A 115343-nucleotide genomic window follows, 5' to 3' on the forward strand; every position below is an offset into this window, starting at 1 on the left:
CCTCCATCATGAGCCGTTAGCTCAGTTGGTAGAGCATCTGACTTTTAATCAGAGGGTCGACAGTTCGAGACTGTCACGGCTCATTGTTCACGGCTCATAATTAAATAGTTTCACAAAAGTTATTGTTGATTTATGTAACTGAGCATGATATGATGTTATAGTTGTGTTAATCGTCATGCCGACTTAGCTCAGCTGGCAGAGCATCTGTCTTGTAAACAGGGGGTCGGAGGTTCGAATCCTCTAGTCGGCATTAACTGAATAGTTATGCGGAAGTAGTTCAGTGGTAGAACATCACCTTGCCATGGTGGGGGTCGCGGGTTCGAATCCCGTCTTCCGCTTTGTTCCAAAGTGTTGCCGGGGTGGCGGAATTGGCAGACGCACAGGACTTAAAATCCTGCGGTTAGTGATAACCGTACCGGTTCGATCCCGGTCCTCGGCACTTTTATGAAGCACCCATAGCGCAATTGGATAGAGTGTCTGACTACGAATCAGAAGGTTGTAGGTTCGACTCCTACTGGGTGCATATAACGGGAAATAGCTCAGCTTGGTAGAGCACCTGGTTTGGGACCAGGGGGTCGCAGGTTCGAATCCTGTTTTCCCGATTAAGTAGTCATATACGATTATTTAACACATCGCGGTGTAGCTCAGCTGGCTAGAGCGTCCGGTTCATACCCGGGAGGTCGAGGGTTCGATTCCCCCTGCCGCGATAGGAATTAGAGCTTGGACCTTTAGCTCAGTTGGTTAGAGCAGACGGCTCATAACCGTCCGGTCGTAGGTTCGAGCCCTACAAGGTCCATCTACTATTAATAGTGGACATTTCCTAGTTACATCATATGGAGGATTACCCAAGTCTGGCTGAAGGGAACGGTCTTGAAAACCGTCAGGTGGGTCAAACCACGCGAGAGTTCGAATCTCTCATCCTCCTTATTATCGCGGGATGGAGCAGTCTGGTAGCTCGTCGGGCTCATAACCCGAAGGTCGCAGGTTCAAACCCTGCTCCCGCAATTTGGTCCGTTGGTCTAGTTGGTTTAGGACGCCTGCCTGTCACGCAGGAGATCACGAGTTCGAGTCTCGTACGGACCGTTAAGTTAATAGTTCTAAATGGCTACAATGGCTCGGTAGCTCAGTCGGTAGAGCAATGGATTGAAGCTCCATGTGTCGGCGGTTCGATTCCGTCCCGCGCCATATCTGTATTCTGCGGGTATAGTTTAGTGGTAAAACCACAGCCTTCCAAGCTGTTGTCGCGAGTCCGATTCTCGTTACCCGCTTTTTTTGGGCCTATAGCTCAGCTGGTTTAGAGCGCACGCCTGATAAGCGTGAGGTCGATGGTTCAAGTCCATTTAGGCCCATTTTGGAGAAGTACTCAAGTGGCTGAAGAGGTGCCCCTGCTAAGGGTATAGATCGCGCAAGCGGTGCGAGGGTTCGAATCCCTCCTTCTCCGTTGTACCATTTAAAAATATGACCCCTTGGTCAAGTGGTTTAAGACACTGCCCTTTCACGGCAGTAACATGGGTTCGAATCCCGTAGGGGTCATTATATTATCGCGGGATGGAGCAGTCTGGTAGCTCGTCGGGCTCATAACCCGAAGGTCGCAGGTTCAAACCCTGCTCCCGCAATTGGTCCGTTGGTCTAGTTGGTTTAGGACGCCTGCCTGTCACGCAGGAGATCACGAGTTCGAGTCTCGTACGGACCGTCACAAACGTCATTCGTTGATGAATGACGTTTTTTTGTGTTTTCAGAATATTAACTGTTTGACGAGATCACCTAAAGAGGTGCGCACTGTAATCAGTAAATAGGGTGGGTGTCATTCAACAGATGGCTGATTGGGCTCACGATTGCTCAACTAAAGCTGACGGCAGATTCTTTAGGATCACACTGATCGGGACATATGTTGGTTCTGACTGCAATGTGATGTTGTGAACGAGGCTTATATATCAACTGATGAGATTTAGCAGTGTTGAGTAAAAGTAATATTCATGAAAAAAGTCGTTGCAGTTCAATCACTGCAGCGACTTGAAATATCCAATACCGGATGATTATGATTTTAATGAACGTACAAATGAATAGCGACTTTCGTGGTAGCCGTAATCTGAGGTGATGTACTTGGCAAATGGCTTGAATGAAGCGCTTCGCAGCCAAACAGCATATTCGGAGTCGCTATGCCAATTTGTGACAATCACGAAGGCTGAATTATTTTTGGACTCACGTAAGATCCAAAAATGTTTCAGCCCATCTGGCTTATTATAATCGTGTCGGAAACTACTAAACTTAGATTTAAAGACTTTTTGTTCTTCTTCCGGTAAATCAATGAAGATGAAACTTGTCATTCCATGCCAGTCAGCTGATCCTTTTGAAAGTAAAACGTCATACGTTACGGGGCTTGAAAAAACGGTTTTTTCGCCGGTTAAATCGAGTAGCATATAGCGATCTTCAGTGGCGTTGGCCTGCATTAATAACAAGTCACGATCAGCATTTTGTTGTTGGATCATGGTTAGAATTTTACGTGTCCCAAATGTTGCTGCAATCTTTCCACTCATCAATATCACTCCTTATTTATTACATCTATTATTATACGTGTTTTTCAAAATAATTGAAAATATGTTAAGTTGTTGGTTTCATTTTTTCTTGGTGCTATATTAAAATAGAAGTGGACAGAGAAATGAAGGGATGGTCAATAATGAAACTAACAGTTCTTGGTTACTATGGTGGTTATCCATACGATGGCGTGGGTACGAGTTCTTACCTGATTACAGCCGGTGATTACCATTTATTGCTCGATTGTGGGTCTGGGGCGCTAAACGCCTTAGAAGAGATTTTAGACCCCTTACAGCTCGATAGTGTGCTCCTAACTCATTATCATCACGATCATACGGCGGACGTTGGGGTCTTACAATATTACTGGCAGTTGCGTGCTGGTGAACGGAAGACGCCCGTGCTGCCGATTTACGGGCACACCGCTGATCCACTTAACTTTGGTGCCTTGACCTGGGCGAATGCCACAGAAGGTCGGGCCTATGATCCGGCTGCTGTCAATCAGATTGGGCCGTTTGATGTGAGCTTTTTACCGACTAAACATCCAGTTCCAGCCTATGCCGTTAAGTTGGTCGAGCGAGCGACGGGGCAAGAACTTGTCTTTTCCGCCGATACGGCTTATTTGCCAGAATTAGCGACTTTCGCAGCCGGGGCACAGTTATTGATGACTGATACGAATTTTGCCGCAGATAAAACTGGTAAAATGTGGCATATGACGTCGGCACAGTCTGGTAAAATTGCCAAATATGCCCGCGTCAAAAAATTATTGCTCACACACTTGCCACAAGATGTCTCATTTACACAACTCCAACAAGAAGCACAAGCAGCCGCCGGTAATGACATTCAAGTGACAGTTGCTCAAAAGTTTTTACAATTGAATCTTGGCTAGTATGATAGGGCTTAGCAAATCATTTTGCTAAGCTTTTTCTGTCAGTTTACCGTTAATAGATTATTGATATCATAAGTCATAATTAAATTGTATACGAATTAATTAATAACAAGAATGACTATAAAAGCGGTTTATTCAATAGAAAAAATACATATATCGAATAATTGTATTTTAGATTATTAGTTTTAAATGAATTAATTTTGTTAAACCTATTCACAATTAAAAGTGAGTAGCGTATAATGAATTATGTTATAAAATTGATTAACGATGCCAAGGAGGACCCAGGATGGTTATTTTATATACCGCACCAAGTTGTACCTCATGTCGCAAAGCCAAGGCTTGGTTACAGACACACGACATTGATTTTCAAGAACACAATCTGTTTACCGAACCGCTTTCAATTGAAAAAATCAAGCAGATCCTACAACTGACTGAATCAGGGACGGAAGAAATTATTTCCACTCGCTCAAAGGCCTTTCAACAACTGAACGTTGATATTAATGATTTGTCACTCAATGAATTGTTTGACATGATTACTCATGATCCTAGTCTGTTACGTCGACCAATTATGCTTGATGAGAAGCGGCTGCAAGTTGGTTACAATGAGGACGAGATTCGCCGCTTCTTGCCACGCAAAATTCGGACATTAGAATTATTACGGGCACAACAATTAGCAAATATGTGATTATCATTGGCTAGTTAGCTTAACTAATTGGCCAATTTTTGTATTTTCAGATAGATTACTTTACAATAAACTGAAATAAGTTAGAATTGTGATAGTGATTATGGCCCTTGACACTTAGAAAGGGGTGGATCTGTAATGGAGATGGAACGCATCAACGAAGATACGATTCGCGTCGTTATTGGAAATGATGATCTCAATGAACGCGGTATTCGCGTACTAGATTTACTAGGGAATCATAAGCAAATTGAAAGTTTCTTCTATAGCATCTTGGAGGAAGTTGATGTTGATCATCAATTTCAGGACAATGATGCCGTAACTTTCCAAGTATTACCAAACCGAAATGGTTTAGAATTATTTATTAGCAAAAACAGTGATAATTTACAAGATACGATTGCTAAAGCAACTCAGTCACCCGACCAATCGGATGATAGCGACTCACAAGATGATGTTTCAGATTATTTGAAGCGTAAACTGATGCAGACGGATACGAATCAGGTTGAAGATGGACAAGGTATTGCACATAATCCAACTAAGGACACTAATGATCTCGATCCGTATTTGGATGATCCTGATACACCAACTAAGGAATACGTGTTGAAATTCGATCAATTTGAGGATCTTGTTTCATTGGCACAATTATTCCGGCCAGAGGGACTCGCGTCTAACTTATTCAAGTATCGCGACCAATATTATCTAGAACTGGTTTTCTTTGTCGATCAATCATCAACGGCCACTATCAAAGATGATGTCGCAGTAGCCTTGGAATATGCCCATTTAGCTAATATTTCAGCTGACGTACTACTTGAACATGGTGAAAAGATCATGTCTAATGCTGCTTTGGAAACCATCCGGCACTATTTTAAATAGCAGTTAATTGCCTCAACATAACGTTTATTCGTAATGTTAAGGCTTTTTTGTATCCACGGATAAACAATCTGCCTGCCGGACGCTTTGCCAAAAGACGGGTGCTGCTCGGGGTCAATAAATGATGATGGGTTTACGTGAGAATTGGCTTTAATGACGTAATTAGTTGTTGAAAGGAGGGACCATCATGTTGATCGCGATGGATGCCCAGCATCAACTCGTTAATGCGGCGACGGCTGATCGCCAAATAGAATATTACTGTCCAGGATGTGTGCAGCCGGTGCGATTGAAACGGGGGGCAGTGATCGTGCCACATTTTGCCCACGTCCATGCCACGGATTGTGATGCTTTCTCTGAAGGGGAAACAACGGACCATCTTCGTGGTAAACAACAATTAGCGACCTGGCTCGCTGCCAGTGGTTATACGGTGCGCTTAGAGGCTGGTTTGCCAGAGATACATCAGCGCCCGGATATCTTGGTTCGACGAGGTACAGCGCAACCACTCGCGTTAGAATTTCAGTGTTCACCCTTGTCAGTGGAGCGACTCGCAGCTCGGACGCAGGGCTATCGTCAGCATGGCTATCAAGTGTTATGGTTGTTGGGACGCCCCTATCAGCGACAATTGCACCTCAATAGCAAGGCTTTGAAGTTTTTGCAGTACCAGCAACGGTGGGGCCTGTTTCTACTTTTTTTGGACACTCAAAGTACTAGTGTTCGTTTATTGCATCACGTCTTGACATTGGATACGGAACCGCTGACCTATCAAACGATTCGACTGGATACGCGCAGCCAGTCGGTGTTACATTTTCGCCAATTGGCTCCAAAAATTAACACCCCAACTTTGCCGGACACGCATTTACGGCATTATTATCAACAGCTAATGTTGGCACGGCTTCGACATCAACGTGGTTTTGATGCGTTACAAGTGGCTTGCTATCAACGCGGGGGAACGATTGCCCAGTTACCGACGTGGACGATGCCCACTGTGCCGCAACTACCGCTGTTATCGGGACCATATCTGGTCTGGCACGCCCACGTCTTTTTTGCACTGCGGCAACAGTCCGGACGGCTTACTGGGCCACAATTAGAGGCATTGATCTGGGCCCAATTACGGCCATTACTTGCCCGGCGTGCCTGCCTGCAAGCACGAGGCACGTTAATACAACAACTGATAACGACCATGATTACGATGCTTAGCGAGCAGCAAGTGATAAACTGGCAGAAAACTGAGTGGCATGTGAATTCCGGCCAGCTTCGATGGCGCAAACATTGATTCCGGAACAGATGCTACCGCGATAGGCGCAATCTGTGGTAATCTAGTGCTATATTGAAATAATTGGAGGAATTTGCATGGTAGTAACCAAACAATTGCCGACCCGTTCGGCCGTTCCTGAAGAACTGACGTGGGATTTGACGCCCATTTATGCAGATCAGGCCGCGTATGAGGCGGATATTGCACAAGTCAAAGCTGCAATCCCCACCGTCACTGCGCTTAAAGAAACGTTTACAAGCTCGGCCGACACGGTGCTGGCTGGCATCCAGGCTGTTTTAGCGCTGTATCGTCGGTTAGAGAAAGTGGCGGTATACGCAAGTCTGAAAAGTGACCAGGATACTGGCAATAGTACCAATGCGGCTTTAGACGATCAAGCTAGTAGTTTGACTGCCAAGGTATCCGCAGCGACTGCCTGGTTCGAACCAGCAATCTTGGAATTAACGCCGGGCCAATTGGATACGTACCTTGATGAAAACGTCGATTTACGTGATTATCGGCATTTGTTGGATACGATCCGGTTGCAAAAGGGACACGTTCTGTCTGAAAGCGAAGAAGCTTTACTCGCAGGCGCTAGTGATATTTTTGGTGCTTCTGCGAAAACTTTTGGTGTACTGAATAACGCTGACTTTCAATTTCCAACGGTAAAGGATGACGACGGCAACCCTGTCAAATTGTCACAAGGAATTTATGGGGTGTTACTTGAGTCCGTTCATCCGGCTGTTCGGCGAGAGGCGTTTGAAGCACTGTATAAAGTATACGGCCAGTTCCGGCGAACACTTGCTTCGACTTTAGCTAGCCAAGTCAAGGTACACAATTTTGTTGCCCAGGCTCATCATTATCCAGATGCGCGGACGGCAGCACTTGCTGCCAATCAGATTCCGACGGCGGTTTACGATTCTTTAGTCACGTCCGTTGACAAGCATTTGGACTTATTGCACCGGTATGTTGCGTTACGGAAACAACTGCTCGGAGTTGATCAGTTGCATATGTATGATATGTACACGCCATTGGCACCCAAGCCGACGACCAACTATTCCTACCAGCAGGCTCAAGCAACTGCTTTACAAGCGCTCAAAATTTTGGGTCCTGATTATCTCAAACACGTCAAAACAGCGTTTGCTTCACGGTGGATTGATGTGGTGGAAAATCAAGGCAAACGTAGCGGGGCGTATTCGTCAGGAATGTATGATACCGCGCCATACATGCTGTTGAACTGGCAGGATAATATTGATAATTTATATACGTTGGTGCACGAAATGGGACACAGTATGCACTCTTACTTCACGACACATCATCAGCCTTATCAGTATGGTGACTATTCAATTTTCGTGGCGGAAATTGCATCAACGACTAATGAAAACTTGTTGACGAACTATTTCTTAGCGACTGAACAAGATCCAAAAATGCGGGCGTATGTCTTGAATTACTACTTAGATGGATTTAAAGGCACCGTTTTCCGGCAGACGCAATTTGCTGAGTTTGAACAGTGGCTTCATGAGCAAGATCAAGAAGGTCAGGCTTTGACTGCCGATCGCTTGTCAAAACATTATTTGCAGTTGAACCAACGCTACTATGGTGACGCCGTCGTCAGTGATCCGCAAATTGCCGACGAATGGTCCCGTATCCCGCATTTTTATTACAATTATTATGTTTATCAGTATGCCACGGGTTTTGCAGCGGCCTCAACGTTGGCTGACCGTATTAGTACGCAACAGACAGATGCTGTTGCGGATTATCTCGGTTACTTGAAAGCTGGTTCATCTGCTTTCCCAATCGATGTCATGCACCGAGCTGGAGTTGATATGACCAAGCCTGATTATCTTGATGCAGCTTTCGAGGTATTTGAAGAACGATTAAATGAATTTGAACAGTTGGTCACCCAAGATTAACCAGTTATAAAAGCAAGCACAATGAGCGTCAGGATGTTCGGTCCCGACGCTTATTTTAGACCTGACCCGCTTATCAGTTAGGGTGTTAGCTGCCGAGTCCAGAAGGCTTATTCTGGCAGCTATAAAAGGTAAATACAGTCAAAAGCACCCGGCGAAAATGATCGTCGGGTGCTTTTGACTGGTAGGACCAGTTGAATAATTGCAATTACTGGAATTATAAAACGTGTAATTGTGCGTTGGCAAGGCTAGCACAGCTGGCATTGGTTGCCCGAGTTGCATCTTGAAAAGGATCCAGATTGCCATTGACTAAGTCAAAAAGAGTCGTGTAATTAAAATGTTCTAGCAAGACACCATAATCATATTGGTCGCAATCAAAAACGACGGCCGACGATGCTTCGGTAATGTTCATTTCAGATGCAAGCCGCTGATCAGCATGAAAGGCCTGTTTCGCCAAGTCACTGTCCCGATCTTCCATGAACATGTCTAAGTCAATCTGACAGTTAGTTGCAACCGTTTTGACGAGCTCTTCCGAATAGTGTTGACCAGCCTTGAGCATTGCAGATTGCAAGGCAATTAAAAAGTTACGCCCCCGTTTTTTGCCTTGAAAAAGGGCGGCTTTATAATCCAAAATAACTCGGTACAATGTTTGAGACTGTTGATTTTGAGCATGCCAGTCGGATGCCTTGATTCCTTGGCACTTTAGAGCCCGTTGAATCACATTAATATTGAGTAATGGTACGAATTGAAATTGGATTTGCTTGTCTGAGTCGTTTGCCAACCGTAACACGTTTTGCTCATCACGTACGCATTGGTTTGCCAACGGATTTACAAATAAATACACTTCTAACACGTTATAATTCCTCCACTTTCTCTATTCGCGTCATAGTGCAGAATACCAATCAAACGAGGTATTTGCAAGTTTTTCATTTCATAAATTTTTTAATGCAGAAAATCACTCGTTACTTAGCTTAAACCTTCACCCGTAATCATGCACCGATTTGCTAAATTCGTAAAGTATTTTGTTTCTAGGATTACAGTTTGGAAAAAAAGTGAACTTAGGGTTCAATCTCGAGAACGTTAACTTTTTATTCCGACGATTTATGGTAAAATTTTAGGGTATGGATTGAAACGGAGGTGCCCCGATGGAAGATTGGAATCATTTTTTACTGCCTTATCAGCAAGCCGTTGATGAGCTTAAAGTTAAATTGCGGGGAATGCGCAAACAATTTCGTGATTTGAATCAGCATGAACCGATTGAATTTGTAACGGGGCGGGTCAAACCCGTTGATAGCATTAAGGAAAAGATGACCCGACGTAAAGTACAAGAAGATCGCCTAGAACAAGATATGCAGGATATTGCTGGTTTGCGGATTATGTGTCAATTCGTTGAGGATATCTATCAGGTCGTTGATTTATTGCGAAAACGGACGGATATGACAATTCTGGAAGAACGCGATTACATTAGTAATGAAAAGCCATCTGGTTACCGTTCGTATCATATCGTGATTGAATATCCGGTCCAAATGGTCGGTGGTGAAAAGAAAATTTTGGCCGAAATCCAAGTCCGGACACTTGCCATGAATTTCTGGGCGACCATTGAACATTCGCTTAACTATAAATATCAAGGGGATTTCCCTGAAAACTTGAGTCAACGATTACAACGGGCTGCGGAAGCCGCCTTTAGTTTGGATAAAGAAATGTCAGAAATTCGTGAGGAAATTCAAGAAGCTCAGAGCTTGTTCTCGTATGGGAAGGGGCCGGGCAACGATGAGCCTGACACGACAAAGGAAGATCAAAATTCATGAAAGTAACGATTTTTGCAAATGCGAGTGCCAAGACCAAGAAAGTAGCGGGTGAGTTACATACTAAACTGCTGGCTGCCGGGTTTGAAATTGATGATGAGCACCCAGACATTGTTTTGTCGGTAGGAGGCGATGGGACGCTTTTAGCGGCGTTTCACCACTATAGTCACATGGTTGACCAAGTTCGCTTTGTTGGCGTGCATACTGGCCATTTAGGCTTCTATACGGACTGGCGAGATTATGAAATCGACCAACTGATCAACGGTTTACTGGAAGACAACGGCCAGAGTGTGACCTATCCCTTGCTAGCTGTAGATATTACTTATGCGGATACGGATGCGACTGATCATTATTTGGCGTTGAACGAGTCAACGCTTAAGAAGCTTGGGAGTACCATGGTTGCCGATGTTTATATTCAAGATGAACTATTTGAACGTTTTCGTGGCGATGGGTTATGCGTCTCCACTCCAACTGGTTCGACGGCTTATAATAAGTCAGTTGGTGGTGCTGTCATTCATCCGCGCTTGGACGCTTTACAAATGGCCGAGATTGCGTCGATCAACAACCGAGTCTTCCGAACATTAGGCTCGCCAGTCATCGTAGCGCCGTATGAAACAATAACGATTCGGCCACAACAGCAGTCACACTTTGTCTTTACAGCTGATCAAATGGATACGCAGCCGCGGCCAATTGAACAAATTCGTTATTCAATTGCTAATCGTCGAATTGCATTTGCTCAGCATCGTCATAATCGCTTCTGGCAACGGGTCGGGACATCCTTCATCGGGTTGGACGAGCAATGAGGTTTACTTGGATCAACCATGAGACGAACCCGATGAAAGTTAAGACACTCTTGGCACAACATGGTGTGACACGTAGTTTGTTGAAAAAAGTTAAGTTTCATGGTGGGGCAATTCTCGTTGATGAACGACCGGTATTAGCGATTCATATGCTGACAGGCGGTGAGACTGTGACGATGGTCACACCTGCTGAAATTGGTAATGACCACTTAGGCGTCTCGACGTTGCCGATCGATATCTTATATGAGGATCGTGACTACCTGATTGTGAATAAACCAGCAGGAGTGGCCTCAGTACCGGCGCATGCCTTACCTGACAATACCTTAGCGAATCGGGTAAAAGGTTATTATCAAGCGGCCCATTATGATAATGAGGTTGTGCATATCACCACGCGTTTGGATCGGGATACGAGCGGTATCGTTCTCTTCGCTAAGCACCATTTTGCCCATTCGATTATTGATCATCAATTGAAGGCCCATGCGATGCGCAAAATGTACTTAGCCGTCGTCAGTGGTGAATTGACGACTGACCACGGGTGGCTAGATGCGCCCATTGGTCGTGCCGCTGATTCATTTATCAAACGAACGACCCGTCCCGACGGTAAGCCGTCTTTAACCGAGTACTGGGTGGTTAAGCGGCTGCGTAACATGACAGTCGTCCGGGTACGGCTGCATACCGGCCGAACGCATCAGATTCGGGTGCACTTTGCAGCTAGCGGTCATCCATTGATCGGTGATGCCCTTTATGGCGGTCCTCGTGACCCGTGGATTCAGCGCCAAGCACTGCACTGCATGCAACTGGAATTTGATGATCCATTCATTAGCCAGACCCTCACGACCTTTGCACCATTACCGGCTGATCTTAACCGTTTAATTATTCATAATCAACGTGCCAATTCATAAAGTGACCATTAAGATTTGGTCTGTTTTATGTTTATCCTAATTAGCATGATTGATGATGAACACGAGCCAATTGATCAGCGTTGACAATGACCAATTTGTTCGCGGAAGAGGGCTCAGGGCAAGTTGGCTTAGTGCGGGCGCTTGTGCCAATATTAGACCATTGAATAACCGTGATTAATGGTCTAATTTTTTAGTTTACTTCGCCAATCAAAAGGCGCATCTCAAAAAATGAGATGCGCCTTTTTGGCAGTTCTTAGTAATTAATAATCTTGGTCCCATGGGCCTGTTTGACGCCGAGTGTTGTGGTGATGTCGGCGACATTGGCAGTGGTAATGCCACCACCAGGTAGGATCTGAATTCGGCCAGCGGCCTGTTTGATCGTCGTTTGCAAGTGGGGGACACAGTCAGCAATCGGCTGATCAAGTGGGCCGCCATGTGTCAAAATGCGATCGACGTCATGGTCTACTAACCAGTCAATTGCCGCGGCTTGTTGATTTTCAGGGATGGCGTCAAAAGCCATGTGGAAGGTGATCGACATGCCACCGGCTGCACCAATTAATAACGCTAAGGCTTCTTCGTCAAGCTGATTATCCGCAGTCAAAGCACCAAATGCGACACCATCAACACCTAATGATTGAGCCTGTAGCAGGTCCGCTTCCATGATTTTTAATTCCGTATCATTATAAACGAAATTGCCACCACGGGGGCGAATCATGGTCACTAGGGGCACGTGATGTTCACTGGTATACTTGGCTGCCTCAGACATTACACCACGACTGACCGTTGTACCGCCAACGGATAGGTTATCGTTGAGTTCGATCCGATTGGCACCGGCCGCAATGGCTGCGGGAATGTTAGTGTAATTTTCAACACAGACTTCTTTTAATAACATGAGTTTCATCCTTTACTAGAAACGGACGCAAACGCCTTCAGGCACAGTAACGTCCTTTTGTAATAGACTTAGTTTACCACTCGTTAAGTCGCGTGCATACAAAGTGGCATTATCAGTGTTTTGATTAACGACCACGACAAAGGCTTCAGTTGGATCTAAATCAAAATCACGGGGGAAGTCACCTTCCGTACTGATTTGCTGAATCAGGGTCAAATGACCGTCGGCGGTTACTGCAAAGACAGCTAACGTATTGTAGCCACGATTGGAGACGTAGAGAAAATGACCGTCGTGACTTAAGCGGATGGCTGCGGCACCGTTGTGCGCCGTGTAGTCGGCAGGAATGGTCTTCACAATGCCAAGCTGCGTAAAGGCACCAGTTTGGGCGTCATATTTTAAGCTCGCAATCTGACTCGATAATTCACCAGCTAAGAAGGCGTATTGGCCGTCTGGACTGAACACGAGGTGACGTGGTCCAAAGCCAGCTTCCATAGTGAGCAGGGATTGTTCACTTAACTGACCGGCGTCGCTGACGTTATAGACATAGACCTTATCGCTACCTAAATCGATTACGGCTAAGCGATTATCTGGCGTGAGGTCGGTGTAATGAATATGGGAGCCGTCTTGTTCAGGACGAGGGCCATGGCCACTATGTTGAACAGTATCGGTCAAAGTCAGCGCGCCATCAGCAGCAATTTTCATGACTTCGGCCGTTCCCTTATGATAGTTGGCACTGTAGACGAGTTGCCGGGCCTCATCGACAGCAACGTAAGCTGGTGGGGTGCCAGGTGCGACAACGGTGTTTAGTTTGTGAGCAGTTTGCCCGTCGATTTGCCAAGCAGCGATACCGCCCTCGTCATCTTCCTTATCGACACTGTATAGGCAATCCTTAGCTGAGAGGGCCAAATAGGTGGGATTTTGAGTGGCTGCCAGTAAGCCATCGTTGGTTAAGGTTTTGGCAGTGGTGTCAAGGGTTCCTTGGTAAATCCCTTGGCTTGTTTTTTTCGTATATGTTCCGAATAAAATGCGTTCTTGCATGATAACAAACCTCCTTGATAGATAATTCAAGTATAGCATAGATATGGCCCGTGTAAGCGATGACAAATTGGCGTCTGTGATTAGGACTATGCTACAATTAAAGCAATTAATTAACCGATGGGGGTCTCAATATGACAATAACTGCAACAGTACAATCGATTGGTGCGAATGCTATCGATTCCAAGGAACCAATTTTAGTTTTATTCGATGAAACGGCCACGGCACCATTACAGCAAATCGCGGTGATTCAGAAATTTGAGCAGCCCATCGCGAGTCTGTCGTTAGTTGCTGGTAGCACCATTACGATCGATCGACAAACTTATACGGTGGCCTTTGCAGGGGGACTAGTGGAAGCTAATTTAACGTCAATTGGGCACGCGACGTTGTACTTCAAACCAGTACCTGCCAAACCAATGGAAAACGGCATTTATTTGACACCAAACCAGTTACCAACAATCAAGGTCGGTAGCGTTATTACGTATCAGGCTTAGGAAGGAGGGATTGTTTGAAACCTGATTCACAGAAACAACGGTGGTCAGCGCAACGGCTCATTCGGATTTTGGTCGTTATTTTATTAGTATTGACGATCTTCTTTATGGGCAAGCAAGTCGATTGGCTATTAGATCCGGTCCGGCAATTTTTTAGCATCGTGGGTTTGCCGATTATTTTGGCCGGTGTGCTGTACTACTTGCTTAATCCACTTGTTGACTGGCTAGAAAAGCGTTTTCGCGTACGACGAACCTGGACGATCATTGGTTTGTTTATTGTGGTTGTCGCGCTGTTGGCGTTAGGCATTATTGCGATTATCCCAACGATTCGCGATCAAACTTTATCAATTATCAATGACTGGCCCAATTATTGGAAAAATGCCAGTACTGAAGTTAATCGCTGGCTCAATGATCCGCAACTCAGTAGTATCCGTGACCAACTTGAAAGTTGGAACACGGATCTCAGTAAGCTAGTGAGTGGCCGCTTTTCGAAGTATTTGACCGGGACGGTGACTTCACTTACAGGCGTATTTAGTACCGTAACGACCGTCATCATTGGGTTGATAACAATGCCGTTTATTCTTTTTTACCTATTGCGCGATGGTCATCAACTACCGAAGTATATGGCTAAGTTTGTACCTACCAAAGCGCGCTCAGGATTCTTAGAAGTTTTGACAGAAATCAATTCACAGGTCAGTAATTATATTCGTGGTCAATTGACCGTGGCGTTCTTTGTTGCCGTGATGTTTGCGGTTGGTTACAGTATTATTGGCTTGAAATTTGCGCTGACGTTGGGAATTGCGGCTGGAATCTTAAATTTGATTCCATATTTAGGGTCTTTTCTCGCAATGGTGCCTTCAGTGGTCATTGCGTTAGTCACCTCACCATGGATGTTGGTCCAAGTTCTGATTGTCTTCGTCATTGAACAAACGATTGAAGGCCGCTTTATCTCACCGTTAGTCTTAGGGAGTAGCTTAGCTATTCATCCGATTACGATTTTAGTCGTCCTATTAGCGGCTGGTAAAATCTTCGGGTTGATGGGGGTTATTTTCGGGATTCCAGGCTATGCGATCTTGAAAGTTTTGTGGACACATCTGTTTGACTGGTATCGACGGTCTTCGGGATTGTATGAGGCTGAAGCAACCCCATCAACTGATCAAACTAACAAGTAAGGTAATTGTTGGCTACTCAGATGGCGCTGAAACGCGATTAAACCAATAACGCCAAATTAAAAAGGTTCCACAGAAGTCTGATGACAATTCTGTGGAACCTTTTTAATTTAACTGAATGGTGATGTTACTAATCATTAGTGAATATCACGCCAGTTGTCACTTTACCAGCTTGCTTTTTTAACACCTGGAATTTGACCAGCGTGCGCTAAGCGACGAAAGTTAAGGCGCGACATGCCGAACTTACGTAGGTAAGCATGTGGTCGACCGTCAAGTGAGTCGCGCCGATGAATACGCACGGGTGAAGCATTACGTGGTAATTTTGCCAATTCGGTATAGTTGCCAGCAGCTTTAAGTGCTTGGCGTCGTTCGGCATACTTAGCCACGGTTGCTTCGATGCGTTTTTCTTTCGCAATTTTTGATTTCTTTGCCATCTGAATGAGTCTCCTTTATGTCATTAAATTCATGCCATTCGGTAGCAAATTCATTTTGACAATTTAAGTCAGCCTTTAGAACAGTTAATAAGATACCACACCTAAATCGTAACAGCTACTATTTTGTCCGCCCCGATATGGTATGATTGAACATACGTCCTTTACACGATGTTGTCATCGTGAATCCATAGTTTCAGGTAAGCTGGAAAGCATCGCTTGGATATGGGACGCCTAATGATAAAATTAACCAAGGTAAGGTGACACCTGTGAAAAAAATTGACCGCGGCATCCAGTTTGTTCAGGCAAATATCGATCGCTTTCGATGCTTAGTTTGTAATCAAGCATACGTGACAATTGACGGCCACAGCTTATGTTGTCCTAATGGGCATCAAGTAGATTTTTCAAAAAAAGGGACGTTGTATTTTCTAACGCATCAAGTCGCTAGCGAGTACGATGCTAACATGCTGGCAGCGCGGCGCCGAGTTTTGCAAGCTGGTTTTTTCGGCCCCATTGTCCAAGCCATTAATGCGGCATTGCCAAAAACGGCGCAACGAATCTTAGATATTGGTAGCGGTGAAGGCACCCCCCTAGCTGATTTGTTGACAATGCATGCCAATTCTGAAGACGTGGGGATTGGTTTTGACATTAGTAAGGATGGGGTTAACTTAGCGACCCAATTGACGACGACTGCTTATTATTGTGTGGCCGATTTGGCCCAATTACCCTTTACCGATGGGGCATTCACGGCCATTATGGATGTCTTCTCACCATCCGCTTACCAAGAGTTTGAACGGGTCCTTGCGCCCGGTGGACAGTTATTGAAGATCGTGCCAAATCCTGAGTACTTAGTTGAACTGCGTCATTTACTATTTAAACCGACTGATCGACAGTATCAGTATGATAATCAACGGGTGTTAGATCTGTTTGCCCAGCACTATCCCACTGCTAAGCGGCAACGAATTCAATACCAAGTTGCGCTTGATAACATTGACTTTAACGACTTATTAGTCATGACACCGCTGCACTGGGGTGCGGATGCTGAGCAGCTCGCAACCGCTAAACGGCAGGAGTTAACTAAGATTACCGTTGATGTGAGTTTATTAACGATGCAAAAAGGTTAGCGCGGGTGCTTGCATGATTGAAACGCCGGTGTTAAGATAACCTTTGAGAAATCGTTTGGTAGTTAACATCGACATGTCGTTGGTGACTACCGAGTTGTACTTCATTAACGTAGCGTTTCGCCGTGCCCACACCGAAATACTACGTTTTTTTGTGTCTTCAAAAGCTGACGGTGAGGTGTGACCATGTGTTGCTATTGCATTCATACCAGTCCTGAATAATGCCATGATTCACCGGTGAGGTTCAATGGCAACCAGTCAATTGGCATGGCTCTCGTAATTTAAAGCGGACCTTCTGAAAAGTCGTGGATGGCTATCAGAAGGTCCGCTATTTTATATGTGACGCTATATTAATGCAATTTAGAAGCAGATGGTTGTTTACGGCTGATCAACCACCCTAAACCAAAACCTAGCAGTGCGGGTACACTCCAGCCTAACCCTAGATTGGCAAGCGGTAGCCACGCGTTGAGATGAAGCAAAGCTTGCAACCAGGATGCTTGTACCCAGGCGGATGGCATAGCGTTAATGCCGGCAAGAATGGCCGGAATCATGGTCCAGACAGTTGTCATTCCATATAACCAGCGGGACATCCCAAGCCATGGTGCCAGTACTGCCAGTATGATTAACACGATTGCGAGCGGGTAGAGAAACATCAGCACTGGGGTTGAATAAGTAATCATTTCAGTTAGCCCAACGTTAGCAAGAATGGCTGGAATGAGACAAGCGATGGTGATCAGCCAATGGTAGGAAATCTTAGGAAACATGCCATGCAACGTATCACCGAAAGCAGAAGTGAGGCCAATGGCAGTTTTTAAGCAAGCGATGATGACAATTAGAGCTAGTAAAACATTACCGAATCGGCCAAAGTAGGCATCGGCAATTTGAGCTAAGGTAATCCCCCCATTGGCAGCTGGAGAAAAGCGACCTAAGCTCATGGTACCCATAATCGCCAGCAGACCATAGATGACTGCCATTAAACTCATGCTGATTAGGCCTGCTTTAATGGTATCAGTTGCGATTTGCCCCGGATCACGGACACCGAGGTCGCGAATCACATCAATCACGACGATGCCAAAAGCTAGCGAGGCTAACGCATCCATCGTGTTGTAGCCTTCAGTAAAACCAGTTAGAACTGGATGGCTGACATAGGCGCCACTCGCCGCGACGTTAAGTGATCCCAGTGGCTTAATGATAGCGACAAGCATTAAGGCACCTAATAATAGCAAAAAGATGGGTGTCAGCCACTTACCAACATAGGTCATAATCTTACCGGGATTACGAGCCAGTAACCAAGTGACGACGAAAAAAGCAACGGAGAAGCCCAATAGCACCACGGGTTGTAATTTGGTGGTTAAGAAGGGGGCCAGTCCAATCTGAAAGGCCGTAGTTGCTAATCGTGGCATTGCAAAAAGTGGCCCGAGGGTAAAGTAAAGCAGTACGGTGAAGACATACGCGTATGATCGGCTAACGTTTGTTGCCAGGTCAAATACGCCCTGACTGCGCGTCAGCCCCATGCCGATCACGCCTAGTAATGGAAGTCCAATCCCGGTGATCAATAGTCCGATAATGGCCGCACCAACGTGTTGGCCGGCTTGCTGGCCCAGAAAAATTGGAAAAATCAAGTTACCAGCACCGAAAAATAGTCCAAATAACATGGTGCCGATGAAGAGTAAATTCCGTCCTGATAAACGGTTATTCATGGTATCCCCACTTTCAAATAATCATGGCAATAGTTTAGCATGCTTTGGTGAAGAATTAATTAAAGGTCGGTGAGGGCGTTAACTGGCGGTGTAATGCAACCAACTGGTTAGTGACAATGTTGGCTACGACTGTCGCAATGAGGAGAGATGGGGCGGTGGCAGCACTTAGCTGTTAAATACTGCCAGCAATTGCGACGCCACAAAAATCCCGTCAGATTCTGGCGGGATTAATTGGTCTTATTTAAAGCGCGTCACAGTTAACTAAATTGCTCAAGTAGCGCTCGGCTTGTGGTTTGGCTGCCACTCGATATTTTAGCGCTGCTAGGCAAGACGTTTACTGGTTAGCGACTGTAAAGCGTTCTTGATGATGTTTGGGCGTTTCCAGTTCGTTTAAAACGGCTACCGCCATCGTGCCACTATTGGTCACTGATTCACCAGTAGTGTTCGTCAGTAATGTGTCATGGCCGTACTGGGCCGGGGTAGCAGGACCTGCTGTGAAATTGGCGGCCGGGGAAATTCCAACCCAATCGACGTTGGTGACGGTTCGTAAGAAGGTCAGTTCGGCCAGTTGGTTTTGCGGAATAGCGACGAAGGCAGCATTGGCGGGATTACTTTCAATGTCGTGCACGAAGAGGTGTTGATCATCACCAGTTGTTAAACTACCGGCCCCTAAGATGAAGAGGAGACGTGGCCGCTGTTGTTCGCGGAGCTGAGCAATCAGCTTAGTTGCCAGATCCACGTGTCGGTAAGCCTTATCAGGACTAGTCGCCATTGCGTCAATGACCACGTCAACCGCCTGTAGCTCAGATAGTGTGAGATCGAAAGCGTCTTTAGCTTTGGTCTGCAAATTTGGGTTAGCCGGTAGAGCGGCTAGCTTTTCTTCAGAACGTCCGATGGCCACGACGGTGTGGTTCCGTTCAAGTGCTAGTTTGGTGATGGCTGAGCCAGCCATTCCGGTTGCGCCAATAATCATAATTTTCATAGATAATTCCTCCTCGAGTTATAAAATGATTCGAATGCTGCCTTGTACGTGTTAATCCGGCATGAATCATGATGACAACGTGTCAGGTTTAGATTGGTGTTCGTCAGCCAGTGTGCGTCCTGTTCCGCCCTCCGGCGCGTACGGTGATTAGTATAGGAAAGATTGGTTAAGAATGCGAACAAAGCGTTTTTTAGTTTCAAAGTTCGCTGTTGAACCATAGACATGGTATGATTAATAGGATTGCTATGAATGAACATGGCGTAGAGACTAATATGAATGAGGACGATTATTTTGACAAATCACATTGCGTTATTTGAACCGTTAATGCCAGCGAATACTGGTAATATTGCCAGGACGTGTGCCGGAACGGATACGGCCTTGCATCTGATTGAACCGTTGGGCTTCAAAATTGATGATAAGCACTTAAAACGGGCTGGCTTGGACTACTGGGATAGTGTCGATATTACTTATCATGCTGACTTGCAAGATTTTTTAGCTAGTATTCCTGATTTAAATCAGTTGTACTTAGTGTCTAAGTTTGCTGAACATGACTATACGGATGTTGATTATAGTGATACGGGTAAGGATCACTATTTCTTATTTGGTAAGGAAACGACGGGGTTACCAGAACCATTTATGCGCAAATATCCCGAAAAGGCCATTCGGATTCCCCAAGATGATTCACATATTCGAGCCTTGAATTTATCGAATTCGGCTGCGATTGTGATTTATGAAGCCCTGCGGCAACAACAATTCCCAAACCTTGAACGGTCGCACCACTATGAAAATGATAAGTTGAAGTAACCAACAGAACGTGCACTAGCGCTAAACGTTAGGGTGCGTTTTTTGATGGGGACGGGGGAACTTGAGTTTGTTATAATGAAGACAGTATTAATTGAGAAAGGATGAACGAAGCGTGGCGCGTAGACAAGCAACAACAAAAAAGCGCCGGACCTCGACGCGCAAGAAGAAGCCGACGGTTGCGGCTAAGCGGCAGATGACGGGGAATGTCATTGGCCTGATTGGACTATTGGTCACGATTCTCGCCTTATTGAAGGTGGGGTTAGTGGGCATGGTATTCGCAGAGTTTTTCCGAGCCATTGCTGGGAATGCCTACCAGATTTTTGCCGGGCTAACACTCCTCGTCATGGGATATTTGATGATTTTTGGTCGGTGGCCACGACTGACTTGGCGGTGGTGGGTCGGTGGTAACTTGTTTTTCTTCAGTTACTTATTGCTATTAGAGATCCCGATGTTTAATCAATTGAATCACCATACCGATTTTTGGTCGTTGACGTGGAATCTGATCAAAAATGATTTTGCCAAGGGGGGCATGGCCAGTAATCTTGGTGGCGGATTAGTCGGCGCTGCTGGCTATAGTGTCACTTATCCACTATTGGCTAATGTCGGGACAATTTTGATCGCACTGATCCTGATGGTTGCCAGTATCTACATTACCTTTGATTTGCCGTTCCATAAGACGATGCAAGCGTTGCGTCAGGCCTTGATGCAATTGGGCCAGCAACTGCGATCCGGTTATGAATGGCTGACGCACGTGCTCCGGGTTCAAATTGCCCGTTGGCGGGTTCACCAACAAGTGCGCGCCAATCAAGCGGCAAGTACTGAGAAGCAGCCAACGTCAACCGTACCACAGTCAGCAGCCCCTGCTGAGACAACGAGCGGGACTTCGGCGCCGGACTCAGCAGCCAGTGCAGTTACGAGCTCGCCTGCCGACTTGAATATCACGGTGGCTAGTGATCGTGAAGCCTCGCCCATAAAATCCCCAACTTCAGCTGCTACGGTTGATCATGAACAAGAACTCCAAGGGACTGAAGTGATGGATGATGCGGACTACCAGTTGCCAGAGTCAACACTATTGACGAAGATTCCAAAAACGGATCAGAGTGCTGAGTACGCAACGATTGAGAGTAACTCGCAGAAGCTAACAACCACGTTGGCGAGTTTCGGTGTTCAAGTTGAAGTGAAGAATGTCAGCTTAGGGCCATCCGTAACGAAGTATGAGTTACATCCAGCTGTTGGGGTCAAGGTCAGCAAGGTCGTCAATTTAGCGGACGACTTAGCGTTGGCGCTGGCAGCGAAGGATCTTCGAATCGAAGCGCCCATTCCCGGTAAATCATTGATTGGAATCGAAGTGCCAAATAAACAGATTTCAACAGTGTCATTTCGGGATATCGTTGAGGCCCAACCAGCGCACCCGACCAAACCGTTGGCCGTACCGCTCGGCCGTGATGTTTCTGGTAATTTAGTCGTTGCCGACTTGTCTAAAATGCCGCACCTACTGATTGCTGGTTCAACTGGGAGTGGGAAGTCGGTTGCCATTAACGTGATGATCACGGGGCTACTGATGAACACGAAACCAAGTCAAGTTAAGTTTATGCTGATTGACCCTAAAAAGGTTGAATTAGGGGTTTACAATGGGATTCCACATCTGTTGACGCCCGTAGTCACGGAACCGAAGAAGGCGGCCCGGGCGTTGCATAAGGTCGTTGCCGAGATGGAGCGACGCTATGAATTGTTCGCGGATTCCAAGCAGCGTAACATGCAGGGGTACAACCAATATATCCGTCAACAAAATGCGGCTGATGGGCAGTCACGGCCCGTCTTACCATACATTGTGGTGGTCGTCGATGAATTAGCCGATTTAATGATGGTCACTTCGAGCGAAGTGGAGGATGCCATTATTCGCTTGGGTCAAATGGCCCGGGCGGCCGGTATTCATATGATCTTGGCAACACAACGGCCGTCGGTAGATGTTATTACCGGATTAATTAAAGCCAATGTACCGTCACGGATGGCATTTGCCGTTTCAAGTGGGACGGATTCGCGGACAATTATTGATAGTAACGGTGCTGAAAAGCTACTTGGTCGTGGGGACATGCTGTATCAGCCAATGGGCATGAATAAGCCACTGCGCGTGCAGGGTGCTTATATTTCTGACCATGATGTTGAAGAAGTTGTCAACTTTATCAAAGCCCAACAGACGGCTGATTATGACGATAGTATGCTGGTCAAGGATGACGAGACGGATGCCGCTGGTAGTGGGGACCCTCATGACGGTGAGGATGAGTATTATGCCGAAGCCGTTGAATTGGTGACTGATCAACAGTCCGCCAGTGTCTCGATGCTCCAACGACGCTTCCGTATCGGGTATAACCGGGCAGCACGGATCGTCGACGAAATGGAGGAACGCGGCGTGGTGGGCCCTTCGGAGGGGAGTAAGCCACGTAAGGTTTACCGCCAAAAATCGGCTGACGAAGCGCCCGCGTCGGGTAATGACGCTTAGCGTCCAGTAAGACTGGTGGGCATCATTTGAATGGCATGACTTCACATGGTGGCGCTGCCGATACGATTGAATAATCGACGTTAAAGTAAAGGTTCCAATCGTTAGCCAGATTTGACTAACGGTTGGAACCTTTTTCAGAGACAAATGCGTGATTTTTTTAATTCACATTGTCTCAGAAGTTGGTGGCTAGGCTTGCCGACCATGGCTGAGTGATCCACCAGTAATAAAAAAAGTTACGCTTGTTGTGAGCAAGCGTAACTTTTTTCTTGGTAAGTATTGCAACCATTCGTGGTTCGCAAGGTGTTTAACCTAGAAGGTTAGTAAACCTAACCCAGATAAGGCGGTAAGCACCAATGACCCAATGGTAGAAATGATCATTAACCAGATAACGACCATCGTAATTTTTTGAAAAGTTGATTTTTTCTTCATTATGTTTGTATGCACCACACTTTACGAGTAATTCTTTCATAGTTTAACGTGGAATCAGTTTTTTTTCAATTGAAATTAAAAATAGTCATGGTTTCGTAAATATTCGATACTAATAATGCAAAGAATAATCGTTCCTAGCATCAGCCAAGTGAAAGCGTGGACGAGACCGGCACCAGGTAATTTGACGTTCATGCCATAGATTCCACCGATAATCGTTGGAATCGTCAACACCATCGTGAGTGAGGTCAGAAATTTCATGACATCATTCAAATTATTGGAAATTACTGAACCCACTAATTGACTATATTGCTGCAAAATCTGATTGGTCGTTTCAGCCATGTCACTCGCTTGCTGGGTCTCAATCTTAATATCATCGGTGAGTGATTGGTGATTAGGTGCGTTGAAATGGGTGATCGAAGTTTCAACCGCGTCAAGCGTGGGTGTGTTCTGATTAAGGGCGGCCTTAAAACGAATCAAGGATTTTTGGTAAGCCATAATGGTAAAGAGTTCCACGTTGTGAGTAGCTTGGTTCAAACGGCTTTCCAGGGCGCTTGTCCGTTGGTTGATCAATTCGAGTGCGGTCACAAAACTGTGCTCGATGTACCACATGATAGTCAGCACAAAATCTTCGTGATTATCCAGACTTAGCTTAGACGAGGCCGGGTCCATCACAAAGTCTTGAATAAAACTAGCCGGGTAATTACTGACGGTGATGACCACTTGATCCACTAAAATCAAGGCGAAGGGATAGACTTGAAATTCAAGGTACCCCAGCTTACTCGTCGTGAGTTTGGGATACTGCATCACGATTAAGATTGGTTGACTGGATTGCGTGGTTGATAATTGCTCGGCTCGTGAAACCTCCGCATCGTCGAGGATGGCAGTTAAGTAATCTTTGGGAAGATCAAATTGTGTGACCAGTTGGTCGATTTCAGTTGAGGTCGGGCGTTCAACGTTGATCCAGTATGGCTGATCGTGATGGTCGTTCGGCGTAGTCAAAAGGCCATTTTTACCAGTGGTAAAGTATTGTAACAACGGTCATCCCTCCAGTAATAGTTTATGTTTATTATAGGGCTGTCACAGATGATTGAAAAGTTTAACGATAATCTCTATAATTTAACCCGACACTAATGGGGAGGCAAGTACGCATATGCGAGATTTATGGACCACTTGGTATGGGCAGCTGGTATTTTTAGCCGCCATCTCGATGATCATTTTAGGTGCTAAACGGGTTGCACACCGCGTTTGGCCACATGGATTAAGATTGTTGGATTTTTGGCCGCCATTTTTAATTGTTTTCACCCACTTTCTGACACTGCAAGCAACGGATAGTTCGCTGGCACCGTACGAAGTGTTGTCCCTAATGATTTTGGGGATCGGTTTAACACTGATTGAAGCTGTTGAACGCGGAGAAATCCTTTACTGGCGCTTTTTTAAGCTCTATTGGCGGGGAGCGGAATTATTGACACTCGTCGTCTATATCCTAGCACTTGGCAGCCACTTCTTTTTAACATCGTAAAAATGTCCCCCACTAAGTCCCACCTAACGAAACTAACGTTAGGTGGGACTTTTTTTGATATTTTGTTAACAATTTGGAAAAGTAACAAAACGATGTGGTAGGAAGTGGGGGGGTGTGGTAGACTTGAATTATGTTTAATGAAAGGGGTTGATTGGCCGTGGCGTCTAAGATGTTTTTCGGAGAGTTTGAACATGCCTTAGATGCGAAAGGGCGACTAATCATTCCTGCCAAGTTTCGTGAGCTATTGGGCACTTCGTTTGTCATTACTCGTGGGATGGATGGTTGTATTTTTGGCTATCCCGCTGAACGGTGGGCAACGCTTCAAGCACAGTTAGATGATTTACCACTAACTCGCAAGGATGCGCGAGCGTTTGTCCGTTTTTTCTATGCTGCTGCTGCTGAATGTGAATTAGACAAACAGGGACGGGTCATGATACCTGCAACCTTGAGACAATATGCAAAGTTGGAAAAGCAATGTGTGATCGTCGGAGTTTCTGACCGATTTGAAATCTGGGGTGCCGAACACTGGCAACAGTTTGAGACGGAGACCGCAGCGAACTTCGATGATCTTGCAGAAAACTTGATTGATTTTTAAATAACAATAATAATTTAGGAAGGGGGCGCACGCGTGGCAACATTTGAACACACAACGGTACTTTTGCATGAAGCAATCGCCGCGTTAAACGTCCGGCCGGATGGCATCTACGTGGACTGTACGTTAGGTGGCGGTGGTCATTCTCGTGAAATTTTGCAACAGTTAGGTCCGGAAGGCCACTTGTATAGCTTTGACCAGGATCAAACCGCAATCGATTATAACCAAAGTAACTTAGCGACTTATCTTGAACGTGGTCAGGTCACGTTCATCAAAAGTAACTTTGCCAACTTGAAGACTGAACTAGATGCTCGGGGCCTTGACCACGTTGACGGGGTAGTTTATGATCTCGGCGTTTCGTCGCCACAATTTGATGATGCTGCCCGCGGCTTCTCGTATCAACATGATGCGCCGTTAGATATGCGGATGGATCAGAGTCAGAAATTAACTGCTCAAACAGTTGTCAATACTTGGCCCTATGCGGACTTGGTTCGTATTTTCTATCGCTATGGTGAGGAGAAGTTTTCTAAACAAGTCGCACGGTTGATTGAGCGTGAACGGGCGGTTCAGCCGATCGTGACGACGGGGCAATTGGTCGAAATTATTAAGAATGCCATTCCAGCAAGAGCGCGGCGAACGGGTGGTCATCCCGCTAAACGGGTTTTCCAGGCTATTCGAATTGCGGTGAATAACGAATTGGGCGTACTGGAGACTTCGCTCGAACAAGCGATTGATTTAATCAATGTTCATGGTCGTGTCAGTGTCATCACATTCCAATCGTTAGAAGATCGTCTCGTCAAGACGATCTTTAAGGAGCACAGCGATTTGCCGGAGCTGCCACCTGGTTTACCAGTTATCCCAGCTGAAATGCAACCAGATTACCGCTTAGTCAGTCGTAAACCGGTCGTGCCTAGCGATGCGGAAATCGAAGCTAATCGTCGTGCTCGCAGCGCCAAGTTACGAGCCATCGAACGTTTAAAGATAACGAATAAATAATATTCAGGAATAATTAAAGGAGTGATTAAAATGGCCCAAAATGGATTAGCGCGGGAGTTGCCACAGCAAACTCCTGGCGCAACCACCCCGGTACATAAAACAAAAACCGTTGTGACCCCGAATCCGTCCATCAAGACGCAGCGAGTTGCTTTTTCATTATTTGAAAAAGTATTGTGTGTTGGTTTGAGTTTGGTGGTGTTTGGATTAGCCATTATGTTAGTTTCAACGAACATTGCAACGAGTAACGCACAAAGTCAGTTACAGACGGTGCAAACGAAAGTCACAAAAGTGCAGGCAAAAAATACGTCGGCCGCACAAGAAATCAGTGAACTTTCAAGTCGGAGCCGTTTAAATAAAATTGCTAAGCAGTACGGGTTATCGCTGAACAACGGTAGCATAAGGAATGTTTACAAATGAATAAGAACAAACAACGAATGACTTCGAAACGGTCACCAAAACAAAATCGTAGAATTTTTGGCCAATGGCTATTTTTTGGCGCGATTGCCGTCTTTGGTGTTTTGATCATTCGTTTTTCATATATCGCGATTGTGCGCCACGTCAACGGGGTCAATCTGGTCGAGGCCACCAAGAAACTTTATACGGAAGACCAGACCATCACGGCCAAACGTGGGACTATTTATACGGCCAACGGTGACCCAATCGCTGAAGATACTAGCACGTACACGGTCTACGCCATTATGGCGAAAAATCAGCAAAGTGCTAGTGGCAAGGCACTGTATGTTAAAAATAATGCGAAGGCGGCGCGTGTCTTATCGAAGTATTTGCCAATCAGCTATAAGAAAGCCCTCGCGACCTTGCAAAAAGGCGCAGGTAAGTTCCAAATTGAATTTGGGACGGCTGGTAAGAATATTTCACTGACGACTAAGGAAAAGATCGATGCCCAAAATGTGGCTGGGCTGCACTTTATTGAATCTGAAGCGCGGCTCTACCCAAACGGCACGTTTGCTTCCCACTTGGTTGGGCTGACCACCTCCAAGAGTCAGAAGGATACCGATCAGACGCGGTTAACGGGGTCGATGGGCATCGAGTTGGCTTTTAACAAGCAGTTATCGGGAACCGATGGTCGCAAGACGATTACGAAGAGCGGATATCAAGGTAGCACTGAGACTGGTAAGAAGGTTAAGGATGGGGATAATATTTATACCACCATCGATAGTAAGTTACAGACATTACTGGAAACTAAAGTTTCACAAGTAAACGCTAAGGTCTCACCTAAGTCAATGACAGCAACGTTGATGAACGCGAAGACTGGTGCCATTCTGGCGACGACGCAGCGACCGACATTTAATGCGCAAACAAAGACCGGACTATCTAAAATGTGGCGTAATTTGTTGGTTGAAGACACGTATGAACCAGGATCGACGATGAAGGTCTTTACAATGGCAGCGGCGATCGACAGCGGTAAGTACAATGCTAATGTAACCGTCCCAACCGGTGAATATAAGATCGGTAATAATACCGTTCCTGATTGGAATACGAGCGGGTGGGGCAATATTACCTATGCTAAGGGGTTTGCCCTTTCAAGTAACACGGCGATGGCCCACCTAGAACAAGCAATGGGGGCCAAGACTTGGCTGAAGTACATTAAACGCTTTGGGTTGCGTGAGAGTACTAATAGTGGTCTTGACAACGAGCAGAGTGGTTCAATTCAATTTACGTATCCAATCGAACAAGCGGATACGGCCTTTGGTCAGGGGATTCAGGTGACCGCTATGCAGATGCTTCGTGGATTCACAGCGATTGCTAATCATGGTAAGATGTTACAGCCGTACTTTATCTCCAAGATCACTAACCCTAACACCAACAAAACGGTTTATACGGGTAAGAAGAAGGTTGTAAGCCAGCCAATCAGTTCGAAGACTGCCAGCAAGGTGTTGGATCATATGCAAGATGTGGTATATAAGTCATACGGTACTGGCTCATCATATAAGATCAGCGGGTATCGCATTGCTGCTAAGACTGGGACTGCCCAGGTCAGCAACGGGAGTACGTATGAGCAAGGTGACAACACCTATCTGTACTCGGTCGTCGGGATGGCGCCAGCTAAAAATCCGAAGTACATTATGTACATTACGATGAAACAACCGACACTTAACGGAAGTTCCGCGTCAGATGACATGGCAGAGATTTTTGATACCGTGATGAAACGGGCATTGGAAGAACAAAAAGCGAGTGAGACTAAAGCGACGACGATCAAAATGAAAGATTTGACGAGTAAGTCGACTAGCGCGGCCAAGAAAGCTGCTAAGAAGCAGGGACTTGACGTGGTCGTTGTTGGTAAGGGTAGTCGGGTCGTCAAGCAATCCATTTCTTCTGGCACTGTCGTTTTAAGTGGTCAACGCGTCATTCTGGTTACCAACGGGCAGATGTATATGCCGAACTTATCTGGATGGTCGGCAAGTGAAGTGGCTGATTTTGCGACGTTGACGGGCGTTAAGCTCACGACTAGCGGGACGGGTTACGTCAAGACGCAAAGTGTGACTGCGGGTAATCCGATCGAAGCTAAGCAGGCAATTAGTGTGACACTGAAGTAGTTATCAAGTCTTAGAATGGAGAATTGTTGTGAGTTTATTAGTGTGGGGTGCAACCCTAATTAGTGGTTTTATTATTGTGTTTGCGTTAATGCCGTCACTTATTCGGTATTTCCGCGCCCGCAAAGAAGGACAGATGATTCGTGAGGAAGGTCCTAAGTGGCATGAGAAAAAATCTGGGACGCCAACTATGGGGGGCCTACTGTTCATTATCGCAATCTTAGTCACCACGTTATGGGTCGGTGGGTGGCAACATCAGCTACAACCAACCACCTGGATTTTGATGTTTATCCTGGTCTTATACGGTGCACTTGGTTTTTGGGATGATAGTATCAAGCTTTGGCGTAAACAAAACGAAGGTTTAAAGGCTTGGCAAAAATTACTTGGTCAAGTCATTGGGGCAGTAATTTTAACGTTGGTCTATCAACATGAACATTTGCCAATGGCACTTAGGATTCCAGGTTTGGGGGTCTGGTCGCTGGGAATTTGGTACATGCTCTTCGCCATCATCTGGTTAGTGGGCTTCTCAAATGCCGTCAACTTAACGGATGGGTTGGACGGATTAGTTGCTGGTCAGGCCACGATTGCCTTTGGTGCGTATGCCGTGATTGCTTACGCTCAAAATCAGTATAATGTGATGTTATTCTGTTTGGCCGTCGTGGGGTCACTATTAGGTTTCTTCGTGTATAATCACAAACCGGCCAAGATCTTTATGGGTGACATGGGATCATTAGCGCTCGGTGGTGCTTTAGCTGCAGTATCGATCTTATTGCATCATGAACTATCCCTCCTCTTGATTGGCATCATTTTTGTCATTGAAACGGCTTCAGTTATCCTCCAAGTCGCCTCGTTCAAGTTAACGGGAAAACGGATCTTCCTGATGAGTCCAATTCACCATCACTTTGAGATGAAGGGTTGGAGCGAGTGGAAGATTGATATCGTTTTTTGGTCGATCGGTTTAGTGGCAGCCGTAATCAGTGTTGCCACGATTATTTAGTCACAGTTTGCTAACTCGGGCATTCTTGTCCGAGTTAGTTGTACATAATTGGTCTTTGCGGTATGACTTTATTCATTGGTGGTCGCCAAGTAAGTGACAAGTAAATAGTACTGATTCCTATCAACGCAACGATTGTTCTTTAAATGGTTGCGTTGTCTGCCGCAGATTATGTCGTGGAATTGGTCACTGGCTCACCATGAATAATTTGCTGATGACCACGAGTTGGTGCATCAGCCACATAACAAGTTAATTTAGGTATCATCTACAAACATTATAGGGAGATCTTGGTTTATGAAGTCGGTTGAGCAGTATCGTAACCAAAAGGTTTTGGTTCTTGGATTAGCAAAGAGCGGGGTCAATGCCGCACGGTTGCTCCACAAATTAGGTGCGTTTGTGACCGTTAATGATAAAAAGAAATTTGATGAGAACCCGGATGCACAGGAATTATTGAGTGATGGAATCAAAGTTATCACGGGTGGTCACCCGCTGTCACTACTAGATGAAGATTTTAAAGTTGTTGTCAAGAACCCGGGTATTCCATACTCAAATCCAATTGTGAGTGGGGCTCAGGAAAAGGGTATTCCAGTTATTACCGAAGTTGAACTTGCATCGCAAATCCTAGCGGGAGAGTTGATTGGTGTGACGGGGACGAACGGTAAAACCACGACAACGACGATGATCACGATGATGCTTAATCAACGCACAAATGCCGGTAAAGCTTACGTAGCAGGCAATATTGGCGTGCCGGCCTCAGCAATTGCACAAAAGGCTACGGCGGCCGACACAATGGTGACTGAGCTTTCGAGTTTTATGTTGTGTGGTATTCAAACTTTGCACCCACATATTGCGGTGATTACGAATATTTATTCGACGCATTTGGATTACCATGGCTCACGTGAGAACTATGTCAAGGCAAAGATGCGAATCACCATGAACCAAACGGCTAATGATTATCTAGTCATTAATTGGGATAGTGAAGAATGGCGGCAACTCAGTAAGCAATCACAAGCAACCGTCGTGCCATTTTCACGGCAAGCCAATACGAAAGATGGCGCCTATGAAGAGGCCGGCAAGCTGTACTTTAAAGATGAGTACATCATGGATGCTGCTGATATCCGGATTCCTGGTGATCATAATGTTGAAAATGCGTTAGCAGCGATTGCTGTTGCTAAACTTCAAGCCGTTCCAACAGCAGGAATCGTTCAAGTCTTGAAGACGTTTACGGGTGTTCGACACCGGACTCAATATGTCGAGACGTATCAGGACCGGCAATTTTACAACGATTCCAAAGCAACCAACTTGGTGTCGACCGAGATGGCCTTGAAGGGCTTTGATCAGCCGGTCATTTTACTTGCTGGTGGTTTGGACCGTGGTAATACGTTTGAAAAGCTTGCTCCCGCATTAAAGGCGCATGTCAAGACGTTAATCGTCTTCGGTGAGACTGCTGAAAAAATGGCGGACGCTGGGCGTTTGGCTGGTATTCAAGATATTGAGTTTACGGACAACTGTGAGACTGCTGTGCCAATTGCTTGGCAACATAGTCAGGCTGGTGACATCATCATGTTATCGCCGGCTTGTGCCAGTTGGGATCAGTACCCGAACTTCGAAGTGCGGGGCGACCGATTTATTAAAGCAATCGAACAGTTAACTGGAAAGGCGGAAGAAAACTAATGCGATTAATGATTTCTGGCGGTGGGACAGGTGGTCATATCTATCCCGCACTGGCACTGATCGATGCCTTAAAAGCACATGATCCCGAAGCGCAAGTTCAGTTTGTGGGAACCCATCGTGGACTAGAGAGCCGCATTGTGCCGGAACGGGGGATCGATTTTAAAACAATCAAGATCCAGGGCTTTAAGCGTTCATTGTCATTACAAAATGTTAAAACAGTCTATTTGTTTTTAAAGAGTGTGGTTACGGCGCGTAAGTACATTAAGGCGTTTAAACCAGATGTTGTGGTCGGAACCGGGGGCTACGTGAGTGGTGCGGTCGTTTTCGCGGCGAGCCAGATGCACATTCCAACGGTCATTCATGAACAGAATTCAGTTGTTGGTGTCACTAACAAATTCCTAAGTCGGTTTGTGGATAAAATCGCCATTTCATTTGAGAGTGCGCGATCACAATTTCCCGCTCAAAAAGTTGTGATGACTGGGAATCCTCGAGCCCAACAAGTGGCTAATATTAAAAAAAGTGGCGCTTTGGCGCAGTTTGATCTGGATCCTGATATTCCAACGGCGTTGATTTTTGGGGGGAGCCGGGGTGCTGCGCGCATTAACGCAGCAGCGGTCGCGGCAATTCCTGAACTGAACAAACGTGACTATCAGACCTTGTTCGTCACCGGTCAGGTACACTACGAAAAGATTCGGAATGGCTTGTCAGCGACAGCGCTAGCTCCGAATGTTAAAATCGAACCATACATCAAAAATATGCCAGCAATTCTACCAGAAGTCGCGGTTATTCTTGGTCGAGCAGGTGCAACTAGTATTGCGGAAATTACGGCTTTAGGGATTCCTTCAATTCTAGTTCCTAGTCCATACGTTACGAATGATCATCAGACCAAGAATGCACAAAGCCTCGTGAATGCGGGGGCGGCTGAACTGATTAAGGAAGCTGATTTGACGGGAACCAGTTTGGTAGCTGCATTAGATGGCCTTCTCCAAAGTACCACGCATCGTGAGACGATGGCGGCTAATGCGAAAAAACTGGGGATGCCTGATGCGGCCGACCAGTTACTACACGTTTTAGAAACGGTGATTAAGTAGCACAGAGACTAGAGTGAAAGGGTGGGTGTGATGGCCATTTTTCATAAAAAGCCCAAGGAGCGTGAGCACCCCGAGCAGCTGACACCCTGGGAACGATTTCAACGAGACGCGGCTGAGAATCATCGCGCAGCGCAAAAGAGTCACCATAGTTGGTCAGGTAAACGCCTGCGAATTGGCGATAAATTACCGAAACTCAAATCTCAGCGCCGCCGATTACTTTTCAAACGGGTCGTGATCTTGATGGGCTGTTTCCTGATCGGTGCTGGTGTGGCTGGTTACTTCATTTCACCACTGAGCCATGTTCAGACGGTGACCGTACATGGTAACGATCAATTGTCTGTTACGCAGGTCAAGACGGCGACTAAGATCAACCCTGGAGTTGCCTTATGGTCCGTGATTGGTCATGATCAACGGACTACTAAGCGCGCAGAACGCGCCCAGCCGCAAATTGGCAAGGTCACGACTAAGCTAGTTGGATTGAACAGTGTTCGGGTGACAGTTAAGGAAATTCGCATCGCGGGTTACTTATCGACTGGTCAACACTATCGACGAATTTTGGAAAATGGGCTGATTTTGAAAGCGACCTATTCTCAACCCGGTGGCGGTTCACCGATCTATGCCAACTTTAAAAGCGGTCACCGCTTAGCAACGATGATTGCACAGTACGCTAAGTTACCATCGGCGGTCAAACACAATATTTCTGAGATCAAGTTTGCGCCGAACAAGGCTAATCCCGAACGGGTTCATCTTTACATGAATGACGGTAATGAAGTGTACGCAACAATTAGCACTTTTGCTAGCAAGATGGCTTATTATCCGGGAATTGTGGCGAAGATGAAAACCAAGGGTGTCATCAATCTTGAGGTGGGCGCATACTCCTATCCGTTCAAGAATCAGAATAATTGATAGAATGCTAAGTGTGACCTTTTTAAAAGCGCTTAGGATATGGTAAACTAAGGAATAACTGGATATGTCAGCGAATCCTTGAATATTTATGTAAAATACTAGGAGGTTCCTCTATTATGGATAATTCAGGAATTTATGTCGGACTTGATATAGGGACCACCTCAATAAAAGTCATTGTTGCTGAACGTGTTAAAGGGCAAATGAACGTTATTGGTGTGGGAAGCGCACGTTCTAATGGTTTAAGTCGTGGCGTGATCGTCGATATTGATAAGGCGGCCGAAACGATTCGATCAGCAGTACGCCAAGCTGAAGAAAAAGCAAGTATCGAAATAAAAAAGGTGATTGCGGGAGTTCCCGCTAACCTGGTTAAAATTGAACGCTGTCGTGGTATGATTGCCGTGGCAGATGAGTCCAAAGAAATTAATAATGAAGATGTTCAAAACGTTGCGGCGGCTGCGTTAGTTCAGAGTTTACCGCCAGAGCGGGAAGTACTGGATGTCATCCCCGATGAATTTGTCGTCGATGGTTTTGATGGCATCAAGGACCCACGTGGCATGGTTGGGGTCCGGCTTGAAATGCACGGCACCCTGTTCACTGGTCCGAAAACAATCATTCACAATACGCGGAAGGCTTTGGAAAAGGCTGGACTGCAAATTGAACAGATTGTGATCGCGCCCTTGGCATTAAGTTCCTTAGTGCTGAATGACGGTGAACAAGATTTTGGTTCGATCATTATTGACATGGGCGGTGGTCAAACGACTGCGGCAGTTATACATGATCACCAATTGAAGTATACTTACGTTGACCAAGAAGGCGGCCAGTATATTACCAAAGATATCTCGGTCGTTTTGAATACATCGATCGAGAATGCCGAGAAGTTAAAGCGTGATTATGGCTATGCCGATGCTCAGCAGGCCTCGGATGATGAACTTTTCCCAGTTGATGTTGTTGGGCAAAGTACACCGGAGCAAATAAGTGAGCAATACTTAGCAGAAATCATTGAGGCTCGTCTAGACCAGATCTTTGATAAGGTCAAGCAGCACTTGGATGAGATTCGGGCGCTCGAGCTCCCCGGGGGCATTGTTTTAACTGGTGGGGTGGCAGCATTACCCGGTATCACTGATTTGGCGGCGCAACGTTTTGGAACGCGAGTTCGCGTCTTTACGCCTAATCAAATGGGCTTGAGGCATCCGTCGTTTGATGAGGCGTTAGCGGTCATCAAATATCAAGCGGCCTTGAGTGAAGTTACGTTACTCGTTAAGAGTGCACTTACCGGTGATACTCGTGCCAGTGTGGCGTTGGAATTTGCTGATACAACACCAGCACCTAGCCAACCCGCAGCACAACCTAAAAAAGCAACTAAGAAACAGTCTGCGCCACAAGCACCACAGGAACAGGCTGATCCAGATCATAAGGGAACTGTTGAACGGGTCAAAGGCTTCTTCAACCACTTCTTTGATTAATATCGGATAGAAATGACGGAGGAAAAAACATGGAATTTTCTTTAGATTCAACCCAGAACTCAGGGGCTAATATTAAAGTCATCGGTGTCGGTGGCGGTGGTGGTAACGCCGTTAACCGGATGATTGCTGAAGATGTTAAAGGCGTCGAATTCATCGTTGCCAACACTGATGTGCAGGCATTACAAACTTCAAATGCCGAAACTAAAATTCAACTTGGACCAAAGCTTACGCGGGGATTAGGCGCAGGTTCTAATCCTGATGTTGGTTCCAAGGCTGCGCAGGAAAGTGAAGAGGCCTTGACAGAAGCGTTACAAGGCTCAGATATGGTCTTTGTAACGGCCGGTATGGGTGGCGGTACTGGTAATGGTGCGGCACCAGTTGTGGCTAAAATTGCTAAGGACTCCGGCGCGCTGACAGTGGGTGTTGTCACCCGTCCATTTACATTTGAAGGTCCTAAGCGTGCTCGTAACGCTGCTGAAGGAATTGCTCAGATGAAAGACAACGTTGATACGTTGATCATTATTGCTAACAACCGTTTGCTTGAAATCGTTGATAAGAAGACTCCAATGATGGAAGCCTTCCAAGAAGCTGATAATGTGTTACGTCAAGGGGTTCAAGGTATCTCTGACTTAATCACGTCACCAGGGTACGTTAACTTGGACTTTGCCGACGTTAAGACGGTCATGCAAAACCAAGGTTCCGCTCTGATGGGTATTGGCTCTGCTAGTGGTGAAAACCGGACGGCGGACGCGACTAAACAAGCCATTTCTTCACCATTATTGGAAGTTTCAATCGATGGTGCCGAACAAGTCTTGCTGAACATCACGGGTGGCCCCGACATGTCCTTGTATGAAGCCCAAGCTGCTTCTGACATTGTTTCCCAAGCGGCAACGACTGATGTTAACATTATCTTTGGGACTTCGATCGATGAAAGTCTTGGTGATGAAGTCCGGGTGACCGTGATTGCCACTGGTATCGATCAGAAGCAACGCGAACTCAAGATGGACAGCCAGCCTAGTCGTAGTGAAGCTAGTCAGCAACGAGGCGGCATGTTCGCAACGCCAACTGACCAGCCAGCGACGAGTGAAGCGGCCCAATCAAGTGAGTCCCAAGCTAACGACCCATTCGGTAATTGGGATATTCGGCGCGAACCGAACAATTCACGGCCAGTCAACAATGGTCAAGAGTTTAACAATGTTGAAAAAACTGATTTTGATGTCTTTAATGACAACTCACAAGCTGACGATAGTAAGGATGATAACAGTGGTGATTCGCTAGATACACCACCATTCTTCAAGCGCCGGCGTAAGTAAAACGGTGAAGGGAGCGCAAGCACATGGCCGGATTCATTAGTAACTTTTTTGGTGTTGGTGATTCTGACAGTCAGTATGAGGAACCCACCGAAGCTTCCCAAGCGGCGGCTCCCACTGAATCTGCAACCAATACTCGGAGCACGCCAAAGGTAGTTCCAATGCAAGGGGGCAAGTCGGTGAATAGCAAAATTGCCCTATTCGAACCGAAAATTTATTCGGACGTGAAAGAAATTGCGACGCAGTTATTGAAAAATCAAGCTGTAATCATTAATTTTGATCACGTCGATGATGAAATGGCACGCCGGATTGTGGATTTTTTGACCGGGACGGTTTTTGCCATCAATGGTGAGATCGAACGGATTGGTGATGAAATTTTCCTCTGTATTCCTGAAAATTACGAGGTTTCCGGAAGTACGACAAGTCAGTTTGATACGAGCAAATTATAAGGAGTGAGTGGCCTGTTAGTGACGATTATTAGTCGGTTGTTTCAACTGTACCAATTAGCCATTGTGGTTTACATTTTGATGTCATGGTTCCCGGGAGCTTATAATACTCGCGTGGGCCAATTCTTAGGTCAAATCTGTGAACCATTTCTCAGTATTTTTCGGCGCTTTATTCCCGCAATTGCCGGACTGGATTTTTCGCCGATCATTGCGCTGTTAGTGCTCCAATTAGCTGAAAGTGGCCTATTTTATCTGATAACTTTATTGATATACTAAATTAAAATAACGAGGATAGTATCGTGAATGATAACTTAAAACAACATTTTCGCGATAGTGAAGCCCCATTTATTGAACAGGTCACTGGTTGGCTACGGCAAGTAGCTGATCAGTACCGACCAATCTTAACTGCGTTTTTGAACCCGCGACAAATCTACATTGCGCAAACGCTGGTCAACCAGTTAGACGACGTGCGGATGCGGGCATCCGGTGGCTTTGAAGGTGCTGAGTTACAACGGATCTTATTTTACCCGGTGTATTACGAACCTGAAGTGGCCGATTTTCAAATCACACTGTTTAACATTGTTTATCCCGTGAAGTTTGCCACCTTAAAGCATGGTCAAATTCTGGGTACGCTTGCCAATGCCGGCGTCGAGCGTGATGTCTTTGGTGACATCGTGACTGACGGAACGACATGGCAGTTTGTGTGCGAAACCGAGATGGCCAGCTATTTCGAGGAGCAAATCGACCGTTTTGGTAAGACGAAAGTCCACTTAACAGCGGTACCATTGTCGGCGGTGATCACACCGGAAGACGACTGGGAGGCAGTTACTACGACGGTTAGTTCATTACGTGCGGATAGTATCATTAAGGCGGCGTTCAACTTGTCGCGGCATCACGCCAAGGAATTGATCGAAGGTGCTAAGGTTCGGCTGAATTGGGCTGACTTACCGAAAGCTGATTACGAGTTAGCATTGTTAGATATGCTGAGTGTGAACCATTACGGTCGTGTCCGACTTGCCGAAATTAGCGGTGAGACCAAAAAAGCGCGGCTGCGAATAACATTAAATATTATTCATAGTAAATAGATATTGGAGGAATTCTAATGGTGTTAAGTCCTGATGACATTCATAACAAAGAGTTTTCAACGAAACTGCGTGGTTACAATATTGATGAGGTTAATGATTTTCTAGAACAAATTATCAAAGATTATCAAATTACCTTGAAGCAAAATAAAGACCTCCAAGAACGGTTGGACTCGAGTGAAGGTAAGTTGAAGTATTTCAATGAATTGAAAGATTCCTTGAATCAATCTATCTTGGTGGCTCAAGAAGCTGCTGATAAAGTGAAGACGAACTCTAAGAAGGAAGCCGACATTATCACCCGCGAAGCTCAGAAACAAGCGTCTGACATTGTGAGTGAAGCAACCGACAAGTCAAACCAAATGATCGACGAAGCTTCTCAAAAGGCCAAACGATTATCCGTTGAAACTGATGATTTGAAGAAACAAACGCGGGTCTTCCGGCAACGCTTGCAAGTGATGTTAGAATCGCAGTTAGAAGTGGTTAAGAGCAAGGATTGGGATCAACTACTTAGCGAAACGAATACGGCTGATTATGCTGAAATTCAACACGTTTTAAAGGAAGATAACCTTGACAACTCGGGGGATGCGAGCGTAAACTCAGAAGCAACCGTTGAAATTACGGAAGCAACGAGTGGTGAGACCCCCGTTGCGGACGGTGGCGATCAAGTCCAACAACAGACGGTGGTTATTTTCCCTGATGATGACAGCACTAATAATTAATTAGGCGATCGTCAGGCACAATTGAAGCGAATTGAATGTATTGAGGAGAACAGCAAACAATTAACTAATACGCCCAGAGAGCTGCCGGCAATGGAAAGGCAGTCGTCCCTTAGTTAGTTGCAGATCATCTCCGAATGCTATCCTGAATTGAGTAAGGGTGGCCGGTCCATGGACGTTAACCATGCTAAGAGAGAATTTAAACAATTCTAAAATTGGGTGGTACCACGATAACTTCGTCCCTGGGTGGACGAAGTTTTTTTGTGTCTAAAAATCCAATGGCGATTGTTTGATAAAAATTTTAAGGAGTGAGAATATGCGCGTTAAAGAAACGTTAAACCTCGGTAAGACCAAGTTTAAAATGCGTGGAAACTTACCGGTCAAAGAAGTTGAACGGCAAAATGTGTGGGCTGAAAATAAAGTCTACGAACAACGGCAAAAATTGAATGAAGGTAAGCCAAGCTTTATCTTACACGATGGCCCACCATACGCGAATGGTGATATCCATATGGGGCACGCCTTAAATAAGATCACGAAGGATTTCATCGTTCGCTATAAGTCGATGAATGGGTTTCGGGCACCTTACGTTCCTGGTTGGGATACCCATGGGCTACCAATCGAACAGAAGTTAAAGCAAGCCGGTTATGACCGCAAGAAGATGACGGACAATGAATTCCGAGAACTTTGTCGGAAATACGCGTTGGAACAAGTTGATCGTCAACGTGATGAGTTTAAGCGCTTAGGCGTTGCTGGTGAATGGGACAACCCATACTTAACGTTAAAGCCAGAATTTGAAGCGGCTCAAGTGCGGGTCTTTGGTGCGTTTGCTAAACGTCACTTGATCTACCGGGGCCAAAAGCCTGTCTTCTGGTCATGGTCTTCTGAATCGGCTTTGGCAGAAGCTGAAGTGGAATATCATGATGTGACATCGCCATCCGCCTTCTACGGTGAACATGTCATTGATGGTAAGGGTGTCTTAGATGATGATACCTATATGGTTGTTTGGACAACAACTCCTTGGACGATTCCAGCTTCAGAAGGAATCACAATCGATGCAAGTTTTGATTACGTCGTTGTGCAACCGGCTGGTGAAAATCGTAAGTTTGTGCTCGCGGCTGAATTGTTGGACGAAAATGCCGAACGATTTGGTTGGGGAGATGTTCAAGTGCTTAAAACGGTCAAGGGTGCGGAACTCGAAAACATTTTGTGCGAACATCCTTTTGACAATAGTCGGCATCTAGTAACGATGTTAGGTGATTTTGTCACACTTGATTCTGGGACTGGGCTAGTGCATACTGCGCCTGGTTATGGGGAAGATGACTACCGGATCGGTAAGCAATACGACCTGCCAATCTTTGCTCCCGTAGATGACAAAGGGTTCTTAACGGCTGAAGCTGGTGATGATTTTGCGGGGGCCTTCTACGATGACGCTAACAAGATCGCACTGGACAAGTTGAAGGCCGCTGGGTTATTACTGAAATATATGCCATACGAACACAGCTATCCATTTGACTGGCGGACTAAGAAGCCGATTATCTTCCGGGCAACGCCACAGTGGTTTGCTTCCGTTGGTGATATGCGTGATGAAATCCTTAAGTCGATGGATGACGTTGAATTCTTCCCAGAGTGGGGTAAAAAGCGTCTTTACAACATGATTCGTGATCGTGGTGACTGGGTCATTTCACGGCAACGAGTTTGGGGTGTACCTCTTCCAATCTTCTATGCTGAAGATGGCACTGCCATCATGGACGAAGTGACGATTAACCACGTAGCTGATTTATTTGGCAAGTATGGTTCGAATGTTTGGTTCGAACGCGACGCAAAGGACCTATTGCCAGATGGTTATACCAATGAACATTCACCAAACGGTACCTTTACTAAGGAAACCGATATTATGGATGTTTGGTTCGACTCTGGTTCATCACACCAAGGTGTCCTGGCAGAGCGCTCATACCTCGACTATCCAGCCGACTTATACCTTGAAGGTTCTGACCAATATCGTGGTTGGTTCAACTCAAGCTTGATTACGAGTGTGGCTGTTTCTGGACATGCCCCATACAAGCAAGTCTTGTCACAAGGTTTCACGTTGGATAATCAAGGTCGTAAGATGAGTAAGTCACTGGGCAACACGATTGCGCCAGCTGATGTTATTAAGCAGATGGGTGCTGAAATCGTTCGGATGTGGGTCGCTTCAGTGGATACCAGTTCCGACGTTCGGGTCTCAATGGAAAGCTTTAAGCAAGTAGCCGATTCCTACAAGAAGTTCCGGAATACGGTACGCTTCATGTTAGGCAACACCGCAGACTTTGATCCGAAGACCAACCGCGTGGCTTATGAAGATTTAGCAAGTGTGGACCAGTACATGGAAACACGGTTGAACGAATTCGTAGCTGAGACGAAGGATCATTACGATCATTATGATTTCTTGGATATCTACAAGAAGTTGATCAACTTCTTGACGGTTGATTTATCAAACTTCTATCTCGATATTGCCAAGGATATTATGTACATTGATGCCGAGGATAGCCATTCACGGCGGTCGATGCAAACGGTCTTCTACGATGTTTTGGTTGCCTTGACGAAGCTCTTCACACCAATGCTGCCACACACGACTGAAGAAATTTGGCCATTCTTGAAGGAACCAGAAGAATTTGCGCAATTAGCTGAGATGCCAGCTGTTCAAAATTATGCGAACAGCGACGAGTTGATGGCTCAATGGACGCGGTTCATGGATCTTCGGAGTAACGTCTTAAAGGCGTTGGAAGAAGCCCGGGATGCTAAGTTGATTGGTAAATCCTTGGAAGCACACTTGGATTTGTATGTTGATGATGATACGCAAGCCTTCTTAGATCATTTGAGCACCAATGTTCGGCAGATGTTGATGGTTTCAGCATTAGATCTACACGCGTTAAGTGACGCGCCTGCAGACGCAGAAACATTTGGTGACACGTTAGCCATCAAGGTTGGCCATGCTGACGGTGACGTTTGTGATCGTTGCCGAATGGTTAAGACCGATGTTGGCAGTGACGAGGCTTATCCGATGTTATGTGCACGGTGCGCCGCAATCGTTCGTGAAAACTACCCTGAATCAGTAACAACTGGTTTGGAAGCTTAATCTGAATTAGATTTAGCGTGAGTCTTGATAACTTATGAAAAGTGGCACTAATCAGTCGAACGGGACTGATTAGTGGCACTTTTTTGTGCTGGCGTGTGGGGATTATCAAGTAGTCAGTAAATCCGAACACCGGGATGATTGAGATACAGCTGTAAAAAACTGATTGCGTTTTTCGGATGCAAGATTTAAGAGCTATTAAGAATTTACAGTTGCTGCGCAGGACTTTGAATGGTTATTATGAGAAATGGTCCTTTGCAATTGAATTTTCATGAAAAAGTCAGNAAAAAACTGATTGCGTTTTTCGGATGCAAGATTTAAGAGCTATTAAGAATTTACAGTTGCTGCGCAGGACTTTGAATGGTTATTATGAGAAATGGTCCTTTGCAATTGAATTTTCATGAAAAAGTCAGTATGATAATGAAGTAGTTTAAATTAAGGTCGATTTTATATAGATAGGATGTTGATGGCTGTGAAAATGATCAAGGTACACGGTTCTGGTAACGATTTTTATTTATTGGATCAAACACAATTTCAAGCACCGTTATCGGATGCGGATTTGAAGCAATTGGCAATTAACATTTGTAAACGTGACGGCGCAGGTTTGTACGATGGCGCTGATGGCGTGTTGGTTGTTGATAAATCAAAACATCCACAAGTACTTGGTCGGATGCGGGTCATTAATGCGGACGGGACGGAAGCTAGCATGTGCGGTAATGGGCTACGGACCGTTGCTCGTTATTTGGGCACGCAAAATAGTCAGGAAGACTTCCGGGTTCAGACGATGTATGCGGACTTAAAGGTGCAGGCCGTTGCTGATTTTGCGGCCCACGTCCCAGCTTACAGTGTTGAAATTTCACCCGTAACTTTCGACGCGCAGACACTTGGCATGCATGCGAATAACGATGCGACGACAATTATTAATGAAAAGATTCCAGCGCTGTCTGCTGACTTGAAATTCTCAGCTGTGGCGGTGCCTAATCCGCATTTGATTGCGTTCGTTGACCATGATACGTTGGTTGGCCCCGAATTAGGACGTATCGGTGAATGGATGAATGATGGTAAAAACCAAATTTTCCCTGATGGCGTCAACGTTAGTTTTGTGGAAGTCTTAGGACCAAATTCAATTTTTGTACGCACGTTTGAACGCGGGGTTGGTTTTACCAATGCTTGTGGGACTGCGATGTCGGCTTCCTCATTGATGTACGTGTTATTACACCAAGAAAGTACCGATTTTAATCAAGAAATCCACGTCACCAATCCTGGTGGGATGGTCAAAACCGTTGTTCACCAAGGTGCCGATGAAGAATACTGGATGGAATTGATCGGTAACGCGACGTTCGTCCGGATCGTGACTTTGCCATTAGAAGATGCGCTTCAGGGCGACTACAGCCCAGCTACCGCAACGGAAACTGGTGAGCAGGTTGCTTATGAAGATTTCGTCGCTAACCTTGCAAAGGCCTAATGGCGATTAGTGTCAATTGGTCCGCTTGATTTTAAGAATTGGAAAAATGGGTTAAGGAGCCAAATTGGTCGCTCGTTAGCCCATTTTTTGCGGGTTCGTTAAAATTACCGAAATCGCCCAGTTGAAAATTGCAATCGAGCTAAAAAATCGGTATCCTTATTGAGAGAGCAGACACTGAAAGGGGTTCTTGATCAATGACATTTGAGGAACGGGTTCAGAGTCGTCAGTTGGTTTATCAAGGCGGGTTGGTACAGGTCGAACGACAAGAAGTCACTTTACCAGATCAAACGACGGCAACACGTGAAATTGTGCGACACCAGCCGGCCGTCGCGATGCTGATGATTACCGCGCAACATAAAATGATTGTTGAACAACAGTGGCGCGCTGCAACCGGTGGGCTGACCGTCGAGATTCCAGCTGGTAAGGTCGAATCCGGTGAGACCATGGACCAGGCGGCCGTCCGCGAATTAAATGAGGAAACCCGATTGACAGCTCAGCACTTAGAAGCAGTCGCCCAATTCTACACGTCACCCGGGTTTACGGACGAACTAATGAAGTTGTACGTTGCTACCGGTCTGAGTGCGGTTGCAACGGCATTCCCACAAGACCCTGACGAACAAATTAGGCTCATCAAGCTGGACCTCGCGACGGCTGTCAGTCAAGTTCAGACTGGTCAGATTCAGGATGCCAAAACCGTAATGGCGATTTGGTACTGGCAAAGTCACCCTGAGTTAGGAGTTGAAGCATAGTGGCAGATGATGATCGACTCACCAGACAGCAATATCGACAACAACGTAGCCAGCCAACTGGTCACGATACTCAGGAGCAAGAATCACCAACGGCTGAACCCAGTGCATCCCGACAAGCGTATGCTGCTGAGAATAACCGGGCTGTTGAAGAAGCCAAGACGAAACGGCTAGCCCGCAAATTGAATTGGGCGATTGCTGGACTAGTCGTTGGGATTATTATTGTCTTTTTAATTTTATTTTTAACACCATAGAAAGTAGGCGCTAGGCTCACATGAAATTTGGAATTATTTGTGCGATGGAAGAAGAACTTAAAACGTTACGGGACGCTTTGCAAGACGAAAAGATCGTTAATATTAAGGATATTACGTTCTATGATGGGACAATTGATCAGCAGGAAGTTGTCTTAGTGCAATCAGGCATTGGTAAAGTGCAAGCTGGTATGACTACGGCTTTAATGATTACTAACTTTGATGTGGACGTTGTCATCAACTCTGGTTCTGCAGGTGGGATTGGCGCTGGTTTGCATGTCGGTGACGTTGTCGTAGCTAAGGCAACTGCTTATCACGATGTTGATGCGACGGCCTTTGACTACGAATATGGTCAATTACCACAACAGCCACTATACTACGAAACGGATGCCAATTGGGTAAAGCAAATCATGGCAGCGGCCAAGGCAACCGGTTTGAATGCCAAGACTGGACTGATTGTTTCCGGTGACCAATTTATCGCAGGTAAGGCGGCTACCGATAAGATTTTAGCACACTTTCCAGAAGCACTATCTAGTGAAATGGAGGGCGCCGCAATTGGTCAAGCTTGTCACCAGTTCCAGACGCCATATGTGGTGATTCGCGCGATGTCCGATGTCGGTGATGAAAATGCCGGTGTTAGTTTTGACGAATTTATCCTGGAAGCGGGTAAGCAGTCCGCAGCGATGTTACTTGCATTATTTGCGGCGCAAAATTAGTCAGATGTATCGCAGCGATGCTAATAACTAAGAATTATTTAGAAGGAAGTATGATGTAATGAAGCAAGTGTACCTAGACAATGCGGCAACGACCCCAATGGCAGCGTCCGTTATTCAGACGATGACGGATCAAATGACGAATACGTTTGGTAATGCCTCAAGCACCCACGCATTCGGTCGGGCCGCCCGTGAAGTTTTAGACGATAGTCGGCACGTGATTGCCCAAAGCATTAACGCAGCTGACGATGACATTATCTTTACCAGTGGTGGTACAGAAAGTGATAATACGGCGGTGATGCAGACCGCGTGGACGCGCCAACATTTAGGCAAGCATATTATTACGACGGCAATCGAACATCAAGCGATTCTTAAATCGACTGCTTTTTTGGCAGAACATGGGTTTGAGATTACTTATTTACCCGTGAATGAACAGGGACAAATTAGTCTGGATGATTTGAAGGCGGCACTACGTCCTGATACGATTCTCGTCTCAATCATGACCGGGAATAATGAAGTTGGTTCACAGATGCCAATCCATGAAATTGGTGAATTGTTAAAGGATCACCAGGCATGGTTCCATACGGATGCAGTGCAGGCCTACGGGTTGTTGGATATTGATGTGCAACGGGATCATATTGACATGTTGTCCACCTCAGCACATAAAATCAATGGGCCTAAATTCTTGGGCTTCTTGTACAGACGCAATGGCATTAACTTTCCTAGCTTTGTCAAGGGTGGCGAACAGGAAGATAAGCGCCGTGCCGGTACTGAAAATATCCCGGCAATCGCGGGCTTTGCCACGGCCGTGCAAGAACTGACGACCGCTGAGAAAGCCCACCGGCAGGCTAAGTATCGTGAGTTCAAGCAATACATCGTTGACCAGTTAACGGCTAACGGAGTTGATTTTGAAGTCAACGGGTCCCTCGGTGAGCATAACTTGCAACACGTTTTGAACTTATGGATCAAAGGGGTATCGACCTATACAATGCAAACTAACCTGGACTTAGGTGGTGTCGCAGTTTCTGGGGGCTCCGCATGTACGGCGGGGAGCCTAGAACCATCACACGTTTTAATTGCAATGTATGGTGAAGACTCTCCCCGGATCAGCGAGTCGATTCGGTTGAGCTTTGGTCGCTATACTACTAAGGCTGATCTGGATCAGTTTGTAACGGTGCTGACGAAGACGACGCAGCGCTTATTAAAAAGCAGGGGGCGTGACGATGGCATACACAACAACGGTTAAACTAGATGGGGATACTAAGACGTATACGCTGAGTCCAACGGTCAAGAAATACACGTTGATGGATTTGGGTTTTGTGAAAGGTCGCTCGGGCGCGTTTAGTTTTGAACGTTCCTTGGATCCCACTTCACCCTATCAAGCGGCTTTCAAGCTGAAGATGACAGTCAATGCGGATTTGACTGGGTTTAAGATGACGACGGTAACGGGCAATGGTGTCCAACGGGCAAATATTTTCAAAAATGACGCCCATCCGGAAGCTGTTGAACAATTACGGTATATTTTAGCTAACTTTATTGAACGGGATGTCCTCACGACGGACTAATCAGGGAACGCCTGGCTTGCAGCCGGCGTTTTCTTTGTTATAATGGAACTTACTGGACTTGTACGACCTTCAAATCGTGGATTCTCCAGAATCTTTTGGAAATGATGGTGAAAAGTATGACTGATCACAGTAACACGCGTGTCGTTGTCGGCATGAGTGGTGGTGTTGATTCATCCGTAGTGGCGTTGCTCTTGAAGCAGCAAGGTTATGACGTGGTGGGCGTGTTTATGAAGAATTGGGACGATACGGACGAAAATGGTGTCTGTACCGCGACCGAAGATTATAAAGATGTTGCCAAAGTGGCAGATAAAATTGGGATTCCTTATTACTCGATTAACTTCGAGAAGGAATATTGGGACCGGGTCTTCACGTACTTCTTAGACGAATACAAGAAGGGCCGCACACCGAACCCCGATGTTATCTGCAACAAAGAAATTAAGTTTAAGGCGTTTTTAGATTACGCGATGGATTTAGGGGCGGATTACATTGCCACTGGTCATTACGCGCGGTTACAACATGATGAAGATGGCACGATGCACCTTTTGCGTGGTGTTGACAGCAACAAGGACCAAACTTATTTCTTAAGTCAGCTGGATTCGAAGACCTTACAAAAGGTGATGTTCCCACTTGGCGAAATGGTGAAGCCTGACGTTCGTAAGCTTGCTTTAAACGCGGGCTTGGCAACAGCTAAGAAGAAGGACTCCGTTGGGATCTGCTTCATTGGCGAAAAGAACTTCAAGGAATTCCTAGGCCATTACTTACCAGCAACGCCCGGTAAGATGATGACTTTCGATGGTCAGGTGAAGGGTGAGCACGCCGGGCTGATGTATTACACGATCGGCCAGCGCCGCGGACTTGGTATCGGTGGTGATGGCGAGGATAACGAGCCATGGTTCGTGGTCGGCAAAGATTTGAAGAAGAATATTCTGTATGTTGGCAAGGGCTACCATAATCCGCACCTGTACGCGACCCACTTAAAGGCGTCTGATTTACACTTTGTGACTGATGAAGACTTAGGTAATGACTTCCACGTGACGGCAAAGTTCCGTTACCGGCAAAAAGATTCTGGTGTGACGGTGCATTTTAATGATGACCACACGGAAGTTACCGTGACTTTTGATGATCCAGTTCGGGCGATTACTCCTGGACAGGCCGTTGTCTTCTACAACGGTGAGGAATGCTTAGGTTCCGGTATGATTGACGCTGCTTATAATGATGAGCGCGTCTTACAGTATGTTTAGTTCGTAATTGGTTTACCGCTGATCAAGCTGAGCTTGATTAGCGGTTTTTTTTGTATGTATTGGGTCGGCCGTGGCCGGCGTACGTCAAAGCTTAGGTCGGACTTGCTTTTCTTGACTAGGTTGATTAAGCTAAATGGAGTATGATCAATCGGACTGATTGGTTATAATCGATAAGCTGTTGTGGGATGGAATGATTATGAGACAATTAGCACATTTTAAATTTTTTGATACGCTATCTAAGAAAATGGTAGCCGGTTTTATTATCTTAATTCTGATTGGGACAGTCTTACTGAGCCTCCCATGGGCGACGCCAGCAAACGTGCACACGTCGTTGATCGATGTGTTGTTTACGTCGGCATCAGCGACATGTATTACTGGGCTGACCGTCGTCAATACTGCTGCGCACTGGACAACGTTTGGTCAATTGGTGATTCTGGTACTTTCGGAGGTCGGTGCGCTGGGCTACATGACCTTTGCGGTACTCCTCTTTAATATTATGCGTCGTCAGATCGGTCTCTCTACGCAGTTGATGGTCAAGGCCTCCCTGAATTTGGAACGATTGAGTGATACTAAAAGCGTTATGAAGTATGTCGTGGGTTTGTCACTGCTCTTTCAGCTAGGCGGTCTTGGGTTGCTCGCAATTGATTTTGTACCTCGATTTGGTTGGCGTCACGGATTGTATGTGTCACTATACCATGCGGTTATGTCATTTTGTAATGCCGGTTTTGATGTGTTTGGCGATAGTCTGCAAGGCTTTCGTAATGATCCATACGTCTTGACGGTCACGATGATCCTAATTATTGCGGGTGGCCTTGGATTTTTAGTTTGGCGTGACGTGCTGCTGTACCATACGCGTAAGCGACTGACTTTAAATTCCAAACTGACCTTACTCACAACTTTCAGTTTATTTGTCATCGGTTTTGTCTTGTTGTTGATCACTGAACGTGACTTGGAACTGTTGCCAACCGGAATGTCGTGGGTCAACCGAACGATCAATACGCTGTTTTTAAGTGTTACCCCCCGGACAGCGGGTTTAATCACAATGCCTACTCAAGGATTGCAAGCGGGGAGTTTATTGGTCATTATGATTCTGATGTTCGTTGGTGGGACGCCTGGATCGACTGCGGGTGGGATCAAGACGACAACGTTTGGCGTTTTGATGTTCCAAAGTATTGCCCAGCTACGTGGTCGCCGTGATGTTGAGTTTAGTCATCGTCGTTTTAGTCAGGAGAATATCAATCGGGCGCTAATGCTGATTTTCTTGGCTAGTATTGTGCTGACAGTGGCAACACTGATCTTAACGCAGACTGAAAAAATTCCGAAGGGCTTCGGGTTGGAATACGTTTTGTTTGAAGTGTTATCAGCATTTGGAACCGTCGGACTCAGTTTGGGATTGACGCCCAATCTGACTTTGATTGGGAAGATTGTAATCATGATGCTAATGTTTATTGGCCGGGTGGGGATCTTCACGTCACTCTACGCGCTTTCCAGACGTCAAGCTAGGGTGAACTTGATCCGTTATCCGGCAGAAAATATTTTGATTGGTTAGGTGGGCAACATGCGAAAAAGTTTTGCTGTATTTGGTCTAGGACGGTTTGGTGAGAGTGTTGTTCGGGCTCTTGCCGCAGCTCATCAGGATGTTTTGGCCGTTGATATTAACGAAGAACCAGTTAACGAGCTAATGGACGTGGCGACACAGACAATGATTGCTGATACCCGTGACGAGCAGGTGTTGCGTGATTTGAACGTCGATACGTTTGATTATGTGATTATTGGGATTGGCAATAATATGGAAGCCAGTATTCTGACGACGATGTTGAGCAAGGAGCAGGGGGCGAAAAAGGTCATCGCCAAGGCCGAAACTAGCGACCAGGGGCGGGTCCTTGAACGGGTCGGCGCTGACCAAGTCGTATTTCCGGAACGTGATATGGGTCAGGGCATTGCCCACCGCATCCTTTCCAACCATATTTTAAACTTTATTGACTTAAGTGATGAGTATACGTTGGCCGCAATCGAGATTACGGATCCGAACTTTGTTAATCAGAATCTGATCGATTTAAAGATCCGGCAACGTTTTGGTCTGACGGTAATTGCAATCAAACACGAGAAACACATTGATGTCTCGCCCAAGCCGACGGATATGATGGCCCTCCATGATGTGATTACTGTGGTTGGTCCAGTTAAGGGCGTTATTGCGTTAGATGAAGCGTTAAAAAAATAAATGAATTAATGATGTAAAAACATCAAGGACAACGGGCCTTGATGTTTTTTTGGTTACAAGGGTGACTGGGTATCCACGTTGTGGCCGGTTATCACCAGGCGTTTAATTAATATGGAAAGTTAATGAATCAAAACATAACCCACAGTTTCGATTGGTATACATGATAAACTATGGTTGGCGTCAGGGGAAGAGGACGGTGAAAGCGGAATCATAAAGTGATTAGTAAACTAATATGGTAGCAGGCGACTGGAAAAGCAGTCGATTGAGAAGGAGGAAGCAACATGCGAACTTTTAAATTAATGACCGGGTTGAGTGGTGGCGCAACTTTACTATCACTTGCGCTAATGCCCCTAGCGGCGTTAGCGGCCGGACCCGGAACAGCAAGCAACAATTTGACGACAGTTTCGTCTGGTTATGTTGCGGATAGCACGGGTAATGCGGAAGCGTTATCGAATGCACAATTTACGGTTATGCCCGGTGAATTAACGTTGGATGCTGTGCCAAATATCGCGTTAAGTTCGACCAACGTTAAGAATATTGCATCTGCTGCCACAACGTTAAATGCAACAAGTAGCAATACGTCGGGAGGCAGTGGCTATGATGGCAATGGTAGTGGCAATTTAAACGTTAGCGACTTTCGGGGAAATCATGCTGGCTGGACGTTGACAGTTGGGATGGGACCGTTTAGTTCGGGAGCGGCTAAAGTTGACTCGGCCACATTGAATTTGAATATGACCAAGGGTAACGCTGACAATGCTAATACTGCCGCGCCGACCGCATTGAGTTTGAATCAGAGCGAAGTGACAAACGGATGGGTCGCGAGCCCACAAACGTTATGGAATACTGCTGCAGATAGTGGTGAAGGTTCAAATACAGCGACGACTGCCACGAGCAGTTCATTGCAAGTCGGTAAGCAGTCCAATATTTCTGCTGGAACTTACACAGCAACGCTTTACTGGACGCTTCAAAATGCACCAGCAGCTGCTGCAGCAACACCAAAAGCAGCTTCATAGGTTCAGCTGATCATCGCGCGTCGTTATTCAATGATTAAGTGAAGTGGGGGTGTTTAGAATGCGATGGAAACAAATCGGTCAGTGGTGGTTATTAGTGTTGGCATTGCTACTAGGCGGGCTTTTAGGGTCATTACCTGGTCAAGCGGCATCTAACACACCCGCATCGGGTTTTATTCTGACACCCCTACTGCCCAAGGATCAACTAGATAAGCAGGCGGGTTACTTTAATATGAAGGTCACGCCGGGAACGACGTCAACGTTCAGAGTCTCCGTCAGCAATCCTGGTAAATCAGCAATTACGTTGCAGGTAACACCGGTCAACGCAACGACCTCAGATGCAGGCAGCGTCGCGTACGTGCCGTCTAAGCGGCATGACCCATCTGCCACGACGACGTTTACTGACATGACGTCAAGTGGCGTCGTAGTTAAGTTAGCGGCTCATCAAGCGAAAACGGTGGCTTTTAAGACCACGATTCCCAAGTCTGGGTTCCAAGGGGAGGTGTTAGGTGGCCTCTTTGTCACCAATCCAACCGCCAATGCGGCCCGGCCAACGACGAGTCAAGGTTTTATGTTGAAGAATCGCTATGCAGAGGTTACAGCGGTGGCGCTTTGGTGTCAGCCGCAAGTGACGATTCCAGTTAAGTTAGTCCTCGATGAAGTCAAAGTGACGCCCACCAATGGGCAACCAGTACTCTTTGCCAAACTCCGTAATCTGACGCCGACACTTTTTGGACAACTCAAAATTCAAGCACGCGTTATTCAACGCACGACGGGAAAAACCGTTGCCACGCAGCAACTTAAATCAGGATCAATGGCACCGAATAGCTGGTTTAACTATCAAGTCGCGTTGGGCACGCAAAACTTAGCCGCAGGGAAGTACCGACTAAAATTGCATCTAACGAGCGGCCAGCGTGTCTGGGATTTCACCCGTGACTTTACCTTGACTGCAGAACGGACGCAACAACATAATCATCATCTGGTTGGACCGCGTCAGGTCAACTGGTGGCTGTGGGGTGCAGTGGCACTAGTCATTCTCTTAGCACTTCTAATGGCGGCGTACTGGTTTGGCCAGCGGCGTTCGCGTAAGGAGTGAGGAACGATGAGAAAGTTGATCAAGGCTTGTGGCCTAATGGTGATAAGTATGCTGGTTGGTTTAGGTATCGTCACGAGTGCCTTAGCAGCCAAAACGGCGCCCCAATCGCCAAGCAGTCCACCGAGTTCCGTCTTAGGCTTGAATCTATCGGGCGGTTTTTCACAACAGCCAATCGATTCAAATGTGATTGGTGGCAACTCAGTAACGCTGTCGGTTCGGGCCCAGCGCAGTGCGCTTGAGGCGGCGACAAGTCTGTTGAGTGGTCGCAAGTACGTTTGGTGGGAATCGACGGATGAGGGGCAAACCTATCAGAAGATTGGCACTAATAGTCGAACCTATACTTTCAATGCGCCGCAAGTGACCAAAACAACGCATCTTTATTTTCAAGTCCAGTATGATTTCTCTGGTGTTGGGGCGTTTCCTGATTATTGGTCCAAAATCGCGAAAGTGACGGTCACGCCAGCCCGGGTGGTAACGACTGGCATCAAAGTGACGAGTGATGACGCGTGGCTCAATAATGCACAAACGACCATGGTACATGCAGCACTGACGCCAGAGGAAGCAACGGATTCAATTACTTGGAAGAGTAGTGACCCGTCACTTGCGGCAGTTGATGAATATGGGAATGTGACCGCAGCGGATGCCGCCACGGATAATTCCGGAAAAGCGGATGATCACGGAACTGTCACGATTACCGGAACCTCTAATGGTCTGAGTGATAGCGTCAAAATTTTGGTTGGAGCGTTACAAGATGTGACGGTCGTAGAAGGGACGCCGGCAACATTTACATTACCAGCATTGCCCGAGGGGGTGACTGTTAGCAATTGGTATCGTGTCAAGAATGGTAAGGCTACAGCCCTCAATGTCACGGATACGAGTTATACGGTCAAGGTACCGACCAATGCGGATGATGATGGAACGGCCTACTATGCGAGTCTAAGCTATCCGGTCAATGGCAAGCCACAGACGGTGACGACCAACGCCGCTTTGCTAACAGTTAAGAGTGGTGGGCGGTTATCATTGAGTGCCGTTCCTAATTTTAATTTTGGAACGTTAAACCTGCAGCGACTCGCACAAGGTACTGACTTGGCGACAGACCCGACGGCCGTAAAAGCTAATGACGGTTATGACGGTAATAATGACTATCGGTTGGCCGTGGTTGATGACCGGACTGTTGGGGCTGACTGGCAGTTAATGGCGAGTCTGAGTCCCTTTACTGCTGGAAATACAACAATCAAGACGGCTCGGTTAATGCTCAAAGACTCGACGGGAGTGCTCAATCAAACGATACCAACGGATGGTTCGACAACCAGCGTTTACCGGCAAACTGGTCATCAGAGTCAAACTTTTGATGTGGCACCTAGTTCATTACAGTTACCAGCAACACCATTGGCAACGCCTGGTGAGTATCAAAGCATTATTACTTGGACCTTGGCGATTGTGCCCGCTGCATAATAATTAGTGGTGGTAAGTAGTGTTTCAAAGCTACTTACCACTTTTTTGTTAAAGCAGGGTAATGCTGGAGTTGAACTTGGTTCGGCTGATTTAGTTTACATAATTATATTTTTATTAAGTAGATTGGAAAAACGACGATTTACTCTTACGGCTGAGTAGTACGGTGAATAACAGCCATTGGCAGTATGGCGTAGCAGTTGCATACTTAGTGGCTAAAAGATACCATGCCCGGTCAACTGATCGTGTTTATCAAATAATAGCGTGATGATCGTTAAAATTCGTGAACAGATTTTGAAAATCAGTCTGAAAACTGTCATAATATAGAACGTAAGACGTGTTGCGAGCGTGACGAAGTATCACGACCATCCGCCACGTCATTTGAAGTATTAACAGGGTTGGCCTAACGGCGATTGACGATGAGTTGCAATGATACTGCTGAATCATCGCAACCGTTATTCAGTTTGGAGGGGCCATTGCTCGAAAATAAGATCAAATCAAGACACTAGAGTAAGGAAGTAAGCAATTGACAAAACTATTATTTGTTCGCCATGGGAAAACAGAGTGGAATCTTGAGGGGCGCTATCAAGGCTCTCAGGGAGATTCACCATTATTACCGACTAGTTATCAAGAAATTCATGAATTGGCAGCGGCGCTCCAGGATATTCGGTTTAGTCATATCTATGTCAGTCCGTTAAAACGGGCGCGTGATACAGCGATGACACTACGTAATGATTTGACACAATCAGAGTTACCCATAACGGTACTGAGTCGTTTACGGGAGTTCAATCTCGGTAAGATGGAAGGAATGGCCTTCACGGATGTTGAAGCTACGTATCCGGCCGAATTCGACGCGTTTCGAAATCATCCGGATCAGTATGACCCGACAGCGATTCAGGGGGAGAGCTTTCAACAACTGCTGAAGCGGATGACTCCCGCTATTAAGCAAATTGTTCAAGCAAATCCACGTCGCGATGACAATGTTTTGATCGTTAGTCATGGTGCGGCCTTGAATGCCTTGGTCAACTCATTACTGGGAGCGACACTGGCGACGTTACGGCAACGGGGTGGCTTGTCGAATACGTCAACAACAATTTTAGAGACGCGTGACCGTGGTCAACATTTTAAGCTATTAGATTGGAATGACACCTCATACCTATCACGGCGGCCCGATGCAACTGATACGATTTAATATAGAAGGAAGTGGTTCGGATGGCAAAAACATCACGTCCTAGCAAAGCTAAACAGCAAGCACTAGTCCATCAACTCATTGGCAAGATTGATGCACAGCCCGAGGACTACCATGCTTATTATGAACTAGTGGTATTATTAACGGCTGGTCAAGATTTTGAACAGGCAGAGGCGTTAGCAATGAAGGCGTTGGGAAAGTTTGACCACCAACAACCCGCAGCCGACTACCTGCGTTATGCGTTGGGAAATGTCTATTATCAAGCTCAAACTTATGACAAAGCGTTACCATATTATCAACAAATTACGGATGATCAACTAAAACAGGATGCTTATTTAATGAGTGCACAAGCTTTAATGGCCCAACACGATTACCAACATGCCCTAGTCTGGGCCATTACGGCTCAAGAGGCACGTCCACAACAACTTGACGCTAATTTGTTAGTAGCAGACATATTACTTGCATTAGGCAATAATCAGCAAGCATCGGATTACTATCAACGCGCATATAAGATTGATTCGCAATCTGGGCGAGCTGCTTTTAACCTTGGACTGACCGCAATGGTACTGGGGAAGCCGTATGCCACCTGGTTTGAACGCGCGCAGAAATTGGACAGTCAATATTTTAAAAGTCATCAGCAACAGCTAACGGATATTGAAAAAATGTTAGCCGCACAAGCAGATAATCAAAATCACTAATTTAGGAGGATTTCCGTGACGGACGAACAAGCACATTTATTTTCCGACGATATTGGTCGGGAACCGGTCACACACTTTATCGTCGGTAAAGTCGCTGCCGTTTTTTTTAGCAGTGCCGATAGTTTTTATAAAGTCTTATTAGTCAAAGTAACTGAACAGAACATTGATTGGTCGGAAGATGAGATCGTTGTTACTGGAAATTTTGCGGATATTCAGGAGGAGACAACGTATCGTTTTACCGGTAAAACGGTCACGCATTCCAAATACGGGGTTCAGTTTCAAGCGGATAATTATCAAAATGAAACGCCCACGACACGCGCAGGCTTGATTGCCTATCTATCTGGTAGTGATTTTCCTGGGTTGGGTAAGCGGACTGCTGAGCGAATCGTCGATACTTTGGGCGAAGATGCCATTGATCAAATTTTAGCTGATCCGAAGGTTTTAAAACCAATCGGACTTCGGGCCAGCGTTCAGACGACTTTGATCGACACGCTCACGGTCAATAACGGTTTGGAGCAAACTATCATTGGACTTAATGCGTACGGTTTTGGGAGTCGGTTAGCTGCGGCCATCTATGCACGCTATCAAGGTGACACTTTGGCTAAGATTCAAGAGAACCCGTACTGTTTGGTTGAGGATATCAAAGGCGTCGGGTTCAAAAAAGCGGATCAAATTGCGGCCCAACTTAAAATTGATCCCCAAGCGGATGACCGGTTAAAGGCGGCCCTATTGACTGAGATTAATGAGCTGTGCGTGGAAAACGGTGATACGTATACCACGGCTCAACCGTTGCTGAATCAAACGTTGCAACTACTTGAGAATGCTCGCAATGTTCAAATTGATCCTTCGAAGCTGGCTGATCAGTTGGTCGTCTTGGCGAAGGAAAATAAAATCGTGGGTGACGAGAATCGTATCTACTTGCGCGGCCTCTATGAAGCCGAGTGGCGCGTTGCGGAACATTTACAACGGTTGTTAGCCGCCGATAATGATGAAAAATTGTCTGAACGTGCCGTGGATCATGCTATCGAGCATGTCGGTCGAGCTAGCAACATTACTTATGATGAATCACAAACCGAAGCACTAAAAGCGGCGATTACGGCGCCTGTTTTTCTACTAACTGGGGGACCGGGGACTGGTAAAACGACCATTATCCGTGGCTTAGTCGCGCTCTATGCGGAATTACACGACGTTGCACTAGATATCAATCAGTATAAGGATAAGCCTTTTCCAATCCTGCTGGCGGCACCGACTGGACGGGCAGCCAAGCGGATGGCTGAAACGACTGGGCTCCCAGCTAGTACTATTCATCGGTTGCTTGGGTTGACGGGGCGTGAAGATGGTCCCGAGGAGCCTAGTAAGGAATTAGATGGGGGCCTCCTGATTATTGACGAAATGTCGATGGTTGACACGGTACTGTTTCAGCAGTTACTGACGGCGATTCCAAGTCACATGCAAGTCATTCTTGTTGGCGATAAGGATCAACTGCCATCGGTAGGAGCCGGGCAAGTGTTTCATGATTTATTGCAGTTTAGTGAACTGCCCCAAATTGAGTTAACGACAATCTACCGGCAGGGCAATGATTCCAGTATTATTCCGTTGGCCCACGCCATCAAAGATGGTCATTTACCGGCCGATTTTGCCGTCAACCAACCGGATCGCTCATTTATTGCCTGCAACGCTTATCAAGTCAATCACATTGTTGAACAAGTTGTGGCACGTGCCAAGGCGAAGGGCTTCAGTGCTGAGGAGGTCCAAATTCTGGCCCCGATGTATCGCGGCACTGCCGGGATCGATCAGCTGAATACCACGGTTCAGAAAATCTTTAATCCGTTGAAGAGTGCCCATCAGAAGCATCTAACGTATAACGGTCAAGATTTTCGGGTCGGTGATAAGGTCCTGCACCTCGTTAATTCACCCGAGGATAATGTTTTTAATGGCGACATTGGTAAAATCGTCGGTATCGATCTGGCAAATGATTCTCACAATGAATCGAAGAAAGACCAGATCACGATTGCCTTTGATCAAAATGAAGTGACTTATCAACGCAATGAATGGAATCGATTGACATTAGCGTACAGTATGTCGATCCACAAGTCTCAAGGGAGCCAGTTTAAAATGGTGATTCTGCCACTGGTACCACAATTTGCACGGATGCTACAACGCAATCTACTGTATACTGCCGTGACACGTGCTGAACAAATGCTGATCCTGTTAGGTGATAGTCAATCATTTGAGCGGAGCGTTACCAATGAATCGGTTAATCGCCAAACCACACTGACGAAACGGTTACAACAAGTCTTTGGCGGGGATACCGTATCCGATGAAACGGCCACTATTGCGACTACTGACCAAGCAGAGGCAATGCCAGCCGGCGAAAAAGCGACGGCGGTTAAGAAAGTTGCTTCTGACGAGGAGTCGGCCACTGAAAAAACTCAGGAACCGAGTTCCCAGTCTGCTGGACCAACAATTTTGACCCCAGCGCTAGTCAGCGCTGGCCGAATCGATCCGATGATTGGCATGAATGGTATCACGCCAGCTAATTTCATGCCGCAAGTAGCTAATTGATAATTAATTGGTTATTGCAACTGAAATTACAATGAACGACGCATTGTCGGCGACGCTCATTATGCAAGAAAATTTGCTTGTGTGCGGTTTTTAGCCGTGGTTACTGCTATAATCAAAGTAGCAAAATCATCAAACAACTTTTATGGAGGTCGTTATGTCAACAGATCAATCTTATGCCAAACTGAAACTGTTTGCCCTGAATTCGAACCTACCGTTAGCCGAAAAAATTGCGCAGCGGGTCGGAATTCCACTCGGCAAAAGTTCCGTAAAGCGGTTTAGTGATGGTGAAATTCAGATCAACATCGAAGAAAGTATTCGTGGGGCGGAAGTTTTCGTCATTCAATCTATTTCGGAACCGGTCAATGATACAATATTAGAATTATTGATCATGATCGATGCCTTAAGACGTGCTAGTGCCAGTCAAATTAACGTGGTTATTCCTTATTACGGGTACTCACGTCAAGATCGCAAAGCGCGTTCACGTGAGCCCATTACTGCAAAATTAATTGCAACGTTATTGGAAAAGGACCGGGCCAGTCGAGTCTTGACGGTCGATCTGCACGCCGCACAGATTCAAGGATTCTTTGATATTCCGGTTGATCATTTATTTGCGGCCCCACTCTTGGCAAGTTATTTTAAAGATCGCGGCATTACCGATAATCTCGTCGTCGTGTCACCAGATCATGCCGGTGTTTCGCGGGCACGTAAGATGGCAGAACTATTGGGGGCCCCAATTGCGATTATTGATAATCGACACCCAGATGATGATGACCTAGTGCCAAGTAGTATTATTGGTGATGTGAAAGGGCGCGTCGCCATTGTGATCGATGATATGATTGATACGGGAACTCGGTTCGATGTCTCGGCAGATGCTTTAGCACAAGCGGGAGCAGCGACCGTATACGGCTGTGCGACTCACGCAATCTTTTCACAGGATGCAGTGGCTAAATTACAGGCTTCCAAGTTCGAGAAAGTCATCGTGACGGATACGATTCAGATCCCAGCGGATAAACAATTTGATAAGTTGGTGCAACTTTCGGTTGGTCCATTATTGGGTGATGCAATCAAATTAGTACATGAACAGCAACCAGTTGATCGGTTGTTTGATCCTCGCATCTAGCTCGCAACTTTAAGCACATTAACCTACAAAAAGGTTAATGTGCTTTTTTGTTCGTTTACTGAATAGCGTAACTCGTCCAAACAGTGCAACTAATTACTTGAAGTAATCAAAAGATAACATTCCGTTTATATGCATAAACGTTGCTATAACAGCCAAATACGCCGCTTTGGCATTGGCAAACGTTTTTTAAAATAACCGGACTGTTTTGTAAAAAAACGAGCGATTCTAGTTTGTATTTTGGTAAATTGTGCTACAATAAAATTATGATTTGTAAAAGTAGGTTAAGAATTTCTTAATCTTCAGTCACAAGACGATTTTGTTACTGTTAATTTGAGTTCAAAAACTAAGGAGTGAATTAAATGTCACAAGCACATACAACGGGCAAGGTCCTAGCCAGTACGGTTGGTGCCGTTGGTTTATTGCTTGCTACAGGCCAAGCTGCCAATGCTGCCTCAATCACTGTAAAAGCAAACGATACAGTTTGGGGCCTCGCTCAACAACACGGTGTTTCCGTGCAGAGTATTGAAAAACTTAACCAGATTAAAGCATCTGATGGTAATATCGATTTAATTTATGTTGGTCAAAACTTACAAATTGGTGGATCCGCAACTAAGACCGCCACGACTAAGTCAGCAACTAAGAAAGCCGCTACTAAGGGTACATATACCGTTAAAGCGGGTGACACTCTTTGGGCGCTTGCTGATAAGTACAACACTTCTGTTCACGCTCTCCAGACGTTAAATGGTCTTTCTGGCGATTTAATTGTGGTGGGTCAGAACATTCAAGTGCCAGGAGCAACGACCAAGACGACCGCTAAGACGAGTCAAAAAACAACCGTGTCAGCTACTAGTGCAGCGTCAACTACGAGTACGACTGCCAAGGCCACGACGGCTGTTAGTGCGAGTTCCACCTCAAGTACAAGTGCGAGTTCGGTTTCAAGTGTGAGTGCAAGCGTTGTAAGTAGCACCAGTGCAGCAAGTCAGGATGCTGTCAGTGCGAACTCAGCAAGCAGTACTAGCACGTCAACGATATCATCATCGACCGGCTCTATTGCTTCATCAACGGCTACGACCTCAAATGCACCGGTCAAAGCAGTCGCAACGAGTGCAGCCGTATCAGCAAGTAGTGCTAGTTCTTCGACTGCTACCAGTCAGTCGAAGAGTGTTGCAGCGAGCGCCTCAGTAACGAGTAGCGTGTCCTCATCAGCTGCTAGTTCAACAACGACTAGTCAAAGTACCGCTTCAACTGCGAGTGCAACTAGTACTAGCAGTACGACTGCTACTAGCACAGCTAGTCAAGCATCAAGTACAGCTGCTAGTGCAGCATCAACTACGAGTACAGCCAGCCAGAGTAGCTCGGCAGCGACTAGTTCAAGCACGACCAGTCAGAGTAGTTCTTCAGCAGCCACTAGCAGTGCAAGCAATACCGCAAGTAGTACCGCAACGACTAATAGTAGCAGTACCACTACTAGTTCAACGAGTGATTTAGCTACTGGTTCTGTAACCGGCCTTGCGCTGAAGTTGGCTAGTGCCAACATCCCTTATGTTTGGGGTGGTGCGAGTCTTTCGGGAATGGATTGTTCTGGTTTAGTTTCCTATGTTTACCAACATGCAGCTGGGATTACCTTGCCACATAGTACGGTTGCACAGGAATCTTATGTGACGACGCATTCCGTTGCGGATGCTCAACCTGGAGATATTTTATTCTGGGGTAGTCGTGGTAGCACTTATCACGATGCCATCTATATTGGAAATAATCAATACGTTGCGGCTCCAACTGAAGGCCAAAACGTTCAAGTTCAGACAATCAGTTCATACTTCATGCCAAGTTTTGCAGGTACGGTTAAGTAAGCCGATTTTAATTGCTAATCCCCCTAACACGATATTGTTAAGTGTTAGGGGGATTTTTATTTAAATTTTTTTGAATTTTATGATTTAAACTTACCAATAATTGTGGTATATTATGTTTGTCGTTTTTCAATTCGAAAAATTGGACCATCTATTGTGATAAGGAAGTGCTATCAGTGAGTAATCGTTTTGAGATTCTAGAAGAATATCAAGAGGCTAATACCGAACTCGATCATTTAAGGACGCTAGCCGTTCGGCAACAGGATCGCTCACGGGTTGTGACCATTTATCCGCATTTGAAAGAACGGGTGAGTCACTTATCTCGTAAATGTGAACAACTTGACATGCTTCTGGAAGCAATCAACGCTTCTGAGGACTAAGATTAATCAAGACTGACTGTGTGACCATATTGAGATGGTCAGCAGTCTTTTTTATTAGCCGAGTGGGTGGGGAGTCAATTAAGTGGTCATTAGCATTGCTGGCCGGTAAGTGGACGGTGCTCAAGTAGTATGAATTGCCAATCTGGGTCCTATAAAAAAGTCGTTGCGAGCATCTTCGCAACGACTTTTTATCGTTAATTTGTATTGTTTTAGCAGTAGAGTTAGTGGTGGTCATGGATACTAGTGTCGATCCAGAATGGGTAGGGATGGGTGGACAAGTAGAGGTCGTAGTTACGATTCCCAATAATTTGACCATCCATCTGACCAATTTCAACAGAGTTAACCAACAAGTGCAAGTTAGCGTTGCGATAATGGTGAACGAAACGCGACTTGAGATGACGGCCACCCAGTAGCAGTAAGACGAACAACCAGAGGATAATCCACCAGTGAGGCTCTTCGACAACGATTAATTCGAGCTGATCATCGTGCAGATTAGCCTGAGGCAGAATTTCAACTCCGCCACCAAAGTATGGAATGTTCGAGACTGTACAAAGGAAAGCCCGCTTATAATAGTCTCGCTTCCGGTTAACGTGTACGGTTAGCGGGAAGCCTTCCTGTTGGGAATATGCGGCCAGCATGTTACTGAGATAAGCCCAACGACCCAGACGGCCCTTCTTTTTGCTACGGTTTGTGTCATCAACGATTTGAGCGTCAAATCCTAAACCAACGTTGTTGACGAAATACCGGTGTTCGTTTTTCAAGGTTTCATGGAAATAACCAACATTTAACGAACGGGGCCGCATATTGTTGAGTACTTGTGCAAGTGCAATTGCTGGATCAGTCGCCATACCCAGACCGCGAGCAAAGTCGTTGCCCGAACCTCCAGGAATGTAGGCGAGCGGGATCGGTTCAGCTTGTGGGACCTGCATAATACCATTCAAGGCCTCGTTCAGTGTGCCATCACCACCAATGACCAGAATGACCGGGGTCACGTTTGGTCGTCGTTGAATGGTTTTAACGTACTCATTTGCGAGCCGAATTGTGTGGCCGGCATATTCAGAAATTCGATATTCAAATCGAATCTGTCGTTGTTCTAGAATCGGCTTGACGGTTTCCCAAACGACCTTACCGTGACCAGATCCTGCCAGTTCATTAATAATAATGTAGTATTCAGCAATCAAAATTACACCTCATATCAGTCTTACACCATAAAAAACCGGAACGAGATCGTTCCGGCAAGTAGTTAGTTCATAATCAACATTGGCAGAATCATTGGGTGCCGTTCAGTCTTATCAAATAAGAAACTCTGCAGGTCGTCAATAATCGCATTGCGGATAGTCGCTTCGGTTGCTTTATCCGACTTCATTTTGCGCCGGATCGTACGGAAGACATGCCGCCGGGCTTCGTTAATTAGATCGCCAGACTCGCGCATGTAGACAAAACCACGTGACAGAATATCTGGACCAGCTTGGATCTCTTTTTTGTTCAAATTGATGGTAGCAACGACAACAACCAAACCTTCTTCCGAAAGCACTTGGCGGTCGCGTAACACAACGTTACCAATATCGCCGATTCCAGAACCATCAACATAGACATCGCCAGCACCAAAGTGACCGGCAACCCGGGCAGAATCCTTCGTAAAGGCAAGCACATCACCATTTTCAAGGATAAAACTATGGTCTAGTGGCACACCACATTGTTCGGCCAGTTCGGTGTGAATCTTCAACATTCGATATTCACCGTGAATCGGCATAAAGAACTTTGGTTTCATCAGCCGTAGCATCAGTTTCTGTTCTTCCTGACCACCATGACCAGATGTATGAATGTTATTGACTTTACCATGAATGACATTCGCACCGGCTTCTTCGAGTTCGTTGATTACGTGGTTAACACTTAACGTATTACCAGGAATCGGTGAACTTGAAAAGATCACGGTGTCGCCAGGTTCAATAGAAATCTGGCGATGAGTACCGCTGGCAATTCGCGAGAGCGCCGCCATTGGTTCACCCTGGGAACCAGTACATAGAATCATGACTTTATTGGCGGGGAGGGAGCGTAAATCGTTAGCATCAACGATGGCTTCGTCAGGGATGTTTAAATAGCCTAATTCACGTCCGTTGACGATAGCTGCTTCCATACTACGCCCAAATACCGCGATTTTACGATGATGTTCAAGGGCGACTTGCGCTGCCTCTTGAATCCGCGAGATGTTAGAAGCAAAGGTAGCAAAGATGATTCGACCTTCAACTTGTTCAAAAATGTGGCGAATTGATTGCGCCACCCACCGTTCAGATTTCGTCCAGATTGGCCGTTCGGCGTTAGTACTGTCTGACATTAGCGCCAAGACACCACGTTCACCGAGATGCGCCATCTTTTGAAGGTTCGGCGGCTGGTTAGTAATTGGTGTCAGATCGAACTTATAGTCTCCGGTTTCTACAATCGTGCCAGGTGGTGTTTGAACGGCGATTCCCAGTGTATCAGGAATTGAATGGGTCGTTCTGAAGAACGAGACACGCGTCTTACGGAACTTGAGCACCGTATCTTCATTGATCTCGTGTAATTCAGTTGTTTTTAATAACCCGTGTTCCTCTAACTTACCCTTAATCAAGGCTAAGGCTAGGGGGCCGGCATAGATTGGCACGTTGATCTGTTTTAATAGGAATGGAATCCCACCGATATGATCTTCATGACCGTGCGTAATCACTAAAGCTTTTATTTTTTGCTGATTTGCAACTAGATAAGAATAGTCTGGAATAACGTAATCAATTCCGAGAAGTTCATCTTCAGGGAATTTAATTCCGGCATCAATCAGAATAATCTCATCTTGAAATTGGATACCATAGGTATTTTTCCCAATTTCTCCCAAACCGCCGACTGCAAAAACAGCGGTTTCGTTATTTTTGACGTTTAACCGTTTCATTTATTGAACTCCGTTAGGTGATACTCTGGATTTTTTTGTTCGTAATCCAAGAAGTTACCTTCTAACGGTTCGATAAATTCGATGTTGTGATCTGTATTATCTTCCACTAAGGTCCGTGCCGCTACTTCGGTCTCAGCTTCGAGATACAAAGATTGGGTCGTTTCCCGTTGTGGGTTCCGTTCTTTGGTTTCTTGGTAATATACTTTGTAAATCATGCGTAAAACTCCTTAATATAAACAAGATTTATTTAGATACTAAGTAATCTAAATAGATAGCAAAAATAAAAGTTTGATCCGTACACCAGGTTGTGTAAACACAACAATTATCTTACATTTTAGCATAATTTGAGATGGGTGTATACAATGTTAACTTTCTTCAAAAATAGAGCGGTTAAAAGAATTTTTTTTGATGAAACATGCTATGCTAAACATAAGTAATAAAATGAAAAATTCCTAAAATTGTGAATCATTATACAAAAAAGAATTGAGGGTTGAGCATGCAGAGTTGGTTAACAATCATTGGTGGGGTACTAATGGCAATCGTCGTTTATGAATTGCTGCGACGGCAAGTGCTGAAGCGTGCGGCGTTGAAGATTCGGCGGGCTGGCCAACGAACGGTTGATAGTGCGATGGTAGCAGCATTCAAAGTGCTCGCAAATGCGATGACGATTCAAGAGGTTGCGGGGGCGATTCATTCGGTGCCCGTCGCAGACGTCTGGGGGCGTGGTGTGATGGCCTTTGAGTACGTGCTAGATGCACCAGGCATGGTCACGGCCGATTTGCCAGAAGTTCGGCGATTATTCAATAACGAATTGCAAGCGTACGCAATTCACAATCAGGTGGTTGCTTTTCGGGAAGCTGGACCAGCGTTACGAGTGACTGATGCGTGGCTGCGCAGCGGACAGCTCCACTTAGATATTGCCTATTTGATGAATGAGGCCACTTTAGAGTATTTGGAAGATTTGCGTCGGTTGAATTCGAGTGCACCAAAAAAGCAGTCCTGAACATTTCAGGACTGCTTTTTTAAATGACTTTAAGAAATTAGAACTAAATCATCATCAGCGGCAAATGGATTGTCGCCATTGATATGGTCGTAGAATAAAATACCATGAAGATGATCAATTTCATGTTGACAAACAATGGCCGGATAATTCTTGAGACGAATCTTTTTCTCTTCACCAGCCATATTATAGTAGCGTAACGTAATCCGATCGTGTCGAATAACGTAGCCAGCAATATCACGGTCGACGGATAAACAACCTTCACCTTCAGTTAAGGCGCCGGGTTGGACGGAGTGACTGATGATCACGGGATTGATAATGACGTCTTTAAAGACCGGTTCATCATCTTCATTTTCACTCGGAACAAGGACAGCAGCCATCTGTTCCGAAACGTCGACTTGCGGTGCAGCTAAACCAACACCGGCACGCAGTCCGTATTTTTTAGCCAATTCGGGATCCTGGCTGTTTTCTAAGTATTCCATCATGTCATTGGCCAACTTCTGATCAGCTTCACTCAACGGAAATTTAACTTGCTTTGCTTCCGCGCGTAACGTGTGATTACCTTCGCGGATAATGTCGCGCATTTTAATCAATTCCAATTACCTCCAAAATTAAGATCGCGCAGTTTACACTTAATATCTAGTTTATCATAAGCCTACGCCAAAAAGTAGCGCCCGTTATGAAAAAGATGAAAACAGAATTAAGCACAAATTAAATAGTTCACAATCATTTGGACAGAAAAAGCCGGCTTTTCGCTCTTTGGAAGGGCTTGCAAAAGATGAAACGCAATGGTAAATTAGACTTGTAATTATGAAAACGATTACGAACGCGGTGCGATGCACAACGTTTGTACGTTCATGAAAGGGATGTGTCATTTATGGACAACGAAAAACCAATTGTTGATTTTGGTGCGATCCGCGATGCACTTGGGAAAGACTTTGAGCCCGTGCAAGTATTGGATGGTCAAGCTAAAGTAATTAAACCAGAAATTGTCTCTAAATATTCAAACGAACAACTCGTTGAATTCTTTAAATTAATGTTATGGGAACGGACGTTACATCAACGTTCTAACGCTTTGACACGGCAAGGACGCTTAGGATTCTATGCGCCGACTGAGGGCCAAGAAGCCAGTGAGATGGGGAGTAACGCCGCGATGAAGAAAACCGACGTTTTAATGCCTGCTTATCGTGATATTCCACAATTGATTCAACACGGACTACCTGTTTACAAAGCGTTCCTGTGGTCTCGTGGTCATGTCTTGGGTAACGAATATCCAGAAGACTTCCATGCAATGCCACCACAGATTATTATCGGCGCTCAATACGTACAAGCTGCCGGTGTGGCTTTAGGGATTAAAAAGAACGGTACCGAAGACAAAGTTGCCTACACTTATACTGGTGATGGTGGGACTTCGCAAGGTGACTTCTATGAAGGTATGAACTTTGCCGGAGCCTTCGAAGTACCGGCCGTCTTCATTGTTCAAAACAATGGTTATGCCATTTCAGTACCACGGCGCAAGCAAACAGCTGCGAAGACGTTGGCTCAAAAAGCAGTTGCTGCCGGTATTCCAAGTGTTCAGGTCGATGGGATGGACTTCCTAGCTGTTTATGAAGTAACAAAGGCCGCCCGGGAATACGCTGCTGCTGGCAACGGTCCTGTCATGATTGAAACGCTGACATACCGGTTTGGCCCGCATACGAATGCTGGGGATGATCCTAAGCGTTACCGGACTAAGGACGAAGAACAACCTTGGTTCGATAATGATCCATTGATTCGTTACCGTAAGTACTTGACTGATCAAGGTGTTTGGTCAGAAGATCAAGAAAACGAATACGTTGAACAAGTTAAAGAAGATATCAAGGCTGCTGTTAAACAAGCAGATGAAGCACCAAAGCAAAAAATGACCGAATTCTTGGGGAATGTTTTTGAGGAACAACCACAAAACATTCAACAACAAATTACGGAATTCCAAGCAAAGGAGTCGAAGTAACATGTCAAAGAAAACGTATATTCAAGCGATCACCGATGCACTTCGATTAGAACTCGGGTCAGACGAAAAGACCTTAGTTTTTGGTGAAGATGTTGGTAAAAACGGTGGGGTCTTCCGGGCAACTGATGGCCTGCAAGCCGAATTTGGTGAAGATCGTGTTTTTGACACTCCTTTAGCAGAATCCGGTATTGGCGGTTTATCAATTGGGCTGGCATTGGAAGGTTTCCGGCCAATCCCTGAAATTCAATTCCTTGGATTCATTTTTGAAACTTTGGATTCAATTGCTGGTCAAATGTCACGGGAACGTTTCCGGACAGGTGGCACTCGGCATATGCCGATTACCATTCGATCACCATATGGTGGTGGAACGCATACACCAGAAATGCACGCGGACTCATTAGAAGGCTATTTAGCTCAAATTCCTGGTTTGCGGGTCGTGACGCCATCTAATCCTTACGATGCCAAGGGGCTATTAATTTCTTCTATTCGGAATAACGATCCAGTTTTCTTCCTTGAAAACTTGAAGTTATACCGGTCAATGAAGGCGGATATTCCGGATGAAGCTTATACCGTTCCGTTAGATAAAGCAAACGTGGTTCGTGAAGGTACTGATATTTCCTTGATTGCTTACAGTGCACAAGTTAACCAGTCACTGAAGGTTGCGGAAAAGCTCGAAAAAGAAGAAATCTCCGTTGAAGTTGTTGACTTACGGACCTTGTCACCTTTAGATGAAGAAACAATTCTCAAGTCTGTTCAAAAGACTGGTCGGGCCGTTGCGATTCAAGAAGCACAACGACAGGCTGGGATTGCTGCGAACGTTGCTTCACTGATTGCTGAAAAAGGTGCGCTTTATCTCAGTGCCCCAGTTGGCCGGGTGTACGCACCAGATACGGTCTACCCATTCGGATTAGCAGAAGACGATTGGTTACCAGCTGAAGATGAAATTGAGGCAAAAACCCGCGAAATCTTGAACTATTAATCAAGACGCGGCATCGAAAAACAGTCACCTGAGACTGTCATGAAAGGAAGTTATCCAATGGCTTACGAGTTTAAATTACCAGAGCTTGGTGAAGGTCTTGAAGAAGGCGAAATTGCATCATGGCTCGTAAAACCTGGTGATGAAGTCAAAGAAGACGATTCTCTAGTTGAAATTCAAAATGATAAATCGGTGGAAGAATTACCATCGCCAGTAAGTGGTAAAGTTATTGATATTTTAGTTCCAGAAGGTGAAACGGCTAAAATTGGTGATGTGATCGTCACGATTGACGATGGTTCTGGCGACGCTGCGCCAGCGGCTAAGGCTGAAACACCAGCGGCTACTAAGACGGAAGCCCCGGCAAGTGAAGCAGCTGAAACTCCCGCTGCAACATCAGCACAACCGACTGGAACCCCGGCTGCGGGCAATCCTAATAAACGGGTCTTGGCAATGCCATCAGTGCGCCAGTACGCACGTGATAAGGACATTGACATCACGTTAGTTACGCCAACTGGTGCCCATGGTCAGATCACAAAGCAAGATATTGACAATTACACGGGTGCGCCAGCGGCAACGGGTGCTAAACCGGCAGCTACGCCAGCGACAACGGCTCCGGCTGCAAGTGAAGCACCAGCACCAACACCAGTTAAACCATATGTTTCTGACACACCTGAATTAGAGACGCGTGAAAAGATGACGCCAATTCGGAAGGCAATCTCTAAGGCTATGGTGAACAGTAAACACACCGCGCCACATGTTACTTTATTTGATGAAGTTGAAGTGAGTGCGTTGATGGCACACCGGAAGAAGTACAAGCAAGTTGCTTTGGATCGCGACATCCATCTTACCTTCTTACCATACTTCGTGAAAGCTTTGGTTGCGGTTTTACAACAATTCCCAGAATTGAACGCGTCGATCGATGATGCAAACAAGGAAATTGTTTACAAACACTACTTCAATATTGGGGTAGCTACCGATACTGACCGTGGATTGTTAGTGCCAAATATTAAGCACGCTGAAGGTAAGGGCTTGTTTGCAATTGCCAAAGAAATTACTGACAATACGCAAAAAGCTTACGATGGCAAGTTAAAGGCCAGTGAAATGAGTGGTGGGTCTATTACTATTAGTAATATTGGCTCAATTGGTGGCGGCTGGTTTACCCCAGTTATCAACCAACCGGAAGTTGCCATTTTAGGTGTTGGGCGTATCGGTAAGGAACCTTACGTCAATGACGATGGTGAAATCGTTGTTGGTAAGATGCAGAAGTTGTCCTTGAGTTTTGATCACCGTCTGATTGATGGTGCAACAGCACAACGGGCAATGAACTTATTGAAGCAATTGTTACATGATCCAGAATTACTTTTGATGGAAGGATGAGGTCAGAATGGTTGTAGGAGATTTTGCTGAAGAACGCGATACAATGATCATCGGCGCGGGCCCTGGGGGTTACGTCGCTGCGATTCGGGCCGCGGAACTCGGCCAAAAAGTCACCGTGGTGGAAAAGGAATATATCGGTGGTGTCTGCCTTAACGTTGGTTGTATTCCATCAAAAGCTTTGATCAGTGCTGGTCATCGGCTACAAGAAGCCAAGGACAGTAAGATCTTTGGTATTAAAAATATTCAGGATCCGGTGTTGGATTTTAAAGTGACCCAGGACTGGAAAGACCATCAAGTTGTTGATCGGTTGACTGGTGGCGTTGAAATGCTGCTCAAGAAGCATAAGGTGGAAGTGGTCCGTGGGGAAGCCTATATGCATGATAATCATACCTTACGGGTGATGAATGGTGACCATACTGGTCAGACTTATAAATTCAAACATTTGATCATCGCAACTGGTTCACGGCCAGTTGAAATTCCGGGCTTCAAGTTCAGTGGTCGGGTCGTTGACTCGACGGGTGGCTTGAATTTGCCCGAAGTGCCTAAAGAATTAGTGGTTATCGGTGGTGGGTACATTGGTTCTGAGTTGGCTGGTGCCTATGCCAACCTCGGTGCTCACGTGACGATTCTTGAAGGGACACCGCAAATCTTACCTAACTTCGAAAAAGATATGGTCAAGCTTGTCTTGAACAGCTTTAAGAAGAAGGGGGTTGATGTCATTACTAATGCGATGGCTAAAAACTCCGAACAAGATGATAGTGGCGTTACGGTTACCTACGCTGTCGACGGGAAAGAAACTGAGATTCATGCTGACTATGTTATGGTCACGGTTGGTCGGCGGCCTAATACTGACGACATGGGCTTGGAATACACTGACGTCAAGTTAACGAAGCGCGGCTTGATCGAAGTTGATGAACAGGGGCGGACGGCCGCTGAGGATATTTTCGCAATCGGAGATATTGTCGCCGGTGCTGCGCTGGCACACAAAGCTTTTGCTGAAGCCAAAGTTGCTGCTGGTGCAATCAGTGGCAAGAAGACGGCGAACGACTACGTTTCAATTCCGGCAGTTTGCTTTACTGATCCAGAATTGGCAACAGTTGGCATGACGAAGGCTGAAGCTGAAGAAGCCGGCTTGCAGGTGAAGACGTCGAAGTTCCCATTTGCTGGTAATGGTCGTGCAATCTCGTTGAACGCCATGGACGGCTTCTTCCGTCTTGTCAGTACGAAGGACGAAGGCACCATTGTCGGCGCCCAAATTGCCGGACCAGGTGCCAGTGATTTGATTTCTGAATTAAGCGTTGCGGTCAATGGTGGGATGAATGTCGAAGACCTTGCTTTGACGATTCATCCACACCCGACCCTAGGTGAAGTAGTTCAAGAAGCGGCGGATGAAGCGATGGGTTACCCAACGCACATCTAAAGCGGATGATGGCTTAATAAAAGTTTGAGGCGTGAGTCTCAAACTTTTATTTTACATAGGATGTTGCAGCCAGTATGGATTACCGAAGTACCAGTCAAGATAGTCACGTAAAAACGTAACTTAACGCGCTGTCAGGCGCAATGAAGGTCAGTCTTGTTAATCATTACTCAGCTGATCCGTAAGTGACGCCTTTGAACCTGATGCGGATGTTGTTATTCAAATTGCTAACTTTTTAGCATGTAGTGGTCTATATTAATAACATATCAAAATGTGTTTGCTTCGGGGGGAAGTGGACCAATTGGTTACGCAAAAATGTTACAAAAGAGTAAGCTTTTTATTAACATTTACTTGAATTCATTGACAGCTCAGGTACAATTATTATCGAAGGTTGGAGGGATTGAAATGATTAATACAGTAATTATTCGGGGATTATTCGAGTTCGTACAACAATTAATATTAGTCGCAATTGCCAAAGATTTGCCAGTGAAATTAGTGGTCGCAACGGGTGCTGAAGAAGCGCCGCGCTACCAAGCACTGGTAACAGCGAGTTTAACTTGTCGTCAGTTTACACTAGTGGCGCAAGCTAAGCCGGATTATTCGCAAGCAGATAGCTTGATTATTGGAAATTTAGTGCCATTGGCAAGCGACCGTGATGCCAGTGGTGATTTAAAGGCGACTTTGCCGCTATTTCGCGCGTTTGTGAATGATGCGATGGGCGCTGGTTTTAACGGAAAAATTATTTTGGCTGGTAGCAATGATGCGGTTTTAAGTGTCTTAGCTGCGCGTTTCAGTGGCATTGATCATTCTAAAGTGGTCGGATTGGGTACTTTGCCGCAGAGTCGTTTATTGGAGCAACTACTACGTCAGCAATTAAGTGTCGGCCCGGCGGATGTCCGCGCATTCGTAGTGGGAACTGCGGCGACACACCTGATCTCATGGAGTCGTTCATATATTGGGCCGGCGCCCGTGATGACTTATTTGGCTAACCAGGATATTAGTTTTGGGATGGACGAAATGAGTGCAGCGACGGAGCAGATCGACGACCCCACGATTGTTACTAATCAGACCTTGAGTGTGTTAGCATTAGTACAAGTGCTCAATGCGTTTTACGCCCAGACACCGTTTATCGGTACCGTCACAAATATCCAAACACCAGTCGATGACGACCAGCTGGTTGGATTATCATCACCGGTACTGATTAGTGCTAACGGAATCAAACGAATGGCGGATATGGTGCTATCTGATGAAGAGCAGAAAGAATACGCTGAGATTGCGAGCCAGGTTCAAGAGGAACTTGACCGGGTCACGGCGGGGGAGTTGGATGAAGATGCCTAAACACAATGATAATTACCAATATCCACTGGATGAGACGTGGACCACGGCCGAGATCATTAAGGTTACGACCTTTTATCAAGCCATCGAGGCCGCTAATGAAGGAACAATCGCTACAGCAGACCTGTTGGCAGCCTATCGTGATTTTAAGACGGTCGTTCCGGCTAAGTCGGAAGAAAAACGACTGGCTCGTGATTATGAGGCTGCTTCAGGTTATCGGATTTATCAAACAATGCGCGCAGCTCAGGAAACTAACAAGCAGCGATTTCAATACCGAGACTAGGTGACTTAACGTGCAAACGAATGTGGTGAAACAGTTAAATCAGAAAATGCAAGTCGTGATGCAAACTGCGAGAGCGCAAGTGTTGGCGAAGATGGGCACCCACTTGACGGTTGCGGAGAAGACGAGTCGGCGTGATTTGGTCACTAACGTGGATCATAGCAATGAAGATTTTTTGGTGCGTCAGATTCGAGCCTTGGATCCAGTTACGAAGATTTTAGCTGAGGAAGGAACCGGCGACCAAGTTACTGATATGAATGGTCACGTCTGGATCGTTGACCCAATCGACGGTACCATGAATTTTGTGCATCAGCGTAATCATTTTGCGATGATGGTGGGCTTGTATGTTGACGGTAAACCAACACTGGGATATATCTTTGATGTCATGGCGAATAAATTATATGCTGGTGGTCCTGAAGTCGGCGTCACGCTTAACGGTGAATTGCTGGCTGCACCCGCGGATGTTGATCTGAGTGCGGGGCTGTTTGGTGCGAGTGCGCCGTTACTAATTCAAGACCGCTTCAATATGCAGACGATTATTGCCAAATCACTGGGACCACGGATTATGGGTAGTGCTGGTATTCAAATTAGCCAGGTCTTAGCAGGCGAACTGGTCGGCTACCTGTCATACTTGCGACCATGGGATTTTGCGGCTGGTCGCGTTCTCGCGGAAAGCCTTGGCTTGGTTGTGTCTAGAGTTGACGGCAACCCGGTTAATATGTTATCATCGGGTGCTGTACTGATAGCGACAAAGCGCGCACAACGCTCAATTTTGGCAATCGTCTAGTAAGTAGTGGGACTGTGACCCATATGTCACAGTTTTTTTATGTCAATGGATGAAAGCCGCTGAAAACGTCGTTATGAAGGTTTCAAGTTGAAGCTATGACTTGATAGTAACGGCGGATTGTATTAATATATGTAAGATTTCTGCTGTCGAAGATAGTCAGAATTTTGAAGGATGAAAGGAAGATCAATTTTGAAATTTAGAGATGATATCCGCAACATTGCCATTATTGCCCACGTTGACCACGGTAAAACGACGTTGGTTAACGAAATGCTTAAACAATCGGATACCCTTGACGAACATGTCCAGATTGACGATCGGGCGATGGACACTAATGCCATTGAAAAGGAACGCGGTATCACGATCCTTTCGAAAAACACGGCCGTACGTTACGGCGACAAACAAATTAACATTCTAGATACACCAGGACATGCTGACTTCGGTGGTGAAGTTGAACGAATCATGCGCATGGTTGACGGGGTATTACTCGTTGTTGATGCGTTTGAAGGAACGATGCCTCAAACTCGGTTTGTTTTGAAAAAAGCTTTGGAACAACACCTAACACCAATCGTTGTTATTAACAAAATCGACCGCCCCGGTGCACGTCCTGAAGAGGTCGTTGACGAAGTGTTAGACCTCTTCATCGAATTAGGTGCTGACGAATCACAATTAGACTTCCCAGTGGTCTATGTTTCAGCTTTAAATGGGACTTCTAGTTATGAATCAGATCCTGCTAAGCAGGAACATACGATGCAACCAATCTTCGATACGATCATCAAGACGATCCCATCACCAATTGACAACTCTGACGAACCTTTACAATTCCAAGTGGCCTTATTAGACTACAACGATTATGTTGGTCGGGTTGGTATCGGTCGGGTCTTCCGTGGTACGATCAAGGTTGGTGACAGTGTTTCTGTCATGAAACTCGATGGTAGTAAGAAGAATTTCCGCGTAACTAAGTTGTTTGGGTTCTTTGGTCTTCAACGTTTGGAAATCAATGAAGCCCACGCCGGTGACTTAGTTGCTGTTTCTGGGATGGAAGATATCAACGTTGGTGAAACGGTCGCTGATTCAGCTAATCCGGAAGCTTTGCCAATCTTACGGATTGACGAACCAACTTTACAAATGACTTTCGGTACGAACTCCTCACCATTTGCGGGTAAGGAAGGTAAGTTCGTAACTGCCCGTCAACTTGAAATGCGGTTGAAGGCTGAACTTGAAACCGATGTTTCACTTCGAGTCGATGATACTGACGAACCTGGTTCATGGGTCGTTTCTGGTCGTGGGGAATTGCATTTGTCAATCTTAATCGAAACGTTACGGCGTGAAGGTTATGAACTACAAGCATCTCGTCCAGAAGTTATCTATCGCGAAATTGATGGTAAGCGTTGCGAACCATTTGAATCTGTTCAAATCGATACGCCAGACGAATATACTGGTTCAATTATTGATACCTTATCAAAGCGTAAGGCTGAAATGAAGAACATGGAAAGTACTGGTAATAACCAAACCCGGTTGACTTTCTTAGCACCTTCACGAGGCTTGATCGGTTATTCAACTGAATTCCTTTCATTGACGCGTGGTTACGGAATCATGAACCATACTTTCTCTGAATACCTCCCAGTTATTCCTAACTGGAACCCAGGCCGTCGTAACGGTGCTTTGGTTTCAATCAACCAGGGTAAGACTACGACATACGCCACAATGGGAATCGAAGACCGGGGAACGATTTTTGTTGATCCAGGTACCGAAGTATATGAAGGTATGATCGTGGGCCAAAACAGCCGCGAAAATGACATTTCAGTTAACATTACTAAGGGTAAGAACATGACCAACGTGCGTTCTTCTAACAAGGATTTGACGGCGACAATCAAGACGCCAACGCATTTGACATTGGAAGAATCGCTTGAATTCTTGAATAGTGATGAATTCTGTGAAATTACGCCAGATCATGTTCGCTTGCGGAAACGCATTTTGAACACGAACTCCCGTGAAAAAGAAGCTAAAAAGCGTAAAATGAACAAGTAAGTTGGTTGCTTGGAAGCACGTCCTTAATAGGGCGTGCTTTTTTGGTACTGGCATGCCTAAGGCTGTATCGTCCAAAGCGGTTTGAAGAGGAGTCGTTTAATCACCAACTCAAATAGTTGCCCCATTAATGGTTATTGGGTTCATTTAGTATGGAAATAATGATTGATAAATTGTTATCCAGAGTATAGTATTAGTTTATAGGGTAAAAAGAGTCTGATGGTCTTCGTTACCCGTTAAAATGGTATTGAACTTGGGAGGTGTGATCATCGTGAAAAAAATTAATAAGTTGATGATCTTAGGCATGCTCGTTTTGGGGGTAACGGGGGCAACAATGATCAATCCTGAAATGACGACCGCAGCGCATGCTAGCGCCAACATCACCATTGATGGCAAGATGAACGACTGGAAAGATGCGACGTTAACGGAGGGCTATAATGGTTACACGGCACTCACGAGTGCTGGCCAGTATGTCAATGTTTACGTCAAGATGAAAAATGGTGCTGTGCCAGGATATGGCGACTATAATTTCACTATTGATGGTAAGACGTATTATATTTGGTCTAAGAATATTTCAGGTAGTGTTAGCTCGGGAACGGTCAAGTCCTTCACATTAACTGGTGGTAAATGGAACGATGGTACTCAGTATGGAACTGTCGGGACGGGATATGTGACCAACGACGGTTCGCATAATTATGCCGAATTTCAGATTGACTTAACCAAGTTAGGATTAACTGACAGTGCGAGTGGTAAGCAGATTTCGATGGTCAATCCGAATATCGGTAGTGACTCTACGACTAGCACTGTTGGAACAATTACGGCGACTTCAACTAGCTCAAGTAGTAGTACCAGTTCAAGTACAAATGCGAATTCTACAACTAGTTCAAGTTCTACGACTAGCACCAGTAGTGCAGCCAGTTCCTCAGCAACTAGCTCAGCTGGGGTAATTACTGATAAAAGCACGGTCTCTTCCAAGGCGTCCTCGACGACGGACAATAATGCAGCCAATGACAATGATAATCTCAACATTAAAATCGATGGTAACTTTAATGATTGGAAGAACGTGACTTTGACCGAGGGTTATAACGGTTATATGGCAATGGTTAGTGACGGAAAGTACGTCTACGTTTATGTCAAGATGAAGTATGGACAGGTTCCCGGTTACGGGGATTATAATTTCGACATTGGTGGTCAGAAGTATTACGTGTGGTCCAATGAGATGCCTAGCTCGCAAAGTGACGGGGCGGTCAAAGCTGTCTCATTTACGGGTGGTAAGTACAATGAGGGCCATCAGTACGGGACGGTCGGCAACGGGTATGTTTTAATCATGATTAAAGATAGATTAACTTGCACGATGTGAATTGAATCGATAACTATTGAACTAATGATATTTAATTTACTGACAATCAATTTATAACCACCGGCGGCTTAGGCGCGTCGGTAAGCTAATTAATAGGACTGATGTACGATGAATGTAAAGATCCTACTAGGGATTGTGATATGGTTATACGGACTGTCAGTGCTCAAACGGGCTCGGCTATCTGCCTTCTACTTCATTGTGGGAAGCGCCGGGCTCTTTTTTATCTTGACGGCAATTAGTCGTCCGTATTGGGTGTGGTTTTTTACCCACGCTGTGATTCATGGGGTAGCGCTGTTTAGTGATATTACCGGTTGGTGCAGTATTATGTTCAAAATGGGCCTGGTCTACATTATTAATAGTGGTAATCCGGTAATCATGTCGATTGATTATGAATGCTCGGGAATCATTGAGACGTGCGCATTTATTTCGCTAGTAGCCTTTTACCCGGCTTACCAGCGCCGTGAAAAGGTGTTTTATGGTGTTTTTGGATTGTTGTATATTTACTTGATTAATGTATTACGCCTGTCCGTAGTGATTGTGATTGTTCACTTTGGCGGTGGTCAAACATTCTTTCTGGCTCATTCAGTGATTGGGCGGTTACTGTTCTATGTTCTGGTCATTGTCTTATATTACAATGTTTTTACCTATTCACAGTTAGCTCGAGGACTTTATCAGCAGTTTATTGATTGGAGGGAGCGAATCCTGTGATGTACTGGATAAACTTAGCGCTGACTAGAATGGGGTTTTGGATTACCTGGGCCTTAGTGCCGATCGTGGTGGAAATTATTCCGGCAATTATGTCGACTATTAAGTTAATGCGACTACATCGCCACATGCCCCGGCTTAAAGCGCCTGCTAAGTGGCCGTGGGTAACCATCATTGTACCGGTTTATAATTCTGAAGATACGTTATTTGACTGCATTCGTTCCATCGATCATCAAACGTATGATAAAAAAAGCATGCAAATTATTTTGGCGAATAATCAGAGTACCGATGATAGTTTTGGGGCGTATGCTCGCGCCCAAAATGCGTTTCCTAATTTATTTTTACGGTATGTCAATACTGACAAGGGGAAAGCTCGCGCGCTTAACGCGGCCATTTACGAGAGTATTGGTAGTTATGTCATTAATATTGATAGTGATGGTTTATTGGAACCCAACGCGATTAAAAATATGGTACTACGGTTCGAGAACGATGAGCAGATTGCGGCCATGACCGGGGCAGTGCTCCCACAAAGAAACTTGGTTAAGCAAGTTCATGGTTGGTGGCATCGGCTGTTGGCTAAAAATGAGTATTACGAATATGCACAGGCTTTTCTTTCTGGCCGTACCATCGAGTCGTTCCGCGACCAGTTGTTTACCATGTCAGGAGCTTTCTCGGCATTTCGACGGGAAGTGTTAATGGAAACTTTCTTGTATGACACCGATACAATCGGTGAGGACACGGACATGACGTTTCAGATTCGGACACGTTTAGGCAAAAAGGTCGTTATTTGTGCAGATGCTATTTTTTATGTAGCGCCAATTTCAGGCTTTTCCGAGTTATATACGCAACGCCAGCGCTGGCAACGTGGTGAACTGGAAGTTGCACAACATTATATGTCACAAACAGCTAGCATCAAGGGCTTTTTCAAAGAATTTTTGGTGCGGCGAATTATGATTGATCACACGTTTACGTTTCCACGAATGATTTGGACTTTTGCGACGATTGTTTTGATTGCTTTTGGCTATTCAACTGTGGTCGTGGGGCTCTCATATCTCTTGATCTATAGTTTATACGTCATGGTAGGGGTTATTAACTTTATTAGTGTTGGTATTTTATTAAAGCCGTATCCTGAAGAACGCCATTTCTACAAGCATTTATGGTGGCTAACATTAACGCTGCCACTTTATATGTTTTTGACAGCTTGGATTCGATTGATTGGTGTTATCAATGCGATGACGACCCAGGCAACTTGGAAAATGCGGGGGTTCACCGAAGAATGGCAACGATTGTTGGCCGTCTTACGTGATGATAGGCGTACAATTCACAATCACTATCGACGCCGGAAAGGAAAATGAGTTGAAGCGGCACGTGTTGGCTGACTACAAGATATCACGCGAAGTTGGCGGAATATCTTGATTGTTTAGTTCAGGTGCAAGAATTCAAACGAAGTAGATTAATGATGAGATGTTATTTTTATCAATTTAGTCAGAAGATGATTACGAGCGTTTGGTGGTTACTATTTGCACCAATGTTGTTATTTGCAGTAATGTCGCCGAATATTATTTTAGGGGATAACGAGACGTTTGGGACGAGTACGACCTTATTGACGACGGGGTTGATTATTGTGATTGTCGCCGTGTTGATTATGAACTATGCGTATCCGCGCGTTCATCGGGTGCTATATCGACTATTAATCACAAATCAGCTCTGGACGGCTGGTGTCTTGTTAGCACTCGTTTTTATTGGTCAGCTCGTATTCGTGACATTTGTCCATCCCGTCAGTGGTTTTGACGCTGGGATGCTCCACTATGCGGCTACCAGTGCGAAACACGTCCAGGAGGTGGGCGTGACGGCGTATTACAGTCTTAATCAAAACAACATGCCAATCATGCTTTTTATGCACTGGCTATCGGAAGTGACTGGTCAAACTTCATGGCAATTTTTTGATTACGTGACGCTGTTTTTTGTCGATCTTTCAGCAGCTTTCAATTTAATGAGCGTATTTGTGGTACGACGCTCGGCGTTAGGAATCGCTATGTATCTGCACGCTGGTTGGTTAGCGGTTTTTCCAAGTATTATTATGCCGTATACGGATGCTTGGGGACTGCCGCTGGTTTCGTTTTTCATGCTGTGCTATTTTGTGATGAGTCAAACGAAGCGACCGCCGTTACTGCGTGTGGCCGCCGCCGTTGGGTTTGGCGTGAGCGTGACATTAACGTACTTCATGAAACCCTCATCCATTATTCCGGTAATCGCCATTGCCATCATCAGCTTTTTAGCACGTTTGCGGTCGCGGCAGGGTTCACAAACGACGATGATTTTTGTGACGGTCGCCATGGCAATCTTGATGCTCGAAAGTGCCGGCCTCACTTATCATTATACGAATCAGGCCATCCAGAACCAGACGTATATCAAAATCGATAAATCAAGGTCGATTCCGGCGATTCATTTTATGGCCATGGGCGTTTACGGCTCCGGCGGGTATAGTGAAAAGCAGGCGATACAGATGGCCGTTTTGCCCACCAAGGCACAAAAAACGGCTTACTCAATCAAGATGCTGAAGCGTCAGCTCAAGAAACTGGGACCGTGGGGTTACCTTGAATTCTTGGTAAAAAAGCAACGCAATAATACTGCTGACGGGACCTTTGGCTGGTTGAAGGAAGGCAATTTCTTTCGCGAAAATCAAAAACCAAGCAACCAGGGCTTTAGTAATTGGTTAAAAAACTTTATTTATTTATACGGTCGCCATATTGCAGATTTTCGGTTTGTGGCGCAACTGTGGTGGTTAGTACTACTCGTAATTATCGCGTTGGGTTTTGGCCCGCGCTGGCAATTGATTCAATTGCTCCGGTTGGCGATGATTGGTGGGTTTATCTTCCTCCTCTTGTTCGAAGGTGGTCGGAGTCGGTACTTAATTCAGTACTTACCGTGCCTGCTATTACTGGGCGCATTCTCATTTGAACGGGCAGTTGCGAATATCCAGCGTGTTAGGGATTGGTATCAGCGTAAGTTGCGAGCCGCGATTGCGGCAGATGAGGCCGAGTGAGCGTGCAATCGTCCCAGTGCGTGACACGAAATTGATCGTTAACGAGCGGTTAGCAATCCAAAATAGCTGTGGTGGGTCCTAAATGGGGCTTACCACGGCTATTTTATCGTTCACGTTGTCGATTGTTGGCTCTTGCGGGGGCGCTTATCGCGTTATGGGTGGCAATGCGCGATAAATTCATTCCGACGTCAAGTGCCGGAACGGCGCGGGTTGTTCAAATCGTCTAGGTACGTTTATTAAGGGAAATACACTGATTTGGAGGCGTTGGCCAGCCGGTTACTAATGAGGCTAAACGCACTAGTTTGTAAATCAGTAATCCAAACTTAATTAAAAAACAACAAATTAATATGTGAAAATGCTGTGTTAAAATCGACTTATGCTATAATTGTTGCAAGCAAACAGTTCGCGTTATTGTGGGGGATAACCCGAATTGAGATATTAATTAGGGTGGGATTTAAGCTCATGTGGAAAAAGTTACACTATATGGACTATGTGCTGTTTATCCCGTATTTGATTCTCAGCGGGATCGGCGTTGTCATGGTCTATTCATCGAGTTCATACGTAGCCGCACAAAACGGTTCGACACCCACCGGTTATTTAGTTAAACAACTGATCTGGGTCGTCTTAGGCTTAGTGATCACCTTGGTTTGTATGAATTTGAAGATCGACTATTTTAAGCAAACCAAGTTACTTGGTATGTTAGGGTTTGCGATGTTATTTGTTCTGGTTCTCCTCCGATTGGTTGGTCAATCAATTAATGGGGCGGCTGGCTGGATCATTTTGGGACCAGTCTCGATCCAACCAGCTGAATTTTGCAAGTTTTACCTGATCATTTACTTGGCATCAATTATTTCTCAACGGGAGGCACATTTTGGGGTGGCTCGAATCCGTGAATTGGGTGCTCAGTTTGTGATGTTGTTCGCGATGATTTTACTGATTTTTGTGCAACCCGACCTTGGTGGGGCCACGATTAATTTAGCCATCGCGGCGGTTATTTTGTTTGCGAGTGGCATTTCATACTTTGTAGGTGTTGGTGTCTTTGCTGGGGCGGTCGCTGCCTTTGAATGGATTTTAGTGCCTTTAGTGAGTCGCATGCCCCAAAGTGCTTTTGCAAATTCTTATCAGTTACGGCGGTTTCTCGGTTTCCTGAATCCGTTTAAAACGGCTTCAGGAGCGGGGACGCAGTTAGTCAACTCTTACTATGCCATCTCAAACGGTGGTTTGACAGGCGTTGGGATTGGGAATAGTTTGCAAAAACGTGGTTATTTACCCGAACCGAACACTGATTTTATTATGTCAATCACTGCCGAAGAACTCGGACTAATTGGCATTTTAATCGTAATGGGCTTACTACTTGTCATCGTGATGCGCACGATCTATATCGGGGTTCGTGCGACTAATACGTTCAACGCGTTGGTCTGTTACGGTGTCGCAGCCTACATGACCATTCAAGCATTTATTAATGTGGGTGGGATCGTTGGTCTGATTCCGATTACTGGGGTGACCTTCCCATTCATGAGTTATGGTGGTTCTAGCATGATGGTATTGACGCTTTCACTAGGATTGGTATTAAACATTAGTGCACTTGAAAAAATGGCGCGCCTTAATACAGTTCGACAGGCAGGCTAAGACGATTTTATTTGGAAATGAGGGATTTTGGTGAAGAAAGTATTAATTGCTAACCGTGGTGAAATTGCGACCCGGGTCATTCGTGCTTGCCACGAATTAGGCCTTCAGACTGTTGCGATTTACGCCAAAGAAGATGAGTTTTCAGTTCACCGTTTTAAAGCTGATGAAGCGTACTTAGTAGGTGAGGGTAAGGCGCCGATTGCGGCTTACCTGGATATTGAAGATATTATTCGCATTGCTAAAGAAAATCATGTGGATGCGATTCACCCAGGTTACGGCTTTTTATCTGAAAATGCTACTTTTGCTCGGCGGATTGCTGAAGAAGGCATGACCTTCGTTGGTCCTAAGCCAGAGCACCTCGAGATGTTTGGTGATAAGATTACGGCCAAACGTGTGGCTCGCGATGCCGGCGTGCAGACGATTCCGAGTACCTTGCACCCGGTTACTAGCCTGAACGAGGCGTTACAATTTACTCAGCAATACGGTTATCCAATTATGATCAAAGCTGCCATGGGTGGTGGCGGTCGGGGAATGCGCATCGTTCACGAAGCTTCTGAATTACAAGAAGCTTTTGACCGTGCCCGTTCAGAGGCCATGCAATCCTTTGGCGATGACGAGATTTACTTGGAAAAATTCATCGCGAATCCCAAACACATTGAAGTCCAGATTTTAGCGGATGCTCACGGCAATGTCATGCATTTATTTGAACGTGACTGTTCTGTTCAGCGCCGTAATCAAAAGGTGATTGAATTTGCACCGGCCGTGGCCCTGCCAATCGAGTTGCGTCAAAAGATCTGTAACGCCGCAGTCGACTTGATGAAGAGTGTACACTATTTAAACGCCGCAACGGTTGAATTCTTGGTTGAAGGGGACCAATTCTACTTCATGGAAGTTAATCCGCGGGTTCAAGTTGAACATACGGTGACAGAAATGATTACCGAAATCGATATTGTCCATGCTCAGCTCAAAATTGCGATGGGTGGTGACCTATTCGAGGATTTACGGTTACCACATCAAGACGCATTGACATATAAGGGTGCGGCAATTCAGTGTCGAATTACGACGGAAGATCCCGCAAATGATTTTATGCCAGATACTGGTCGCATCGAGACGTACCGGTCACCAGGTGGTAATGGGGTTCGTTTGGATGCTGGTAATACCTATTCCGGCGCAATCGTAACGCCTTATTTTGATTCACTGCTTGTAAAGGCTTGTGTTGCGGCGCGGAACTTCAGAGCGGCCGTTCATAAAATGCGACGCGTCCTAGTTGAATTCGATATTCGCGGCGTGAAGACGAACATTCCGTTTATGCTGAATGTGATTGACAACCCAACGTTCCAAGCAGGTGAAGCGGGGACCCGGTTTATTGATCAGACCCCAACGCTCTTCAAATTCCCTGACGATACGCAACGTGAAGATAAGATGTTGAAGTATATTGGAAATGTGACGGTCAATGGTTTCGCTGACGTTGCCCAACATTCGAAGAAGTACTATCCGGACGTTGAGTTTAAGGATGATTTTCAACCGATCGCACCCGACATCGTCACGGCAAAAGACGTGTTGGATCAACAAGGTGTCCAGGGATTACAACAGTGGTTGTTAGCCCAGAAGCAAGTGTTATTAACAGATACGACCATGCGGGATGCGCATCAGAGTTTATTTGCAACGCGGATGCGGACGAAGGATATGTTAGCCGTTGCCGCGGCTTCACAAAAAGCGTTGCCACAGTTATTCTCCTATGAGATGTGGGGTGGTGCGACGTTCGATGTGGCCTATCGTTTTCTAAATGAAAATCCCTGGAATCGGCTGAAAGAACTTCGGCAGGCAATGCCCCGGACACTCTTCCAAATGTTGTTCCGTGGTTCCAATGCGGTGGGTTACCAGAACTATCCAGATAATGTGATTCGCGAATTTATCTTAGAAGCAGCTAAGAGTGGCATTGATGTTTTCCGCATTTTTGACAGTTTGAATTGGATTCCTCAAATGGAAAAGAGTATTCAGGCCGTCAAGGAAACCGGGAAGATTGCGGAAGCCACGATTTGTTATACGGGCGACATTATGGACCCTGATCGGCAAAAATACAATCTTGATTATTACCGTCAGCTGGCCTTGGATCTACAATCAACTGGTGCCGATATTATTGCCATCAAGGATATGGCGGGTGTGTTAAAGCCAGAGGCCGCCTATGAATTAGTATCGACGTTGAAAGACGCGCTGTCCGTGCCAGTTCATCTGCATACGCATGATACGACTGGTAATGGAATCTTTACCTATGCCCGAGCAGTGGAAGCTGGTGTTGACGTGGTCGATGTTGCTGCGAGTGCGCTATCAGGCACGACCAGCCAACCATCAATGAGTTCGTTGTATTACGCATTAGCCCACAATGATCGTCAACCTGATGTTGATATTAACAACGTTGAAGCCATCAATCGGTATTGGCAAGGCGTACGGCCATACTACCAAGACTTCTCGAACGGTATGACCGGACCACAGACAGATATTTATCAGACGCAGATGCCGGGTGGACAATATTCTAACTTGCAGCAACAAGCTAAGGCTGTTGGTCTCGGGGATCGTTGGGAAGAAGTTAAGACGATGTATGCGACGGTCAATGATATGTTTGGTGATATTATCAAAGTTACGCCCAGCTCTAAAGTTGTTGGTGACATGGCCCTGTTCATGATGGAAAATCACTTGACACCGGACGATGTTTATAATCAGGGTACCAAGCTCGATTTCCCGGCATCGGTCATCAACTTCTTTGCTGGCAATCTTGGTCAACCAGTCGGAGGCTTTCCAAAGAAGCTCCAGCAGATTGTCTTGAAAGGCCAGCCAGCGTTGACTGTGCGGCCCGGTAGTTTAGCCAAACCAGCTGACTTTGCTGCGGTCAAAGCAGAGCTATCGGCTAAGCTTGGTCATGAAGCGAGCCATCAGGAAGTGCTCAGCTACATCCTGTACCCGAAAGTATTCATGGATTACGACGCTAGCCATAAGCGCTACGGGCACGTATCACTGTTAGACACACCGACCTTTTTCCAAGGCATGCGGTTCGGTGAGACGGTCAATATTGAGTTAGCCAAAGGTAAGACGATGATCGTCAAGCTTAATCAGATTAGTGATCCCGATGTCGATGGTGTCCGGACACTTTACTTTAGTATCAATGGTCAAAATCAAGAGATTATGGTCAAGGACAATGCCATTCACCAATCGGCAACCAGCACGCGCAAGGCGGAACCAACTAATGAAGATGAAGTTGGCGCAACGATGAGTGGTTCAGTTCTGAAACTGTTAGTTAAGAAGGGCCAAACGGTTAAGAAAGGTGAGCCATTACTTGTGACGGAAGCAATGAAGATGGAGACAACCATTCAGGCACCGGAAGATGGGGTCATCGAACATATTTATGTTAATGCGGGTGACGTCATTCAGACGGATGACTTACTGCTCGAGATTGCACCACAATAAGGATATTTCAAGCAAAAACACTAGTGGCTTAGGTTACTAGTGTTTTTTAGCTTCAGCGCTTCGCCAATAAAAACCACTGCGTAGTTAAGAACTTAGTTGACGAAATGCTGAATCTAGCCTAACATTTAAACAGCAACGCTAGTAGAAGAGGTGAGGTTCGATGGATTTTACAGTTAAACCGCGCCGGTCGCTCATCGTTTATATGCATTCGATGAAGCAGGTGCGTCAATTGAAACGTTTTGGATTAATTCAATACCAATCGCGTAAAGAGCATTATGTGGTCTTGTACATGGATGAAAGTCAAATTCCGGCCGCGACCACGAAAATCAAAAAATTAAATTTTGTCCGCAGGGTTGAACCGTCATACCGCCCGGACGTTGCAATGAACTTTGGCGAACGTGTGGATCAAGGCTTTTTTAAGCCAACCACGACTGGTGCGCCTGATGACGATGATGAGGATTAAGTTGGTGAAGATGAAATGCGAATTGTAGCAGGAGACTTTGGTGGTCGGCGGCTCAAAGCCGTGCCAGGCATGCAAACTCGGCCGACGACGGACAAGGTTAAAGAAGCTGTTTTTAATATTATTGGCCCCTATTTCGATGGTGGGCAGTCCCTAGACTTATTTGCTGGGAGCGGTGGCTTGAGTATCGAAGCTGTATCACGCGGAGTGGCTCGGGCCGTCTTGATTGATCGGCAGTATCAAGCCATCAAGACGATCAAGGATAACATTGCCGTTACAAAGGCCCCCGAACGATTTGAAGTTATCAAAGGCGATGCTGAGCGTATTTTGGACCGATTAGCATCCCAAGATGAACACTTTGATTGGGTGTTTTTAGACCCACCCTATGCCAAGCAACAGATTGTGAAGGATATTCAGCATTGTGATGCACTAGGATTGCTGAATCCGGGTTGCCGGGTCATTTGTGAGACGGATACGAATGCGAACTTGCCAACGGTCTTACCCGGATTTGAATTGATCAGACAACAAGATTACGGTATTACGGTCATTACCATTTACCAAAAAGTAATGGAGGTCGGGTAAGTTATGGTGACAGCAGTTTTTCCAGGGAGTTTCGACCCAATCACACGGGGCCACTTGGATATGATTCAACGTGCCAGTCGATTAGTTGACCGGTTGATTGTGGCCGTCATGGTCAATACGAGTAAGCAACCGTTATTTACGATGACGGAAAAAGTCGCGATGATCAGTGATGAGCTGACGGGTTTACCCAACGTTGAAGTTCAGGCCGCAACTGGTTTGACCGTTGACTTTATGGCGAGTGTCCATGCGACAGTTTTGGTACGAGGTTTGCGGAATGAACAGGATTTCGGGTATGAACGTGATATCGCTTGGATGAACAAGTCATTAGACGAGACGATCGAAACGATTTGCTTGATTGCACGGCCCCCGTACGCTTACTTTTCTTCCAGCTTAATTAAGGAAGTTGCCAAGATGGGAGCGGACGTTTCCAAGTACGTCCCGACCGCGGTGGCACAAAAACTCCATCAGCGGTTAGGAACTGATCAGCATGACTAAGGGCCGGGAGTTGTTAAAACGTTACTGGGGCTTGCTGGTCGTGATACTGGTGGTACTTGCACTATTTCTAATTCCTTTACCGTACTATATTGAAGGACCCGGAAGTGCAAATAATTTGAAGACTTTTGTGACCGTCAAGCGGCATCCGGATCATCACCGGGGTAAGTTTATGTTGACCTCGGTCGCAGAAGCTCGAGCGACGCCGCTGTTGTGGCTTTACGCACAATTGAATCCGCACTATGACGTGGTCAGTGCTCAGGATATGACTGGCGGTCAGGATGACGCGACTTATAATCGGGTTCAGAAGTTTTATATGCGAAGTGCAATCAACGAAGCTATCGCGACGGCGTATTCGGCTGCGCATCAGCAATACCGCAAGGTTTATCAGGGTATCTACGTTTTAACGGTTCAGTCTAATTCAAAATTTAGAAACCAGTTAAAAGTTGGCGATACGATTACGAAAGTCGATGGCCACCATTTTAATACAGCCAGTGCGTATCAGCATTATATTGGTAAGCAGGGCGTCGGACATCGAGTGACGATCACGTATCGGCGAAAGGGCCATTTGAAGCAAGCAAGTGCGCCCCTAATCAAGCTGAGCACGCACCGCGCCGGGATTGGTATCGGCCTAACTGATAATATTAAAGTGACGACGACTATTCCGGTTAAGGTTGATCCCGGACAAATCGGGGGTCCCTCGGCCGGATTGATGTTTAGCTTGCAAATCTATCAGCAATTGACTAATCAGAATTTGCGACACGGACGGAAGATTGCGGGGACCGGCACCATCGATCAAAATGGACAAGTTGGTGAAATTGGTGGTATCGACAAGAAAGTGATTGCTGCTAAGCGGGCAGGGGCGACAATTTTCTTTGCACCGTATGTGAAACCAACCAAAGCGCTTTTGGCGGTTGAAGAAAAGGGTCAAACTAACTATCAACTTGCTAAAGCGACCGCGAAAAAGTACGCGCCTAATATGAAAGTTGTTCCAGTGACCTCATTTAAACAGGCCGTTCATTATTTGCAGACACACCAATAGTAAAATTGAAATGCAAGTTAGCAAAGTTTGGGGTAAAACCCAAACTTTTTTCATGGGCAGCCGCTCCTTTTGCGTAACTATTCGCTGAAGGGGTGAAAACAAATGATAGATTGGATTAAGCTGCTCAAAATGCACTGGCGGATTGTTGGTGGTGTTACTGCCGTGATCATTATTTTGATAACGGGATGGGCACTGAGTCAACTTAAGCAGCCTCAACCCGCCGGTACGGATAACTTGTTGGCGCATTCGTTCAATTCCACATCAATGGGAGGCGCGAGTCGAACGTCTGCCAATGCTGACCAGCCCGCAACGAGTACCCAACCGTCGAACGCTACACCGAGCCCAGCCCGACCGACAGGTGCTAGTTCACCCGGGTATGTCGATATTAAGGGTGCGGTTAATAAACCAGGGTTGTATCAGGTTACTGCTAGTATGCGGGTCGCGGATGTCATCCAACTGGCACAAGGCATGCAGCCACAGGCAGATGCTCAGCAGATCAACTTGGCTGCCAAAGTGACTGATCAGCAAGTGATCTACGTGCCAGCTAAGGGCGAACAGGCCCCGGCTGTTGCGCCACCAGTCGTCCAGTCAACGGGGCCTACTGGCGGAACACCAACTAGTGATCATGCGGCAACGGATAAGGTCAATCTCAACACGGCTGATGTGGCCGCGCTGCAAACGTTGAGCGGAATCGGGCAGAAGAAGGCTGAAAAAATCATTGATTATCGCCAGCAACATGGTAATTTTAAAACAATTGATGATTTGAAAAACGTCAGCGGCTTTGGAGAAAAGACTGTGGCCAAATACAAAGACCAGCTCACCGTCTAGTTTCAAAGCGCACATTTTGGTATACTACTGTCATTGAAAGTGAGGCATAAAATGATGAAAGATCAACGAATTCCATGGGATCAGTATTTTATGATGCAGGCGGTCTTATTGGCGAGTCGAAGCACGTGTGAGCGGCTTTCGGTTGGTGCCACGATTGTTCGCGACAAACGCATTATTGCGGGTGGTTACAATGGTTCAGTATCCGGCGATGTTCATTGTATCGATGAGGGGTGTTACCTTGTTGATGGGCACTGTGTTCGCACTATTCACGCGGAAATGAATGCGATTTTGCAGTGTGCAAAATTCGGTGCAGCTACGGATGGTGCTGAAATCTATGTCACTGACTTTCCATGTTTACAATGCACGAAAATGTTATTACAAGCTGGAATTCAAAAAATTCATTATTTACGTAATTATCATAACGATGCGTATGCCATGTGCTTAATTGAACGAAAACACGTGGCTTTACAACAAGTTCAGTTCGACCAATCAGATTTGGATAAGCTGAATCTTGATCAAATCTTGTTAGATCGTGACTAATTGCGCGCACTATTTTTTGCCGCCATTGCGTGCGGCTTACTTAGTAGTTGGTTAGTTGACCAACAATGGCTGGCAGCCGGATTATTATTAATTTGGTTATTGCGAGTCATCCGATTACGAGATCGACAGTGTTTGATGGTGACGATTGGCTGTGTTTTATCTTTGGCAATCTGGCTGAACTGGCAAAACCACCGTTTCGCCTCCATTGTTCAGCAGCCCAGTCAGGTGGTCACAAGCCATTTGGCTGTCCAACCCGATGCGATTACGGTGCGCGGTGGTCAGTATCAGCTGATTGCCACTAGTCCAATGGGCAAAGTACTTGTTAGAGGACAGCTGAAAAGTGCCACTGAAAAACAGTATCTGACCCAGTTTACTCACCGGACGATCTGGCACGTTCAGGGGGAAGTCGCCGCCATCGCACCTCCTACCAACCCGGGGCAGTTTAATGCGCCTAGGTATTATCGCAGTCAAGGCATCGCCCGCCAAGTGACGGTCACAGCGGTTCAACGAATAGAAATTGCGCCGCAGCGTGGTTGGCTGGTGCTACTTGATCGATTACACCAATGGCGTCAGCAATTCTTTCTAGCCTGTCAAAGATTGCCACCAACGCTTAGTCGTTATGCGACGAGTCTACTGGTTGGGATACGCCCCACAGATTTTCAGACGACAATGGGGGCCGTTCAACAGCTGGGACTATTGCATTTGTTCAGTTTGTCGGGTATGCATGTTATTTTATTAGTTAAATTCTTGCAATGGGTCTTGTTACGACTGCATCTAAGTCAGCAAGCAATCGATATTTGGTTATTAGGGCTCTTGCCAGCATACCTTGTCTTGGGCGGCGGTGCCGATAGCTTGCGGCGGGCAGTTGTAACCGCGGCTTTACCAATTATTTGGCAGTTGCTAACACATCAGTCAAGTGGGGCGTTGGGTGGTTGGAGCCTTGCCCTGATAATGGGGATTGCCCATAATCCTTTGGTATTGAGCCAATTAGGTGGTCAGCTCAGTTATGGACTAGCCTTGCTGCTGATCTTAATGCCTGGTTTGCCGCCGTGGCGATTAGCAATTTGGATTCAGGTTATCAGTTTACCGGTTTTGCTTGTAGCTACGGCGCAGTGGCATCTGTGGTCCTTAGCAGTCAATTTGGTGGTTGCGCCTATTTTTAGTTGGGTATTATTACCGGTGACGGTCGTGGGGGCGAGCATTGGCTTTGGTTCTACCAATGTCACCAGCGTGTGTGAATGGGTGTTGGTTAATTTTCAGAATGGGCTTGAGTGGGTCAGCCATTGGCCAGGCCTACTCATTATCGGTCAACCGAGTACACTGTGGGCATGGACGCTCAGTCTATTGAGTTTGTGGTTGTTACGGACACCGCGGCGTCGGTATTACTGGGGACTGTTACTGGCATATGCTTGTTTTAGTCTTAGTCTACGTTTTCCACTTCACGGTGCCGTTCAATTTATCGATGTCGGTCAGGGCGATTCGATCTTGATTCGCCAACCATTTAACCGCCAAGTGAGTTTGATCGATACTGGGGGGCAACTACACTTTTCCCGGCCACGTTGGCAGGCAGAGCAGGTACAACCGCGATCGCGTGCGGAAACGATTACGGTCAATTATTTGCACCGGCTAGGGATCACTCACTTGGATACAGTTTATTTATCACACAAGGATGTTGACCATATTGGTGATTTGGGTGAACTATTACGCTTGATGCCGGTCAATCAAGTGGTGGTACCTGCCGGAATGGCGCGCCTAGCCAAGTTTCAAAAGCTGCTAGTGCCCGCCAGAAAGCGGCCTAAAGTGGTTGAAGCATTGGCCGGCCATACGTTTGCAGATGGATTGGTTGCGGTGCATCCGTTTAAACCGGGACGGGCTTAAAATGAAGATTCGTTGGTGCTAACGGGGGTTTTTGGTCAGCAACGTTTCATGTTTACGGGTGATCTTGACCGAGCGGGGGAGCGTGCAATCGTTGCCCGATATCCACAATTACGCGTGGACGTTTTAAAGCTAGGGCATCATGGCAGTAAAACAGCCTCGGATCCGTTAGCTTTGCGCCAATTAGGTGTGCACCACGGTATTTTATCGGTGGGTCGGCACAATCGCTATGGGCATCCGAATCAAGAAACACTAATAACTCTAGCTGAACAGCATATTGTCACTTATTCAACGGCTTTGCAGGGGATGATAACCTATCGTTTCGTTAATCATCGCCAGGGACGTTGGCAAACATTTTTAAAGGAAGGTGATCGCCATCAACGCACAACAGGCGTTAAAATCGATTCGCAACGGTGACTTGGCATCGATCTATGTTATCTTGGGAACGGTCGACTATTTGGCCGATCAGCTCAAACAGGCTTTTACGCAGCAAATTCCCAGTGAAGAACAAACGATGAACGTCGGCAGTTATGATATGGAAACGACGCCAGTAGCTGTGGCTTTAGATGATGCAATGTCGGCACCGTTTTTTGGTGAACGGCGATTAGTCTTTATTAATCACCCGTACTTTTTGACGGGTGAAAATAAGAAGACCAAGGTTGACCATGATCTGGCCTCACTACAGCACTATTTTGAACAACCTGAACCAAGTACGATTCTGGTGTTTATGGCACCCTATGAGAAATTAGATGCGCGTAAAAAGCTCGTTAAAACGTTAAAAAAACAGGCGACGACGGTTGAAGTCAACCAAGTCTCGGAGGCTGAAACGCAACGCTATGTGCAAGCGGCGTTAGATGAGAAACAGATTCGCATTGGTGCGGACGCACTACAGGAACTGGTTAATCGAACTGACGGGCAGTTGGGACTGATTATGGGACAATTACCGAAGTTGATGATTTACGCAGCCCAATCCCAACGAATTGATTTAGCGGCAGTTCAGGCTTTGGTGACTAAATCACTGACGCAAAATGTTTTTGATTTGGTCAACGATGTACTTCGTTATCAGACGCAGTCAGCGGTCGAACTTTACCATGAACTGGTGGCAGCTCAGGAAGCCCCACTAAAGATCAATGCAATCTTATTAGGACAATTCCGATTGTTGCTACAGGTCAAAATTATGGCGCGTGCAGGCTATAGTCAGGGCAGCCTAGCTAGCACGCTTAAAGTGCACCCATATCGGGTCAAACTAGCCATGCAAACGGTCCGCCATTTTGATCAAGCTGCGTTACGGGCGGCGTACTTAGGACTGCTCCAAACAGAAGTACAAATGAAAACGACACAACGCGACCCGGAGTTGCTCTTTGAGTTATTTATGGTTCAATTTGTTAATGAGCGACAGGCAGCGGTCGGAACGCGGCTGTCCCGTTAGGCATTGGCTTGTTGGACAAGCGAGAACGACTATTCACGAAGGCAAAAGTAATAGTGCTTAGATATGGAGCCCCAAAAAAAGATGGTCGACCGGAATTCTCAGAATTCGGTCGACCATCTTTTGAGTCATTAAAGGCGATAAAAAAACGCCGTCGCAATGCTCGGGCGTAAAATTAGCTTATTTAGCGTAACGTGCAGCCATCCGTGACTTGTCACGGGCAGCTTTGTTGCGCTTGATAAGACCTTTAGAAGCAGCCTTGTCAACGGCGCTAGTTGCTGCTAAGTATAAATCGTCGACGTTGTCGGCACCAGCAGTTTTAGCAGCTTCAAATTTTTTAACAGCAGTCCGCATCGCACTCATTTGGGCGGTGTTACGGACGTTTGCTTTATTGTTTGTTTTCACGCGTTCAATAGCGGATTTGATAATTGGCATCAGATTCACCTCCATCATTTTTTCAACAAATGCTATTATACATAAGCCCCGGCTTGAATGCAACCGTTATGTGTAAAGTAATTTATCTTGATATGTATTGAAACTTGCTTTTTACTCCTTAGTTTGCTAGACTATATCAAGTGTTCAGCAACCCTTTACTTAGTTTTTCGTGCACCACCAACGATTTACTCAGTTTAGGGCAATTATTGGAAAGGTGGTTGAAACACATGGCAATTTCACGCGAAAAGAAGACGGAGCTTATTAACAAGTATGCTCGTCACGAAGGCGATACTGGTTCTGTTGAAGTCCAAGTTGCAGTTTTAACGGAAGACATCAACGAATTAAACGAACATTTACGAGTTCACAAGAAGGATTTTCATTCACAACGTGGGTTGATGAAGAAAATTGGTCACCGTCGTAACTTGTTAGCTTACCTTCGTAAAGAAGACGTTAACCGTTACCGTGACTTAATCCAAAGTCTTGGTCTTCGTCGTTAATATTGAGATTACGAGAACTGCCTGCGGGTGGTTCTTTTTTTGTGTAAAAAATTACAGAAACGATACATAAACTTTATTAAACCCAAACAACCGTTCGCTATACTTATGTTTATTCAAAAGTGAATGAGGGGATTTCATGGAAGCAATGGCAACGTTGACTCGTAACTTTCGGGTCTTATGGTTTGGCAGTTTAATCACTGATTTAGGTAACGCAATGACGTTACCGTTTATTGTGCTGTATATTCAGACATTAGGCGATTATTCAACGACCCAGTTGAATTTTCTAGGGGCAGCGGCGTTTGCCGTGACATACGCCTGCAAAGCTTTAGTCGCACCATTGTGGGGCCGATTGGCGGATCAAAAGGGGCGTAAGCTGATGTGTCTACGCGCATCTGGCATGATGACCTTAACGATTCTCGGTGTGGGACTAGCACCTAACGTGATCGTCCTCTTGATTTTACGAGCCGCACAGGGAGCGTTTTCAGGTTACATCAATAATGCTAACGCACTGATTTCGATTACCGTACCTGCGGAACAACGTGGCCAGTGGTTAAGTAAACTGGTCACTGGTAGCATCAGTGGCACATTGATGGGGCCACTTTTGGGAAGCTTTCTGGCTAATACCGTTGGCTATCGGGGGGCGTTCGTGGCTACCAGTAGTTTGATGGCGCTTGTCTTTGTCATGACCTGGTGGGGTGTTCAAGAGAAGGTGACGGCAGTTAGTCGCGCCACGTTACCACCATTGCGACCAATCTTACATCAATTGGGTGGTCGCTTTATTTGTGCCTTGCTGACATCGTTACTAGTTGTTCAGGCGACGACCAATGCGATAACACCACTGTTAAGCTTGCTGGTCGGACAGTTAGCGCCCCAAGCAACGGCGCAGACGATTATCTTGATGACGGGGATTGTGGCGGCTGCGCCGGGACTTGCCACGATTCTAATGGCTGGTCGTGTTGGGCGCATTCTGGATCGGCTGGGCGCTGGCCGTTGCTTAGTTACTTTTTTGATTTTAGCGATTGTTGACTTATTGTTGACTAGTTTGGTACATCAGGTCGCGTGGCTGGTCGGGCTACGGCTAATACTGGGAATTGCGGATGCGGCACTATTGCCCGCGCTTCAAGTGATGACAGTCGAGCATGTCCCACACGCAGCGTTTGGGCGTGTGTTTAGTTTAAATCAGTCCGCGCAAGCTTGTGGTAACGTGGTCGGCCCCGGGTTAGCCGTGATTGTTGCCAATTGGTGGGGGTATCAGTCAATCTTTATTGTTACGGCTGGATTACAGCTGATGGCATTGATGCTGTGGGTCGCGTATTTTAGTCAGCAACGACCACATTAGATTGCATTGAATGGTCTAACTATTGCTTTACTTTAAAATGTGGTAAACTGGGGAGAGTTACTTAATCGGAACAGGTACGCTGGTACTTGTAAATTTTAATAGAGGAGTTTTTAGATCATGAACTTTGCAAACGTTGATTTGATGACCGCAATGGTGACCCCTTTCGATGATCACCAACAATTGGACGAAAAGCGGTTAGCAAGTTTGATTGAACATTTATTGGCACACGGCACCCAAGGTATTCTGGTGGGTGGGACAACTGGTGAAGCACCAACGCTAACCGAAGATGAAAAATTAACCTTACTAAAGAAAGCAGCTGAGATTGTCGATGGTCGGGTACCAATCGTGGCCGGGACCGGCTCAAACAGTACCGCTGCTACCATCGCATTTACTAAGAAGGTTAGTCAGATTAAGGGGATTGATGCAGCTTTAGTGGTGGTTCCCTACTACAACAAGCCTGATCAAGCTGGTATGATTGCCCACTTTACAGCGGTTGCTGATCAAGGTGGCTTACCAGTTATTATTTATAATATTCCGGGCCGGGTTATTGTGAAGATGACCGTGGCCACGATCTTAACATTAGCACAAAATCCCAATATTATTGGGATTAAGCAGTGTGCGACGATGGAAGAGTTTGGCGCGATTGTCGAAAATGCACCGGCTGATTTTCTTGTTTATACTGGTGAAGATTCTCAGAGTTTGGCTGCCAAGGAAATTGGTGGTGCTGGGGTTATCTCAGTGGCAAGTCATATCTATGGTGACGAAATGACGGCGATGTTTAGTGCCATCGACCAGGGTGAGATTGCCACGGCCGCTAAGTATCAACGGGACTTAACACCCAAGATGAGTGCCTTGTTTAGTGCACCATCGCCATCGCCAGTTAAAGCGGCCTTAAATCATTTGGGTCAGCCGGTGGGTGAACCACGGTTACCAATCTTACCATTGAGTACTGAACAAACGGCTCAGCTTTTTAAAACATTAAACATTTAGAAGAATCAAGGTGAAATAATTGAGTAGTGAAATTCAAATTACCCCATTTGGTGGGGTCCGTGAGAACGGCAAAAACATGTATGCTGTCGAAGTCGATGGTGATATTTATATTTTAGATTGTGGGTTAAAGTACCCAGAAAATGAGTTATTAGGAATTGATATCGTGATTCCGGACTTCAGTTATTTGCGAGAAAATGCTGATCGAATCGTCGGTGTCTTTTTGACCCACGGCCACGCTGATGCCATTGGTGCGTTACCGTACTTTTTGAATGAGTTCAACGTTCCCGTGTTTGGTTCAGAGCTAACCATTGAGTTGGCAAAAATTCAATTGCAAAAGGACCCTAAAGCTAAAAACTTTAATGACTTCCACATCATTAATGAGAAGACAGAAATTGATTTTGGCACGGTCACGGTTTCGTTTTTCCGCACGACCCATTCGATTCCAGATTCAATGGGAATCGTGTTGCAAACCAGTGCCGGTGAGGTCGTTTATACCGGTGACTTTAAGTTTGATCCGACGGCCGCAGGCGACTATCAGACTGATTTTGCGCGGTTGGCGGAGATTGGATCAAAAGGCGTCTTGGCGTTACTTAGTGATTCAGCTAATGCAGAAAATTATGAACAGCCGGTCAGTGAACGTGAAATTGCGGCCTATGTTTTAGAAACGTTTAAATATCATCCAGGACGGATCATTGTCGCTTCAGTTGCATCCAATATCTTGCGTATTCAGCAAGTTTTAGATGCCGCTGCAAAGTCTAATCGGAAAGTCGCTTTAATGCCTGGTGACGTTGAGAGTATCGTGAAGACCGCAATCGATTTAGGCAAGTTACACATGCCTGAAGACGTTGTCGTACCACTTAAAGCCATTGATAAACTTAAACCTGAACAAATCGTGATTTTACAAACGGGCCGAATGGGCGAACCTATTAAGGCCTTACAACGGATGGCTAATAAGCAGGAGAGCAAGGTCAATATCGAAAAGGGTGATCTGGTATTTATTACTACCACACCGTCACATTCGATGGAAACCGTGGTTGCCAAGACCCGTGATATGATTTATCGTGCTGATGCGGACGTTAAGGCGATTGCTGATGAAATGAATTCCTCCGGCCATGCCGCTAAACGTGACTTGCAAATGATGATCAACATGATGAAGCCCCAATATTTCATTCCGATTCAAGGGGAGTATCGTCTGTTGGATGCTCATGCGGACTTTGCACGTGAAGTTGGAATTCCGGACGACCATGTCCTGATCGCAGCCAAGGGTGACCAGTTACGTTATGACGGTGATACCATGCACTTGGCCGGTTCAATCGAAGTCGGCGATACGATGATCGATGGCATCGGGGTCGGTGACATTGGAAACATTGTGTTACGTGACCGCAAGATTTTGTCTGAAGACGGTATTTTCGTGGCAGTGGTCACGATTGATCGCAAAAAGAAGAAGATTATTGCGACTCCTAAGATTACTTCACGGGGCTTCGTCTATGTCAAGACTAGTAAAGACTTGATGCAAGAGAGCGCTGAGTTAGTCAAAACGACGGTGCAAGAAAATCTCGATAATAAAGAGCTTGATTGGGGCCATTTAAAACAGGCTGTCCGTGAGAAGTTGAACCATTATTTATGGGACCAGACCAAGCGGCACCCAGTTATTTTACCGGTTATTATGGAAGTTAATCAGCATCATCGGCGTACAAAGAAGGCTAAACCAGCCAAACCAGTCGAGACTGAATCTAAAGCTTAGTATTAAAAAAGTCGGAAGCTACTTCCGACTTTTTTGGTTACAATGAAGAGGAGGAAGGTTCAATGACAATAGCTGAAACACAATTGGCCGCCGAACAAGCCAGTCGAGCTCAGGATTGGTCCAAGGCGGCTAGTTTGTGGGAGCAAGTGTATCAGGCACAGCAAACGGCACCAGTTAATTACGAACTGGTCCAAGCGTTGGTTGCTGATCAACAATATGTGGCAGCAGCTAATTATGCCAGTGAGTTTGAAGCGCAGTATTTAGCAACCGATGCGGCCGCAGATCTGTATCTGAATGCATTGGTTGCTAATCATGACTTCATTTCTGCCCACATTATGATCAAGGCACGCCCAACGAGTGCGTGGACTACGGCTGCAAACACAACTTTAAAAGCGGCGGAGAGTACGGCTGAGCGAACGCTAGGATCGACATTGACCACAACAATGCGTCATTTTTATCATTTATCTGACCAGCCCGTCCAGAAACAGGTGGCAGGTTTGCAAGTAGCCCGTCACCTGCCATATGAGCGCTATCTGACGGCAGCCAAGTTTCTATTAGTAGATCCGTTTTTGCATCCCTTAACACGAGTAGAAGTGTTATATACACTGTACCAATTGCAAGTATCAGAGACGGTCAAGATGCAGTGGCTACTGGATGAGAAGATGTTGACACTGTGTCCAGCAAAGTTAGTCGCACTCGGTCAGGACGAGACGAGCAAGGCCGTTTACCATGCTTTGAAAGTGCGACTTGGTAATCAAGATGTCTTTTTATATGAAAGCTTACGAGAACTTTTACAATTGCAATTAATGTATTTATATCCATGCGCTGCACAGGTTATTACAGATTCCACGGCTTGGATCGATCTTTTGATTAGTTTGCAAACTGGGCAGACGATAACGCCGTCTGATGACCAAACTGAAAAAATGATGAAAATTCAGCAAAAAATTCAGCAATTTAGCCTTGATTTACAATCATAAGCGTGCGTAATAAGAATTTACTAACAAAAATTCAATTTTTTGAATAATATCTGTTTACAAATCAGATTAGGCTATATATAATATTTAAGGATTCTCAGTGATGGGTGCGCGATTTGGCCTTTTCACTAGGATGTAGTATAATACTAACTAAAGAATTGTTGAGACCATTTTGGCCTCGACGTTATTCTTGCGAAAATCACAGGAGGTTTCATTAATGGCAAAAGAACATTATGAAAGAACAAAACCCCATGTAAACATTGGTACTATTGGCCACGTTGACCATGGGAAGACTACTTTGACCGCTGCAATCACTAAGGTATTAGCATCTAAGGGCTTGGCTAAAGAACAAGACTTTGCTTCTATCGATGCTGCTCCGGAAGAACGTGAACGTGGTATTACTATCAACACTGCCCACGTTGAATACGAAACTGAAAAGCGTCACTACGCTCATATCGATGCCCCAGGACATGCTGACTACGTTAAGAACATGATTACTGGTGCCGCTCAAATGGACGGTGCGATCTTAGTTGTTGCCGCAACTGATGGTCCTATGCCACAAACGCGTGAACACATCCTCTTGGCTCGCCAAGTTGGTGTTGACTATATCGTTGTCTTCTTAAACAAGACTGATCTTGTTGACGATGACGAATTAGTTGACTTGGTTGAAATGGAAGTACGTGAATTACTTTCAGAATACGATTTCCCTGGTGACGATATTCCTGTTATCCGTGGTTCAGCGCTTAAAGCACTTGAAGGCGACCCAGAACAAGAAAAGGTTATCATGCACTTAATGGATGTTGTTGATGAATACATCCCAACTCCAGTTCGTGATACTGAAAAGCCTTTCTTGATGCCTGTTGAAGACGTCTTCTCAATCACTGGTCGTGGGACTGTTGCTTCTGGTCGTATCGATCGTGGGACTGTTAAGGTCGGCGACGAAGTTGAAATCGTTGGTTTACACGAAGATGTTCTTAAGTCAACTGTTACGGGTCTTGAAATGTTCCGTAAGACACTTGACTTAGGTGAAGCCGGGGATAACGTTGGTGCGTTATTACGTGGTGTTAACCGTGAACAAGTTGTTCGTGGCCAAGTTTTGGCTAAGCCAGGTTCGATCCAAACTCACAAGAAGTTCAAGGGTGAAGTTTATATCTTGAGCAAAGAAGAAGGTGGCCGTCATACGCCATTCTTCTCAAACTATCGTCCACAATTCTACTTCCACACCACTGATATCACTGGTGTTATTGAATTGCCAGACGGCGTTGAAATGGTTATGCCTGGTGACAACGTAACGTTCACTGTTGAATTGATTCAACCAGCTGCCATCGAAAAGGGTACCAAGTTCACGGTTCGTGAAGGTGGTCATACTGTCGGTGCCGGTGTTGTTTCAGAAATTGATGACTAATCTCTAACTGATTTTCATTGATTGATCTAAGCGACTTGGAAGTCTTCTTCCAAGTCGCTTTTTTTAAGAAAAACGAACAATAAATCGCGAGCTTACGCGCTTTTTTAGCCAATTTGGTTTACTTTACGGTGTCGATAGGTTAAACTTAACAAGTATGCAATTGACTAGAATTGTAGAAATTATAATGTTTCGGAGGGAATACAATGGCTGCAAAGTGGGAAAAGAAAGAAGGCAACCAAGGCGAATTAACATTCGAAATTGGTGCTGATAAAATTAGTGAAGGTATCGACAAGGCCTTCCAACGGACTAAAAAGAACTTAAATGTTCCTGGTTTCCGTAAGGGTAAGGTTCCACGTCAAATCTTCAATCAAATGTATGGTGAAGAAGCACTTTATCAAGATGCTTTAAACATCGTGCTCCCAGAGGCATATGAAGAAGCAATCAAGGAAACTGAAATCGAACCAGTTGATCAACCTCAAATCGATGTTGATAGCATGGAAAAAGGTAAGCCTTGGGTATTAAAGGCCGTTGTAACGGTTAAACCAGAAGTTAAGCTTGGTCAATACAAGGAACTTAGTGTAACGCGTCAAAATACTCGCGTTTATGCTAAGGATGTTGATGCCGAATTAGAATCACGGCGTGAAAAACAAGCTGAATTAGTTCTGAAGGAAGACCAACCAGCCGCTAAGGGCGATACGGTGGTTATTGATTTCAAAGGATTCGTTGATGGCGAACCATTTGAAGGTGGCGAATCAGAAAACTACTCACTTGAATTAGGTTCTAACTCATTCATCCCTGGTTTTGAAGACCAATTAGTTGGTGTCAAGGCTGGCGACGAAACTGAAGTTAAGGTAACGTTCCCTAAGGATTACCAAGCTGAAGACTTACAAGACAAAGAAGCCACTTTCAAAGTGACAGTTCATGAAGTCAAGACTAAGGAACTCCCTGAATTAGATGACGAATTTGCCAAGGATGTTGACGAAGATGTTGACACACTTGAAGAATTAAAAGCTAAGATCAAGGACGAACTTAAGGAACAAAAGGAATCCGCTGCGCATGATGCAATTGAAGACGAAGCTTTAAACCAAGCGGTTGACAATGCTGAAATTCAAGCAATTCCTGATGCCATGAAAGAAGACGATATTCATCGTCAAATGGATCAATACTTGGCTAATATGCAACAACAAGGTATCGATCCAAAGACTTACTACAAGTTGACTGGTACTACTGAAGACGACTTGCACAAGCAATTTGCTGCTGATGCTGAACGTCGGGTTAAGACTAACTTGGTCTTAGAAGCGGTTGTTGAAGCTGAAAACATCAAGCCATCTCAGGATGAAATTGCGGCCGAAGTTAAGGATTTAGCTAGTCAATACAACATGGAAGAAAGTGCTGTTCGTGGTGCTTTAACGGATGACATGTTGTCACATGACATTGCGATTCGCCAAGCCGTTGACTTGATTGCGGATTCTGCTAAGCAAAATGCCAAAGCAGAAGACAAAAAAGACGACAGCGACAAGAACTAATTAATTCAATTAGATACAAGTCGAGGGTCTTGGAAGAATAATTCTTCCGAGACCCTTTTACATAGCGTCAGCTAATCGTAAGATTAATTTAATAGCTATTTGGCTGACGCCTGTGATTTACTGCGAGAATCATTCGGTTTTCAAAGTGGTTAGCCGGATGATTGAACAGATAATTTCGGGTTTAGGTTCGTCCATGTTATAGTAGTGGACGTAGAAGACAGTGCCTAAGCTGGTTTTAGCTCAGTTTTTCTGTTATGATTAATCCATGTAAATACATCGATGAGGTGAGAATGAATGTTTGAAAATACCGAGACAAACGGCCCTGTGAACTGCTCATTTTGTGGTAAATCACAAGATCAAGTTAAAAAGATCGTGGCTGGCCCCGGCGTTTATATCTGTAATGAATGTATCGATTTATGTAAAGAAATTATCGATGAAGAGTTTAGCGAAGAACAAACCCATGAATTAACAGATATCCCAACGCCAAAGGAAATTGTAGACGAGTTAGACCAATACGTGATCGGCCAAAATGAAGCTAAGCGGACCCTATCAGTTGCGGTTTATAACCACTACAAGCGGGTTAAGGCCATGGCTGATAATGATGAAGAGACCGAAGATGGTCCTGAATTACAAAAGAGTAATATTAGCTTAGTGGGACCAACTGGTTCTGGTAAGACTTTCTTAGCTCAGAGTTTAGCGCGAATTTTGGATGTGCCATTTGCTATTGCGGATGCCACGACGTTAACCGAAGCCGGCTATGTTGGTGAAGACGTTGAAAATATTTTGCTGAAATTACTGCAAAATGCGGATTACGACGTTGAACGTGCCGAAAAAGGGATCATTTATATTGATGAAATCGATAAGATCGCCAAGAAGAGTGAAAATGTCTCAATTACACGGGATGTTTCCGGTGAAGGGGTTCAACAAGCCCTCTTGAAGATTTTGGAAGGTACGATTGCCAATGTGCCACCGCAGGGCGGGCGTAAGCATCCCCAACAAGAGTTTATTCAAATTGACACGACCAACATTTTATTCATCGTTGGTGGGGCCTTTGATGGAATCGAAGACATCGTCAAACGTCGCCTAGGCGATAAAACGATTGGTTTCGGTACGGACACCGATGGTAAGAATGCCGTTCTAGACGATTCCAAGAGTCTCATGCAACAAGTTGTGCCAGAAGACCTCTTACAATTCGGTTTAATTCCTGAATTTATTGGGCGCCTTCCAATCTTGACTGCGCTAGAACGTTTAACGGAAGATGATTTGGTCCGGATCTTAACGGAACCAAAGAATGCGCTTGTCAAGCAATATCAACGCCTAATTGCTCTAGACGGTGCAGAATTAGACTTTAACGATGACGCTTTACGTGCCATCGCGCAAGAAGCCTTAGCACGTAATACTGGTGCTCGGGGTCTACGCTCGATTATTGAAGACACGATGCGGGACATTATGTATGATATTCCAAGTCGTGAAGATGTTAAAAAGGTGATTATTACTCGCGAGACGGTTGCTGATCACGCTGAACCAGAACTGGTTTTAGCTGATCAAAAAGCTTCCTAACGTTTCGTTCAGAAGATCAATAGACATTACTCAGGACCGCGATGAGTTTTCATTCGCGGTCCTGAGTGCTGTTTAAATCGAATTTGAGCGCGGATGACAACCCGCTGCAAAAATTATGGTAAAATGAATGCAATACGATTGCAGAAGGAGTTAATTCGATGGAAGTGCATAACGTTGAACTTGTCATGAGCGCGGTAGCGCCGAGCCAGTACCCGACTACTGGGTTTCCAGAAATTGGGTTAGCGGGGCGCTCTAACGTCGGAAAATCATCCCTGATTAATGTGTTGATTAACCGCAATAGCTATGCGCGGACGTCTAGTCAACCTGGGAAGACCCAAACACTGAACTTTTATAAAGTTGAAGATCAATTATACTTCGTCGATGTTCCGGGATACGGTTATGCTAAGGTATCTAAGAAGGAACGTGAGAAGTGGGGACAAATGATTGAGACGTATCTAACAAGCCGAGAGACACTGCGAGGTGTCGTTATTCTAGTCGATGCACGTCATGCGCCAACTAAAGACGATGTCGCAATGTACGAGTGGATGCGTTACTATGAGATGCCATTACTGGTCGTGGCAACTAAGAGTGATAAAATTCCGCGTGGTAAGTGGAACAAACAGGAAAGTTTAATTAAAAAGACGCTTAACTTCCAAGCTGAAGACGATTTTATCGCCTTTTCAGCTAAGACCAAAGAAGGCAAGGATGCTGTTTGGCAATGGATCGAAGCGCACACTGTGGGAGGCAACTAACTTGGAATTTAATGAGTATCAGTCGTTAGCAAATCGGACATTATATGGTAATGAGCAGGTGCTGACGAACTTATCGCTGGGATTAGCTTCAGAGACTGGTCAAGTCGTTGACTTAGTCAAAAAGTATACGTTTCATGGTGAACGTTTGAATAAAGATCAGCTGACGAAACAGATGGGCGATGTGTTATGGTACTTATCACAAGTTGCTGAATGGGCGGATATTCCGTTCGAAGAAGTTGCGCAACAAAATATTGTTAAACTCAACGATAAGTACCCGAATGGTAAACCAGTTAAATAGTCGGTGAAGAGTGGTCTAACCTGAAGAGTTGGGCTGTCAGCAGGTAAGGCTGGCAGCCCAACTCTTTTTTATTGCGACGGACGACCACATATCATTTGCAAAAATTGTGTCATTATTGAGTTCGGCTGTTTATTTTCACTTTTCTAGGTAAATTAATTGCATTTGCAGCTGAAATAGCGTAAATTAAAGACTGTAAAAGAGTTGTGTACAACTTAAATGTTTTTGAAACGGAAAGGATGCTTAACTATGAAGATTAATATCAAAGACGATGCTCAAGCCTACCTTGCAGATAAGATTCCGGCAGGGAGTCAAGTAATTTTAACAACTGACGATGGTTCTAACAAATATTCGAGTTTAGGCGGTAGCTGTGCCATTGGTAATAAGTTTCAGTTAGTTATTCTTAAAGCCGCTGATCCCGACTATACCACGCCATTAGAAAATAATGCTGGTTATGTGATGCACGTTGCACCGGCTGATGAAGCCTACTTGGGGAACGGCCTCAACATTTCTCGCTGGCATAATGCTTTAGCGCTCAAGGATGATAGCGGGATGCTCGACGGTGCTTTGGCTGTTGTTGATTGGCGCGATGTTTCACCAGAAACGGAAGCAGAGCGGCGCGAAAAGATGCAAACAATCGGGACTAAAATTTGCTAAATAGTTATTCAAATAAAAACGCGATGGCTAACTGCCATTGCGTTTTTTTTGACTGCTATTTATGGGCGTCCTTTTTATCAGCTGCCTTATTTTCTTTGCGTTTAGCATGTTCGTCAATAGTATCCTGAACCGCTTTAGTGGTGAGTTTATCCTTATCGTCAGGACCAATGGCAAACTTGTCGAATAGCTTATCAAGGTTATCTTGACGCTGTACTTTTAAACTCATAAAATCATTCCTTTCGATTAACGCCTATCATAGCAAATTTCCGACAATTTGTCAGTTATTCGTCTTTTATGCATAATCAATGGGTCAAAACGTGTATAAACGACTTGTTTATGCATAAAATAAAGAAATTCTCAAAAATACTTGCATAAATAATCATATGCGGTTATACTTTATTCTTGTAAATTACAAAACGAGGAGAATACCTATGAAAAAAAGATTTGGGTGGTTTTTAGCCATTATTGTGGCCCTGATCATGACCGTCGTCCCACTCGGACAGACGCAACATGCGCAAGCGGCCGATAATTCATTAGAACAAATTCAGAAAAAGGGCGTCTTAGTAATGGGGACGTCGCCTGATTATCCACCGTATGAGTTTCAAGCAACGGTCAACGGTAAGAGTAAGATCGTTGGGATGGATGTTCAGATTGGGAAACAAGTTGCTAAGGATCTGGGCGTGAAGCTGAAGATCAAATCCATGTCATTTGACTCATTGCTAGTGGCACTCCAAACTGGCAAGGTTGATATGATTATCTCTGGGATGAACCCAACCCCTTCACGGCGGAAAAATGTTGATTTTACCCACGTTTATTATCAAGGTGGCTACGATATTGTCATCAATAAGACTGATAAGGGCAAGTACAAGAATAAGAATTCATTCAAGAATGGCACGTTGGGTGCCCAAACTGGAACGACTCAATATAATGCCGTCAAAAACCAAACGACTGCCAAGGCTAAAGGGATGACTTCACAATCTGATCTGATTTTGGCACTTCAGAGTCACAAAGTTGATGGGGTTGCTATGGAAAAGCCTTCTGCAGAAGCCTATGTTGCAAACAATAAGAGTTTGGTTGCTATTCCTAGTGACTTCAACATGAGCTCTAGTGCAACGAGTTCGGCGATCGCATTTCGGAAAGGTTCAACTAGTCTTGTTAACAAAGTCAATAAGACCGTTGATCGGATTAAGAAACAGAACCTCGTTAAAAAGCAATACTTACCGGCAGCCGGCAAGTATTTGAAGACCAATACCGTTAATACGTCAATGGGACATTACTGGAAGGCTTTTGCAACCGGGATCGAATATACGTTAATCATTACGGTTTGCTCCGTTTTCTTCGGTTTTATCATCGGTATTTTATTGGCATTAGCACGGATGGCTAAAGGAAATCCACTTAAGACTGCCATTCGGTGGTTAGCAACTGCGTATGTTGAATTTATTCGTGGGACGCCAATGATGGTCCAAGTGATGTTTGTGTACTTCGGACTTGGGTTATTCGTCAATTTACCAGCACTGACTTCTGGGATTATTGCGATTTCCTTGAACTCTGGTGCGTACGTTGCTGAATATATTCGTGGCGGGATTAATTCCGTCGATGTTGGGCAGACGGAAGCTGCTCGGAGTTTAGGAATGTCCAACGGTGAAACGATGCGTTACGTGGTCTTGCCACAAGCATTGAAGAACATTTGGCCATCACTTGGGAACGAATTTATTACGTTGATCAAGGATAGTTCCATCGTTTCGATTATTGGGGTCACTGAATTAATTTATCAAAGTAACATTGTTCGTTCAGATACGTACCGGGGGGTTGCACCGATCGTTGTTATTATGGTGCTATACTTCATCTTAACCTTTACCGCTTCACGGATCTTGAACTACTTCGAAAGGAGAATGCAACATGACTAAACCAGTAATTGAAGTTAAAGACCTTGCGAAGAGCTTCGGTGAAAATGACGTTTTAAAGGATATTACAGAAAAAGTTGAACCCGGTCAGGTGATCGTGGTGATTGGTCCTTCTGGTGGTGGGAAGAGTACCTTCTTACGTTGTTTAAACTTACTCGAGACGCCCACAAGTGGTCAAGTCGCTTTCGAAGGTCAAGATCTCACAACTTTGGATACGAAGAGTGTTAACGCGCTACGTGAAAAAATGGGAATGGTTTTCCAAGGGTTTAATCTATTTCCCAACATGACTGTATTGGAAAACATTAAATTGGCGCCGATGAAGGTCAAGCATGTCGATGATGCCGCGGCGACTAAGCAAGCGCACGAATTATTGCAACGCGTTGGGTTGGACGATCATGCGGATGCCTTTCCAAGTAGTCTTTCAGGTGGTCAGGCTCAACGGGTGGCGATTGCTCGTGCGTTGGCGATGAACCCTGAAGTGATGCTGTTTGACGAACCAACGTCTGCCTTGGACCCGGAAATGGTTGGGGAAGTGTTAAACGTGATGCAAGAACTTGCTAAGGATGGGATGACCATGGTTGTGGTCACTCACGAAATGGGTTTTGCTAAGTCAGTAGCGGATCGAATCTGGTTCATGGCTGATGGCTATATTCAGGAGAATAATACGCCTGAGGAATTCTTTGCGAACCCGCAAACAGAGCGGGCCCAAGATTTTCTTTCTAAAATTTTGATGTAAACAACACATAACCGGTAATCAGCTCAGTTGCTGATTACCGGTTTTTTGCTACACTGTGATCAGTAGCGACAGTGATGAATAGTCGGTCATAATAAAAATCATATTTCCGGGCTGTTTGGTTGAGCCCCATGCTAGCAGGCGGTATACTAATAATGCTAATCTAAATGAAGGGAAGGTGTGTTATGGCATCCGCGCATATTGAACATAAGTTATCCTTGTTACCGGACTTACCAGGATGTTATCTGATGAAGAACTTAAACAGTCAGATCATTTATGTGGGTAAGGCCAAGAACTTGAAAAATCGGGTGCGTTCATATTTCAAAAGCAGCCATACTGGTAAGACCGCGCGGTTAGTATCAGAGATTGCGGACTTTGAGTTTATTGTGACCTCAACGGATAAGGAAGCCTTCCTGCTAGAAATTACGTTAATTCAAAAACATCAACCGTACTTTAATATTAAATTAAAAAAGGGAACCGGTTATCCGTACATTAAGATTACCAATGAACGAGACCCCCAGATCCTGATCGTCAGTGATGTTCGTAAAGATGGTGGCTACTACTTTGGGCCATATCCCAATGTTTACGCGGCTCAGGAAACGGTCAATTTTATTCAGAAGGTCTATCCGTTGCGGCGTTGCCATGGTTTCCAGAAGCGGCCGTGTCTCTATTATCATATGGGCCAATGCTTGGGAGCTTGCTTTAAAACGGTGCCGGTGGCAGAATATGACGCTCAGATCAAGCGGATTAAATCCTTTTTGAATGGTCACGTTGAAACGGTCAAGAAGCAGTTAACTAAACGAATGGATCAAGCGGCCGCTGACCTAGAATTTGAACGAGCCGCTGAATTACGTGATCAACTGAATTATATTGAAATGACGGTTGAAAAGCAGAAAATTATTTCAAACGATAATACGCCCCGCGACCTGTTTAATTTCTATCTTGATAAAGGCTGGCTTTCGATTCAGGTCTTCTTTATTCGGCAAGCGCGGTTGATGAAGCGCGAGAAACGCTTGTTCCCAGTAGTGTCAACTGCACCTGAAGAAATGACGAGCTTTATCTTGCAATTTTATAATCGCAAAAATAACGTTCTACCACGCGAAGTTTTAGTCCCCAACGGTCTTGATAAGCAGGTCCTGAGTGACATTCTCGGAATTCCGGTAAGGACCCCTCAACGCGGCCAGAAAAAGGATTTGCTGGACATGGCACAAAAAAATGCTCGAATCGTCTTAGAAGAGAAGTTCCGGTTGTTGGAATTGGATGAGCGCAAGACGACGGGGGCGATGCAAGAAATCACAGATGCTTTAGGCATTCCTGCTGGTCATAAAATTGAGGCTTTTGACCACTCTCATATTCAGGGGGCCGACTTGGTTTCTGCCATGGTCGTCTTCACGGACGGGCAACCGAATAAAAAATTGTATCGGAAATATAAGTTGCGGACGGTCGATCATGCTGATGAAGCTGCATCGACCCGTGAAGTGATTCGGCGGCGCTATACACGGCTACTGAAGGAGCATGCAGCATTGCCCGACCTGATTTTGATGGATGGTGGCGAGATCCAGCTGGAAGCCGCTAAGGACGTCTTAGAGAACGAATTAGGGATTGCAACGCCAGTCGCGGCAATGGTCAAAAATGACCATCATAAGACGGCGGACCTACTCGCTTCTGCTGGTGATCAGCATTTGCATCTAGATCCGAAGAGTCAAGGATTTTATTTATTACAACGGATTCAAGATGAAGTGCACCGCTTTGCGATTACGTTTCACCGACAAGTCCATACCAAACATTCATTGAGTTCGCGCTTGGACGAGGTCCCCGGGGTTGGGCCGAAGACGCGTAATAAGTTGTTGCGTAAATTTGGATCGATGAGTAAAATTGCTGGTGCCTCACTGGAAGAGATTCAGTCCCTGGGAATTGCTAAAAACGTTGCACAAACTGTCAAATTTTCATTAGCCGGTGGTGGTGTAACACCGAAGCATTATCAAAAGGGCGCCACATAGTTGTCATCTGGCTAACTAATGTAATTAATGTTAAGAAGACCATCTAGTTTTCACGAACTAGGTGGTCTTTTTTGATGCTTGAAAACATCATTGATTTGTAAAAATGTCGATTTTGTGATTAGTTGAAAAGCACATTGGTTGCTGGAGTAACCGATGATTTAATCGAAATAATTGTGGGTAAATACGAGCTAAAATAAAGTCAAATAATTATACGATTTATATTATTTTGATCAGTAACTATCAATAAATATAACATTATTGTCTATAATGTCAATTTAAATTTAGAGATTGTCGAATATTCGCTTGTATTTATATGAGTTTCATGAAAATTCGTGAAAACTATTGCGTCGTTTGCAACTGGTTTTCTACAATAATGTCAATCGTTTAATAAAAGTCAGTCAAGAAATATTGGAGCGTGTGGAATGGAGCAAGTAATAACCTTTGATTTTATTGTTAAACTCATTCGTCAGTATTGGAAGGTATTATTGAGTTTAATGATTTTGGGCGGGACGATTGCAACAGTGGTGACTTTGTGGGTCATTCAGCCCGAGTATCAAGCCAATGTTCAAATATTAGTGAACCGCAAACACAGTAGTGCGGGCGCGGATTTGACGGGCCAGCAAGCCGATGTGCAGATGATTACGACTTATAAGGAATTAATTACAAAACCAGTCGTGTTGAAGCCGGCACGGCAGACTTTAATGGCAGAAACTGACATTCGACGCTCACTTGAGTCGCTTAAGCAAACGGTCAGCGTGACCAGTACGGCCAATTCGCAGGTGTTTTCAATCGTTGTTCGTGATAAAAATGCGAAAGCTAGTGCAATGATTGCGAACCAAATTGCTGCAACGTTTAAAGATCAGGTCCAGCATATTATTAGGGTCAATAATGTAACGATCGTTGCACCCGCAGAGACGCCGGATCAGCCGGTAGCGCCTAAAAAAATCATCAATATCCTAATTGGTTTCGTGGGGGGGGGCTGATTTTGGGATTGGTGTATGCAAGTGTCCGAATCTTGTCCAATCGGCGGGTGCAGACACTCGAATACCTAGCAGATGAATTAATGCTGACAAGTCTAGGAATCATTAATCATCAGCAGCCGGTCACAGCGACTCACGACCAACCGGCGATTAAACCACAGCCGGTGACGTCAGTTGTTAAAGCGGCAGTCAAACGAGTTTAACATAGGGGGGAACGGTTATGAAATTGAGGCGAAGAGTAGCGAATATGCATACCGGCATACAGTTAACAACTTTGACGGCACCGATGTCAGTCGTAACTGAGCAAGTCAAAACGATCCGAACAAATCTTAACTATGCGATGGTCGGTAAACCGTTGAAAACACTAATGATCACGTCAGCGATTCAGGGCGAGGGAAAATCAACGGTCGGCAGCAACTTAGCCGTGGAATACGCCAAGAAAGGCCTGCAAGTCTTACTTGTCGATGCTGATTTGCGGCGGCCGACGATTCATCAGACGTTTGCGATCAGTAACCAACGGGGAGTGAGTTCATGGTTAAGCGGGCAACTGACGGACGTGAACGAAGCCATTTATCCCGTACTTGATCATTTGTTTGTCATGCCGAGTGGACCTAAACCACCCAATCCAGCTGAGTTATTAGCCAGCGATAGAATGACCAAGTTTTTAACGGTCGCAACACGTAAGTTAGATTTAGTGATTGTTGACGCGCCGCCGATACTGCCCGTGACCGACGCTCGGATTTTAGCTGGTCAAGTGGATGGCACTGTCCTAGTCGTTCGCCAAAACTTTGTCGAAAAAGTTGCGGTGCGCCAGGCAGTGAGTGCCTTGAAGAATGCTCGCGCACAATTACTCGGGACTATTTTAAATGACGTGGACATTAAAACTCACGGTTATGGGTACGGCTATTATGGGACTGAGACCAACTGAGTATATTGACCTGCACTGTCACTTATTACCGGGATTGGATGACGGCCCCCAGCAGCTTGCTCAGGCAGTCGAAATGGCGCGACAAGCGGTGGCTGATGGCATTCATTACGTCTTGGCAACGCCACATCATCTAGATCGGCGTTATCAGAATACCGGCCTGGTAGTCGAGCGTGCCGTTGCCGAGCTCCAGGCCGAACTTAAGCGGCAACAAATTCCACTGACCGTTTTTGCCGGTCAGGAGGTCCATTTGCGAGATGATTTGGCGACAGCTCTGCCGCACTTGCTAGGAATTGATGTTGGTCGGCGCTATTTGTTACTAGAGTTGCCACACGAGCAGGTACCTAATTACGTGGCGCAAGTAATCTTTGAGCTCTTACAGCAAGGGACGACTCCGGTGATTGCCCATCCAGAGCGAAATGCTCAGATTATGGCACAACCAGAGCGGCTCTATGATTTAGTGCAGCAGGGCTGTTTGGCACAGCTAACAGCGGGGAGTCTCGTTGGGCAATTTGGGCGAGCGGTTAAAAGTACAGCGCTGGAATTAGTTGAATGCGGGCTGGTCCAAGTGATTGCTTCAGATGCGCATTTGATGGCACGACGAGGATTTATGATGCGGGCAGGTTATCAGGCATTAGCACGGTTAGATAGTACCAATCCTGCATCTTTTGCAGTGAATGCAAGACTGCTACTGAACGGGGATCCAGTAGTGTTAGGGGAAGTCTTGCGACCAAATCAACGACGAAAATTTTGGCTTTTTTGAGAGGGGTAAATAGTTATGAAGGCATTGGTAACGGGAGGTGCGGGGTTCATTGGCTCGCACTTGGTTGATCATTTAGTTGAATCTGGCTTTGAGGTGGTGGTGGTAGACGATCTGTCAATGGGGGCCATCAGCAATATCAAGCATTGGGAACAGATTACGATATACGTCGCGGATGTCTGTGACGATAAATTCATGCAACAATTGTTAGCAGACGAACGGCCAGACTATATTTATTTTCTGGCAGCGATTGCAAGTGTGGCGGATTCGATTGAGCGGCCGGCAGAAACGCATGCTGTCAATCATACCGCGGTATTTAACTTGCTCGAACATATTCGCCAAATTCGCTTGCCTATTAAGCAATTTCTATTCACTTCTTCGGCGGCGGTTTATGGCAATCTACCTGAATTACCAAAACGCGAGGATTCGCGCGTCGCACCCGTGTCACCGTATGCTATTGATAAGTATGCGACTGAACGTTTTGTATTGGCATACGGTGAGTTGTACGATTTGCCGACCGTTTGTGTGCGGTTCTTCAACGTTTATGGACCGCGTCAGAATCCAAGCTCACCGTATTCGGGGGTTTTGTCGATTTTGACGGATTGTTTGAAAACACAGCGACCATTTACATTATTCGGTGATGGAACGCAGACCCGTGATTTTGTATATGTAAGTGATGTTATCAAGGCATTATGGTTGATTACAGAACATCAAGTGCAACATGAAGTGATCAATATTGCCAATGGCTTAGAAACTAGTTTAAATGGCATTATTCAGATGTATCAAGAGATTGCTGGTCAACAACTTGAAATCAAACGGGCCGAGCAGCGGGGTGGTGAAGTTGATCATTCAGTTGCAAGTATTGGCAAGTTGGCACGCTTAAATTATGAATCAGAGTGGCCGTTGAGAAGAGGATTAACCAAGTACTGGGAAGGGGAATGTGAGCATGCACGAAGTTGAGATTAATGAATCAATCGTGGCTGACGAACAACACTGTGAATTTATTAGCAAAATTGGTGTTCCGGTCACCGGCTGGAAGATGGATCTAAAGCGGTGTTTCGATCTAGCAGTCGGCTTATTGGGCACACTGCTCAGCGTTCCCATCGTAATTGTGTTTGCCATACTTATCAAGTTGACTTCTGACGGTCCCGTTTTCTACAAGCAGGCGCGAGTCGGTTGGATGGGGACGACCTTTGACGTGATTAAGCTGCGATCAATGTATCAGGACGCTGAGGCGCAGACGGGTGCGATCTGGGCACAAAAAAATGATCCTCGGGTGACGCCGGTTGGACGCTGGATGCGCAAAACTCGGATCGATGAGTTACCACAATTTTGGAATGTTTTGAAGGGCGATATGAGTTTGGTCGGACCTCGCCCGGAACGGCCAGAACTAACCGAACAATTCAGTGAACGCTATCCTGATTTTCCGAAACGGCTACGAATCATTCCTGGCATTACCGGCTATGCGCAGATCAATGGTGGCTATGATATTACACCGGGTGCCAAGTGTCAGTACGATAACTATTACATTGAGCACTTTTCGATTTGGTTTGATATCAAGATGCTGATGGGAACGGTTAGGGTGATTATTTCCGGGGATGGTGCGCGGTAGTGAAGATTGTTTACATCATTACTCAAGCGACTTGGGGTGGGGCCCAGGCGCATCTATATAGTTTGATCAAAGCGCAAGTGATGCGTGGCAATGCCGTTTCCTTAGTATACGGCGTTGAAGGACGCCTGAGTGCAAGCGTCGCGAAAGAATTTCAAGACGTGCAAGTTGTCAGAGTTGCCAGCCTGGTACATCCGATTGCACCGCTGAGTGATTTGAAAGCAATCTACACGTTAAGGAAATTAGTAAAAAATTGGCAGCCAGATATTATTCATTTGCATTCTTCGAAGGCTGGTATGATTGGGAGGCTCGCCACGATTAGATTGCCAATGAAAGTCATTTTTACGGTCCATGGCTGGGGCTTTACTCCTGGTGTCGGGAAGAAACGGCAGCTATTGATGGAAAACTATTGAAAAAGCATTAAGTCGCCTGACAACGGCTTACATCTGTGTCTCGCAGTTTGATTATGATTTGGGTGTCCAAAGTGGTGTGATTACTAGTGCTCATCCTGCTCGTGTTATCCATAATGGCGTGACAGCATTAACGGGCGCAAACAAGGCGACCAGTTCCGAGGTCTTTGTACTATCAATGGCGGCACGCTTTGATACACCAAAACGGCAGGATATCCTGATTCAAGCATTGACATACTTGCCGGAAAATCTACCAATCGTGTGTCATTTTCTGGGTGACGGCCCTTCGATTGAAGCCTGTAAAACGCTAACGCACCAGTTGAATCTGGATGGTAAAGTGAACTTTTATGGGGTGGTGGATAATGTACAAAAATATTATTCTCAATCGGACGTTGGGGTGCTGATTTCTGATTATGAAGCACTCCCAATCAGTTTAGTGGAAGCCTTAGCCCAAGGTCTGCCGATTATTGCGTCGAATGTTGGGGGCATTCAGGAATTGATTGATCATAATGGCTTTTTGGTCACCAATGATGCGCGCCAGATTGCTGAAAAAATTCTGACACTCTATCAATCGAAAAAGATCGCCGAGGTCAAGACTAATTCCTATCAAATGTATCAACGTCACTATACTGAGCATGAGATGCTCGAACAAACGCAGGCGTACTATTTGCGTTGCTTGGCCTAGAAGGGACGATTGTCGATGACAAAAATTGTTCATGTCTTGTTTTCCGCCAAATTAGGTGGTGCTGAGCAGGTGGTCATTAATATCAGTAGGGGTTTGAGTGGATCCTATGATTTCACCTACTGCTCACAATCAGGATCGATACAAGAAAGCTTGCAAGCTGCCGGAATCGCGTATCAAAGTTTTTCGCCGAAACAGCTTCTTAAATTTCGGCGAGCTATTCTGGCACTCCAGCCAGATATTATTCACGCACACGATTTCAAAGCGAGTTTTTTGGTCAACCTGCTTTTTCACCATGTGCCAATTATCACCCATATCCATCAAGCCCCGATATGGCAGACTAGTGTGAACTGGAAAAGTTTGGCGTTTCAATATATTGGCAACAAGAGCTTACGAGTCTTATATGTTTCAGA

At 45.5% G+C, this 115343-nt stretch carries 106 protein-coding genes, 18 tRNA genes, 2 pseudogenes and 1 other annotated feature (1 of these 127 running past the window's edge); of the genes and pseudogenes, 111 read left to right on the top strand and 15 right to left on the bottom strand.

Features of this window, described 5'->3' with window-relative positions; translation table 11 throughout:
• The first annotated feature begins 10 nt into the window (after positions 1-10).
• From ACOV1R_RS06550 to ACOV1R_RS06635, 18 genes are all read left to right on the top strand, one after another.
• Positions 11-83, top strand: a tRNA-Lys gene (locus tag ACOV1R_RS06550).
• Positions 84-177: 94 nt separating this feature from the next.
• Positions 178-250: transfer RNA gene (locus ACOV1R_RS06555), tRNA-Thr, on the top strand.
• Between the two features lie 16 nt (positions 251-266).
• A tRNA-Gly gene (locus ACOV1R_RS06560) sits at positions 267-338 on the top strand.
• Positions 339-353: 15 nt separating this feature from the next.
• Positions 354-439, top strand: a tRNA-Leu gene (locus tag ACOV1R_RS06565).
• 10 nt (positions 440-449) lie between these two features.
• Positions 450-523, top strand: a tRNA-Arg gene (locus ACOV1R_RS06570).
• A gap of 5 nt (positions 524-528) precedes the next feature.
• Positions 529-602, top strand: a tRNA-Pro gene (locus ACOV1R_RS06575).
• A gap of 31 nt (positions 603-633) precedes the next feature.
• A tRNA-Met gene (locus tag ACOV1R_RS06580) sits at positions 634-707 on the top strand.
• A gap of 15 nt (positions 708-722) precedes the next feature.
• Positions 723-796, top strand: a tRNA-Ile gene (locus tag ACOV1R_RS06585).
• Between the two features lie 39 nt (positions 797-835).
• Positions 836-925, top strand: a tRNA-Ser gene (locus ACOV1R_RS06590).
• A gap of 6 nt (positions 926-931) precedes the next feature.
• Positions 932-1005, top strand: a tRNA-Met gene (locus tag ACOV1R_RS06595).
• A gap of 3 nt (positions 1006-1008) precedes the next feature.
• Positions 1009-1083, top strand: a tRNA-Asp gene (locus ACOV1R_RS06600).
• 29 nt (positions 1084-1112) lie between these two features.
• Positions 1113-1185 (top strand) — tRNA-Phe (locus tag ACOV1R_RS06605).
• 12 nt (positions 1186-1197) lie between these two features.
• Positions 1198-1268 (top strand) — tRNA-Gly (locus ACOV1R_RS06610).
• Between the two features lie 6 nt (positions 1269-1274).
• A tRNA-Ile gene (locus tag ACOV1R_RS06615) sits at positions 1275-1349 on the top strand.
• A gap of 4 nt (positions 1350-1353) precedes the next feature.
• A tRNA-Ser gene (locus tag ACOV1R_RS06620) sits at positions 1354-1441 on the top strand.
• A gap of 19 nt (positions 1442-1460) precedes the next feature.
• Positions 1461-1533, top strand: a tRNA-Glu gene (locus ACOV1R_RS06625).
• A gap of 9 nt (positions 1534-1542) precedes the next feature.
• A tRNA-Met gene (locus ACOV1R_RS06630) sits at positions 1543-1616 on the top strand.
• A gap of 2 nt (positions 1617-1618) precedes the next feature.
• Positions 1619-1693: transfer RNA gene (locus ACOV1R_RS06635), tRNA-Asp, on the top strand.
• A gap of 343 nt (positions 1694-2036) precedes the next feature.
• On the opposite strand, the gene ACOV1R_RS06640 is transcribed toward ACOV1R_RS06635, so the two are convergent.
• Positions 2037-2537 carry an antibiotic biosynthesis monooxygenase gene (locus ACOV1R_RS06640; protein WP_003640886.1) on the bottom strand — a complete coding sequence of 167 codons (501 nt, stop codon included), beginning with the start codon at positions 2535-2537 and terminating at the stop codon, positions 2037-2039.
• Between the two features lie 140 nt (positions 2538-2677).
• Between ACOV1R_RS06640 and ACOV1R_RS06645 the strand changes: the two genes are divergently transcribed.
• The 5 genes from ACOV1R_RS06645 (at position 2678) to pepF (ending at position 8132) form a co-directional block, all read left to right on the top strand.
• A complete protein-coding gene (locus tag ACOV1R_RS06645) occupies positions 2678-3421 on the top strand; it encodes an MBL fold metallo-hydrolase (protein ID WP_064578129.1) in 744 nt (247 codons plus the stop codon).
• Between the two features lie 286 nt (positions 3422-3707).
• Entirely contained in the window at positions 3708-4106 is a 399-nt protein-coding gene (spxA, locus tag ACOV1R_RS06650) for a transcriptional regulator SpxA (protein ID WP_011101690.1), read from the top strand.
• Between the two features lie 135 nt (positions 4107-4241).
• On the top strand, positions 4242-4973 hold the full coding sequence (locus ACOV1R_RS06655) for an adaptor protein MecA (protein ID WP_003640883.1): 732 nt from the start codon (positions 4242-4244) through the stop codon (positions 4971-4973).
• 184 nt (positions 4974-5157) lie between these two features.
• On the top strand, positions 5158-6243 hold the full coding sequence (locus tag ACOV1R_RS06660; RefSeq protein WP_021357469.1) for a competence protein CoiA: 1086 nt from the start codon (positions 5158-5160) through the stop codon (positions 6241-6243).
• Between the two features lie 77 nt (positions 6244-6320).
• Complete coding sequence (gene pepF, locus ACOV1R_RS06665; RefSeq protein ID WP_003645949.1) at positions 6321-8132, top strand: oligoendopeptidase F; 1812 nt, start codon at positions 6321-6323, stop codon at positions 8130-8132.
• 214 nt (positions 8133-8346) lie between these two features.
• On the opposite strand, the gene ACOV1R_RS06670 is transcribed toward pepF, so the two are convergent.
• The gene (locus tag ACOV1R_RS06670; RefSeq protein WP_003640880.1) at positions 8347-8982 is read right to left on the bottom strand and encodes a DsbA family protein; all 636 of its coding nucleotides are present in this window, start codon (positions 8980-8982) and stop codon (positions 8347-8349) included.
• Positions 8983-9274: 292 nt separating this feature from the next.
• On the opposite strand from ACOV1R_RS06670, the gene ACOV1R_RS06675 reads away from it, so the two are divergent.
• The 3 genes from ACOV1R_RS06675 to ACOV1R_RS06685 are packed head-to-tail and all read left to right on the top strand — an operon-like array spanning position 9275 to position 11636.
• Positions 9275-9937, top strand: coding sequence for a GTP pyrophosphokinase (locus ACOV1R_RS06675; RefSeq protein ID WP_003640879.1), 663 nt, complete (start codon positions 9275-9277; stop codon positions 9935-9937).
• A complete protein-coding gene (locus ACOV1R_RS06680) occupies positions 9934-10737 on the top strand; it encodes an NAD kinase (protein WP_003640878.1) in 804 nt (267 codons plus the stop codon). The genes ACOV1R_RS06675 and ACOV1R_RS06680 overlap by 4 nt, the downstream gene beginning before the upstream one ends.
• The gene (locus ACOV1R_RS06685; RefSeq protein WP_015380548.1) at positions 10734-11636 is read left to right on the top strand and encodes an RluA family pseudouridine synthase; all 903 of its coding nucleotides are present in this window, start codon (positions 10734-10736) and stop codon (positions 11634-11636) included. The genes ACOV1R_RS06680 and ACOV1R_RS06685 overlap by 4 nt, the downstream gene beginning before the upstream one ends.
• Positions 11637-11889: 253 nt before the next feature.
• Here the strand turns inward: ACOV1R_RS06685 and ACOV1R_RS06690 are convergent, their stop codons facing one another.
• The gene (locus ACOV1R_RS06690; protein WP_003645947.1) at positions 11890-12528 is read right to left on the bottom strand and encodes a copper homeostasis protein CutC; all 639 of its coding nucleotides are present in this window, start codon (positions 12526-12528) and stop codon (positions 11890-11892) included.
• 15 nt (positions 12529-12543) lie between these two features.
• A complete protein-coding gene (locus ACOV1R_RS06695) occupies positions 12544-13563 on the bottom strand; it encodes a lactonase family protein (RefSeq protein ID WP_003644619.1) in 1020 nt (339 codons plus the stop codon).
• A gap of 131 nt (positions 13564-13694) precedes the next feature.
• On the opposite strand from ACOV1R_RS06695, the gene ACOV1R_RS06700 reads away from it, so the two are divergent.
• Both ACOV1R_RS06700 and ACOV1R_RS06705 read left to right on the top strand, forming a co-directional pair.
• Positions 13695-14054, top strand: coding sequence for a PTS glucitol/sorbitol transporter subunit IIA (locus ACOV1R_RS06700; RefSeq protein ID WP_003645946.1), 360 nt, complete (start codon positions 13695-13697; stop codon positions 14052-14054).
• Positions 14055-14068: 14 nt separating this feature from the next.
• Positions 14069-15223: an AI-2E family transporter gene (locus ACOV1R_RS06705; RefSeq protein ID WP_003640873.1), complete on the top strand. Its 1155-nt coding sequence runs from the start codon at positions 14069-14071 to the stop codon at positions 15221-15223.
• 161 nt (positions 15224-15384) lie between these two features.
• Here the strand turns inward: ACOV1R_RS06705 and rpsN are convergent, their stop codons facing one another.
• Positions 15385-15654: a 30S ribosomal protein S14 gene (rpsN, locus tag ACOV1R_RS06710; RefSeq protein WP_003640872.1), complete on the bottom strand. Its 270-nt coding sequence runs from the start codon at positions 15652-15654 to the stop codon at positions 15385-15387.
• 266 nt (positions 15655-15920) lie between these two features.
• Between rpsN and ACOV1R_RS06715 the strand changes: the two genes are divergently transcribed.
• Positions 15921-16775: a methyltransferase domain-containing protein gene (locus ACOV1R_RS06715; RefSeq protein WP_054518974.1), complete on the top strand. Its 855-nt coding sequence runs from the start codon at positions 15921-15923 to the stop codon at positions 16773-16775.
• Between the two features lie 347 nt (positions 16776-17122).
• Here the strand turns inward: ACOV1R_RS06715 and brnQ are convergent, their stop codons facing one another.
• A complete protein-coding gene (gene brnQ / locus ACOV1R_RS06720; protein ID WP_003645943.1) occupies positions 17123-18472 on the bottom strand; it encodes a branched-chain amino acid transport system II carrier protein in 1350 nt (449 codons plus the stop codon).
• A 334-nt stretch (positions 18473-18806) separates the two neighbouring features.
• Positions 18807-19454 carry an NAD(P)-dependent oxidoreductase gene (locus ACOV1R_RS06725; protein WP_003645942.1) on the bottom strand — a complete coding sequence of 216 codons (648 nt, stop codon included), beginning with the start codon at positions 19452-19454 and terminating at the stop codon, positions 18807-18809.
• A gap of 291 nt (positions 19455-19745) precedes the next feature.
• On the opposite strand from ACOV1R_RS06725, the gene ACOV1R_RS06730 reads away from it, so the two are divergent.
• On the top strand, positions 19746-20258 hold the full coding sequence (locus ACOV1R_RS06730) for a tRNA (cytidine(34)-2'-O)-methyltransferase (RefSeq protein WP_003644616.1): 513 nt from the start codon (positions 19746-19748) through the stop codon (positions 20256-20258).
• A 112-nt stretch (positions 20259-20370) separates the two neighbouring features.
• Positions 20371-22758, top strand: a complete 2388-nt coding sequence (locus ACOV1R_RS06735; RefSeq protein WP_217203127.1) for a DNA translocase FtsK — start codon at positions 20371-20373, stop codon at positions 22756-22758.
• 309 nt (positions 22759-23067) lie between these two features.
• Here ACOV1R_RS06735 and ACOV1R_RS06740 read toward each other — a convergent pair whose 3' ends face one another.
• Together ACOV1R_RS06740 and ACOV1R_RS06745 are read right to left on the bottom strand one after the other, a co-directional pair.
• Entirely contained in the window at positions 23068-23187 is a 120-nt protein-coding gene (locus ACOV1R_RS06740; RefSeq protein WP_003645940.1) for a DUF4044 domain-containing protein, read from the bottom strand.
• Positions 23188-23262: 75 nt separating this feature from the next.
• Positions 23263-24222 carry a magnesium transporter CorA family protein gene (locus ACOV1R_RS06745; RefSeq protein WP_015380543.1) on the bottom strand — a complete coding sequence of 320 codons (960 nt, stop codon included), beginning with the start codon at positions 24220-24222 and terminating at the stop codon, positions 23263-23265.
• A gap of 115 nt (positions 24223-24337) precedes the next feature.
• On the opposite strand from ACOV1R_RS06745, the gene ACOV1R_RS06750 reads away from it, so the two are divergent.
• The 34 genes from ACOV1R_RS06750 to ACOV1R_RS06915 all read left to right on the top strand — a co-directional run bounded on the left by ACOV1R_RS06750 (position 24338) and on the right by ACOV1R_RS06915 (position 61199).
• Positions 24338-24706: a DUF3397 domain-containing protein gene (locus ACOV1R_RS06750; RefSeq protein WP_003640864.1), complete on the top strand. Its 369-nt coding sequence runs from the start codon at positions 24338-24340 to the stop codon at positions 24704-24706.
• A gap of 169 nt (positions 24707-24875) precedes the next feature.
• Positions 24876-25301, top strand: a complete 426-nt coding sequence (mraZ, locus tag ACOV1R_RS06755; protein WP_003644614.1) for a division/cell wall cluster transcriptional repressor MraZ — start codon at positions 24876-24878, stop codon at positions 25299-25301.
• A gap of 33 nt (positions 25302-25334) precedes the next feature.
• Positions 25335-26294, top strand: coding sequence for a 16S rRNA (cytosine(1402)-N(4))-methyltransferase RsmH (gene rsmH, locus ACOV1R_RS06760; protein WP_003645938.1), 960 nt, complete (start codon positions 25335-25337; stop codon positions 26292-26294).
• 30 nt (positions 26295-26324) lie between these two features.
• Complete coding sequence (gene ftsL / locus ACOV1R_RS06765) at positions 26325-26711, top strand: cell division protein FtsL (protein WP_003640861.1); 387 nt, start codon at positions 26325-26327, stop codon at positions 26709-26711.
• Entirely contained in the window at positions 26708-28849 is a 2142-nt protein-coding gene (locus ACOV1R_RS06770) for a penicillin-binding transpeptidase domain-containing protein (protein WP_128485014.1), read from the top strand. The genes ftsL and ACOV1R_RS06770 overlap by 4 nt, the downstream gene beginning before the upstream one ends.
• 28 nt (positions 28850-28877) lie before the next feature.
• Entirely contained in the window at positions 28878-29843 is a 966-nt protein-coding gene (mraY, locus tag ACOV1R_RS06775; protein ID WP_003640859.1) for a phospho-N-acetylmuramoyl-pentapeptide-transferase, read from the top strand.
• A gap of 291 nt (positions 29844-30134) precedes the next feature.
• Positions 30135-31514, top strand: coding sequence for a UDP-N-acetylmuramoyl-L-alanine--D-glutamate ligase (gene murD / locus ACOV1R_RS06780; RefSeq protein WP_003644611.1), 1380 nt, complete (start codon positions 30135-30137; stop codon positions 31512-31514).
• Positions 31514-32605 carry an undecaprenyldiphospho-muramoylpentapeptide beta-N-acetylglucosaminyltransferase gene (murG, locus tag ACOV1R_RS06785; RefSeq protein ID WP_003640857.1) on the top strand — a complete coding sequence of 364 codons (1092 nt, stop codon included), beginning with the start codon at positions 31514-31516 and terminating at the stop codon, positions 32603-32605. Before murD ends, murG begins: the two co-directional genes overlap by 1 nt.
• A gap of 30 nt (positions 32606-32635) precedes the next feature.
• Complete coding sequence (locus ACOV1R_RS06790; RefSeq protein ID WP_003640856.1) at positions 32636-33511, top strand: cell division protein FtsQ/DivIB; 876 nt, start codon at positions 32636-32638, stop codon at positions 33509-33511.
• 116 nt (positions 33512-33627) lie between these two features.
• Positions 33628-34974, top strand: a complete 1347-nt coding sequence (gene ftsA / locus ACOV1R_RS06795; RefSeq protein WP_003640855.1) for a cell division protein FtsA — start codon at positions 33628-33630, stop codon at positions 34972-34974.
• Positions 34975-35003: 29 nt separating this feature from the next.
• Positions 35004-36287: a cell division protein FtsZ gene (gene ftsZ, locus ACOV1R_RS06800; protein WP_003640854.1), complete on the top strand. Its 1284-nt coding sequence runs from the start codon at positions 35004-35006 to the stop codon at positions 36285-36287.
• 23 nt (positions 36288-36310) lie between these two features.
• A complete protein-coding gene (locus tag ACOV1R_RS06805) occupies positions 36311-36733 on the top strand; it encodes a cell division protein SepF (protein WP_003640853.1) in 423 nt (140 codons plus the stop codon).
• An 18-nt stretch (positions 36734-36751) separates the two neighbouring features.
• Positions 36752-37006, top strand: coding sequence for a YggT family protein (locus tag ACOV1R_RS06810; RefSeq protein ID WP_003645935.1), 255 nt, complete (start codon positions 36752-36754; stop codon positions 37004-37006).
• Positions 37007-37029: 23 nt separating this feature from the next.
• Entirely contained in the window at positions 37030-37815 is a 786-nt protein-coding gene (locus ACOV1R_RS06815) for an RNA-binding protein (RefSeq protein ID WP_003640851.1), read from the top strand.
• 17 nt (positions 37816-37832) lie between these two features.
• Positions 37833-38531, top strand: coding sequence for a DivIVA domain-containing protein (locus ACOV1R_RS06820; RefSeq protein WP_003640850.1), 699 nt, complete (start codon positions 37833-37835; stop codon positions 38529-38531).
• A gap of 31 nt (positions 38532-38562) precedes the next feature.
• Positions 38563-38775, top strand: a binding site (T-box leader).
• Between the two features lie 69 nt (positions 38776-38844).
• Entirely contained in the window at positions 38845-41643 is a 2799-nt protein-coding gene (gene ileS / locus ACOV1R_RS06825; RefSeq protein ID WP_128485016.1) for an isoleucine--tRNA ligase, read from the top strand.
• Positions 41644-42106: 463 nt separating this feature from the next.
• Positions 42107-43105, top strand: coding sequence for a diaminopimelate epimerase (gene dapF, locus ACOV1R_RS06830; RefSeq protein ID WP_031263580.1), 999 nt, complete (start codon positions 42107-42109; stop codon positions 43103-43105).
• A 194-nt stretch (positions 43106-43299) separates the two neighbouring features.
• Positions 43300-43854, top strand: coding sequence for an NUDIX hydrolase (locus ACOV1R_RS06835; RefSeq protein WP_003640847.1), 555 nt, complete (start codon positions 43300-43302; stop codon positions 43852-43854).
• A complete protein-coding gene (locus tag ACOV1R_RS06840; RefSeq protein ID WP_003640846.1) occupies positions 43854-44105 on the top strand; it encodes a hypothetical protein in 252 nt (83 codons plus the stop codon). Before ACOV1R_RS06835 ends, ACOV1R_RS06840 begins: the two co-directional genes overlap by 1 nt.
• A 20-nt stretch (positions 44106-44125) precedes the next feature.
• Positions 44126-44818 carry a 5'-methylthioadenosine/adenosylhomocysteine nucleosidase gene (locus tag ACOV1R_RS06845; RefSeq protein ID WP_003640845.1) on the top strand — a complete coding sequence of 231 codons (693 nt, stop codon included), beginning with the start codon at positions 44126-44128 and terminating at the stop codon, positions 44816-44818.
• A 58-nt stretch (positions 44819-44876) separates the two neighbouring features.
• Entirely contained in the window at positions 44877-46061 is a 1185-nt protein-coding gene (locus ACOV1R_RS06850) for a cysteine desulfurase family protein (RefSeq protein WP_003645932.1), read from the top strand.
• Positions 46039-46380: a DUF1831 domain-containing protein gene (locus ACOV1R_RS06855; protein ID WP_003640843.1), complete on the top strand. Its 342-nt coding sequence runs from the start codon at positions 46039-46041 to the stop codon at positions 46378-46380. The genes ACOV1R_RS06850 and ACOV1R_RS06855 overlap by 23 nt, the downstream gene beginning before the upstream one ends.
• 95 nt (positions 46381-46475) lie before the next feature.
• Positions 46476-47621 carry a tRNA 2-thiouridine(34) synthase MnmA gene (gene mnmA / locus ACOV1R_RS06860; RefSeq protein WP_015640584.1) on the top strand — a complete coding sequence of 382 codons (1146 nt, stop codon included), beginning with the start codon at positions 46476-46478 and terminating at the stop codon, positions 47619-47621.
• Between the two features lie 190 nt (positions 47622-47811).
• Positions 47812-49170 carry a TrkH family potassium uptake protein gene (locus tag ACOV1R_RS06865; RefSeq protein ID WP_003644601.1) on the top strand — a complete coding sequence of 453 codons (1359 nt, stop codon included), beginning with the start codon at positions 47812-47814 and terminating at the stop codon, positions 49168-49170.
• Positions 49171-49179: 9 nt separating this feature from the next.
• Positions 49180-49842, top strand: a complete 663-nt coding sequence (locus tag ACOV1R_RS06870) for a potassium channel family protein (RefSeq protein WP_003644600.1) — start codon at positions 49180-49182, stop codon at positions 49840-49842.
• 281 nt (positions 49843-50123) lie between these two features.
• Positions 50124-50855: a WxL domain-containing protein gene (locus tag ACOV1R_RS06875; RefSeq protein WP_217203130.1), complete on the top strand. Its 732-nt coding sequence runs from the start codon at positions 50124-50126 to the stop codon at positions 50853-50855.
• Between the two features lie 58 nt (positions 50856-50913).
• On the top strand, positions 50914-51948 hold the full coding sequence (locus ACOV1R_RS06880) for a DUF916 and DUF3324 domain-containing protein (RefSeq protein ID WP_003645929.1): 1035 nt from the start codon (positions 50914-50916) through the stop codon (positions 51946-51948).
• A 6-nt stretch (positions 51949-51954) separates the two neighbouring features.
• On the top strand, positions 51955-53403 hold the full coding sequence (locus tag ACOV1R_RS06885; RefSeq protein WP_003644597.1) for a WxL domain-containing protein: 1449 nt from the start codon (positions 51955-51957) through the stop codon (positions 53401-53403).
• A 523-nt stretch (positions 53404-53926) separates the two neighbouring features.
• On the top strand, positions 53927-54592 hold the full coding sequence (locus ACOV1R_RS06890; RefSeq protein ID WP_003640836.1) for a histidine phosphatase family protein: 666 nt from the start codon (positions 53927-53929) through the stop codon (positions 54590-54592).
• A gap of 20 nt (positions 54593-54612) precedes the next feature.
• Positions 54613-55287: a tetratricopeptide repeat protein gene (locus tag ACOV1R_RS06895; RefSeq protein ID WP_003640835.1), complete on the top strand. Its 675-nt coding sequence runs from the start codon at positions 54613-54615 to the stop codon at positions 55285-55287.
• Positions 55288-55302: 15 nt separating this feature from the next.
• On the top strand, positions 55303-57852 hold the full coding sequence (locus tag ACOV1R_RS06900) for an SF1B family DNA helicase RecD2 (RefSeq protein WP_097558063.1): 2550 nt from the start codon (positions 55303-55305) through the stop codon (positions 57850-57852).
• Between the two features lie 154 nt (positions 57853-58006).
• Complete coding sequence (locus ACOV1R_RS06905) at positions 58007-58972, top strand: ribose-phosphate diphosphokinase (RefSeq protein ID WP_003645927.1); 966 nt, start codon at positions 58007-58009, stop codon at positions 58970-58972.
• Positions 58973-59331: 359 nt separating this feature from the next.
• Complete coding sequence (locus tag ACOV1R_RS06910) at positions 59332-60822, top strand: C40 family peptidase (protein ID WP_003645926.1); 1491 nt, start codon at positions 59332-59334, stop codon at positions 60820-60822.
• Positions 60823-60995: 173 nt separating this feature from the next.
• The gene (locus ACOV1R_RS06915; protein WP_003645925.1) at positions 60996-61199 is read left to right on the top strand and encodes a hypothetical protein; all 204 of its coding nucleotides are present in this window, start codon (positions 60996-60998) and stop codon (positions 61197-61199) included.
• Between the two features lie 221 nt (positions 61200-61420).
• Here the strand turns inward: ACOV1R_RS06915 and ACOV1R_RS06920 are convergent, their stop codons facing one another.
• The 3 genes from ACOV1R_RS06920 to ACOV1R_RS06930 form a co-directional block, all read right to left on the bottom strand.
• Complete coding sequence (locus tag ACOV1R_RS06920; RefSeq protein WP_003645924.1) at positions 61421-62380, bottom strand: diacylglycerol/lipid kinase family protein; 960 nt, start codon at positions 62378-62380, stop codon at positions 61421-61423.
• A 62-nt stretch (positions 62381-62442) separates the two neighbouring features.
• Positions 62443-64119: a ribonuclease J1 gene (gene rnjA / locus ACOV1R_RS06925; RefSeq protein ID WP_128485017.1), complete on the bottom strand. Its 1677-nt coding sequence runs from the start codon at positions 64117-64119 to the stop codon at positions 62443-62445.
• On the bottom strand, positions 64116-64334 hold the full coding sequence (locus ACOV1R_RS06930; protein ID WP_003640827.1) for a DNA-directed RNA polymerase subunit epsilon: 219 nt from the start codon (positions 64332-64334) through the stop codon (positions 64116-64118). Before ACOV1R_RS06930 ends, rnjA begins: the two co-directional genes overlap by 4 nt.
• Before the next feature lie 281 nt (positions 64335-64615).
• On the opposite strand from ACOV1R_RS06930, the gene ACOV1R_RS06935 reads away from it, so the two are divergent.
• A complete protein-coding gene (locus ACOV1R_RS06935) occupies positions 64616-65122 on the top strand; it encodes a hypothetical protein (RefSeq protein ID WP_003640826.1) in 507 nt (168 codons plus the stop codon).
• 29 nt (positions 65123-65151) lie between these two features.
• Here the strand turns inward: ACOV1R_RS06935 and def are convergent, their stop codons facing one another.
• A complete protein-coding gene (gene def / locus ACOV1R_RS06940) occupies positions 65152-65712 on the bottom strand; it encodes a peptide deformylase (protein WP_003645922.1) in 561 nt (186 codons plus the stop codon).
• Positions 65713-65996: 284 nt separating this feature from the next.
• On the opposite strand from def, the gene pdhA reads away from it, so the two are divergent.
• The 22 genes and pseudogenes from pdhA to holA all read left to right on the top strand — a co-directional run bounded on the left by pdhA (position 65997) and on the right by holA (position 92756).
• Positions 65997-67109 carry a pyruvate dehydrogenase (acetyl-transferring) E1 component subunit alpha gene (gene pdhA, locus ACOV1R_RS06945; RefSeq protein WP_054518972.1) on the top strand — a complete coding sequence of 371 codons (1113 nt, stop codon included), beginning with the start codon at positions 65997-65999 and terminating at the stop codon, positions 67107-67109.
• Between the two features lies 1 nt (position 67110).
• Positions 67111-68088: an alpha-ketoacid dehydrogenase subunit beta gene (locus ACOV1R_RS06950; RefSeq protein WP_003645921.1), complete on the top strand. Its 978-nt coding sequence runs from the start codon at positions 67111-67113 to the stop codon at positions 68086-68088.
• 57 nt (positions 68089-68145) lie between these two features.
• Positions 68146-69462: a 2-oxo acid dehydrogenase subunit E2 gene (locus tag ACOV1R_RS06955; protein WP_003644592.1), complete on the top strand. Its 1317-nt coding sequence runs from the start codon at positions 68146-68148 to the stop codon at positions 69460-69462.
• A gap of 7 nt (positions 69463-69469) precedes the next feature.
• Positions 69470-70882 carry a dihydrolipoyl dehydrogenase gene (gene lpdA, locus ACOV1R_RS06960; RefSeq protein ID WP_003640822.1) on the top strand — a complete coding sequence of 471 codons (1413 nt, stop codon included), beginning with the start codon at positions 69470-69472 and terminating at the stop codon, positions 70880-70882.
• 402 nt (positions 70883-71284) lie between these two features.
• Positions 71285-72217, top strand: coding sequence for a lactate dehydrogenase (locus ACOV1R_RS06965; protein WP_011101670.1), 933 nt, complete (start codon positions 71285-71287; stop codon positions 72215-72217).
• Positions 72210-72497, top strand: a complete 288-nt coding sequence (locus tag ACOV1R_RS06970) for a UPF0223 family protein (protein WP_003645919.1) — start codon at positions 72210-72212, stop codon at positions 72495-72497. The genes ACOV1R_RS06965 and ACOV1R_RS06970 overlap by 8 nt, the downstream gene beginning before the upstream one ends.
• A 10-nt stretch (positions 72498-72507) precedes the next feature.
• Positions 72508-73281, top strand: coding sequence for an inositol monophosphatase family protein (locus ACOV1R_RS06975; protein ID WP_217203132.1), 774 nt, complete (start codon positions 72508-72510; stop codon positions 73279-73281).
• 189 nt (positions 73282-73470) lie between these two features.
• The gene (typA, locus tag ACOV1R_RS06980) at positions 73471-75309 is read left to right on the top strand and encodes a translational GTPase TypA (RefSeq protein ID WP_003644590.1); all 1839 of its coding nucleotides are present in this window, start codon (positions 73471-73473) and stop codon (positions 75307-75309) included.
• Between the two features lie 268 nt (positions 75310-75577).
• Positions 75578-76627: pseudogene (locus tag ACOV1R_RS06985) on the top strand (Firmicu-CTERM sorting domain-containing protein); the annotation flags it as partial.
• Between the two features lie 147 nt (positions 76628-76774).
• Positions 76775-77374, top strand: coding sequence for an exosortase family protein XrtG (gene xrtG / locus ACOV1R_RS06990; protein ID WP_003640816.1), 600 nt, complete (start codon positions 76775-76777; stop codon positions 77372-77374).
• Entirely contained in the window at positions 77374-78726 is a 1353-nt protein-coding gene (locus tag ACOV1R_RS06995; protein ID WP_011101666.1) for a TIGR03111 family XrtG-associated glycosyltransferase, read from the top strand. Before xrtG ends, ACOV1R_RS06995 begins: the two co-directional genes overlap by 1 nt.
• A 101-nt stretch (positions 78727-78827) precedes the next feature.
• A complete protein-coding gene (locus ACOV1R_RS07000) occupies positions 78828-80417 on the top strand; it encodes a TIGR03766 family XrtG-associated glycosyltransferase (protein WP_033615705.1) in 1590 nt (529 codons plus the stop codon).
• Between the two features lie 462 nt (positions 80418-80879).
• Positions 80880-82046, top strand: a complete 1167-nt coding sequence (locus tag ACOV1R_RS07005) for an FtsW/RodA/SpoVE family cell cycle protein (RefSeq protein WP_003645668.1) — start codon at positions 80880-80882, stop codon at positions 82044-82046.
• Between the two features lie 30 nt (positions 82047-82076).
• Positions 82077-85508, top strand: coding sequence for a pyruvate carboxylase (locus tag ACOV1R_RS07010; protein ID WP_015380530.1), 3432 nt, complete (start codon positions 82077-82079; stop codon positions 85506-85508).
• 160 nt (positions 85509-85668) lie between these two features.
• Positions 85669-85971, top strand: a complete 303-nt coding sequence (locus tag ACOV1R_RS07015; protein ID WP_003640811.1) for a YlbG family protein — start codon at positions 85669-85671, stop codon at positions 85969-85971.
• Between the two features lie 15 nt (positions 85972-85986).
• Positions 85987-86550, top strand: coding sequence for a 16S rRNA (guanine(966)-N(2))-methyltransferase RsmD (rsmD, locus tag ACOV1R_RS07020; RefSeq protein WP_021357380.1), 564 nt, complete (start codon positions 85987-85989; stop codon positions 86548-86550).
• Positions 86551-86553: 3 nt separating this feature from the next.
• The gene (gene coaD, locus ACOV1R_RS07025; protein ID WP_003640809.1) at positions 86554-87045 is read left to right on the top strand and encodes a pantetheine-phosphate adenylyltransferase; all 492 of its coding nucleotides are present in this window, start codon (positions 86554-86556) and stop codon (positions 87043-87045) included.
• The gene (locus tag ACOV1R_RS07030; RefSeq protein ID WP_024003059.1) at positions 87038-88084 is read left to right on the top strand and encodes a SepM family pheromone-processing serine protease; all 1047 of its coding nucleotides are present in this window, start codon (positions 87038-87040) and stop codon (positions 88082-88084) included. Before coaD ends, ACOV1R_RS07030 begins: the two co-directional genes overlap by 8 nt.
• Positions 88085-88186: 102 nt before the next feature.
• Positions 88187-88912, top strand: a complete 726-nt coding sequence (locus ACOV1R_RS07035) for a helix-hairpin-helix domain-containing protein (protein WP_021357379.1) — start codon at positions 88187-88189, stop codon at positions 88910-88912.
• A 54-nt stretch (positions 88913-88966) separates the two neighbouring features.
• Complete coding sequence (locus ACOV1R_RS07040) at positions 88967-89452, top strand: ComE operon protein 2 (protein WP_097558065.1); 486 nt, start codon at positions 88967-88969, stop codon at positions 89450-89452.
• A pseudogene (locus ACOV1R_RS07045) lies at positions 89453-91744 on the top strand (DNA internalization-related competence protein ComEC/Rec2). It abuts the gene before it with no gap.
• On the top strand, positions 91695-92756 hold the full coding sequence (gene holA / locus ACOV1R_RS07050; RefSeq protein ID WP_054518970.1) for a DNA polymerase III subunit delta: 1062 nt from the start codon (positions 91695-91697) through the stop codon (positions 92754-92756). Before ACOV1R_RS07045 ends, holA begins: the two are co-directional and overlap by 50 nt.
• 177 nt (positions 92757-92933) lie before the next feature.
• On the opposite strand, the gene rpsT is transcribed toward holA, so the two are convergent.
• Positions 92934-93188 carry a 30S ribosomal protein S20 gene (gene rpsT / locus ACOV1R_RS07055; protein ID WP_003645660.1) on the bottom strand — a complete coding sequence of 85 codons (255 nt, stop codon included), beginning with the start codon at positions 93186-93188 and terminating at the stop codon, positions 92934-92936.
• Positions 93189-93415: 227 nt separating this feature from the next.
• Between rpsT and rpsO the strand changes: the two genes are divergently transcribed.
• From rpsO to ACOV1R_RS07110, 11 genes are all read left to right on the top strand, one after another.
• On the top strand, positions 93416-93685 hold the full coding sequence (rpsO, locus tag ACOV1R_RS07060) for a 30S ribosomal protein S15 (protein WP_003639022.1): 270 nt from the start codon (positions 93416-93418) through the stop codon (positions 93683-93685).
• 136 nt (positions 93686-93821) lie between these two features.
• On the top strand, positions 93822-95024 hold the full coding sequence (locus ACOV1R_RS07065; protein ID WP_015380524.1) for an MFS transporter: 1203 nt from the start codon (positions 93822-93824) through the stop codon (positions 95022-95024).
• A gap of 117 nt (positions 95025-95141) precedes the next feature.
• The gene (dapA, locus tag ACOV1R_RS07070) at positions 95142-96014 is read left to right on the top strand and encodes a 4-hydroxy-tetrahydrodipicolinate synthase (protein ID WP_003640801.1); all 873 of its coding nucleotides are present in this window, start codon (positions 95142-95144) and stop codon (positions 96012-96014) included.
• Positions 96015-96033: 19 nt separating this feature from the next.
• Positions 96034-97758: a ribonuclease J gene (locus ACOV1R_RS07075; RefSeq protein ID WP_128485018.1), complete on the top strand. Its 1725-nt coding sequence runs from the start codon at positions 96034-96036 to the stop codon at positions 97756-97758.
• A gap of 62 nt (positions 97759-97820) precedes the next feature.
• Positions 97821-98735 carry a hypothetical protein gene (locus ACOV1R_RS07080; protein WP_021357376.1) on the top strand — a complete coding sequence of 305 codons (915 nt, stop codon included), beginning with the start codon at positions 97821-97823 and terminating at the stop codon, positions 98733-98735.
• A gap of 214 nt (positions 98736-98949) precedes the next feature.
• Positions 98950-100137, top strand: a complete 1188-nt coding sequence (tuf, locus tag ACOV1R_RS07085) for an elongation factor Tu (protein ID WP_003640798.1) — start codon at positions 98950-98952, stop codon at positions 100135-100137.
• Positions 100138-100340: 203 nt separating this feature from the next.
• Positions 100341-101663 carry a trigger factor gene (gene tig / locus ACOV1R_RS07090; protein WP_003645655.1) on the top strand — a complete coding sequence of 441 codons (1323 nt, stop codon included), beginning with the start codon at positions 100341-100343 and terminating at the stop codon, positions 101661-101663.
• 294 nt (positions 101664-101957) lie between these two features.
• The gene (gene clpX / locus ACOV1R_RS07095; protein WP_003640796.1) at positions 101958-103223 is read left to right on the top strand and encodes an ATP-dependent Clp protease ATP-binding subunit ClpX; all 1266 of its coding nucleotides are present in this window, start codon (positions 101958-101960) and stop codon (positions 103221-103223) included.
• Positions 103224-103381: 158 nt separating this feature from the next.
• Positions 103382-103975, top strand: a complete 594-nt coding sequence (gene yihA / locus ACOV1R_RS07100; protein ID WP_003640795.1) for a ribosome biogenesis GTP-binding protein YihA/YsxC — start codon at positions 103382-103384, stop codon at positions 103973-103975.
• A gap of 1 nt (position 103976) precedes the next feature.
• Complete coding sequence (locus tag ACOV1R_RS07105; protein WP_003640794.1) at positions 103977-104273, top strand: nucleoside triphosphate pyrophosphohydrolase family protein; 297 nt, start codon at positions 103977-103979, stop codon at positions 104271-104273.
• Positions 104274-104519: 246 nt separating this feature from the next.
• The gene (locus tag ACOV1R_RS07110) at positions 104520-104927 is read left to right on the top strand and encodes an iron-sulfur cluster biosynthesis family protein (protein ID WP_003644577.1); all 408 of its coding nucleotides are present in this window, start codon (positions 104520-104522) and stop codon (positions 104925-104927) included.
• A 55-nt stretch (positions 104928-104982) separates the two neighbouring features.
• Here ACOV1R_RS07110 and ACOV1R_RS07115 read toward each other — a convergent pair whose 3' ends face one another.
• Positions 104983-105153, bottom strand: a complete 171-nt coding sequence (locus ACOV1R_RS07115; RefSeq protein ID WP_003640792.1) for an SPJ_0845 family protein — start codon at positions 105151-105153, stop codon at positions 104983-104985.
• Between the two features lie 205 nt (positions 105154-105358).
• On the opposite strand from ACOV1R_RS07115, the gene ACOV1R_RS07120 reads away from it, so the two are divergent.
• From ACOV1R_RS07120 to ACOV1R_RS07175, 12 genes are all read left to right on the top strand, one after another.
• A complete protein-coding gene (locus tag ACOV1R_RS07120) occupies positions 105359-106834 on the top strand; it encodes an ABC transporter substrate-binding protein/permease (RefSeq protein WP_003640791.1) in 1476 nt (491 codons plus the stop codon).
• The gene (locus ACOV1R_RS07125) at positions 106827-107567 is read left to right on the top strand and encodes an amino acid ABC transporter ATP-binding protein (protein WP_003640790.1); all 741 of its coding nucleotides are present in this window, start codon (positions 106827-106829) and stop codon (positions 107565-107567) included. The genes ACOV1R_RS07120 and ACOV1R_RS07125 overlap by 8 nt, the downstream gene beginning before the upstream one ends.
• 182 nt (positions 107568-107749) lie before the next feature.
• Positions 107750-109564: an excinuclease ABC subunit UvrC gene (gene uvrC, locus ACOV1R_RS07130; protein WP_128485019.1), complete on the top strand. Its 1815-nt coding sequence runs from the start codon at positions 107750-107752 to the stop codon at positions 109562-109564.
• 422 nt (positions 109565-109986) lie between these two features.
• Positions 109987-110547 carry a YveK family protein gene (locus ACOV1R_RS07135; RefSeq protein ID WP_225914090.1) on the top strand — a complete coding sequence of 187 codons (561 nt, stop codon included), beginning with the start codon at positions 109987-109989 and terminating at the stop codon, positions 110545-110547.
• 2 nt (positions 110548-110549) lie between these two features.
• Positions 110550-110747 carry a hypothetical protein gene (locus tag ACOV1R_RS07140; protein ID WP_225870351.1) on the top strand — a complete coding sequence of 66 codons (198 nt, stop codon included), beginning with the start codon at positions 110550-110552 and terminating at the stop codon, positions 110745-110747.
• 17 nt (positions 110748-110764) lie between these two features.
• Complete coding sequence (locus ACOV1R_RS07145; RefSeq protein WP_015640554.1) at positions 110765-111472, top strand: CpsD/CapB family tyrosine-protein kinase; 708 nt, start codon at positions 110765-110767, stop codon at positions 111470-111472.
• Complete coding sequence (locus tag ACOV1R_RS07150; RefSeq protein WP_003644575.1) at positions 111453-112232, top strand: tyrosine-protein phosphatase; 780 nt, start codon at positions 111453-111455, stop codon at positions 112230-112232. The genes ACOV1R_RS07145 and ACOV1R_RS07150 overlap by 20 nt, the downstream gene beginning before the upstream one ends.
• A gap of 15 nt (positions 112233-112247) precedes the next feature.
• The gene (locus tag ACOV1R_RS07155) at positions 112248-113189 is read left to right on the top strand and encodes an NAD-dependent epimerase/dehydratase family protein (protein WP_003640785.1); all 942 of its coding nucleotides are present in this window, start codon (positions 112248-112250) and stop codon (positions 113187-113189) included.
• Entirely contained in the window at positions 113176-113841 is a 666-nt protein-coding gene (locus ACOV1R_RS07160) for a sugar transferase (RefSeq protein ID WP_003640784.1), read from the top strand. The genes ACOV1R_RS07155 and ACOV1R_RS07160 overlap by 14 nt, the downstream gene beginning before the upstream one ends.
• A complete protein-coding gene (locus ACOV1R_RS07165; RefSeq protein ID WP_225914089.1) occupies positions 113841-114251 on the top strand; it encodes a glycosyltransferase in 411 nt (136 codons plus the stop codon). The genes ACOV1R_RS07160 and ACOV1R_RS07165 overlap by 1 nt, the downstream gene beginning before the upstream one ends.
• A gap of 76 nt (positions 114252-114327) precedes the next feature.
• A complete protein-coding gene (locus tag ACOV1R_RS07170) occupies positions 114328-114933 on the top strand; it encodes a glycosyltransferase (RefSeq protein WP_225914088.1) in 606 nt (201 codons plus the stop codon).
• A gap of 15 nt (positions 114934-114948) precedes the next feature.
• Positions 114949-115343: the 5' portion of a glycosyltransferase gene (locus ACOV1R_RS07175; RefSeq protein WP_054518969.1), read on the top strand. The gene runs 634 nt beyond the window's last position; 395 of the gene's 1029 nt are visible here — the first part of the coding sequence; the start codon lies at positions 114949-114951; the stop codon falls past the right edge of the window.

The organism is Lactiplantibacillus sp. YT640, from assembly GCF_049745435.1.
GTDB lineage: Bacteria > Bacillota > Bacilli > Lactobacillales > Lactobacillaceae > Lactiplantibacillus > Lactiplantibacillus plantarum.

What these genes read in the sequence shown, in the direction of transcription:
- ACOV1R_RS06640 (WP_003640886.1), bottom strand. Translation starts at nt 2,537, where the DNA reads ATGAGTGGAAAGATTGCAGCAACATTTGGGACACGTAAAATTCTAACC.
- ACOV1R_RS06645 (WP_064578129.1), top strand. Translation starts at nt 2,678, where the DNA reads ATGAAACTAACAGTTCTTGGTTACTATGGTGGTTATCCATACGATGGC.
- spxA (WP_011101690.1), top strand. Translation starts at nt 3,708, where the DNA reads ATGGTTATTTTATATACCGCACCAAGTTGTACCTCATGTCGCAAAGCC.
- ACOV1R_RS06655 (WP_003640883.1), top strand. Translation starts at nt 4,242, where the DNA reads ATGGAGATGGAACGCATCAACGAAGATACGATTCGCGTCGTTATTGGA.
- ACOV1R_RS06660 (WP_021357469.1), top strand. Translation starts at nt 5,158, where the DNA reads ATGTTGATCGCGATGGATGCCCAGCATCAACTCGTTAATGCGGCGACG.
- pepF (WP_003645949.1), top strand. Translation starts at nt 6,321, where the DNA reads ATGGTAGTAACCAAACAATTGCCGACCCGTTCGGCCGTTCCTGAAGAA.
- ACOV1R_RS06675 (WP_003640879.1), top strand. Translation starts at nt 9,275, where the DNA reads ATGGAAGATTGGAATCATTTTTTACTGCCTTATCAGCAAGCCGTTGAT.
- ACOV1R_RS06680 (WP_003640878.1), top strand. Translation starts at nt 9,934, where the DNA reads ATGAAAGTAACGATTTTTGCAAATGCGAGTGCCAAGACCAAGAAAGTA.
- ACOV1R_RS06685 (WP_015380548.1), top strand. Translation starts at nt 10,734, where the DNA reads ATGAGGTTTACTTGGATCAACCATGAGACGAACCCGATGAAAGTTAAG.
- ACOV1R_RS06690 (WP_003645947.1), bottom strand. Translation starts at nt 12,528, where the DNA reads ATGTTATTAAAAGAAGTCTGTGTTGAAAATTACACTAACATTCCCGCA.
- ACOV1R_RS06695 (WP_003644619.1), bottom strand. Translation starts at nt 13,563, where the DNA reads ATGCAAGAACGCATTTTATTCGGAACATATACGAAAAAAACAAGCCAA.
- ACOV1R_RS06700 (WP_003645946.1), top strand. Translation starts at nt 13,695, where the DNA reads ATGACAATAACTGCAACAGTACAATCGATTGGTGCGAATGCTATCGAT.
- rpsN (WP_003640872.1), bottom strand. Translation starts at nt 15,654, where the DNA reads ATGGCAAAGAAATCAAAAATTGCGAAAGAAAAACGCATCGAAGCAACC.
- brnQ (WP_003645943.1), bottom strand. Translation starts at nt 18,472, where the DNA reads ATGAATAACCGTTTATCAGGACGGAATTTACTCTTCATCGGCACCATG.
- ACOV1R_RS06725 (WP_003645942.1), bottom strand. Translation starts at nt 19,454, where the DNA reads ATGAAAATTATGATTATTGGCGCAACCGGAATGGCTGGCTCAGCCATC.
- ACOV1R_RS06740 (WP_003645940.1), bottom strand. Translation starts at nt 23,187, where the DNA reads ATGAAGAAAAAATCAACTTTTCAAAAAATTACGATGGTCGTTATCTGG.
- ACOV1R_RS06750 (WP_003640864.1), top strand. Translation starts at nt 24,338, where the DNA reads ATGCGAGATTTATGGACCACTTGGTATGGGCAGCTGGTATTTTTAGCC.
- mraZ (WP_003644614.1), top strand. Translation starts at nt 24,876, where the DNA reads ATGTTTTTCGGAGAGTTTGAACATGCCTTAGATGCGAAAGGGCGACTA.
- ftsL (WP_003640861.1), top strand. Translation starts at nt 26,325, where the DNA reads ATGGCCCAAAATGGATTAGCGCGGGAGTTGCCACAGCAAACTCCTGGC.
- ACOV1R_RS06770 (WP_128485014.1), top strand. Translation starts at nt 26,708, where the DNA reads ATGAATAAGAACAAACAACGAATGACTTCGAAACGGTCACCAAAACAA.
- murD (WP_003644611.1), top strand. Translation starts at nt 30,135, where the DNA reads ATGAAGTCGGTTGAGCAGTATCGTAACCAAAAGGTTTTGGTTCTTGGA.
- murG (WP_003640857.1), top strand. Translation starts at nt 31,514, where the DNA reads ATGCGATTAATGATTTCTGGCGGTGGGACAGGTGGTCATATCTATCCC.
- ACOV1R_RS06790 (WP_003640856.1), top strand. Translation starts at nt 32,636, where the DNA reads ATGGCCATTTTTCATAAAAAGCCCAAGGAGCGTGAGCACCCCGAGCAG.
- ftsA (WP_003640855.1), top strand. Translation starts at nt 33,628, where the DNA reads ATGGATAATTCAGGAATTTATGTCGGACTTGATATAGGGACCACCTCA.
- ftsZ (WP_003640854.1), top strand. Translation starts at nt 35,004, where the DNA reads ATGGAATTTTCTTTAGATTCAACCCAGAACTCAGGGGCTAATATTAAA.
- ACOV1R_RS06805 (WP_003640853.1), top strand. Translation starts at nt 36,311, where the DNA reads ATGGCCGGATTCATTAGTAACTTTTTTGGTGTTGGTGATTCTGACAGT.
- ACOV1R_RS06820 (WP_003640850.1), top strand. Translation starts at nt 37,833, where the DNA reads ATGGTGTTAAGTCCTGATGACATTCATAACAAAGAGTTTTCAACGAAA.
- ileS (WP_128485016.1), top strand. Translation starts at nt 38,845, where the DNA reads ATGCGCGTTAAAGAAACGTTAAACCTCGGTAAGACCAAGTTTAAAATG.
- dapF (WP_031263580.1), top strand. Translation starts at nt 42,107, where the DNA reads ATGGCTGTGAAAATGATCAAGGTACACGGTTCTGGTAACGATTTTTAT.
- ACOV1R_RS06835 (WP_003640847.1), top strand. Translation starts at nt 43,300, where the DNA reads ATGACATTTGAGGAACGGGTTCAGAGTCGTCAGTTGGTTTATCAAGGC.
- ACOV1R_RS06845 (WP_003640845.1), top strand. Translation starts at nt 44,126, where the DNA reads ATGAAATTTGGAATTATTTGTGCGATGGAAGAAGAACTTAAAACGTTA.
- ACOV1R_RS06850 (WP_003645932.1), top strand. Translation starts at nt 44,877, where the DNA reads ATGAAGCAAGTGTACCTAGACAATGCGGCAACGACCCCAATGGCAGCG.
- ACOV1R_RS06855 (WP_003640843.1), top strand. Translation starts at nt 46,039, where the DNA reads ATGGCATACACAACAACGGTTAAACTAGATGGGGATACTAAGACGTAT.
- ACOV1R_RS06865 (WP_003644601.1), top strand. Translation starts at nt 47,812, where the DNA reads ATGATTATGAGACAATTAGCACATTTTAAATTTTTTGATACGCTATCT.
- ACOV1R_RS06870 (WP_003644600.1), top strand. Translation starts at nt 49,180, where the DNA reads ATGCGAAAAAGTTTTGCTGTATTTGGTCTAGGACGGTTTGGTGAGAGT.
- ACOV1R_RS06875 (WP_217203130.1), top strand. Translation starts at nt 50,124, where the DNA reads ATGCGAACTTTTAAATTAATGACCGGGTTGAGTGGTGGCGCAACTTTA.
- ACOV1R_RS06880 (WP_003645929.1), top strand. Translation starts at nt 50,914, where the DNA reads ATGCGATGGAAACAAATCGGTCAGTGGTGGTTATTAGTGTTGGCATTG.
- ACOV1R_RS06885 (WP_003644597.1), top strand. Translation starts at nt 51,955, where the DNA reads ATGAGAAAGTTGATCAAGGCTTGTGGCCTAATGGTGATAAGTATGCTG.
- ACOV1R_RS06895 (WP_003640835.1), top strand. Translation starts at nt 54,613, where the DNA reads ATGGCAAAAACATCACGTCCTAGCAAAGCTAAACAGCAAGCACTAGTC.
- ACOV1R_RS06905 (WP_003645927.1), top strand. Translation starts at nt 58,007, where the DNA reads ATGTCAACAGATCAATCTTATGCCAAACTGAAACTGTTTGCCCTGAAT.
- ACOV1R_RS06910 (WP_003645926.1), top strand. Translation starts at nt 59,332, where the DNA reads ATGTCACAAGCACATACAACGGGCAAGGTCCTAGCCAGTACGGTTGGT.
- rnjA (WP_128485017.1), bottom strand. Translation starts at nt 64,119, where the DNA reads ATGAAACGGTTAAACGTCAAAAATAACGAAACCGCTGTTTTTGCAGTC.
- ACOV1R_RS06930 (WP_003640827.1), bottom strand. Translation starts at nt 64,334, where the DNA reads ATGATTTACAAAGTATATTACCAAGAAACCAAAGAACGGAACCCACAA.
- ACOV1R_RS06935 (WP_003640826.1), top strand. Translation starts at nt 64,616, where the DNA reads ATGCAGAGTTGGTTAACAATCATTGGTGGGGTACTAATGGCAATCGTC.
- pdhA (WP_054518972.1), top strand. Translation starts at nt 65,997, where the DNA reads ATGGACAACGAAAAACCAATTGTTGATTTTGGTGCGATCCGCGATGCA.
- ACOV1R_RS06950 (WP_003645921.1), top strand. Translation starts at nt 67,111, where the DNA reads ATGTCAAAGAAAACGTATATTCAAGCGATCACCGATGCACTTCGATTA.
- ACOV1R_RS06955 (WP_003644592.1), top strand. Translation starts at nt 68,146, where the DNA reads ATGGCTTACGAGTTTAAATTACCAGAGCTTGGTGAAGGTCTTGAAGAA.
- lpdA (WP_003640822.1), top strand. Translation starts at nt 69,470, where the DNA reads ATGGTTGTAGGAGATTTTGCTGAAGAACGCGATACAATGATCATCGGC.
- ACOV1R_RS06965 (WP_011101670.1), top strand. Translation starts at nt 71,285, where the DNA reads ATGATTAATACAGTAATTATTCGGGGATTATTCGAGTTCGTACAACAA.
- ACOV1R_RS06970 (WP_003645919.1), top strand. Translation starts at nt 72,210, where the DNA reads ATGCCTAAACACAATGATAATTACCAATATCCACTGGATGAGACGTGG.
- xrtG (WP_003640816.1), top strand. Translation starts at nt 76,775, where the DNA reads ATGAATGTAAAGATCCTACTAGGGATTGTGATATGGTTATACGGACTG.
- ACOV1R_RS06995 (WP_011101666.1), top strand. Translation starts at nt 77,374, where the DNA reads ATGTACTGGATAAACTTAGCGCTGACTAGAATGGGGTTTTGGATTACC.
- ACOV1R_RS07000 (WP_033615705.1), top strand. Translation starts at nt 78,828, where the DNA reads ATGATGAGATGTTATTTTTATCAATTTAGTCAGAAGATGATTACGAGC.
- ACOV1R_RS07005 (WP_003645668.1), top strand. Translation starts at nt 80,880, where the DNA reads ATGTGGAAAAAGTTACACTATATGGACTATGTGCTGTTTATCCCGTAT.
- ACOV1R_RS07015 (WP_003640811.1), top strand. Translation starts at nt 85,669, where the DNA reads ATGGATTTTACAGTTAAACCGCGCCGGTCGCTCATCGTTTATATGCAT.
- rsmD (WP_021357380.1), top strand. Translation starts at nt 85,987, where the DNA reads ATGCGAATTGTAGCAGGAGACTTTGGTGGTCGGCGGCTCAAAGCCGTG.
- coaD (WP_003640809.1), top strand. Translation starts at nt 86,554, where the DNA reads ATGGTGACAGCAGTTTTTCCAGGGAGTTTCGACCCAATCACACGGGGC.
- ACOV1R_RS07030 (WP_024003059.1), top strand. Translation starts at nt 87,038, where the DNA reads ATGACTAAGGGCCGGGAGTTGTTAAAACGTTACTGGGGCTTGCTGGTC.
- ACOV1R_RS07035 (WP_021357379.1), top strand. Translation starts at nt 88,187, where the DNA reads ATGATAGATTGGATTAAGCTGCTCAAAATGCACTGGCGGATTGTTGGT.
- ACOV1R_RS07040 (WP_097558065.1), top strand. Translation starts at nt 88,967, where the DNA reads ATGAAAGATCAACGAATTCCATGGGATCAGTATTTTATGATGCAGGCG.
- rpsT (WP_003645660.1), bottom strand. Translation starts at nt 93,188, where the DNA reads ATGCCAATTATCAAATCCGCTATTGAACGCGTGAAAACAAACAATAAA.
- rpsO (WP_003639022.1), top strand. Translation starts at nt 93,416, where the DNA reads ATGGCAATTTCACGCGAAAAGAAGACGGAGCTTATTAACAAGTATGCT.
- ACOV1R_RS07065 (WP_015380524.1), top strand. Translation starts at nt 93,822, where the DNA reads ATGGAAGCAATGGCAACGTTGACTCGTAACTTTCGGGTCTTATGGTTT.
- dapA (WP_003640801.1), top strand. Translation starts at nt 95,142, where the DNA reads ATGAACTTTGCAAACGTTGATTTGATGACCGCAATGGTGACCCCTTTC.
- ACOV1R_RS07080 (WP_021357376.1), top strand. Translation starts at nt 97,821, where the DNA reads ATGACAATAGCTGAAACACAATTGGCCGCCGAACAAGCCAGTCGAGCT.
- tuf (WP_003640798.1), top strand. Translation starts at nt 98,950, where the DNA reads ATGGCAAAAGAACATTATGAAAGAACAAAACCCCATGTAAACATTGGT.
- tig (WP_003645655.1), top strand. Translation starts at nt 100,341, where the DNA reads ATGGCTGCAAAGTGGGAAAAGAAAGAAGGCAACCAAGGCGAATTAACA.
- clpX (WP_003640796.1), top strand. Translation starts at nt 101,958, where the DNA reads ATGTTTGAAAATACCGAGACAAACGGCCCTGTGAACTGCTCATTTTGT.
- yihA (WP_003640795.1), top strand. Translation starts at nt 103,382, where the DNA reads ATGGAAGTGCATAACGTTGAACTTGTCATGAGCGCGGTAGCGCCGAGC.
- ACOV1R_RS07110 (WP_003644577.1), top strand. Translation starts at nt 104,520, where the DNA reads ATGAAGATTAATATCAAAGACGATGCTCAAGCCTACCTTGCAGATAAG.
- ACOV1R_RS07115 (WP_003640792.1), bottom strand. Translation starts at nt 105,153, where the DNA reads ATGAGTTTAAAAGTACAGCGTCAAGATAACCTTGATAAGCTATTCGAC.
- ACOV1R_RS07120 (WP_003640791.1), top strand. Translation starts at nt 105,359, where the DNA reads ATGAAAAAAAGATTTGGGTGGTTTTTAGCCATTATTGTGGCCCTGATC.
- ACOV1R_RS07125 (WP_003640790.1), top strand. Translation starts at nt 106,827, where the DNA reads ATGACTAAACCAGTAATTGAAGTTAAAGACCTTGCGAAGAGCTTCGGT.
- uvrC (WP_128485019.1), top strand. Translation starts at nt 107,750, where the DNA reads ATGGCATCCGCGCATATTGAACATAAGTTATCCTTGTTACCGGACTTA.
- ACOV1R_RS07135 (WP_225914090.1), top strand. Translation starts at nt 109,987, where the DNA reads ATGGAGCAAGTAATAACCTTTGATTTTATTGTTAAACTCATTCGTCAG.
- ACOV1R_RS07145 (WP_015640554.1), top strand. Translation starts at nt 110,765, where the DNA reads ATGAAATTGAGGCGAAGAGTAGCGAATATGCATACCGGCATACAGTTA.
- ACOV1R_RS07150 (WP_003644575.1), top strand. Translation starts at nt 111,453, where the DNA reads ATGGGACTGAGACCAACTGAGTATATTGACCTGCACTGTCACTTATTA.
- ACOV1R_RS07155 (WP_003640785.1), top strand. Translation starts at nt 112,248, where the DNA reads ATGAAGGCATTGGTAACGGGAGGTGCGGGGTTCATTGGCTCGCACTTG.
- ACOV1R_RS07160 (WP_003640784.1), top strand. Translation starts at nt 113,176, where the DNA reads ATGCACGAAGTTGAGATTAATGAATCAATCGTGGCTGACGAACAACAC.